General features: G+C 34.8%; 110 protein-coding genes, 1 tRNA gene and 1 riboswitch (1 of these 112 running past the window's edge). Of the genes, 74 read left to right on the forward strand and 37 right to left on the reverse strand.

Translation table 11 applies throughout. The annotated features are described in order from the left end of the window. Nucleotides 1–663: 663 nt before the first annotated feature. The gene (locus AC4FQ5_RS15280) at nucleotides 664–2,286 is read right to left on the reverse strand and encodes an ABC-F family ATP-binding cassette domain-containing protein (protein WP_491144664.1); all 1,623 of its coding nucleotides are present in this window, start codon (nucleotides 2,284–2,286) and stop codon (nucleotides 664–666) included. Between the two features lie 116 nt (nucleotides 2,287–2,402). Between AC4FQ5_RS15280 and smpB the strand changes: the two genes are divergently transcribed. The 5 genes from smpB to AC4FQ5_RS15305 all read left to right on the forward strand — a co-directional run bounded on the left by smpB (nucleotide 2,403) and on the right by AC4FQ5_RS15305 (nucleotide 7,178). Next, entirely contained in the window at nucleotides 2,403–2,861 is a 459-nt protein-coding gene (gene smpB / locus AC4FQ5_RS15285; protein ID WP_491144665.1) for an SsrA-binding protein SmpB, read from the forward strand. 77 nt (nucleotides 2,862–2,938) lie between these two features. Continuing rightward, on the forward strand, nucleotides 2,939–4,414 hold the full coding sequence (locus tag AC4FQ5_RS15290; RefSeq protein ID WP_491144667.1) for an OmpA family protein: 1,476 nt from the start codon (nucleotides 2,939–2,941) through the stop codon (nucleotides 4,412–4,414). 95 nt (nucleotides 4,415–4,509) lie between these two features. Continuing rightward, complete coding sequence (locus tag AC4FQ5_RS15295) at nucleotides 4,510–5,250, forward strand: YebC/PmpR family DNA-binding transcriptional regulator (RefSeq protein ID WP_491144669.1); 741 nt, start codon at nucleotides 4,510–4,512, stop codon at nucleotides 5,248–5,250. Between the two features lie 127 nt (nucleotides 5,251–5,377). Next, nucleotides 5,378–6,202 (forward strand): UDP-2,3-diacylglucosamine diphosphatase, encoded by an 825-nt coding sequence (locus AC4FQ5_RS15300; RefSeq protein ID WP_491144671.1) that lies wholly within the window; start codon nucleotides 5,378–5,380, stop codon nucleotides 6,200–6,202. A gap of 1 nt (nucleotide 6,203) precedes the next feature. Next, nucleotides 6,204–7,178, forward strand: coding sequence for a glycosyltransferase family protein (locus AC4FQ5_RS15305; protein ID WP_491144673.1), 975 nt, complete (start codon nucleotides 6,204–6,206; stop codon nucleotides 7,176–7,178). Here the strand turns inward: AC4FQ5_RS15305 and AC4FQ5_RS15310 are convergent. Both AC4FQ5_RS15310 and AC4FQ5_RS15315 read right to left on the reverse strand, forming a co-directional pair. Further along, a complete protein-coding gene (locus AC4FQ5_RS15310; protein WP_491144675.1) occupies nucleotides 7,164–7,454 on the reverse strand; it encodes a GNAT family N-acetyltransferase in 291 nt (96 codons plus the stop codon). The two genes, AC4FQ5_RS15305 and AC4FQ5_RS15310, sit on opposite strands and share 15 nt — an antisense overlap. Before the next feature lie 239 nt (nucleotides 7,455–7,693). Then, nucleotides 7,694–8,437, reverse strand: a complete 744-nt coding sequence (locus tag AC4FQ5_RS15315) for an RDD family protein (protein WP_491144677.1) — start codon at nucleotides 8,435–8,437, stop codon at nucleotides 7,694–7,696. A 27-nt stretch (nucleotides 8,438–8,464) separates the two neighbouring features. Here AC4FQ5_RS15315 and AC4FQ5_RS15320 point away from each other — a divergent pair, with 27 nt between their 5' ends. Genes AC4FQ5_RS15320 through AC4FQ5_RS15355 form a run of 8 tightly spaced genes read left to right on the forward strand, consistent with a single transcriptional unit; the run spans nucleotide 8,465 to nucleotide 15,674 of the window. Continuing rightward, the gene (locus AC4FQ5_RS15320; RefSeq protein ID WP_491144678.1) at nucleotides 8,465–9,457 is read left to right on the forward strand and encodes a stage II sporulation protein M; all 993 of its coding nucleotides are present in this window, start codon (nucleotides 8,465–8,467) and stop codon (nucleotides 9,455–9,457) included. Then, a complete protein-coding gene (locus tag AC4FQ5_RS15325) occupies nucleotides 9,444–10,403 on the forward strand; it encodes a DUF4013 domain-containing protein (RefSeq protein ID WP_491144680.1) in 960 nt (319 codons plus the stop codon). Before AC4FQ5_RS15320 ends, AC4FQ5_RS15325 begins: the two co-directional genes overlap by 14 nt. Beyond that, nucleotides 10,396–11,205 (forward strand): DUF4129 domain-containing protein, encoded by an 810-nt coding sequence (locus AC4FQ5_RS15330; protein WP_491144682.1) that lies wholly within the window; start codon nucleotides 10,396–10,398, stop codon nucleotides 11,203–11,205. Before AC4FQ5_RS15325 ends, AC4FQ5_RS15330 begins: the two co-directional genes overlap by 8 nt. A gap of 14 nt (nucleotides 11,206–11,219) precedes the next feature. Further along, on the forward strand, nucleotides 11,220–12,377 hold the full coding sequence (locus AC4FQ5_RS15335; protein ID WP_491144684.1) for a DUF4350 family protein: 1,158 nt from the start codon (nucleotides 11,220–11,222) through the stop codon (nucleotides 12,375–12,377). Between the two features lie 49 nt (nucleotides 12,378–12,426). Then, complete coding sequence (locus AC4FQ5_RS15340) at nucleotides 12,427–13,458, forward strand: AAA family ATPase (RefSeq protein ID WP_491144685.1); 1,032 nt, start codon at nucleotides 12,427–12,429, stop codon at nucleotides 13,456–13,458. Nucleotides 13,459–13,501: 43 nt separating this feature from the next. After that, complete coding sequence (locus AC4FQ5_RS15345) at nucleotides 13,502–13,879, forward strand: four helix bundle protein (RefSeq protein ID WP_491144687.1); 378 nt, start codon at nucleotides 13,502–13,504, stop codon at nucleotides 13,877–13,879. 16 nt (nucleotides 13,880–13,895) lie between these two features. Beyond that, the gene (locus tag AC4FQ5_RS15350; protein ID WP_491144689.1) at nucleotides 13,896–15,218 is read left to right on the forward strand and encodes a DUF58 domain-containing protein; all 1,323 of its coding nucleotides are present in this window, start codon (nucleotides 13,896–13,898) and stop codon (nucleotides 15,216–15,218) included. Between the two features lie 36 nt (nucleotides 15,219–15,254). After that, a complete protein-coding gene (locus AC4FQ5_RS15355) occupies nucleotides 15,255–15,674 on the forward strand; it encodes an OsmC family protein (protein ID WP_491144691.1) in 420 nt (139 codons plus the stop codon). Between the two features lie 89 nt (nucleotides 15,675–15,763). On the opposite strand, the gene AC4FQ5_RS15360 is transcribed toward AC4FQ5_RS15355, so the two are convergent. Further along, complete coding sequence (locus AC4FQ5_RS15360; RefSeq protein ID WP_491144693.1) at nucleotides 15,764–18,376, reverse strand: MGH1-like glycoside hydrolase domain-containing protein; 2,613 nt, start codon at nucleotides 18,374–18,376, stop codon at nucleotides 15,764–15,766. A gap of 186 nt (nucleotides 18,377–18,562) precedes the next feature. Continuing rightward, nucleotides 18,563–18,673, forward strand: a riboswitch (SAM riboswitch). Nucleotides 18,674–18,716: 43 nt separating this feature from the next. Here AC4FQ5_RS15360 and AC4FQ5_RS15365 point away from each other — a divergent pair. The 7 genes from AC4FQ5_RS15365 (at nucleotide 18,717) to metF (ending at nucleotide 28,644) form a co-directional block, all read left to right on the forward strand. Beyond that, nucleotides 18,717–19,721, forward strand: coding sequence for an alpha/beta fold hydrolase (locus tag AC4FQ5_RS15365; protein WP_491144695.1), 1,005 nt, complete (start codon nucleotides 18,717–18,719; stop codon nucleotides 19,719–19,721). Nucleotides 19,722–19,727: 6 nt separating this feature from the next. Then, nucleotides 19,728–21,272, forward strand: coding sequence for an ACT domain-containing protein (locus AC4FQ5_RS15370; RefSeq protein WP_491144697.1), 1,545 nt, complete (start codon nucleotides 19,728–19,730; stop codon nucleotides 21,270–21,272). Nucleotides 21,273–21,367: 95 nt separating this feature from the next. Continuing rightward, a complete protein-coding gene (locus AC4FQ5_RS15375) occupies nucleotides 21,368–22,540 on the forward strand; it encodes an O-succinylhomoserine sulfhydrylase (RefSeq protein ID WP_491144699.1) in 1,173 nt (390 codons plus the stop codon). A gap of 198 nt (nucleotides 22,541–22,738) precedes the next feature. Continuing rightward, nucleotides 22,739–23,749 carry a homocysteine S-methyltransferase family protein gene (locus AC4FQ5_RS15380; RefSeq protein ID WP_491144701.1) on the forward strand — a complete coding sequence of 337 codons (1,011 nt, stop codon included), beginning with the start codon at nucleotides 22,739–22,741 and terminating at the stop codon, nucleotides 23,747–23,749. Nucleotides 23,750–23,830: 81 nt separating this feature from the next. Next, complete coding sequence (locus AC4FQ5_RS15385; protein ID WP_491144703.1) at nucleotides 23,831–24,922, forward strand: fatty acid desaturase family protein; 1,092 nt, start codon at nucleotides 23,831–23,833, stop codon at nucleotides 24,920–24,922. A 7-nt stretch (nucleotides 24,923–24,929) separates the two neighbouring features. Then, a complete protein-coding gene (gene metH, locus AC4FQ5_RS15390) occupies nucleotides 24,930–27,596 on the forward strand; it encodes a methionine synthase (protein ID WP_491144705.1) in 2,667 nt (888 codons plus the stop codon). 88 nt (nucleotides 27,597–27,684) lie between these two features. Continuing rightward, the gene (gene metF, locus AC4FQ5_RS15395; protein ID WP_491144707.1) at nucleotides 27,685–28,644 is read left to right on the forward strand and encodes a methylenetetrahydrofolate reductase [NAD(P)H]; all 960 of its coding nucleotides are present in this window, start codon (nucleotides 27,685–27,687) and stop codon (nucleotides 28,642–28,644) included. Nucleotides 28,645–28,733: 89 nt separating this feature from the next. Here metF and AC4FQ5_RS15400 read toward each other — a convergent pair whose 3' ends face one another. After that, the gene (locus AC4FQ5_RS15400; protein WP_491144709.1) at nucleotides 28,734–29,888 is read right to left on the reverse strand and encodes a hypothetical protein; all 1,155 of its coding nucleotides are present in this window, start codon (nucleotides 29,886–29,888) and stop codon (nucleotides 28,734–28,736) included. Nucleotides 29,889–29,988: 100 nt separating this feature from the next. Between AC4FQ5_RS15400 and folE the strand changes: the two genes are divergently transcribed. The 7 genes from folE to AC4FQ5_RS15435 all read left to right on the forward strand — a co-directional run bounded on the left by folE (nucleotide 29,989) and on the right by AC4FQ5_RS15435 (nucleotide 38,914). Continuing rightward, the gene (gene folE, locus AC4FQ5_RS15405; RefSeq protein ID WP_491144710.1) at nucleotides 29,989–30,657 is read left to right on the forward strand and encodes a GTP cyclohydrolase I FolE; all 669 of its coding nucleotides are present in this window, start codon (nucleotides 29,989–29,991) and stop codon (nucleotides 30,655–30,657) included. 130 nt (nucleotides 30,658–30,787) lie between these two features. Next, nucleotides 30,788–32,254 carry a cysteine--tRNA ligase gene (gene cysS / locus AC4FQ5_RS15410; RefSeq protein WP_491144712.1) on the forward strand — a complete coding sequence of 489 codons (1,467 nt, stop codon included), beginning with the start codon at nucleotides 30,788–30,790 and terminating at the stop codon, nucleotides 32,252–32,254. Nucleotides 32,255–32,551: 297 nt separating this feature from the next. Next, nucleotides 32,552–33,715, forward strand: a complete 1,164-nt coding sequence (locus tag AC4FQ5_RS15415) for a T9SS type A sorting domain-containing protein (RefSeq protein ID WP_491144714.1) — start codon at nucleotides 32,552–32,554, stop codon at nucleotides 33,713–33,715. Between the two features lie 127 nt (nucleotides 33,716–33,842). Next, complete coding sequence (locus AC4FQ5_RS15420; RefSeq protein ID WP_491144716.1) at nucleotides 33,843–36,500, forward strand: 4-alpha-glucanotransferase; 2,658 nt, start codon at nucleotides 33,843–33,845, stop codon at nucleotides 36,498–36,500. Between the two features lie 142 nt (nucleotides 36,501–36,642). Continuing rightward, a complete protein-coding gene (locus AC4FQ5_RS15425; RefSeq protein WP_491144718.1) occupies nucleotides 36,643–37,623 on the forward strand; it encodes a hypothetical protein in 981 nt (326 codons plus the stop codon). 185 nt (nucleotides 37,624–37,808) lie between these two features. Further along, nucleotides 37,809–38,273 carry a DUF4890 domain-containing protein gene (locus tag AC4FQ5_RS15430; protein ID WP_491144719.1) on the forward strand — a complete coding sequence of 155 codons (465 nt, stop codon included), beginning with the start codon at nucleotides 37,809–37,811 and terminating at the stop codon, nucleotides 38,271–38,273. Nucleotides 38,274–38,404: 131 nt separating this feature from the next. Continuing rightward, entirely contained in the window at nucleotides 38,405–38,914 is a 510-nt protein-coding gene (locus AC4FQ5_RS15435) for a ferritin (protein WP_491144721.1), read from the forward strand. A 68-nt stretch (nucleotides 38,915–38,982) separates the two neighbouring features. Here the strand turns inward: AC4FQ5_RS15435 and AC4FQ5_RS15440 are convergent, their stop codons facing one another. Together AC4FQ5_RS15440 and AC4FQ5_RS15445 are read right to left on the reverse strand one after the other, a co-directional pair. Continuing rightward, on the reverse strand, nucleotides 38,983–39,435 hold the full coding sequence (locus AC4FQ5_RS15440; protein ID WP_491144723.1) for a hypothetical protein: 453 nt from the start codon (nucleotides 39,433–39,435) through the stop codon (nucleotides 38,983–38,985). After that, the gene (locus AC4FQ5_RS15445) at nucleotides 39,436–42,573 is read right to left on the reverse strand and encodes a UvrD-helicase domain-containing protein (protein ID WP_491144724.1); all 3,138 of its coding nucleotides are present in this window, start codon (nucleotides 42,571–42,573) and stop codon (nucleotides 39,436–39,438) included. Between the two features lie 185 nt (nucleotides 42,574–42,758). Between AC4FQ5_RS15445 and AC4FQ5_RS15450 the strand changes: the two genes are divergently transcribed. Beyond that, complete coding sequence (locus tag AC4FQ5_RS15450; RefSeq protein ID WP_491144726.1) at nucleotides 42,759–43,505, forward strand: hypothetical protein; 747 nt, start codon at nucleotides 42,759–42,761, stop codon at nucleotides 43,503–43,505. A 6-nt stretch (nucleotides 43,506–43,511) separates the two neighbouring features. Continuing rightward, on the forward strand, nucleotides 43,512–44,309 hold the full coding sequence (locus AC4FQ5_RS15455; RefSeq protein WP_491144727.1) for a carboxypeptidase-like regulatory domain-containing protein: 798 nt from the start codon (nucleotides 43,512–43,514) through the stop codon (nucleotides 44,307–44,309). Between the two features lie 2 nt (nucleotides 44,310–44,311). Here the strand turns inward: AC4FQ5_RS15455 and AC4FQ5_RS15460 are convergent, their stop codons facing one another. The 6 genes from AC4FQ5_RS15460 to AC4FQ5_RS15485 form a co-directional block, all read right to left on the reverse strand. Continuing rightward, complete coding sequence (locus tag AC4FQ5_RS15460) at nucleotides 44,312–44,824, reverse strand: GNAT family N-acetyltransferase (protein ID WP_491144728.1); 513 nt, start codon at nucleotides 44,822–44,824, stop codon at nucleotides 44,312–44,314. Nucleotides 44,825–44,826: 2 nt separating this feature from the next. Then, nucleotides 44,827–45,048, reverse strand: coding sequence for a PspC family transcriptional regulator (locus AC4FQ5_RS15465; protein WP_034678114.1), 222 nt, complete (start codon nucleotides 45,046–45,048; stop codon nucleotides 44,827–44,829). Continuing rightward, complete coding sequence (locus tag AC4FQ5_RS15470) at nucleotides 45,041–46,315, reverse strand: DUF2851 family protein (RefSeq protein WP_491144730.1); 1,275 nt, start codon at nucleotides 46,313–46,315, stop codon at nucleotides 45,041–45,043. Before AC4FQ5_RS15470 ends, AC4FQ5_RS15465 begins: the two co-directional genes overlap by 8 nt. Nucleotides 46,316–46,549: 234 nt before the next feature. Further along, nucleotides 46,550–47,698: an N-acetyl-alpha-D-glucosaminyl L-malate synthase BshA gene (bshA, locus tag AC4FQ5_RS15475; RefSeq protein WP_491144732.1), complete on the reverse strand. Its 1,149-nt coding sequence runs from the start codon at nucleotides 47,696–47,698 to the stop codon at nucleotides 46,550–46,552. Nucleotides 47,699–47,701: 3 nt separating this feature from the next. Then, complete coding sequence (locus AC4FQ5_RS15480) at nucleotides 47,702–48,361, reverse strand: hypothetical protein (protein WP_491144734.1); 660 nt, start codon at nucleotides 48,359–48,361, stop codon at nucleotides 47,702–47,704. A 17-nt stretch (nucleotides 48,362–48,378) separates the two neighbouring features. Continuing rightward, nucleotides 48,379–50,082: a glycoside hydrolase family 3 protein gene (locus tag AC4FQ5_RS15485; protein WP_491144736.1), complete on the reverse strand. Its 1,704-nt coding sequence runs from the start codon at nucleotides 50,080–50,082 to the stop codon at nucleotides 48,379–48,381. 116 nt (nucleotides 50,083–50,198) lie between these two features. On the opposite strand from AC4FQ5_RS15485, the gene AC4FQ5_RS15490 reads away from it, so the two are divergent. After that, the gene (locus AC4FQ5_RS15490) at nucleotides 50,199–50,744 is read left to right on the forward strand and encodes a hypothetical protein (RefSeq protein WP_491144737.1); all 546 of its coding nucleotides are present in this window, start codon (nucleotides 50,199–50,201) and stop codon (nucleotides 50,742–50,744) included. An 84-nt stretch (nucleotides 50,745–50,828) separates the two neighbouring features. Here the strand turns inward: AC4FQ5_RS15490 and ribA are convergent, their stop codons facing one another. The 8 genes from ribA to AC4FQ5_RS15530 all read right to left on the reverse strand — a co-directional run bounded on the left by ribA (nucleotide 50,829) and on the right by AC4FQ5_RS15530 (nucleotide 57,739). Next, the gene (ribA, locus tag AC4FQ5_RS15495; RefSeq protein ID WP_491144739.1) at nucleotides 50,829–51,416 is read right to left on the reverse strand and encodes a GTP cyclohydrolase II; all 588 of its coding nucleotides are present in this window, start codon (nucleotides 51,414–51,416) and stop codon (nucleotides 50,829–50,831) included. A gap of 11 nt (nucleotides 51,417–51,427) precedes the next feature. Next, nucleotides 51,428–51,886 (reverse strand): hypothetical protein, encoded by a 459-nt coding sequence (locus AC4FQ5_RS15500; protein WP_491144741.1) that lies wholly within the window; start codon nucleotides 51,884–51,886, stop codon nucleotides 51,428–51,430. After that, the gene (locus AC4FQ5_RS15505) at nucleotides 51,883–52,494 is read right to left on the reverse strand and encodes a DUF4254 domain-containing protein (RefSeq protein WP_491144743.1); all 612 of its coding nucleotides are present in this window, start codon (nucleotides 52,492–52,494) and stop codon (nucleotides 51,883–51,885) included. The genes AC4FQ5_RS15500 and AC4FQ5_RS15505 overlap by 4 nt, the downstream gene beginning before the upstream one ends. Nucleotides 52,495–52,508: 14 nt before the next feature. Next, entirely contained in the window at nucleotides 52,509–52,724 is a 216-nt protein-coding gene (locus AC4FQ5_RS15510; RefSeq protein WP_491144745.1) for a twin-arginine translocase TatA/TatE family subunit, read from the reverse strand. Between the two features lie 28 nt (nucleotides 52,725–52,752). Further along, on the reverse strand, nucleotides 52,753–54,306 hold the full coding sequence (locus AC4FQ5_RS15515; protein ID WP_491144747.1) for a murein hydrolase activator EnvC family protein: 1,554 nt from the start codon (nucleotides 54,304–54,306) through the stop codon (nucleotides 52,753–52,755). Then, entirely contained in the window at nucleotides 54,303–55,148 is an 846-nt protein-coding gene (lolB1, locus tag AC4FQ5_RS15520) for a lipoprotein insertase outer membrane protein LolB1 (protein WP_491144749.1), read from the reverse strand. Before lolB1 ends, AC4FQ5_RS15515 begins: the two co-directional genes overlap by 4 nt. Nucleotides 55,149–55,237: 89 nt before the next feature. After that, nucleotides 55,238–56,257, reverse strand: coding sequence for a sugar phosphate nucleotidyltransferase (locus AC4FQ5_RS15525; protein ID WP_491144750.1), 1,020 nt, complete (start codon nucleotides 56,255–56,257; stop codon nucleotides 55,238–55,240). Between the two features lie 27 nt (nucleotides 56,258–56,284). Next, entirely contained in the window at nucleotides 56,285–57,739 is a 1,455-nt protein-coding gene (locus AC4FQ5_RS15530) for a lipopolysaccharide biosynthesis protein (RefSeq protein ID WP_491144751.1), read from the reverse strand. Nucleotides 57,740–57,861: 122 nt separating this feature from the next. Here AC4FQ5_RS15530 and AC4FQ5_RS15535 point away from each other — a divergent pair, with 122 nt between their 5' ends. Further along, nucleotides 57,862–59,199 carry a dihydroorotase gene (locus AC4FQ5_RS15535; protein WP_491144752.1) on the forward strand — a complete coding sequence of 446 codons (1,338 nt, stop codon included), beginning with the start codon at nucleotides 57,862–57,864 and terminating at the stop codon, nucleotides 59,197–59,199. A 130-nt stretch (nucleotides 59,200–59,329) separates the two neighbouring features. Here AC4FQ5_RS15535 and AC4FQ5_RS15540 read toward each other — a convergent pair whose 3' ends face one another. Continuing rightward, nucleotides 59,330–59,932, reverse strand: coding sequence for an FMN-dependent NADH-azoreductase (locus AC4FQ5_RS15540; protein WP_491144754.1), 603 nt, complete (start codon nucleotides 59,930–59,932; stop codon nucleotides 59,330–59,332). A 110-nt stretch (nucleotides 59,933–60,042) separates the two neighbouring features. Between AC4FQ5_RS15540 and AC4FQ5_RS15545 the strand changes: the two genes are divergently transcribed. Next, nucleotides 60,043–60,420: a winged helix-turn-helix transcriptional regulator gene (locus tag AC4FQ5_RS15545; RefSeq protein WP_491144756.1), complete on the forward strand. Its 378-nt coding sequence runs from the start codon at nucleotides 60,043–60,045 to the stop codon at nucleotides 60,418–60,420. 200 nt (nucleotides 60,421–60,620) lie between these two features. Here AC4FQ5_RS15545 and AC4FQ5_RS15550 read toward each other — a convergent pair whose 3' ends face one another. From AC4FQ5_RS15550 to AC4FQ5_RS15560, 3 genes are all read right to left on the reverse strand, one after another. Beyond that, nucleotides 60,621–62,918 carry a GH92 family glycosyl hydrolase gene (locus AC4FQ5_RS15550; protein ID WP_491144757.1) on the reverse strand — a complete coding sequence of 766 codons (2,298 nt, stop codon included), beginning with the start codon at nucleotides 62,916–62,918 and terminating at the stop codon, nucleotides 60,621–60,623. Between the two features lie 92 nt (nucleotides 62,919–63,010). Beyond that, complete coding sequence (locus tag AC4FQ5_RS15555; RefSeq protein WP_491144759.1) at nucleotides 63,011–63,691, reverse strand: response regulator transcription factor; 681 nt, start codon at nucleotides 63,689–63,691, stop codon at nucleotides 63,011–63,013. 18 nt (nucleotides 63,692–63,709) lie between these two features. Continuing rightward, nucleotides 63,710–64,957, reverse strand: a complete 1,248-nt coding sequence (locus AC4FQ5_RS15560) for a sensor histidine kinase (protein ID WP_491144760.1) — start codon at nucleotides 64,955–64,957, stop codon at nucleotides 63,710–63,712. Nucleotides 64,958–65,128: 171 nt separating this feature from the next. Here AC4FQ5_RS15560 and AC4FQ5_RS15565 point away from each other — a divergent pair, with 171 nt between their 5' ends. The 5 genes from AC4FQ5_RS15565 (at nucleotide 65,129) to bamJ (ending at nucleotide 70,790) form a co-directional block, all read left to right on the forward strand. Further along, nucleotides 65,129–65,542, forward strand: a complete 414-nt coding sequence (locus AC4FQ5_RS15565) for a DUF1573 domain-containing protein (protein WP_491144762.1) — start codon at nucleotides 65,129–65,131, stop codon at nucleotides 65,540–65,542. A 172-nt stretch (nucleotides 65,543–65,714) separates the two neighbouring features. Then, nucleotides 65,715–66,596 carry an SDR family oxidoreductase gene (locus AC4FQ5_RS15570; protein WP_491144763.1) on the forward strand — a complete coding sequence of 294 codons (882 nt, stop codon included), beginning with the start codon at nucleotides 65,715–65,717 and terminating at the stop codon, nucleotides 66,594–66,596. 75 nt (nucleotides 66,597–66,671) lie between these two features. After that, entirely contained in the window at nucleotides 66,672–68,870 is a 2,199-nt protein-coding gene (locus AC4FQ5_RS15575) for a M1 family metallopeptidase (protein ID WP_491144765.1), read from the forward strand. A 143-nt stretch (nucleotides 68,871–69,013) separates the two neighbouring features. Next, the gene (locus AC4FQ5_RS15580) at nucleotides 69,014–69,841 is read left to right on the forward strand and encodes an endonuclease/exonuclease/phosphatase family protein (RefSeq protein WP_491144766.1); all 828 of its coding nucleotides are present in this window, start codon (nucleotides 69,014–69,016) and stop codon (nucleotides 69,839–69,841) included. A 244-nt stretch (nucleotides 69,842–70,085) separates the two neighbouring features. Then, entirely contained in the window at nucleotides 70,086–70,790 is a 705-nt protein-coding gene (gene bamJ / locus AC4FQ5_RS15585) for a BamJ family beta-barrel-assembly machinery protein (RefSeq protein WP_491144768.1), read from the forward strand. Between the two features lie 116 nt (nucleotides 70,791–70,906). On the opposite strand, the gene AC4FQ5_RS15590 is transcribed toward bamJ, so the two are convergent. The 4 genes from AC4FQ5_RS15590 to clpB all read right to left on the reverse strand — a co-directional run bounded on the left by AC4FQ5_RS15590 (nucleotide 70,907) and on the right by clpB (nucleotide 76,208). Continuing rightward, nucleotides 70,907–71,551: a response regulator gene (locus AC4FQ5_RS15590; RefSeq protein WP_491144769.1), complete on the reverse strand. Its 645-nt coding sequence runs from the start codon at nucleotides 71,549–71,551 to the stop codon at nucleotides 70,907–70,909. After that, nucleotides 71,548–72,261, reverse strand: a complete 714-nt coding sequence (locus tag AC4FQ5_RS15595; protein WP_491144771.1) for a sensor histidine kinase — start codon at nucleotides 72,259–72,261, stop codon at nucleotides 71,548–71,550. Before AC4FQ5_RS15595 ends, AC4FQ5_RS15590 begins: the two co-directional genes overlap by 4 nt. A 700-nt stretch (nucleotides 72,262–72,961) precedes the next feature. Next, nucleotides 72,962–73,450 (reverse strand): hypothetical protein, encoded by a 489-nt coding sequence (locus AC4FQ5_RS15600; protein WP_491144773.1) that lies wholly within the window; start codon nucleotides 73,448–73,450, stop codon nucleotides 72,962–72,964. A gap of 163 nt (nucleotides 73,451–73,613) precedes the next feature. Then, on the reverse strand, nucleotides 73,614–76,208 hold the full coding sequence (gene clpB / locus AC4FQ5_RS15605) for an ATP-dependent chaperone ClpB (protein WP_491144775.1): 2,595 nt from the start codon (nucleotides 76,206–76,208) through the stop codon (nucleotides 73,614–73,616). 350 nt (nucleotides 76,209–76,558) lie between these two features. Between clpB and AC4FQ5_RS15610 the strand changes: the two genes are divergently transcribed. From AC4FQ5_RS15610 to AC4FQ5_RS15690, 17 genes are all read left to right on the forward strand, one after another. After that, the gene (locus tag AC4FQ5_RS15610; RefSeq protein ID WP_491144777.1) at nucleotides 76,559–77,137 is read left to right on the forward strand and encodes a TetR/AcrR family transcriptional regulator; all 579 of its coding nucleotides are present in this window, start codon (nucleotides 76,559–76,561) and stop codon (nucleotides 77,135–77,137) included. A gap of 393 nt (nucleotides 77,138–77,530) precedes the next feature. Then, complete coding sequence (locus AC4FQ5_RS15615; protein WP_491144778.1) at nucleotides 77,531–78,616, forward strand: 2Fe-2S iron-sulfur cluster-binding protein; 1,086 nt, start codon at nucleotides 77,531–77,533, stop codon at nucleotides 78,614–78,616. 39 nt (nucleotides 78,617–78,655) lie between these two features. Further along, entirely contained in the window at nucleotides 78,656–79,594 is a 939-nt protein-coding gene (gene paaA / locus AC4FQ5_RS15620; RefSeq protein ID WP_491144780.1) for a 1,2-phenylacetyl-CoA epoxidase subunit PaaA, read from the forward strand. Nucleotides 79,595–79,785: 191 nt separating this feature from the next. Continuing rightward, a complete protein-coding gene (gene paaB, locus AC4FQ5_RS15625) occupies nucleotides 79,786–80,067 on the forward strand; it encodes a 1,2-phenylacetyl-CoA epoxidase subunit PaaB (RefSeq protein ID WP_034679196.1) in 282 nt (93 codons plus the stop codon). A gap of 89 nt (nucleotides 80,068–80,156) precedes the next feature. Continuing rightward, nucleotides 80,157–80,906 (forward strand): 1,2-phenylacetyl-CoA epoxidase subunit PaaC, encoded by a 750-nt coding sequence (gene paaC / locus AC4FQ5_RS15630; RefSeq protein WP_491144782.1) that lies wholly within the window; start codon nucleotides 80,157–80,159, stop codon nucleotides 80,904–80,906. A 212-nt stretch (nucleotides 80,907–81,118) separates the two neighbouring features. Next, nucleotides 81,119–81,556, forward strand: a complete 438-nt coding sequence (gene paaD, locus AC4FQ5_RS15635) for a 1,2-phenylacetyl-CoA epoxidase subunit PaaD (protein WP_491144903.1) — start codon at nucleotides 81,119–81,121, stop codon at nucleotides 81,554–81,556. Nucleotides 81,557–81,684: 128 nt separating this feature from the next. After that, on the forward strand, nucleotides 81,685–82,485 hold the full coding sequence (locus tag AC4FQ5_RS15640) for an enoyl-CoA hydratase/isomerase family protein (protein WP_491144783.1): 801 nt from the start codon (nucleotides 81,685–81,687) through the stop codon (nucleotides 82,483–82,485). Nucleotides 82,486–82,582: 97 nt separating this feature from the next. Then, nucleotides 82,583–83,719 (forward strand): 3-hydroxyacyl-CoA dehydrogenase NAD-binding domain-containing protein, encoded by a 1,137-nt coding sequence (locus tag AC4FQ5_RS15645; RefSeq protein ID WP_491144784.1) that lies wholly within the window; start codon nucleotides 82,583–82,585, stop codon nucleotides 83,717–83,719. 48 nt (nucleotides 83,720–83,767) lie between these two features. Continuing rightward, the gene (locus AC4FQ5_RS15650; protein ID WP_491144786.1) at nucleotides 83,768–84,007 is read left to right on the forward strand and encodes a hypothetical protein; all 240 of its coding nucleotides are present in this window, start codon (nucleotides 83,768–83,770) and stop codon (nucleotides 84,005–84,007) included. A 161-nt stretch (nucleotides 84,008–84,168) separates the two neighbouring features. Beyond that, complete coding sequence (locus AC4FQ5_RS15655) at nucleotides 84,169–84,582, forward strand: PaaI family thioesterase (protein WP_491144788.1); 414 nt, start codon at nucleotides 84,169–84,171, stop codon at nucleotides 84,580–84,582. Between the two features lie 85 nt (nucleotides 84,583–84,667). Further along, nucleotides 84,668–85,873: a 3-oxoadipyl-CoA thiolase gene (pcaF, locus tag AC4FQ5_RS15660; protein WP_491144790.1), complete on the forward strand. Its 1,206-nt coding sequence runs from the start codon at nucleotides 84,668–84,670 to the stop codon at nucleotides 85,871–85,873. Between the two features lie 132 nt (nucleotides 85,874–86,005). After that, nucleotides 86,006–86,599 carry an acyltransferase gene (locus AC4FQ5_RS15665; protein WP_491144792.1) on the forward strand — a complete coding sequence of 198 codons (594 nt, stop codon included), beginning with the start codon at nucleotides 86,006–86,008 and terminating at the stop codon, nucleotides 86,597–86,599. Nucleotides 86,600–86,619: 20 nt separating this feature from the next. Then, a complete protein-coding gene (locus AC4FQ5_RS15670; protein WP_491144794.1) occupies nucleotides 86,620–87,447 on the forward strand; it encodes an alpha/beta hydrolase in 828 nt (275 codons plus the stop codon). A 294-nt stretch (nucleotides 87,448–87,741) separates the two neighbouring features. After that, complete coding sequence (gene paaZ, locus AC4FQ5_RS15675) at nucleotides 87,742–90,237, forward strand: phenylacetic acid degradation bifunctional protein PaaZ (protein ID WP_491144796.1); 2,496 nt, start codon at nucleotides 87,742–87,744, stop codon at nucleotides 90,235–90,237. Nucleotides 90,238–90,428: 191 nt separating this feature from the next. Then, nucleotides 90,429–90,953, forward strand: a complete 525-nt coding sequence (locus AC4FQ5_RS15680; RefSeq protein WP_491144798.1) for an SMI1/KNR4 family protein — start codon at nucleotides 90,429–90,431, stop codon at nucleotides 90,951–90,953. A 13-nt stretch (nucleotides 90,954–90,966) separates the two neighbouring features. Further along, a complete protein-coding gene (locus tag AC4FQ5_RS15685; RefSeq protein ID WP_491144800.1) occupies nucleotides 90,967–91,677 on the forward strand; it encodes an SMUG2 DNA glycosylase family protein in 711 nt (236 codons plus the stop codon). 64 nt (nucleotides 91,678–91,741) lie between these two features. Further along, complete coding sequence (locus AC4FQ5_RS15690; RefSeq protein ID WP_491144802.1) at nucleotides 91,742–92,506, forward strand: methyltransferase domain-containing protein; 765 nt, start codon at nucleotides 91,742–91,744, stop codon at nucleotides 92,504–92,506. A gap of 290 nt (nucleotides 92,507–92,796) precedes the next feature. On the opposite strand, the gene AC4FQ5_RS15695 is transcribed toward AC4FQ5_RS15690, so the two are convergent. The 3 genes from AC4FQ5_RS15695 to AC4FQ5_RS15705 all read right to left on the reverse strand — a co-directional run bounded on the left by AC4FQ5_RS15695 (nucleotide 92,797) and on the right by AC4FQ5_RS15705 (nucleotide 94,846). Further along, nucleotides 92,797–93,471, reverse strand: coding sequence for a response regulator (locus tag AC4FQ5_RS15695; RefSeq protein ID WP_491144804.1), 675 nt, complete (start codon nucleotides 93,469–93,471; stop codon nucleotides 92,797–92,799). Then, nucleotides 93,468–94,160: a sensor histidine kinase gene (locus AC4FQ5_RS15700; protein WP_491144805.1), complete on the reverse strand. Its 693-nt coding sequence runs from the start codon at nucleotides 94,158–94,160 to the stop codon at nucleotides 93,468–93,470. Before AC4FQ5_RS15700 ends, AC4FQ5_RS15695 begins: the two co-directional genes overlap by 4 nt. Before the next feature lie 65 nt (nucleotides 94,161–94,225). Further along, nucleotides 94,226–94,846 (reverse strand): hypothetical protein, encoded by a 621-nt coding sequence (locus AC4FQ5_RS15705; RefSeq protein WP_491144807.1) that lies wholly within the window; start codon nucleotides 94,844–94,846, stop codon nucleotides 94,226–94,228. 272 nt (nucleotides 94,847–95,118) lie between these two features. Between AC4FQ5_RS15705 and AC4FQ5_RS15710 the strand changes: the two genes are divergently transcribed. From AC4FQ5_RS15710 to AC4FQ5_RS15720, 3 genes are all read left to right on the forward strand, one after another. Further along, the gene (locus AC4FQ5_RS15710) at nucleotides 95,119–95,883 is read left to right on the forward strand and encodes an enoyl-CoA hydratase/isomerase family protein (RefSeq protein ID WP_491144808.1); all 765 of its coding nucleotides are present in this window, start codon (nucleotides 95,119–95,121) and stop codon (nucleotides 95,881–95,883) included. Nucleotides 95,884–95,988: 105 nt separating this feature from the next. After that, the gene (locus AC4FQ5_RS15715) at nucleotides 95,989–96,264 is read left to right on the forward strand and encodes a hypothetical protein (protein WP_491144810.1); all 276 of its coding nucleotides are present in this window, start codon (nucleotides 95,989–95,991) and stop codon (nucleotides 96,262–96,264) included. A 114-nt stretch (nucleotides 96,265–96,378) separates the two neighbouring features. Further along, a complete protein-coding gene (locus AC4FQ5_RS15720; protein ID WP_491144812.1) occupies nucleotides 96,379–96,720 on the forward strand; it encodes a hypothetical protein in 342 nt (113 codons plus the stop codon). 122 nt (nucleotides 96,721–96,842) lie between these two features. Here the strand turns inward: AC4FQ5_RS15720 and AC4FQ5_RS15725 are convergent, their stop codons facing one another. Continuing rightward, nucleotides 96,843–98,444, reverse strand: coding sequence for a class I SAM-dependent methyltransferase (locus AC4FQ5_RS15725; RefSeq protein ID WP_491144814.1), 1,602 nt, complete (start codon nucleotides 98,442–98,444; stop codon nucleotides 96,843–96,845). A 101-nt stretch (nucleotides 98,445–98,545) separates the two neighbouring features. Between AC4FQ5_RS15725 and AC4FQ5_RS15730 the strand changes: the two genes are divergently transcribed. From AC4FQ5_RS15730 to AC4FQ5_RS15775, 10 genes are all read left to right on the forward strand, one after another. Then, on the forward strand, nucleotides 98,546–99,163 hold the full coding sequence (locus AC4FQ5_RS15730; RefSeq protein WP_491144816.1) for a hypothetical protein: 618 nt from the start codon (nucleotides 98,546–98,548) through the stop codon (nucleotides 99,161–99,163). Then, nucleotides 99,163–99,696 (forward strand): hypothetical protein, encoded by a 534-nt coding sequence (locus tag AC4FQ5_RS15735; protein WP_491144818.1) that lies wholly within the window; start codon nucleotides 99,163–99,165, stop codon nucleotides 99,694–99,696. The genes AC4FQ5_RS15730 and AC4FQ5_RS15735 overlap by 1 nt, the downstream gene beginning before the upstream one ends. Nucleotides 99,697–99,707: 11 nt before the next feature. Further along, nucleotides 99,708–99,998 carry a winged helix-turn-helix domain-containing protein gene (locus AC4FQ5_RS15740; protein WP_491144819.1) on the forward strand — a complete coding sequence of 97 codons (291 nt, stop codon included), beginning with the start codon at nucleotides 99,708–99,710 and terminating at the stop codon, nucleotides 99,996–99,998. Between the two features lie 64 nt (nucleotides 99,999–100,062). Continuing rightward, nucleotides 100,063–100,353 (forward strand): hypothetical protein, encoded by a 291-nt coding sequence (locus tag AC4FQ5_RS15745; protein ID WP_491144820.1) that lies wholly within the window; start codon nucleotides 100,063–100,065, stop codon nucleotides 100,351–100,353. Nucleotides 100,354–100,421: 68 nt separating this feature from the next. Continuing rightward, nucleotides 100,422–101,261 carry a metallophosphoesterase gene (locus tag AC4FQ5_RS15750; protein WP_491144821.1) on the forward strand — a complete coding sequence of 280 codons (840 nt, stop codon included), beginning with the start codon at nucleotides 100,422–100,424 and terminating at the stop codon, nucleotides 101,259–101,261. 8 nt (nucleotides 101,262–101,269) lie between these two features. After that, nucleotides 101,270–101,569, forward strand: coding sequence for a hypothetical protein (locus tag AC4FQ5_RS15755; RefSeq protein WP_491144823.1), 300 nt, complete (start codon nucleotides 101,270–101,272; stop codon nucleotides 101,567–101,569). 147 nt (nucleotides 101,570–101,716) lie between these two features. Continuing rightward, nucleotides 101,717–102,202: a Coq4 family protein gene (locus AC4FQ5_RS15760; protein ID WP_491144824.1), complete on the forward strand. Its 486-nt coding sequence runs from the start codon at nucleotides 101,717–101,719 to the stop codon at nucleotides 102,200–102,202. 29 nt (nucleotides 102,203–102,231) lie between these two features. Next, nucleotides 102,232–103,605, forward strand: a complete 1,374-nt coding sequence (locus AC4FQ5_RS15765) for a DUF4153 domain-containing protein (protein WP_491144826.1) — start codon at nucleotides 102,232–102,234, stop codon at nucleotides 103,603–103,605. Nucleotides 103,606–103,676: 71 nt separating this feature from the next. After that, a complete protein-coding gene (locus AC4FQ5_RS15770; RefSeq protein WP_491144828.1) occupies nucleotides 103,677–104,219 on the forward strand; it encodes a hypothetical protein in 543 nt (180 codons plus the stop codon). 61 nt (nucleotides 104,220–104,280) lie between these two features. Continuing rightward, the gene (locus AC4FQ5_RS15775) at nucleotides 104,281–104,796 is read left to right on the forward strand and encodes a hypothetical protein (RefSeq protein WP_491144829.1); all 516 of its coding nucleotides are present in this window, start codon (nucleotides 104,281–104,283) and stop codon (nucleotides 104,794–104,796) included. A gap of 71 nt (nucleotides 104,797–104,867) precedes the next feature. On the opposite strand, the gene AC4FQ5_RS15780 is transcribed toward AC4FQ5_RS15775, so the two are convergent. The 3 genes from AC4FQ5_RS15780 to AC4FQ5_RS15790 form a co-directional block, all read right to left on the reverse strand. Continuing rightward, a complete protein-coding gene (locus AC4FQ5_RS15780; RefSeq protein ID WP_491144830.1) occupies nucleotides 104,868–105,776 on the reverse strand; it encodes a hypothetical protein in 909 nt (302 codons plus the stop codon). 223 nt (nucleotides 105,777–105,999) lie between these two features. Next, the gene (gene dtd / locus AC4FQ5_RS15785; RefSeq protein ID WP_491144833.1) at nucleotides 106,000–106,449 is read right to left on the reverse strand and encodes a D-aminoacyl-tRNA deacylase; all 450 of its coding nucleotides are present in this window, start codon (nucleotides 106,447–106,449) and stop codon (nucleotides 106,000–106,002) included. A 2-nt stretch (nucleotides 106,450–106,451) separates the two neighbouring features. Further along, complete coding sequence (locus tag AC4FQ5_RS15790) at nucleotides 106,452–106,910, reverse strand: hypothetical protein (protein ID WP_491144835.1); 459 nt, start codon at nucleotides 106,908–106,910, stop codon at nucleotides 106,452–106,454. A 108-nt stretch (nucleotides 106,911–107,018) separates the two neighbouring features. On the opposite strand from AC4FQ5_RS15790, the gene greA reads away from it, so the two are divergent. The 7 genes from greA (at nucleotide 107,019) to AC4FQ5_RS15825 (ending at nucleotide 112,909) form a co-directional block, all read left to right on the forward strand. After that, on the forward strand, nucleotides 107,019–107,492 hold the full coding sequence (gene greA, locus AC4FQ5_RS15795) for a transcription elongation factor GreA (RefSeq protein ID WP_047446862.1): 474 nt from the start codon (nucleotides 107,019–107,021) through the stop codon (nucleotides 107,490–107,492). A gap of 32 nt (nucleotides 107,493–107,524) precedes the next feature. Next, the gene (locus AC4FQ5_RS15800) at nucleotides 107,525–107,914 is read left to right on the forward strand and encodes an HIT family protein (protein WP_491144837.1); all 390 of its coding nucleotides are present in this window, start codon (nucleotides 107,525–107,527) and stop codon (nucleotides 107,912–107,914) included. Between the two features lie 66 nt (nucleotides 107,915–107,980). Further along, nucleotides 107,981–109,168, forward strand: coding sequence for an ATP-dependent Clp protease ATP-binding subunit ClpX (clpX, locus tag AC4FQ5_RS15805; RefSeq protein WP_491144839.1), 1,188 nt, complete (start codon nucleotides 107,981–107,983; stop codon nucleotides 109,166–109,168). Between the two features lie 167 nt (nucleotides 109,169–109,335). Next, nucleotides 109,336–111,219, forward strand: a complete 1,884-nt coding sequence (locus tag AC4FQ5_RS15810) for a T9SS type A sorting domain-containing protein (protein ID WP_491144841.1) — start codon at nucleotides 109,336–109,338, stop codon at nucleotides 111,217–111,219. 8 nt (nucleotides 111,220–111,227) lie between these two features. Next, nucleotides 111,228–111,446 carry a signal peptidase gene (locus AC4FQ5_RS15815; protein ID WP_491144843.1) on the forward strand — a complete coding sequence of 73 codons (219 nt, stop codon included), beginning with the start codon at nucleotides 111,228–111,230 and terminating at the stop codon, nucleotides 111,444–111,446. Between the two features lie 61 nt (nucleotides 111,447–111,507). Continuing rightward, nucleotides 111,508–112,791, forward strand: a complete 1,284-nt coding sequence (locus tag AC4FQ5_RS15820; RefSeq protein WP_491144845.1) for a redoxin domain-containing protein — start codon at nucleotides 111,508–111,510, stop codon at nucleotides 112,789–112,791. A gap of 44 nt (nucleotides 112,792–112,835) precedes the next feature. Continuing rightward, nucleotides 112,836–112,909 (forward strand) — tRNA-Met (locus AC4FQ5_RS15825). Nucleotides 112,910–113,346: 437 nt separating this feature from the next. Here the strand turns inward: AC4FQ5_RS15825 and AC4FQ5_RS15830 are convergent. Next, nucleotides 113,347–115,343 carry the 3' portion of an AAA family ATPase gene (locus tag AC4FQ5_RS15830; RefSeq protein WP_491144847.1) on the reverse strand. 478 nt of this gene lie beyond the right edge of the window, so the window shows 1,997 of its 2,475 coding nt (coding positions 479–2,475); its start codon lies beyond the right edge, outside the window — the gene reads right to left on this strand; its stop codon occupies nucleotides 113,347–113,349.

Raw genomic sequence — 115,343 nt, forward strand, 5'->3', positions numbered from 1 at the left:
AGCCCACCAGCGCCGATGGTACTGCGAAAGCGGGAGAGTAGGTCGCCGCCAGTCTTTTTTTTTAAAGCTCCTTTATCATCCGATAAAGGAGCTTTTTTTTGTTATATCCTTTTTTACTTTATAAAAAGTAAAATAAAACTTCAATACTTAAAAGTACTAATGGTTCATCATTCCGTATTTAAAAATGCGAGATCCTGAATTTTATTTCTGGGAATGACCGTACGGTTAAAAACTCGGTACTGCAAAATCAATTGAAAATTAGAAAGTCTTCAAAAATTAAATGTTTGTTCATAACTGGTAGCTGGAAGAAACGATTTGCTTTTAGCATTAAATATTAAGCCTGAAGTCAAAAAACTGGCTGCTGAATATTGGCTTAACCCATGGTGTGACTGCCTGGTTTTTCTTAGCCCGGATCGGAGCGGCATCCTTTTTTGTCCACTGGCAAATGCAAAGGCAACAAAAAAGATACAGCGAAGAGCCGAAAATAGCTCCTGATTATTAAAAGTGAAGTGAAGATTACCTGTAAAAACTAAAAAAATCCCATACAATAAGTTTGAGATTTTTTTTATAGTATAAGAAGATTGCTTAACCCACACAATATTACTGTTGGACAAAAAAAGCGTTTCAAAATGAAACGCTTAATCAAGTTTATAGGGCTGTATCCTAAGAATACATTTTTTCTCTTAATTCTTTAATCTTTTTATCAGCAAGATATTCGTCGTAAGTGGTCTCTCTGTCGATAATTCCCTTTGGCGTTAACTCAACAATTCTGTTACAAACGGTTTGTAGCATTTCGTGGTCATGAGAAGACAATAAAAGATTCCCTTTAAAGTTTGACAATGAGTTGTTTAAAGTCGTGATACTTTCAAGATCTAGATGGTTTGTCGGCTCATCTAAGAGTAGTACATTAGCTTTCTGTAGCATCATTCTGCTGAACATGCATCTCATTTTTTCACCTCCGGAAAGCACCTTGCAAGATTTTAAAGCTTCATCTCCTGAGAAAAGCATTCTTCCTAAAAACCCTCTCATAAATTCTTCGTGACGCTCTTCATCATTTTTGGTAAATTGTCTTAACCAATCAACTAAATTGATGTCTTCCTGGAAAAAAGCAGTATTGTCTAAAGGCATATGAGATTGATTGGTTGTAACTCCCCATGCAACATTTCCTTTGTCTGCTTGAGCATTTCCTGCCAAAATTTCAAAAAATTCTGTAATTGCTAAAGAGTTTTTTGAAATGATCGCAACTTTATCTCCTTTTTTCAGATTCAGATCGATGTTTGAAAATAGTAGTTCACCATCCTTTGTTTTTTCTAAACCTTTAACGTCTAAAATCTGATCTCCAACTTCTCTTTCCATTTCGAAAATAATCGCTGGATATCTTCTTGAAGACGGTTTAATATCATCAATGTTTAATTTGTCGATCATTTTCTTTCTTGCAGTTGCCTGTTTAGCTTTCGCAACGTTTGAACTAAATCTTGCGATGAAATCCTGAAGTTCTTTTTTCTTCTCTTCTGCTTTTTTGTTAGCCTGAGCTCTTTGTCTTGTTGCTAATTGAGAAGCCTGATACCAAAAAGAGTAGTTACCTGTATAAAGGTTTAATTTAGCATAATCTAAGTCACCAATGTGCGTACAGACCGTATCCAAGAAGTGACGGTCGTGAGATACAACGATTACTGTATTTTCATAATCTGCCAAGAAATCTTCCAACCAGGCAATGGTGTCGATGTCAAGATCATTCGTAGGCTCATCCAGGATCAATACATCAGGATTTCCGAAAAGTGCCTGAGCCAAAAGAACTTTTACTTTATCTTTATTCTCAAGTTCACTCATCATTTGCCAATGCATATCGTCTTTTATTCCGACATTTGAAAGCATTGTCTGTGCATCAGATTCAGAGTTCCAGCCGCCCATTTCATCGTAGACAACACCTAGTTCTCCTGCTTTGATACCGTCTTCATCAGAGAAGTCTTCTTTAGCATATAAAGCGTCCATCTCCTCTTTTATTTCGAACAATTTTTTATTTCCTCTTAAAACAGCTTCAAGAACTGTATATTGATCATATGCAAAGTGATCCTGCTCCAAGACTGACATTCTTTTCCCCGGTTCCAGAGACACGTGTCCTGTGGTTGGATCTTGCTTTCCTGTTAATATTTTAAGGAATGTAGACTTTCCTGCACCATTTGCTCCGATAATTCCGTAGCAGTTTCCTTTTGTAAACATAATGTTTACCTCGTCAAAAAGGACTCTTTTCCCAAATTGTAAAGATAAGTTAGATACTGTTAACATATTAGTTTGTAAATTTGGCGCAAAATTACGAAAAGAATTCGGGTAATTATAATAATGTAATACTCAAGTTTTTAATGTGTGGTATTTTTGTATATTACAGTAATGAAAATTTAGATATGAAGATCGAAAAAACAGTTAATATATTTAACAGAAGAGCAAGGTTCGAATATGAAATAATGGAAGAGTTTGAGGCTGGAATGGTGCTTACCGGAACAGAAATAAAATCTTTGCGTTCTTCTAAAGCATCTATTACAGAAGCCTTCTGTCAGTTTATAGACGGGGAATTGTATATCATAAATATGATGATTGATGAGTATAAGCTGGGCACTTTTTATAATCATAAAACAAAAAGGGAACGGAAGTTGCTGTTGCACAAAAGAGAATTGTTAAAACTCGAAAAAAAACTCAAAGATGCAGGAAATACGATTATACCTTTAAAACTTTATATTAATGACAGAGGTAGAGCAAAAGTTCTCATAGCGTTGGGAAGAGGTAAAAAACTTTTTGATAAAAGGGAAGCAATAAAAGATAGAGAAAGTAAACGAAGCCTCGAGAGAATATTAAAGAAAAGTTAAAAATCATCCTCAAAACTTTGTTTATAAAGAAAAATTATATTTATTTTGCAATATCAATTATTTAATCATTTAATTCTATGAAAAATCTAAAATTAGGAATTTCAGTATTAGCGCTTACAGTTGCTACTACTGTTTTCGCTCAGACTACCAACAATCCGTGGATGATCGGAGTTGGTGCTCATGCGGAAAACCATAAAGCTCAGGCGGGTAATTTCAGTAATACCTTCTCTGCTACAAATTTGACGAAGAATATGTTCAATATGGACAATTTCTCGATCACTCCGCCATTATCTAAACTTACTGTTGCAAGAAACATCGGCAAAGGTTTGGTAATTGACTGGCAGACTACTGTTGGAAACGTTGAGAATCAAAGATTCAACATGGGTAAAGAATTCATGTTAATGACAGGTCTTGGTTTTCAGGCGAAAGCAGCTGGACTTATCTGGAACGAAGAGTCTTGGTTTGATCCATATTTAAGAGTTGGTGCTAACTACCTTAGACATGATTATACAGCGCTTACTTTCCCAAGAACAGACTGGAGAGGTGAAACTGTAGGTAATGGTGATGGTGGTAACGAAAATGGTAAAGCTAATCACTTTACAGTATCTACTGGTGCAGGTGTTAACTTCTGGTTGACTAAAAACTTCGGTTTAGGTGTACAAGGAGACTATGTTTCAACTCCAGGTGATAAGTCTAACGTAGCTAACTTTTGGCAAGCTTCTGCTTCTTTGAACTTTAGATTCGGAAACAGAGATAGAGATAAGGATGGTATCTTAGATAAAGATGATTTGTGTCCAGATACACCAGGTTTACCAGAATTCCAAGGATGTCCTGATACTGACGGAGACGGAGTTCCAGATAAAGACGATCAATGTCCAGAAGTTGCTGGTCCGGTTGAAAACAATGGTTGTCCTTGGCCAGATACAGACGGAGACGGTGTAATCGACAAAGACGATGCTTGTCCTACAGTTGCAGGTCCTGCAGAAAACAATGGTTGTCCTTGGCCAGATACAGACGGTGACGGTATCTTAGATAAAGATGATGCTTGTCCTACTGTTCCAGGTCTTCCAGAATACAACGGATGTCCTAAACCTAAAACAGTTGTTGCAACTGACTTAGAAGAAAACTTCAAATCTGTATTGTTTGATTTCAACAAAGCTACAATCAGACCTGAATCAGCTAATGCACTAGATACTGCAGCAGGTATCATTAAGAAAGAAGGAGGTAACTATTTATTAGAAGGTAGAACAGATGCTAAAGGATCTGAAGCTTACAACTTGAAATTATCTAGAGAAAGAGCTGCTGCTGTAGTTGCTGCTTTAGATGCAAGAGGTGTTGATACTAACGCTCTTAAATCAATAGGTGTAGGTGAATCTAAAGCTACAGTTTCTGAAAAAGCTACTGATGCTGAAAGACAAGTAGACAGAAAAGTAGTTGTAAAAGCTATTGAAGATGCTGCTGAGTGGAACGCAATCAAGAAAAGAGATTACGAAGATGCTCCAGTGAAAAAAGCTCCAGCTAAGAAAAAAGCTCCAGCTAAAAAAAGAAAATAATTAATTTTTCTAAATAATAAATACCTCCAGATTTTCTGGGGGTATTTTTTTTATTGTTGATTTTGAGTAATTTTGTGAAAATTATAAAATATAAAATGGGAAGAGCGTTTGAATATAGAAAAGCTTCGAAAATGGCACGTTGGGATAAGATGGCCAAAACTTTTTCTAAAATAGGTAAAGACATTGCTTTAGCAGTAAAAGCCGGAGGTCCGGATCCAGAAGCCAATCCTGCATTGAGAAGATGCATCCAGAATGCAAAGGGTGCAAATATGCCAAAAGATAACGTAGAGAGAGCAATTAAAAAAGCAAGTGGTGCTGATGCAGAAAACTACGAAGAAATCACCTACGAGGGTTACGGACAAGGTGGCGTAGCTTTTTTTGTAGAATGTACTACAAATAATACAACAAGAACAGTAGCAAATGTAAGAGCGATTTTCAATAAGTTTGATGGTAACTTAGGGAAAAATGGTGAATTGGCTTTTATTTTCGACAGAAAAGGAATTTTTAGTATTGATAGATCTCAGATCAAAATGGATTGGGATGATTTTGAAATGGAAATGATCGATGGCGGAGCAGAAGATATTGATCAAGACGAAGAAGAAGTAATGATCACGACAGCATTTGAAGATTTTGGTTCTTTATCTCATAAATTGGACGAACTCAAAATTGAAGTTAAGAGTGCAGAACTTCAGAGAATTCCGAACAATACAAAAGAAGTTACATTGGATCAGTTTAAAGCAAATATGAAAATGCTTGATCGTTTTGAGGAAGATGATGATGTTCAGAATGTGTATCATAACATGGAAATTACAGACGAATTATTAGATTCATTATAAAATATAATATTTCATTCATATACAATTCATTTTCAATTAGTTTCTTTGCAAAAAGCGTTGTGGTCTTATGGATAATCCTAAAACCAATTGACCGCCGCATTTTTGTCATATAAAGCAAATATCTGCAATGAAGAGAAACGTTGAGCTGGTTGTCATTTCGGATGTACATTTGGGAACTTACGGATGTAAGGCTAAAGAATTGTTGAGATATCTGAATTCTATTCAACCGAAAACTTTGGTTTTAAATGGTGATATTATTGATATATGGCAGTTTAAAAAGTCTTACTTCCCTAAGCCTCATTTAAAGGTCATCAAAAAAATCATTTCTTTTGCCACTAAATCTTCTGATGTCTATTACATTACAGGAAATCATGACGAGATGTTCAGGAAGTTTACCGATTTTGAATTAGGCAAACTAAAGGTCATCAACAAACTATGTTTAAATTTAGATCAAAAGAAAACCTGGATTTTTCACGGTGACGTTTTCGATGCTTCTGTGCAGCACTCAAAATGGATAGCAAAATTAGGGGGAAAAGGTTATGATTTGTTGATTGTTATCAACAATGTAGTTAATTGGTTTTTAGAGAAAATGGGTAGAGAAAAATATTCATTTTCAAAAAAAATTAAAAACAACGTCAAAAAAGCAGTTAAATACATTGGCGATTTTGAGTTGACAGCTTCTGAACTTGCCATTGATAACGGTTATGATTTTGTAATCTGCGGCCACATTCATCAGCCGCAAATAAGAGAAGTTAAAAACAAAAAAGGGTCATGTACCTATTTAAACTCCGGAGATTGGATTGAAAACCTTTCTGCTTTGGAATATAATCATGGTGAATGGAAGATTTTTTATTATGAAGATCATAAACACACGCTTACTGATGATGAAACAGAAGAAATGCAGGATATGAATAATTCTGATCTCCTGAAAATTGTCACTCAATTTACATGATATGAGAGTATTGTATGCATTTCAGGGAACAGGAAACGGGCACGTTGCAAGAGCTCAGGAAATTATTCCTATTTTAAAAAAATATGCTTCGGTTGATACATTGATCAGCGGTCACCAATCTCAATTAAAAACTGATTTCCCGATAGATTTTAAGCACCGCGGAGTTTCTCTTCTCTACAATAAAACAGGAGGGATTTCGTATAAGAAAATTCTTTTTGAAAATAATTTCTTTGAAGCAATCAATACAATTCACCAGATTGAGTTAAGTCAATATGATTTAATTATCAATGATTACGAACCTTTGACAGGGTGGGCTTGTAAGTTGAAAAATTTGAAGATGCTCGAACTCAGCCATCAGGCTTCTATGAGTTTCAAAGAAACTCCAAAACCGGATAAAAAAGATTTTTTGGGCGAATTGGTTTTGAAACATTACTGTCCAAGCAAGGATAAGATAGGTTTTCATTTCGAAAATTATCATCCGCAGATAAAAAAACCTGTTATCAGACGAAAAATCAGAAATTTGAATCCTGCGAAAAAAGGTTTTTATGTAGTCTATCTACCAAGTTTTTCAGACGAAAATATCACGAAAGTTTTAAGTCAGATTCCTGTTGAATGGAAAGTATTTTCAAAATATACTAAAATTCACAGCCAGATCAATAATGTAGAAATCTATCCGATTGACGAAACACATTTTTTGGAATGTTTTGAAAGTTGTGACGGAATTTTATGCAATGCAGGTTTCGAAGGTCCGGCTGAAGCACTTTTTATGGATAAAAAACTATTCGTAATTCCTATTCATAATCAATACGAACAGGAATGTAATGCGTGTGCATTGGATAAAATAGGAATTCCCAACTCTAAAATTCTGGATGTTGATGAAATTAGAAATTGGGTACATTCAGATATTCATTTTAAAGTAAATTATCCTGATGACATCGAAGATATTATTTTAAATGAAGTTTTAACGTTCAAGTAAAATGTCTTCTACATCGTTCATTCTTTTCATTACGGCTCTTGCATAAGAACAATGCGGATACACATTCCATTTGTTTTCTCTAGAGAACTTGATGGCTTCTTCAACTAAATATTTTCCCATTCCCCGACCTTCAAATTCTGGATGAACCAATACAAATGAAATAATTAGTTTGTTGTCTTCCGGAAATATCGTGTATGTTAATCTTCCGACTTCTTTGATCTCGTTGTTGAGCGTGATCACTCCGCCGTTTCCTGATTTATTGTTTTCGAATTTCATATGTAGAATTTTATTGTTTTAAAAGATCATATGTTATCGCTAATTTTCAACAGTATTCAATTGTCAAAACAAATCATCGCGATTTCATAAGTTTGATTTTAAAGAAAGATACAAAATCTGCACCGAAAGGATGAAAACGAATGTAAATGTAAATTAGAAAACCCATTAGCTAAACTGTCCATTTAAATTTGAACAATTCACAATTCACTTTGCAAAGCAAAATTGGCTTTTGGCTGAAGTTATTCTTTCCCTGTATAATAATTATAATCTTTAATGACAATTCCGATAAACTGCCTTTCAGTCATTTTTGTCGGGTCAACTTCGATTTTTAAAATTCCTTTTATTTTATCCGAAAGTTTAGTAATGATTTGTCGGTCGTCGATCTTTAAAGCTTTCAGATAATTGTCTTTAATAATTCTTATATCATTATCGCTCAGACCAATTACCTGCGGAAAAGTCGGAATATAATCAGTATGTAGATTTTCTAAAATGGTGTGAGAAATATTTATATTGTTTTTTAAAGAAATCACGGCAGTTCCTGCAGCAATATCTCCAAAACGCTGATTGTTTTTTGTGACAATCATGGTGATAAAACCGACAATCAGAAAAGAGACATCAATCACCCTGAAAACCCAGCGAATCAGGTAATCTCCAAAACCTGCCTGGTAACCGTCGATTTTCACAACACGTATTTTCATTACTTTTTTGCCAAACGTTTGCCCTTCCATCAAGCTTTCCAAAACAAGAGGATAAATGATGGTCGGAAAAAGAAGAATGCTGTAAACTGCACTTATTGACCATTGGTCGAGACCGCTTAAGATATATCCCAGATCAAAAACACTGAAAAAAAGATAAAAAATAAAAATACCGTAAGCGATTTTTATCAGAGAATCGATAAGGAAAGCAAGAAACCTTTCACCGATACTTGAAATGTTAAAATTAATATTTACATTTTGTGAGGTATTAATGGCAATTTGAGACATAATTTTTATTATTTTAGCCTTACAATTATGAGAGAAGTTTATTTTATTAAACAAAATAAAGAAAAATGGTTGGGAATCGAACAGGTTATTCAGGGGAAAATTAAAAAAAATCCTGACGACCTGTCTTCACTGTACATCAATCTGATCAATGATCTTTCTTTTGCCCAAACCTATTACCCGAAAAGTAATACGACGGTTTATCTTAATCATCTTTCTTCTCAGATCTTCCAGAAAATTTATAAAACCAAAAGGGTTGAAGAAAACAGAATGCTGTATTTTTTCAAAACTGAAGTTCCGCTTTTGGTTTATCAATACAGAAGATATTTGTTATATGCTTTTGTGTTTTTTATTCTTTTTACATCAATGGGTGTACTTTCCGCTATTTACGATAAAGATTTTGCCAATATTATTTTGGGTGAAAGTTATGTAAATACAACGATTGAAAATATAAAAGCAGGAAATGCGGTAGGAGTTTACCAAAGTGGCTCGACCTGGGGAAGCACCATTGGAATTACTCTGAATAACATCGGAGTCGGAGCCAAGTTATATATCTACGGAATTTTCGGAGGAGTAGGCTCTTTATACGTTCTTCTTTCCAATTCTGTAATGTTGGGCTCATTCCAGTATTTTTTCTATGATTACGGAGCTTTAAAAGACAGTGCAAGAGGAATATGGCTTCATGGAGTTTTTGAAATCTTTGCAATGGTCGTTGAAGCCATGTGCGGATTGATACTCGGAACATCCATACTTTTCCCAAAAACGTTGTCAAGATTTGAGTCATTAAAGATCGGTCTGAAAGATTCATTTAAAATATTTTTAAGCACCATTCCATTCACGATCTGTGCAGGAATAATCGAAGGTTATGTTACAAGACATGCCTTAAAGATGCCTGAATTTTTAAATTTAATCATCATCTTCGGATGTTTGACGATTATAGGATTTTACTATTTTATTTATCCTTTCATCGTGTATAAAAAACTAAACAGTAACCTCACAATCACAAAAAATGCAGTTTTATAAAAATAGAGATTTCGGAACGTTTATCAGTGACAGCTTCGGTTTTTTCAGACTTTATGGGAAAAATTATTTTAAAAATTATATTCTTCTGAATGGGCTTCTGCTTATTTTAATGGTCGTAGTGGCCATTTTTGGCTATCGTGAATTGTTTTCACAGCTTTTCGGTTCCAATTTAAGTGGAAACGGCTCCTATATGGAAAATTATTTTGAGAATAATCTCGGAATGTTTATCGCTGTAGGAATTTTAACATTTCTACTTTTTGTAGTTTTGATGATCGTTAATTATCTATACCCTGTTTTTTATCTTAAAAGACTTTCTGAAGGTCAGCAGAAAATTGGGACAGACGATATTTTCAGTGATTTTAAAAGCAATATAGGTAGAATTGCAATTCTCTGCTTGGGAATGATTTTCATTGTATCTCCGTTGTCATTTATTCTGATCGGAGTTTCTTATGCTTTGGTCTTTATCATCATCGGATTGCCAATTCTTTTATTTGTTTTTCCGACGGTCTTTAATATCATCAACTTTCTGATGTATGATTATTTCAATACAAAAAGAGGTTTTTTTGAAAGTTTAAGTTACTCAATACGCTCACAGTTTTCTTATCCGAACGGGCGTGAAAAATCTCCATACTGGAAATATTGGGGAGCAACACTTATTTTATCGATCATTTTGTATATCATTACAACGATCTTCACGATGATTCCGATGATCATATTTTACGCATCGATTTTCACTTCTGCTCCGGATGGGGAGTTTGAGCAAAATCCTTTTGCAGGAACCATGGGAATTATGTTTTTTGTAGTCTACGGAATTTCAATGTTGGTTTCGTTTTTCCTGTCAAATCTGCTATATGTAAATTCGGGACTGCTTTATTATGACAGCAGAAGAGATCTTCATCAAAAGGTAGAATTGGCAGAAATTGATACAATCGGGATCAATGAATAAAATCTTTTTCTTCATATTGATTATTTTCACATTTGGGCTTTGCCGAGCTCAGGTTGTAGACAGCACGGCCGTTTACGAAGATGACTATGAAGATTATTATATTGATTCTCTCAACACAGGACATTATAGAAATATGTATCGTGCAGATTCTGTTTTGCTTAAAAATCCTGTTTCTGAAAACACAGTTTTTCCAAAAAATTTCAAAGAAAATATCAAATCAAGATACAAAGGTGAAGAGTTTGATTATTCAACATCAAAACCAAGAGAGTCGTTTTGGGATAAATTGATGAGGAAACTTTTAAAAATCATTCAGAGTATTTTTGGTGAGACAAGTTTAGAGAGTTCGGCACAGATTACCACAATTGTTATCCGTCTTTTTGCGGTCGTTCTTGTAGGTTTTCTCCTTTATTTTATTGTTAAATTTCTCATCGGTAAAAACGGAAATTTTATCTTCGGAAAAAGAAATAAGAAAGTCATCATCAACGATGAAGAACTTCACGAAAATATTCATGAGATCAATTTTCCTGAAAGTATCGCAACATTTGAACGAACAAAAGATTATCGTTCTGCAGTACGGTATCAATTTTTATTTGTGCTGAAAAAACTCAGTGATAAAAAACTCATTCTCTGGAATCCCGAAAAAACCAATAAAGATTATGTTGCCGAATTGAAAGTTCCACATTTAAAAAATGATTTTTCAGATCTTTCTTATATTTTCGATTATGTTTGGTACGGTGAGTTCAGTATTGACGGGCAGAGTTATGCAAAATTTAAAGAACAATATCAGTCTTTCAAACCTTAATTAATTTTGTCTAAATGAATAAAACTTTCAAAATATATGCTTTAATTTTCATCATCATTATGGTGATTCTGGCATTGCTTGAAGTTAACAAAAAAGAGGTTGTGGATTGGCGAAAGAATTTTGATGTCAACGAAAAATCGCCTTTTGGTCTGTTTGTGTTTAATCAGGAAGCAAAAGATTTATTTAAAAATAATCTGAAAAAAATAGATGTTACCCCTTACGATTATTACAATCAGAATAAAAAGAAATCACACAACATCATCATTATAGAAAGCGAAATCGATATTGAATCCTGGAATAAAATTCTTGATGAAGTTTCAAACGGTTCTGATGCGATGGTGATCATGGCAAAAATGCCGAAAGAAATCTCAGACAGTATTGGTTTTTATGATTCTCAGATATCGTTTGAGGACAGCAATGTACTGAAGCTGACTGATGAAAAATATCAGAATGATTTCATTAAATTAGATAAATTTCCTTCAGGAAGGGGTTTCTCATATATAAAACCAAGAGTGCAGATTTTAGGTAAAACCGTTGAAAAAGAAAATGCAGATCAGGCAAATTTCATCAAAACAAAATTTGGTAAAGGCAATATTTATATACACTGCGAACCGCTTTTTTTAACCAATTATTACCTTCTGAAATCCGGAAATACAAAATATGCACAAGATGTTTTTTCATATCTGGACGATAGAGAAACACTTTGGTTTGTAGAAGCAAATACCAAGGAATCGAGATTCTTTATGCGCTTTATCTTAGGAAATCCGGCTTTAAAATATGCGTGGTGGCTTTTATTGGCAGGTTTGATTTTATTTATCTTTTTTAATGCAAAAAGAAAACAGAGAATTGTTCCTGTTATTGAACCTCTGAAAAATACATCAGTCGATTTTGTAAAAAGTATCGGAAATCTTTATTTGCAAGAAGGCGATTTTCATGATATGATGGCGAAGAAAGCTCAATATTTCCTGAATAAAGTAAGGCTCGATCTTTTGATCGATACCCAAAATTTAGACGAAGAATTTGCGAAAAAACTTCAATTGAAAACCGGAAAAAATATAGAAACAATAAACGAAGCCATAAGTTTGATTAAAAAAGCCCAGGATCCTTACGCAAGTGTGATGAAGGAAGATCTGGTGAGAATGAATAAGCTTTTGGATGGTATTTTAAGATAATGTTTAATAAAAATGAAGTTTCTACGGAGCTTAAAAAATAAAACAAAATATGGAAAACTTCGAAAACCAAAATACAGAACCTCAGATTTCTATCAATTTAGATAAAAATGAAAACGAATTTGAGTCAAGAATTGATATGATCGAACTTCGTAATAGTTTGGAAAAAGTGAAAGCTGAAATTGCAAAAGTAATCGTCGGTCAGCACGATATGATCGAACATCTTTTGGCTGCGTTGTTGTCAAATGGTCACGTTCTGATTGAAGGTGTTCCCGGTGTTGCAAAAACAATTACGGCAAAATTATTGGCAAAAACAATTGATGTTGACTTTAGCAGAATACAGTTTACACCAGATTTAATGCCTTCAGATATTTTGGGAACTTCAGTTTTCAGCATGAAAAATTCTGAATTTGAATTTAAAAAAGGTCCGATCTTTTCAAACTTTATTTTGATTGACGAGATCAACCGTTCTCCGGCGAAAACACAATCTGCCCTTTTTGAAGTAATGGAAGAGAGACAGATTACGATGGATGGAACACAATACGAAATGGAAGCTCCGTTTTTAGTCGTTGCAACGCAAAACCCGATCGAGCACGAAGGAACATACAGGCTTCCGGAGGCGCAACTTGATCGTTTCTTGTTTAAAATAAATGTGGGTTATCCTAATCTTGAACAGGAAATTGCCATTATCAAAAACCAGCATGAAAGCAGGCAGGAAGACAAAACAGATGTTGTAAAACCGGTCATCAGTGCACAACAATTGAGTAACTACCAAAAACTGGTAAAAGAAATTATTGTTGAATCTCAATTGATGGAATATATTGCCAAAATCATTATTAACACCAGAGAAAATCAGTTTTTGTATCTAGGTGCTTCACCAAGAGCGAGTTTGGCTTTGTTGACGGCATCAAAAGCTTTCGCTGCATTGAGAGGAAGAGATTTTGTCACTCCTGAAGATATTAAAGAAGCGAGCTATGCCGTTTTAAGACACCGAGTTATCGTGTCGCCAGAAAGAGAAATGGAAGGGTTGAGTGCCGATGAAATTATTCGTCAGATTTTGGAAGGAATCGAGATTCCTAGATAGGTTGTAGTTGTTAGGTAACAGATTGTAGTTTTAAGTTTTCAATATGGCACATTTTAAAGAGCTTTTAGTTTGGCAAAAATCTATAAATTTTGTTACAGAAATTTATAAAGAAACTGAATCTTTTCCTAAAGCTGAAATGTATGGTTTAGTAGCTCAAATTAGAAGAGCTACAGTTTCAATTCCTTCAAATATTGCTGAGGGAAATTCGAGGAGAAGTGTACTTGATTATTTGCAATTTCTAAGAATATCAAGAGGAAGTTGTGCAGAAGTTGAAACACAATTAATTATTTCAAAAAATCTTGGATTTTTAGATGAAGACAAATCTTTGAAACTAAATCAAGATATTATTGAAATTTCAAAAATGTTAAACGGTCTTATTACTTCCTTAAAGCAATCAACAAACCTGCCTCCTAAAATCTAAAACCTAGAACCTTAGAATGAAAAACCTGTACATCAACAACCGCTTTTTCTTCACACTTATCGGAGTGGGAATTCTGTATGTTTTTGCATTTTTCTTTCCATTTCTCATGATTTTTGGGCATGTGATTTTGTTGTTGGTTTTTCTGGCTGTGATGGTAGATTATTTATTGCTGTTCAGGGAAAAGAATGGAATTTTGGCTCAAAGAATTTTACCCGAAAAATTATCCAATGGAGATGAGAACCCGGTGAAGGTTGATATTAAGAATAATTACAGTTTTAAAATCAATACTAAAATTATTGATGAAATCCCGTTTCAGTTTCAGAAGAGAGATTTTTTAATTGAAAAACAAATTGAGCCTGAAAAAAATACCTTTTTTCAGTATATTCTTGAACCAAAGGAGAGAGGAGAATACAGTTTTGGTGCTTTAAATATTTTTGCATCGTCGCCTTTAGGTTTTGTGTCAAAGAGATTTACCTTTCAGAAAGATGCGTTTTTGCCGGCTTATCCGTCATTTATTCATTTGAGAAAGTATGAATTAATGGCTTTACAAAACGAATTTTTGCTCGGTGGAATTAAAAAAATCAGAAAGCTCGGGCATACGATGGAGTTTGAACAAATCAAAGAATATGTTCCCGGAGATGATGTACGAACGATCAACTGGAAAGCAACTTCCAAAACAAACCGATTAATGGTCAATCAGTTTCAGGATGAAAAGGCACAACGTATTTTTATGCTGATTGATAAAGGCAGAACGATGAAAATGCCTTTCAGAGGATTGAGTCTTTTGGACTATTCAATCAACGCTACGATGGCTTTATCGCATATTATTCTGAAAAAAGGTGATCGGGCCGGAATGATGACATTCTCTAAAAAAACAGAGAATAAAGTTGCGGCAGATAATAAATCGGGACAGCTCAGAAAAATTTCAGAATCTCTGTATAATATTAAAACTGATTTTTTTGAGAGCGATTTCAACAGACTTTATCAGGATGTGAAATATTCTCTGAATCAGAGAAGTCTGGTTTTGCTTTTTACTAATTTTGAAACTTTAGACGCTTTAAATCGTCAAATGAAATATCTGCGAGGGATTGCGAAAAGCCATTTGCTGGTCGTGGTTTTCTTTAGAAATTCTGAACTACAGACTTTAATTCACAAAAATCCTGAAAGTATGCAGGAAATTTATGACGAAGTGATTGCAGAAAAATTTGAATTCGAGAAAAAACTCATCATTCAGGAATTGAGAAAATATGGAATTTATTCTGTATACACGCTTCCGGAAAATTTGAATGTGGATGTGATTAATAAATATTTAGAAATAAAAGCAAGGGGAATATTATAACTTTGCAATAAGCAATAAGCAATAAGCAATAAGCAAATGAAAATTACTTTAAACAGACTCAACGACGACTTTTTATTTGAATGTACCAACTCACAAGGAAATTCAATTCTTTTAGATAATACTTCTCAACCGGGAGCAAGAGGAGTTTCGCCAATGGAAAGCGTACTTATGGCAGTTGCAGGTTGTAGCGGTATTGATGTGGTTTCAATTCTGAAAAAACAAAGACAGGAAATCACAGATTTCAAAGCTGAAGTAGAAGGCGAGAGAGTTCCTGTGGAAGATGCAAAACCTTTCAAATCTATTACCGTTAAATTCTTCCTAGAAGGAACAATCGATCCTAAAAAAGCTTTAAAAGCATCTGAATTATCGTTTGAAAAATACTGCTCAGTCTCAAAAACTTTAGAACCTAATGTAGAGATTGGATATGAAGTTTATGTAAACGGAGAAAAAGTTTAGTGATGAAGTGGGAGAGTTTGAGAGTAGGAGTATGAAAAAACATTCTCAAAAAATCTCAAACCCTCCCAGACTCAAACTCTCCAACTCAACTATGCAAGTCTCGGTTTCATTAATTTAGCCACAGTTGCCGTCCATCCTGTCTGATGTGAAGCGCCAACACCACGACCATTGTCTCCATGAAAATATTCAAAGAAGGTAATGTAATCTTTAAAGTTAGGGTCGTAATTAAATTTATAATTTCCACCATTGAAAGCTCTTTGTCCGCTCTCGTCTTTTAAAAATATAGAGCAAAGTCTGTTGCTGATATTAGATGCAACTTCATCAAGATTTTTCTGTTCTCCGCTTCCGGTCGGGAAGTCAACTTTCAGGCTGTTTCCATAATAAAAATGAAAACGCTGAAGACTTTCTACAATCAGGAAGTTAATCGGAAACCATATGGGACCTCTCCAGTTGCTGTTTCCTCCAAACATACGGCTGTCACTTTCTGCGGGAGTATAATAAACTACATTTTTGTTTCCGTGAACCGTAAAAACAAACGGATTTTCCTCATACACTTTTGACATTGCACGGATTCCGTAAGAACTCAGGAACTCTTTTTCGTCAAGCATTCTCGTCAAAACTTTTTTAAGTCTTGTCTTACGAAGAATACTCATCAGATGTTTTCTTCCGCTTCCTTCTTCGTCCCAGTGAGAAACCAAATTGGCAAGCTCGGGCTTGTTTTTAAGAACCCAATCCATTCTTTCACGGAAATTAGGCATTTTTTCAAGCAGGTGGTGATCGATAATTTCCACGGCAAACAATGGAATTAGTCCCACAATACTTCTCAAACGAAGTGTCACACTTTCGCCATTGGCAAGTTGTAATACGTCATAAAAGAAGCCATCCTCTTCATTCCAAAGTCCCTCTTTGTCTTCACCCATATTTTCCATGGCTTCGGCAATATAAAGATAATGTTCGAAGAATTTAATTGCCATATCTTCATAAACCTGATAATATTGCGCAAGTTCCATAGCGATACGCATCATATTGAGAGCGTACATTGCCATCCAGCTTGTACCGTCTGCCTGCTCAAGATGTTCGCCGTCTTTGAGTGTCATATTTCTGTCAAAAGCACCGATATTATCGAGGCCTAAAAATCCTCCACCAAAAATATTTTTACCGTTTTTATCTTTTCGGTTGACCCACCAGGTAAAATTGAGAAGTAACTTTTGGAAAACTTTTTCTAAAAATAATAAATCGGGTTTGCCATTGGTTTTTTCGTCGATTTTAAAAACTCTGAAACAAGACCATGCGTGTACAGGCGGGTTTACATCACTTAAATTCCATTCATAAGCAGGCATTTGTCCGTTCGGATGCATATACCACTCTTTGGTAAGCAAAAGCAACTGATTTTTGGCAAAATCTCCGTCAATGATTGCATAGGGAACACAATGGAAAGCGAGATCCCATGTTGCATACCAAGGGTACTCCCATTTATCCGGCATTGAGATGATATCTTTATTATGCAGGTGTTCCCACTCGGTATTTCTCACATAATTGTTAAAATCTCTCGGAGCATCGTGATTGGGATCACCTTTCAGCCATTTTCCCACGTTATAATGATAAAACTGCTTATTCCAAAGTAATCCGGCGAAAGCCTGTCGTTGTACATTTCTTTCATCTTCATTGAGAACATCCTGCTGAATTTCTTCATAAAATTCATTAGCTTCAGATATTCTTGTATAAAAGATAGATTCAAAATCATAAAAAGGATCATCCAATTCATTGGGAGCCAACCTGAATTCGAAGATTTCAGACTGCCCGGCTTTTACATCAGCCTCAATAATAAATGATGCTTTTGAACCTTTTTTTTCAGTATTTATAGTGTTTTTCTGATGAATAACGTAGTCGTTAATTCCGTCTTTGTAATAAGTGTTTTCAATTTCCGGAGTACCATAAAGCTTCGGATTGTTGGTTTCATTATCACAGAAGACTCTCTCAGCGTTTTTATTTTTTGAGTAAAACTTTTTTAAAGGAACACTGTCATGCTTGATACTGATACATCCGTCATCAGAATCTTCCAATTGACCTTTATATTCATTGTAGCCCCATTTCCAGTTATTTCTGTACCAAGCTGTGGGAAGTACTACGATCGGTGCATCTTTATTGCTTCGGTTGCAGACCGTAACCTTTACTAATATATCATTGATTCCACCTTTACAATATTCAATAAAAATATCAAAATATTCATCTTTGTCAAAAATTCCGGTGTCAAATATTTCGTATTCTGGTTCTTTTTTGGTGCGTCTTCCGTTTTCTGCAAGAAGATCTTCGTAAGGAAATTTATTGATGGGATATTTGTAAACCATCTTCATGTAACTATGAGTTGGGGTATTATCCAGATAGTAGAAAATTTCTTTAATATCTTCACCATGATTTCCCTGAGGATTGCTCAAGCCGAAAAGACGTTCTTTTATTCTTTCATCATTTTTATTCCAGAATGATAGTGCAAAACAAAAAAGCTGCTTCGTGTCAGAGATTCCTGCTATTCCTTCTTCTCCCCATCTGTAGGCGTAGCTTTCAGCATTGTTGTGGTTTGCATAATGCCACGCATTTCCATTCGGGCTGTAGTCTTCACGTACATTTCCCCACTGCCTGTTGCTGACGTATGGTCCCCAGTTTAGCCAGCTTTTATCTTTTAATCTCTGCTTTTCAACACTCATAATACATCATTTTCTACGCTAAGGTAGATTTTTTGTCAAAAAAAAACAATTTTTTTAATCTGAAGAATTCTTAACATTGTTTTTAAATCCCCTTCAATAAAGCATTTTTTAGCATAAATTAATTTTTTTTAATTTTTAACCTAAAATGTATTATCTTTGCACCATTCGTTCATTTACATATTGAAAATGTTATCAAGAAAGGTTGAGGGATAGACCCTGTGAAACCTTAGCAACCCTTTGCGCAAGCGAAGAAGGTGCTACGTTCTACCAAATAATTATATTTTGGACAGATAACTTACTGAAGTTCTTTCAGCCATTTCTCATGGCATTTTCAAATTTTATGATTAATACTATAAAATTGAAAACAGAACTGCAACATATTCATTTTTTGTATCAGACCCATTCCGGAAAGGAATACAATATCCCGTTAAGCTATCAGCTTTTTGGGAAAGACCTGTTTTCGGCACCTGTCATTTTAATTAATCATGCTTTAACCGGAAATTCAAATATTTCCGGGGAAAAAGGTTGGTGGCGACAATTGATTGGTGAAAGCCAAGTCATTAACACAAATAAATATACAGTTCTTTGCTTCAATATTCCCGGGAACGGATATGATGATTTTTTTATTGATGAATATTCAGATTTTACACCTTCGGACATTGCCAACATATTTCTGAAAGGACTTGAGATTTTAAGTATAAAAAAATTGTACGCTATTATCGGAGGCTCACTCGGTGGTGGAATCGGTTGGGAAATGTTGGTGAAACATCCCAATCTTGCCGAAATTTTTATTCCTATTGCCTGTGATTTTAAAACTCATGACTGGCTGCATGCTCAATGTTTGGTTCAGAAGTTTTTATTAGATCAAAATGATGAACCTTTACAAAAGGCAAGAGTCCATGCCATGTTGTGTTACCGAACGCCTCAGTCTTTAAATGATAGATTCCGAAATAGTTATAATCAGGACAAGCAAAAATTAGAATCTGAAGATTGGCTGAGCTATCACGGTAAATCACTTGCCGAAAGATTTAGTTTAAAATCGTATAAGCTTATGAATCATTTGTTGATGAATATCAGTACCGATGAGAAATCCTTAAATAAAATCAAGGCACGAATGCACATGATCTCTGTAGACACAGACTTGTTTTTTCCGGCTTCCGAAATACGAATGTGTTTTAAGAAACTGAAAAAAGAAAAAGAGGATGTTTTCTATCACGAGATCAAATCAATTCATGGCCATGATGCCTTTCTCATGGAATACGAACAATTAAATAATATCATAAAAAATATTTTTGGAGATGTGGGATTCTCAGGAATTCAATCTCATAAAAAATTAAATAAATAAGTAGAGATGAATAAGAATAATGCTAACGAAATCAAATTTTTTAAAAACAGGTCAATCATCAAATTCGAAGGGGAAGATTTCTTAGGTGAAATCGGAATCGACGGGCGGGTTTTCAAAGCACTTACTTTCGCAAGAATAAGTGTAGGAGTAATCTCACAGCAGGCAGTAGAAAACGGACTTTCCATTTTAGTACACGAAGACGATTCCGAAAAAGCGGTTAATTGTCTGATCGAAGAATTTGCTGAAGAAAGAAAATCAGGAAAGGTTTCTCAGATTTACAGCATCAATAATGTTTCTGTCATTGGTTTTGTTGCTGATGATTTGAATAAAATACTTTCCGAACTGGCAAGAAACAATGTTTTTCCTTTACTCTTAAATCAGAATTCAAGTGAAAAACGCATCAATATAGTAGTCACTTCTTCTCAGGATGAGAAAACTAAAAATATCATTGAGTCCGAAATATTCAAAAAACCAAAAACAGTCCATTTGGCAATTATTGGTCACGGAAATGTCGGGAAAACTTTGATAGAACAGGTTTTGGAATCTTCAGAAGAAATCAAGAGAAGAAAAAATATACATCTGAAAGTAGTTGCCGTTGCCAACTCAAGAAAAATAGCCTTTAATAAGGCAGGATTTAATAACCAATGGAGTGATGAGGTTTTTGCAGCAGAGAAAACTTCAAGCATCGAAGAATTAATTAATTTCTCAAAACAAAATCAACTTGAAAATCTTATTGTTGTCGATAATACGGCAAGCACAGATTTTGTGAAAAATTATCAGGCTTTGGCAGAAAACGGTTTTGATCTGGTTTCATCAAATAAAATTTTCAATACACTTCCTATTGAAGAATATCGTAAACTAAGATATACATTAAACAAAAACAATAAAAGATATCTGTACGAAACCAATGTCGGAGCGGGTTTGCCCTTGATTGACACGATCAAATTGTTACATCTTTCAGGTGAAAATATCACAAGAATTAAAGGTGTTTTCTCAGGAACATTGAGTTACGTTTTCAATAATTTTTCTTTAAAAGACGATAAATTTTCAGCAATCGTCAATGAAGCTTTAGAAAAAGGCTTTACAGAGCCGGATCCGAGAGAAGATTTATCGGGAAACGATGTTGCCAGAAAACTTTTGATTTTGGCAAGAGAATTAGATTTAATCAATGAATTTAGTGATATTAATATTCAGAATCTAGTTCCTGAAGCGTTGCTTTCTGTTTCCAGACAGGAATTCCTTTCCAGATTGGATGAATTGGATGGAGAATATGAAAAAATCAAGAAAAATCAGGAGCCGAATCATGTTTTAAGATATGTAGGTGATTTGCACGGAGATTTACAGAAAGAGAAAGGAGAACTAGATGTAAAACTAATTTCTGTTCCGGCAACTTCCGCTTTAGGACAATTAAAAGGTTCAGATTCAATCTTCGAAATCTATACCGAAAGTTATGGTGAAAACCCAATTGTCATCATGGGAGCCGGAGCTGGAGCAAAAGTGACGGCAAGAGGCGTTTTTGGGGATATTTTAAGATTGAGTGAAGCAAAATAATTATTCCACAAAGTAAAAAATAAATGTGAAAAAGTCCCGAAAGGACGATTTAGCAAAAAATAGGATTACGATCTATCAATCAAAAATTAGATAAAATGGAAAACGAAAATTTTGAAACTCTAGCCATAAGAACGCAAACCGGAAGAACTCAGTTTGACGAACATTCTACGCCTTTGTATCTTACTTCCAGCTTTGTTTTTCAGGATGCTGAAGATATGAGAGCGAGCTTTGCGGAGGAAAAATCTAAAAACCTGTACAGCAGATTTTCAAATCCGAATGTTACAGAATTTACCGATAAAATTGTAAAAATGGAAGGTGCAGAATCCGGTTATGCCTTCGCAACAGGAATGGCGGCAATTTATTCTACGTTTGCAACTTTACTTAATGCCGGAGATCACATTGTGAGCTGTCAGTCGGTTTTCGGATCTACTCATACCTTGTTCACCAAGTATTTCCCGAAATGGAATATTAAAACCACCTATTTCAAAGCCGAAGATGCCGAAAATGTTGAACAATATATTCAACCCAATACGAAAATCTTATATCTGGAAACGCCTACAAACCCGGCAATTGAGATTTTAGATTTAGAATTTTTTGGACAAATCGCTAAAAAGCACAATCTGATATTTGTGGTAGATAATTGTTTTGCAACACCTTACCTGCAGCAACCGATTAAGTATGGTGCAGATATTGTTGTGCATTCTGCAACAAAGTTGATTGACGGGCAGGGCAGAGTTTTAGGCGGAGTAGCGGTTGGTAGAGAAGATTTAATCAAGGAGATTTATCTTTTTGCGAGAAATACAGGACCGGCAATGTCACCCTTTAATGCCTGGGTTTTGTCAAAAAGCCTGGAAACATTGGCAATTCGTGTAGACAGGCATTGCGAAAATGCATTGAAAGTCGCGGAGTTTTTAGAAAACCATCCCAATGTGGAATTGGTGAAATATCCATTCCTGAAATCTCATCCAAGCTACGAAATTGCAAAAAAGCAGATGAAGTTGGGCGGAAATGTTGTGGCTTTCGAGATCAAAGGCGGAATTGAAGGTGGAAGAAAATTTTTAGATAAAATAAAAATGTGTTCATTATCAGCTAATCTTGGAGATACAAGAACGATTGTCACGCATCCCGCATCAACAACACACTCAAAATTAACCGATGAAGAACGGAATGAAGTAGGAATTACAGCAGGTCTGGTTCGTTGTTCGGTAGGTTTAGAAAATGTGGAAGATATTATTAAAGATTTAAAACAGGCATTAGCTGAAGATTAAAATAAAAATTAGGAGCAAGACAAGCAGTTTTCAAAACAAATGTCTCACCCGCTGTCCGCTATATCTTTTCTGTTTTGAGAAAACAAAAAAGGATGCCGCTTCCATCGGGGCTATGTTGAAGATTTGTTCTTCGGTTCAATGAAACAAAAACGCTTTCAGGGTTTCAAATCCTGAAAGCGTTCAAGAAAAAATTATACAATGAAAAATTCAGAACAATTATATAAAGCATTATCCGAAAGAATTTTAATTCTTGACGGAGCCATGGGAACGATGCTTCAGCGATATAAATTTGAAGAAGAAGATTACCGTGGAGAACGTTTCAAAGATTGGGAACACCCAGTAAAAGGAAACAACGATCTGCTTTCTCTTACTCTGCCGGAAGCAATTGAAGAAGTTCACAAAAAATACTTGGAAGCCGGAGCCGATATTTTAGAAACTAATACATTCTCTGGAACAACCATTGCAATGGCAGATTATCACATGGAAGATTTGGTTTACGAATTGAATTATGAGTCTGCAAAAATCGCCAGAAAAGTATGTGACGAGTTCACGGCTAAAAATCCCGAAAAACCAAGATTTGTTGCCGGATCAATCGGTCCTACAAACAGAACGGCAAGTTTAAGTCCGGATGTCAATGATCCTGGCTATCGTGCGATCACTTTTGATGAATTGAGAGCGGCTTACAAACAGCAATCAGAAGCATTGCTGGATGGTGGTTCGGATATTTTACTGGTTGAAACAATTTTCGACACATTGAATGCAAAAGCAGCACTTTTTGCTATAGATGAAATTCAGGAAGAACGAGGAATTGAGATTCCGATCATGGTTTCAGGAACGATTACCGATGCTTCAGGAAGAACATTGAGCGGACAAACTGCAGAGGCTTTCCTGATTTCAGTTTCACATCTCAATTTATTAAGCGTTGGTTTCAATTGCGCTTTAGGAGCGAATCAATTGACTCCTTATCTTGAAACTTTGGCTCATAATTCAGAATTTTATGTTTCGGCTTATCCGAATGCAGGTTTGCCAAATGCTTTCGGGCAGTATGATGAGTCACCTGAATTTATGGCTGAGCAAATCCGGGAATATGTGGAAAAAGGATTAATTAATATTATTGGCGGATGTTGCGGAACAACTCCGGAACACATCAAAGCCATTGCTGATTTAGTAGACAAATATGAACCAAGAAAAATAAAAGAATTGTCATAAATAGATATAATTTGCAGCCGGACTGTGCGGATGGACATGGATTGATATTATTTTTAAAAATAACACGAAAAATTATTAATAATGGAAAAACCAAGTTACAGTAAGAATACTGAAGAAACCAAGTTGTTTAACGAATTAAGAAAAAGGGTGAATAAGCGAATTGAAGAGATACCGGAAGACAGAGATTTTTACATAAAAGTAAAAGCTGTGCTTCTTCCCTTGCTTTATTTCGGGTTCTATTTTTTAGCTATTTTCAATGCTCAAAACCCGGCAGTTTATCTTTTGAGTTTTGTTCTGATGGGGATGATGCTTGTTTTGATTTATTTAAACTTAATCCATGAAGCTGCCCACAACAATATTTTTAAAAGTAAGAAGCTCAATTCTGCTGTGATGAGTATTTTTGATTTGATAGGTGCTAATTCATACATCTGGAAAAAGAGACACATTGCAAGCCATCATGCCTATCCGAATGTTGATGGTTGGGATACAGACATTGAGCAGAGCGGATTGTTATTGATTGTTCCCAATATTAAAGCGAAAGGTGTACAAAAATATCAGCACTGGTTTTTCTTTTTAGTGTATCCTTTGTATTTGTTTAATTGGATGTTTATCAGGGATTTCAGAGATTTTTTTGATCATGAAAGAGTTATTTTAAAAACTCAGGGAAAAATTCCTGTTTCAGAAAAGATTAAGATGATCAGCTTTAAATTGTTTTACTTTTTCTATCAGATTGCAGTCCCGATTCTGTTTTTTAAAGTTTCAGTAGGTCTGGCTTTGGGAGCATGGTTTTTACAGGTAATTGTCGCAAGTGTTTTTGCGCTTTTTGTGCTTCTGCCTTTACATCCGCTTCCTGATAATGCTTTTCCAAGGCTTGATAAAGATAATCATCTTCCGTACAGTTGGCTTCGTCATCAGCTGGAAGTGACTAATGATTTAACCAATAACAACTGGTTTGTAAGAAATGTGCTGGGCAATTTTAATTTTCATGTTGCTCATCATTTGTTTCCAAACTACAGCTATTCGTATTATAATGAAATCACGGAGGAGGTAGAAAAATTTGCTAAAGAGAATAATTTAAATTATAAAAGATTCCCAATATTCACTGCACTTAGTAAGCATGTGGATTTATTGAAAAAAAATGCTTCAAACGCATATTACATTTTAGAAGAATAAAAAATTAATGAAATATTTAAGATTATCAGGTCTCGAACCTTTGATCATAACTCCGGAAAGCAATTTCATCAACGTTGGTGAAAGAACGAATGTTGCCGGATCCAAAAAGTTTTTAAGATTAATAAAAGAAGAAAAATTTTCTGAAGCTTTAGATATTGCCAGAGATCAGGTTGACGGCGGAGCTCAGATCCTTGATGTCAATTTTGATGACGGTCTGATCGATGGAAAAGCTTCCATGATCAAATTCCTCAACCTTATCGGCTCCGAACCGGATATTTCTAAAATTCCGATCATGGTCGATTCTTCCAAATGGGAAATTCTGGAAGCTGGTCTACAGGTGGTTCAGGGAAAATGCGTGGTAAATTCCATCAGTTTAAAAGAGGGAAAAGAAGAGTTTGTAAAACACGCAAAAGCGATTAAAAGATACGGAGCAGCCGTTATTGTAATGGCTTTTGATGAGGTAGGGCAAGCTGATAACTACGAAAGAAGACTTGAAATTACCAAACGTTCTTATGATATCTTGGTCAATGAAGTAAAATTTCCGGCAGAAGATATTATTTTTGATTTAAATATATTTCCGGTTGCAACAGGAATGGAAGAACACCGCCGTAACGCAATCGATTTCATCGAAGCAACGAGATGGGTGCGACAGAATCTTCCGTATGCTTCAGTAAGTGGCGGAGTTTCCAATGTCTCTTTCTCTTTTCGTGGAAATGATACGGTGAGAGAAGCAATGCACTCTGTTTTTCTTTATCACGCCATTCAGGCGGGAATGAATATCGGAATCGTAAATCCTGCCATGCTTGAGGTTTATGATGAAATCAATAAAGAACTTTTAGAACTTGTTGAAGATGTAATCCTTGACAAGAGAGAAGATGCTACAGAACGTCTTTTAGATTATTCTGAACGAAATAAATCGATAAAAAAAGAAAAAGTTGAAGAGCTGGAATGGCGTTCATATCCTCTGCAGGATAGAATTACGCATTCTCTGGTAAAAGGAATCGACCGTTTTATTGAAGAAGATGTAGAAGAAGCACGATTGCAGTCTGAAAGACCACTGCACGTCATCGAAGTCAATCTGATGACTGGAATGGGTGTTGTCGGCGATCTTTTCGGAAGCGGAAAAATGTTTCTTCCACAGGTGGTAAAATCTGCCCGTGTGATGAAAAAAGCAGTGGCTTATTTGCAGCCATTCATTGAAGCTGAAAAAGATCAGACTCAAAAAGCCAACGGAAAAATTTTGATGGCAACCGTAAAAGGAGACGTTCACGATATCGGAAAAAATATTGTGAGCGTTGTTTTGGGTTGTAACAACTATGAAATTGTCGATCTGGGAGTGATGGTTCCTGCTGAAAAAATTATTCAGGCGGCTATTGATCATAACGTGGATGTGATAGGTTTAAGCGGATTGATTACACCAAGTTTAGATGAAATGGTTTACATCGCATCAGAATTAGAACGCCAGAATCTTAATTTTCCCTTATTAATCGGTGGTGCAACCACTTCAAAAGCACATACCGCTGTAAAAATAGATTTAAAATATAAAAATGCAGTTGTTCATGTAAACGATGCTTCCAGAGCTGTGAATGTGGTAAGTTCTCTTTTAGGAGACCGGAATAAAGAATATGTAAGTGATTTGAAGAATGATTATTCAGATTTCCGTGAAAAGTTTTTGAATAGACAGGTTGATAAAAATTATGTTTCGTTAGAAGAAGCTAGAAAAGATAAATTTAAAATTGATTGGGAGAATGAAGAGATTTTTACTCCGAATCAATTGGGAATCCAAGTCTTTGAAAATCAGAATTTGGAAGAACTAGTTCCGTTTATCGACTGGTCTCCGTTTTTCAGAAGTTGGGATCTTCATGGGAAATATCCGAATATTTTTGATGATGAAATTGTTGGTGAGCAGGCAAAAGAATTATTCAAAGACGGTCAGAAAATTTTAAAGAAAATTGTTGATGAGAAATTATTAACTGCTAAAGCAATCTTCGGAATTTTTAAAGCCAACTCAAACGAAACCGATGATATTTTAATTTATGATGAAAATGATCAGGAAAAGGTTAAGTTTTTAACCTTGAGACAACAGGTTCAGAAATCTAAAGGTAAAGAATATTTGGCATTAAGTGATTTTATCGCCCCTCAAAGTTCTGGAAAAGCTGATTATATGGGTGCTTTCTGCGTTTGTACAGGTTTCGGAACTGATGAATTGTCGGATCAATATGAAAAAGACAACGATGATTACAATGCAATCATGGTAAAAGCAATCGCTGACCGTTTTGCAGAAGCCTATGCAGAATTTTTACATAAAAAAGTTCGTACAGAATATTGGGGTTATGCCAATCAGGAAAATTTAAGTAATGAAGATCTTATTGCCGAAAAATACAAAGGAATTCGTCCTGCTCCCGGTTATCCAGCTTGCCCGGATCATTTGGAGAAACACGCAATCTGGGATCTTTTAAAGGTGGAAGAAAAAATTGGAGTCTATCTTACAGAAAGTTTAGCCATGTTTCCAACGGCAGCAGTTTCCGGATATTATTTTGGAAGTCCGCATGCGAAATATTTTGGTTTGGGGAAAATTACAGAAGATCAACTAAAAGAGTATTCCAAAAGAAAAGGAATCTCTTTACAGGAAGCTAGAAAATGGCTGTCACCGAATTTAGCAGACGGAATATAGAATTATTTTAGGATTCAGCGGCGGCAAAGCCGCCGCTGAATCCTAAAATAAAAAATTTTAAAAAAATTAAAAGACTACAAATTAATAAATGAAAATCACAGATCATATAAAAAACGCAAATGGCAAAGCTCTATTTTCCTTAGAAGTTGTTCCGCCTCAAAAGGGAATTGGGATCGAAGATTTATATAAAAATATTGATCCTTTGATGGAATTTAAGCCTCCGTTTATTGATGTTACAACTTCTCGGGAAGAATATATTTACATTGATAAAGGAAACGGTTTGATGGAGCGCCGAATCACAAGAATGCGCCCAGGAACTTTAGGGATATGTGCTGCAATTCAGCATAAATATAATGTTGATACGGTTCCGCATTTGTTGTGTGGAGGATTTACCAAAGAGGAAACCGAATATCTTTTGGTAGACTGTATGTATTTGGGAATTGATAATATTATGGCACTTCGTGGTGATGCGATGAAAGGGCATCAGTATTTCGAAGCAACTCCGGGAGGTCATGCGAGTGCGATGGATTTAGTGAATCAAATCAACAATTTAGGGCGCGGAAAATACCTTCATGACGATGATCAGATCTGTGACGAGCATAATAAATTCTGTATCGGCGTTGCCGGCTATCCCGAAAAACATATGGAAGCACCGTCAATGAATTATGATCTTAAATGGCTCAAACAAAAAGTAGACGCAGGAGCAGATTATATCGTGACTCAGATGTTTTTTGATAATAAAAAGTTCATCGAATTCGTTAAGAAAGCTAGAGAAATGGGAATTACAGTTCCTATTATCCCGGGAATTAAACCGATTGCAACAAAAAAACATTTAAAATTACTTCCCCAGGTTTTCAAAATAGATTTACCTGAAGATTTAATCAATGCTGTTGAAGGTGCCAAAAATAATGAAGCCGTAAAACAGATAGGAATCGAATGGGCAATAAACCAATGCAGAGAATTATTGGATTTTGGAGTTCCTGTTTTACATTTTTACTCAATGGGTAAAAGTGATAATATTAAAAAAGTGGCTGGAGAGCTGTTTTAAATAGTTAGTAAAAGTGAAAAAATAAGGCTTTGGAATTAATATCTGAGGCCTTATTATTTATAATTCAGTTGATAGTGACAATTTAAAAATTAAACAGTTGGATGCCTCTCAAATTCTTTCTCCCGATCAAACAAATACCTATATGTCGCCAATTTTCTAGTCACTTCTGTCTCTAAATGTTTTGCCAGACCCAACATTTTAGGATTAAAGTCACCAATCCATTGCATTTCAAAATCGATGAAGTCGGTGGCAACTCTGAAATGATTGGCAGCTTCTACGATGAGGTAGCCTTCTACACCTTTATTTTGCCATTCAGGTAGAACACCGAAAATTAAACCAACAAATTTCGTATTACGTTTAAAAGTTTTATAATACAGAAATTTCAGTTTTGCCCAAACTCCAAACTTTCCGTTCAGGTATTTAAACCATTGATTGAGATCCGGGATATTGATCCACATTGCAATCGGATTTCCGTTTTCATAGGCAAACCATGCAATATGTTCATTCATTACGGGTTTCATGTTGTTGAAGAGTTTTTTTACATCCTTCAGCGACATCTGTTTTCCACCACCGTGACTTTCCCATGACTTGTTATAGATCGTGTAAAAATCCTCGGCAAACCTATCCATATTAGCTTTAGTTACACGTTTTGAAGAGAAATTTTCGTTTTTAGAATGCTTGGCGTGCATGATATTAAAAATCCTTGAGGTAGGAGCGTGAGCTTTTCTGCTGAAACATAACTGATTGTAATATATTTCAAAACCATAGTTTTCAAAAAGATCTTTATAGTAAGGAAAGTTGTAGTTCATTCCATATAAAGGTTCAGAAAAACCTTCAATCAAAACACCCCAGAATTTATCACGTTCCCCGAAATTGATAGAGCCGTCCATTGCTTCCATTCCTTTTTCCTGAAGCCAGTTTTTGCAATGATTAAAAATGAAATTGGCGGTTTCCTGATCATTAATACAGTCAAAAAAACCTATTCCTCCTGTCGGCTGCTTTTCGATGTACTGTTTGTTGATAAAAACAGCGACTTTTCCGACTGTCTGATTTTTTTTATTTTTAAAAATAAAACGTTTGCATTCACCATTTTCAACGCATTTATTTTTATTACTGTCAAAAACGCTTTCAATATCTTTATCTAAAGGGCGGATATACGCTTTGTCGTTTTTGTAAAGTCTGGCAGGAAACTCCAGAAATTCTTTCTTTTGCGCATTATTCAGTACTTCTTCAACGATGATCATAATTATTTCAGACTAATGATGTGAAAGGTAATTCAAATTTGAGCTAAATTAAAATATAGAAATTAATTTTATCCGTATTTTTGTTGCAAAATAAATAAAAATGGTTGATTTTACCGATAACGATGATGATATTTTCACAGGAAAAGAGCATACGCCGATCCGTGAAGATGCTTTTGAGAAATCGCCACAGGAAAAAATAGAAAAAATAACAAAACTTTTTGGAGAGATCATGGAAACTCTTGGTCTAGATATGACAGATGATTCATTGAAAGATTCTCCAAAACGTGTTGCGAAAATGTATGTAAACGAAATTTTCGGGGGGCTTCTTCCTGAAAACAAACCCGGAATTTCCACCTTTTCAAATAAATATAAATACCGACAAATGTTGGTAGAAAAAGATATTACAGTATATTCGTTCTGTGAACACCATTTTTTACCGATTATAGGGAGAGCGCATGTTGCTTATATTTCAAACGGTGATGTGATCGGACTTTCAAAAATCAACAGAATTGTAGATTATTACGCAAAAAGACCACAGGTTCAGGAAAGATTAACGATGCAGATTGTTGACGCACTGAAAGATGCATTAGGTACACAAAATGTTGCCTGTATCATTGATGCAAAACATCTTTGCGTAAATTGCAGAGGGATTAAAGACACGGCAAGTTCTACGATTACAGCAGAATTAAGCGGAATTTTCAGAACCAATCCTATCACAAGACAAGAATTCCTTCACTATGTAGGAAGTCACGCAAAACTCGATTATTAAAAATTTAGAAATGATAAAATTTAAAAAAGTTTCAGATAAAATTTTTGTAATGACAATTATTTGTTGTGGCAGAATTTGCTTAGCTAATTTTTAATCTTTTAATCATTCAATCTTTAATTAAAAAAAATCAATGCAACTAAAAATATACAATTCGCTCACAGCGGAAAAAGAAATATTCAATCCAATTTTAGAAGGAAACGTCGGGATGTACGTTTGTGGACCTACCGTTTACAGCAATGTGCATTTAGGAAATGTGCGTACCTTCCTTTCTTTCGATTTTATCTACAGAAGCTTAATGCATTTGGGTTATAAAGTAAGATATGTAAGAAATATCACCGATGCAGGTCACCTTACCGATGATGGAGATGTAAACAATGACCGTTTTGTAAAACAAACGCGTCTCGAAAAATTGGAACCCATGGAAATTGTACAGAAATATACAGTTGATTTTCATAAAGTTTTGGAAATGTTTAATTTACTTCCTCCTAATATCGAACCTACAGCAACCGGACATATTGTTGAGCAGATCGAATTAACTCAAAAACTAATCGAAAAAGGTTTTGCCTATGAAAGCAACGGTTCGGTTTATTTTGACGTTTTGGAATACAACAAAAGGGGTCTTAATTACGGTGAGCTTTCAAAACGTAATATCGAAGAACTTTTTGCCAATACAAGAGATCTTGACGGACAAGGCGAAAAGAAAAACCCACAAGATTTTGCATTGTGGAAAAAGGCTTCTCCGGCTCATATTATGCGTTGGAATTCTCCGTGGGGAGAGGGTTTTCCTGGATGGCATCTTGAATGTACAGCCATGAGTACAAAATATTTAGGAGATCAATTCGACATTCACGGAGGCGGAATGGATTTAAAATTCCCACACCACGAATGTGAGATCGCACAGGGGAAAGCCTGCAATGATGTTGAACCGGTTAATTACTGGATGCACGCAAATATGTTGACCATGAATTCTCAGCGGATGAGCAAGTCAACCGGAAATTATATCTTACCTAAACAATTGGTTTCCGGTGAAAATGATTTTTTTGAAAAACCTTTTCATCCTACAATCGTGCGTTTTTGCTTTTTGCAGGCACATTACAGAAGTGTTTTGGATATTTCTAACGATGCGATGTTGGCTAGTGAAAAAGGATTCACAAGATTAATGGAAGCTGTGAAAGTTTTAAACTCAATCATTCCAAATGATGAGAAAGAATCTGGTTTTAATCTTAAAGAATGGAAAACCAAAGCATATGATGTGTTGACGGATGATTTTAATTCTCCTGTTTTGATTGCGCATTTATTTGAAGCAGTGAAATTTATTTTTGCTTTAAAAGATGAAAAGGAAACGGTTTCAACAGAAGATTTAGAAGATTTAAAATCAACTTTGAATGCTTTTATATTCGATGTTTTGGGACTTCAAGCGATTGAAGAAAACAATAATGAAAAATTAGATCAGACTCTTCAGGTTTTGATTGAATTGAGAAATCAAGCAAGAAAATCTAAAAACTTTGATCTTTCAGACCAGATCAGAGACAAGCTTTTAGCCGAAGGAATTGAATTAAAAGACGGAAGAGATGGTACTTCTTATGTTTTAAATTAATTTTAAAAAATTATATAATGAAACTCTCACTTTTACGGTGGGAGTTTTTTTATGCATTTAAAGTTATTATTATTTGAATTAAAAGTTAAGTTTGTCATTCCGGAGGAATCTAGGCAATTTTCTAGAATTGATAGAATAGGAAAATCCGTGTCTAGATGCCTTCGGAATTGCGAACATAGTTAATAAGCAAATACAAGAGTAAGTAATATTTTATTCCAACATAGAAATTTTTGTTTTACCAATCTAAAAATTTCTTAACTTAGTAAGACTAAAACAATTACATTAAAATTTTATAATATGAAAAAACATTTATTCCCTATTATTCTGTTATTACTTGGAAATACCATCAATGCACAGCAGGATTTTTATGCTCTTGCAGGAAAAGATTCTCCAAGAATTGAGTTTAGTGATTTTCGTGCAATGAATGCAGACGGAACTTCCGGTCAAAGTATTTTCGGGGCATCCTCTGAAGCAAAAGTAATTTCACAATCAAGAAAAGCTGCGGTAACGGAAGATAAAACTTCTTACAATCATGCGCAGGCTATGACTTTAGCAGCTTTGGCATATGATGCTTCGGGTGATAATTTGGTGTATATGCCGATGTTTTCGCCAAACATCTATGTTTTAAACCAAAAAACAAAAGAAATAACTTTAGTTGAAAATACGGTTGCACGAGTGACATCATGTGATATTAATTCTCATATCACGAGAATGACAACTGGTTATGATGGAAATATTTATGCTATCAATAATTCAGGAACACAATTTATTCAGATCAGTAAAAACAATAATCAGTTTTCTGTAAGCGATCTCGGAATTATCAAGGATGATGCAGCAAATGGAAACAATTCTTTCACGGCCATAGAAAGTGGTTTTGGAGGAGATATGATTGCAGATGCAGAAAATAATTTTTATGTTTTTGCAACTTCTGGTAATGTTTTTAAAGTTTCAACAAAAGACTTAAAAGCAAAATTTATAGGGAAAATTTTAGGACTACCTGAAAATTATTCAGTGAACGGTGCAGCAGTAAATTCTAAAGGTAAGGTTGTGATCGCAAGCGCAAAAGGTGCTGCAATGTACGAACTGAGCCTTGAAAATTTAGAAGCAAAACAGCTTTCAGAAAACAGCAATCTCCATATTTATGACTTGGCGAGCAAATATTTTGTGAATGACAGAAAATCATCTGCCAATGTTTTTGCTAATCTTGATGTGTATCCTACAAAGGTTGATGAAGGCTTTATCTATGTGAATATTAATGATAAGAATATAAAAGGCAATCTTAAACTAAATATTTTTGATGTTTCCGGAAAATCCATTATGACTCAAAGATTGTCTGTAAAAGACGGAGTTTTGAATCAGCAGATTTATCTTAAAAATTTTGTGACAGGCTCTTATATTGCTAATATTACGGACGAATATGGAAAAACATTGCTGAATAAAAAAATTCTGGTAACAGAATAATTTAGATTTTTTCTCTGATTAAAAGAACCTTTTTTCAAATTTGAGAAAAGGTTTTTTTAATGAATATTGACATTGCAACCGTTTGTTTTTCAATTTTAAAACCTTATTTTTATCAAAAAATATATAGATGAAATTATATTTTAATGTTGGCTATCATACAAAGCCTGGTGAAAATCTGCGGTTGGTCATTGATGAAAATGAAAATAGTTCAAAAATCCACACCATGTTTTATACAGACGATGGATATTGGAAATGTGAAGTTGATTATTTTTCAAAATCAATTTCTTACAGATATCAGCTTGTAGATGACAAAAATTCGGTTCTAAGAGAAGAATTTGTTTTTCATGATCTTAATTTCCCGCATAATTACAAAGAGTTCTTAATTTTTGATGAGTGGAATAATAAAAATTTCCCTGAAAATTATCTTAATAATAAAGTTCTTTACAACAATCTCAATCAGTTTGTCCCCCAAAAGCTGACCGTTCTTAAAAAACATTCTCATTTATTCAGAATTGAAGCTCCGGTATACAATCCCGATTGGGAAATTGTAATTTTTGGAAATGCAGCTTCGTTGGGAAACTGGGATTACGAAAAAGTAGTTCATTTATCTCAGACCGATTTTGGGGTTTGGGAAACTTCAGTTGAGATTTCTGAAAATCATTTGATTCAGTACAAATATGCAATCTTTGATAAAGTACAGGGCAAAGTAATTGATGTTGAAACTGGTGAAAACAGATATACGCTTCCAAATCTCCAGAAAGATGTTCTTCAGGTTTCTGCCGATCATTATTTCAAATTCAGATCTTACCAAATGTATCATGCAGCGGGTGTTGCAGTTCCTGTTTTCTCTTTACGGAGTGAAAATGGTTTTGGAGTAGGTGAATTTTCTGATCTTAAAAAACTGGCAGAATGGGCAAGAGAAACTTCTTTGGGAATCATTCAGATTTTGCCTATTAATGACACAACCGCAAATTATTCGTGGACAGATTCTTATCCTTATGCAGCAGTTTCTGTTTATGCTTTGCACCCGCAATATATCTCTTTAGAAAATTTAGATTATGCTTTGCCTAAAGAATTAGTTGAAGAGTATAAAGGCGAAAAATCAGCATTGAACGCGTTAGAACTAATAGATTATGAGAAGATGATTTCCGGAAAATGGAAATATCTGAAAGCTGTTTTTACTGCCGGAAAAGATAAAATTTACAAAGACCGAAACTTTAAGAAATTCATTAAAGATAATGAATCCTGGCTTCTTCCGTATTGTGCGTTCTGTGTGTTGAGAGATAAATATAAAACTCCCAACTTTAATGACTGGAAGACGCATAAAAAATATATCGCCGGAAAAATATTACCTTTCTTTTCTGTAAAAAGTAAAGATTATGATGCTTCAATGCTTCATGCGTGGGTTCAGTTTCAACTACATAAGCAACTGAAAAATTCTGTAGACTATATTCATAGTTTAGGAGTTTCTTTAAAAGGAGATCTGCCAATTGGCATTTACAGACATTCTGTTGAAGCATGGACGGAACCGGAATTATTCGGAATGGATTTTCAGGCAGGAGCACCACCGGATCAGTTTACAGAATTGGGGCAAAACTGGGAATTCCCGACCTACAATTGGGAAGCCATGAAAGCTGATGATTACCAATGGTGGAAAAACAGATTCAAAGCATTGGAACAATATTTTGATGCAATGAGAATTGATCATATTTTAGGTTTTTTCAGAATCTGGAGAATGCCGGTTTCTGCAACTCAGGGTATTTTAGGATATTTTTATCCTGCGGTTCCGGTTGTTTTGGAAGAATTTAAGGCAAGACATATTCCTTTTAACCATGACAGATACTGCAAACCGTTTATTAATGATCAGATTCTTTGGAATTACTTCAATGAAGACAGCAGCAAAGCTTTAGACTTTATTCACAATAATGAAAATGGAACGTACAGTTTCAAAGAAGAATTTGATTCTCAAAGAAAACTTGCAGATCATTTTAAGAAAAAACCATTAGGAAATGCAAGAGTTGAAGAACAATTGATTTCACTCTGCGCCAACGTTTTATTTTTGTCGGAAGAAAGAGACGGACAGACTGTTTATCATCCGAGATTCAATGCTTTCAAAACAGAATCTTACAAATATCTTTCTGACTGGGAGAAAAGAGCAATCTACGAATTGTATCACGATTATTTCTTCAAGAGACAGGATTATCTGTGGCGTGAGAAAGCGATGGAAAAACTTCCTGTTATTTTAAATGCAACAAAAATGCTGATCTGTGGTGAAGATTTAGGAATGGTTCCTGATTGTGTTCCTGATGTAATGAATGAATTGGCAATTATTGCATTGAAAGTTCAGAGAATGCCTTCAGAACAGATTCTTTTCTACAATCCTAAAAATGCCGGATATATGAATGTAGTCACTGCATCTTCACATGACAGTTCTACATTGCGACAGTGGTGGAAAGAAGATCCGCAGCTTACACAGCAGTATTTTAACCAGCAGTTGATGCAATACGGAAAAGTTTCCGATCAGCTGGAGCCTCATTTGGCTGAAATCATTATGAAGCAGCATCTTTATAATGACGCAATGCTGGCTGTTTTTCCACTTCAGGAATTTTTGGCAACTGACGAAAAACTGACAAATCCGGCGATAGATAATGAAAGGATTAATAATCCTGCAGTGTTTCCGCACTATTGGCGGTACAGAATGCATTTAAATATTGAAAATTTAAAGGAAAATACATCATTTAATCAAAAAATTTCAAGTTGGATCAAAGATAGTGGTCGATCTTAATGAAAATAATTATATTGATTATCAGTTAATTAAAAAATATTACGAAAGAAGTTTTACCTTGAGGTTTAACTTCTTTTTTTTCTTTACATCAAAAAGACAAGAATGAGAGTTCTGAACATTTAACCAATTAATGCTTATAGAAATGAAAAAAATACTTTTGGGATTTGCTTTGACTTTGTCGACTTTGTCGTTTGCTCAGCAATATCCAAACAACGGATACAATGATGGCTACGGAGATAATGATGGCTATTATTCTGATCAGGACGATCAAAATTATTTCCCGGACGATTATTATTACAATTATCCACAGGATTATTACCCGCAGGATTATTACCAGAGCTATTATAATGATTATAGGAATAGTATCGTTAATATCAACTGGAATGTATTCTTTCAGCAAAACAGACTCAACCGTTGGCAAATCGACCAGATTTTATATCTGAATAATCTGTACTCAAGTTTTTCTGCATGGAATAACTTTTACAGATACAACCCAGACAGATGGTATTATGACAGATTCTATGCAATTGAAAGAATTTTAGGGCCAAGAGTATTTGTAGTTTTTCAAAATAATTACTACCGCAGACAAAGTCCGGTTGTTTATTTTCAGAATTACAGAAGAACATATTACACGTCAAGATTTAGGGTAATGCCTCGTTACAGAAATGTGAATATTAATATTTACAGAGTTGACAGAAACAGTTTCAGGAGAAATGATAATCCTACATTAAGCGTGGTAAGAAATTCAGGATTCAGAAACGGAAATAATAATAATTCCGGTGGATTCAGGAATCAGAATAATGCTGTAAGAGGAAATAATGGAAACAGCGGAGGATTCAGAAACGACAGTGGAGTAAGAAGCGATAATGGAAATAATGGAGTGAGAGGAAATGATCATGGAGGCGGATTCCGAAATAATACCAGAACACCTGAAACTGGCGGAGGCAGAATTGCTACTCCGAGAACTGAAAATAATGGAACAAGAGGAAATGGTGGTTTCAGATCTCAGCAAAGAAGTGAAAGTGCAGGTCCGAGAATCCAAAACAGTACTCCGAGACAACAGAATAACAGAAATGAAGGAAGAAGTTCCGGAGGATTTAGAAACAGTTTAGTGAAAAATTAATAGTTATTTTCATATATTATATTTGAGTGGTGTGGAGATCGGGTGTTATTGCCTGATCTCTTTTTATTTTTAATAATTATTAAAATATTAATATAAAAATTTAACAATATTTGTGAATTTGTTATTTAACTTTCATTAAAAATGCATATCAAACAGATATAACAAACCAATTAATTTAAAACAAAATGAAAAAATTAGTACTGGCAATAGCATTTATCGGAATGGGAAGTTTTGCAATGGCTCAACAAGTTCCGCAAGATAAAAAAGTGAACAGGGAAGAAATGAAGCAAAAGATGCAGCAAAAAGAACAGGAAAGAATGGCTGAAATGCAGAAAGAGCTGAATCTTAACCAAAGTCAGATAGCGCAGATTAAAGATCTTCATGAAAAAAGGAAATCGGAAATGAAGCATGACTTTGAAAAAAACAAAGAACAAAGACAGGCTAAAATGAAAGAAATGAAGGCAAAAAGACAGCAGATGGATGATGATATGAAGAAGATTCTTTCGCCGGAGCAATACGATAAATGGCAAGCCGGAAGAAAAGCAAAAATGGAGCAGAGAAGAGCGATGATGAAAGAAAAAGGAATAAGAGGAGAAGGGAAAATGAGACATGGTGGTTTCAAACCTGCTCCTCAATCCCAAGTAAACTGATGGTTTATAATTTTGATTTTTTAATGTTATTAGGGTAGAAGCAATTCTGCCCTTTTTATATTAAATCTAAATATTGCCAAAACTTTTCGTTTACCCTTTTAATATGTATTTTTGAATATAAATTTTTTATTATGGTTAGCGAAAAAATTGCACAGTTAATTAACGAACAAATAGCTCACGAGCAATATGCTGCTCAATATTATCTTTCTATGTCTGCATGGTTTTCTGCAAAAGATCTTGATGGAATTGCCAATTATTTCAGAGTTCAGAGCAAAGAAGAATTGATGCACGCAGATAAAATGTTTGACTATCTGAATGACGTAGGTGGTGAGATCATCATCGGTGAAATCGCAAAACCGCCACACGTTTTCGAAAATGCAGTTGATATTTTTGAGAAAGCTCTTGAACACGAGAAGAAAGTGACAAAAAGTATTTTTAACATCGTAAAAAATGCAAACGACGAAGGTGATTTTGCAACAACTTCATTTTTACAGTGGTTCATCAACGAGCAGGTAGAAGAGGAAGCGAGCGCCTCACAGTACGTAACTAAAATCAAAATGGTTTGTGATAATCCGTCTGCATTGTATCTTTTTGACCAGGAATTGGCAACGAGAGTTTTTGTTCCGGATACGAAAGCTTAATTTTTTTGAATGGGATATAATTTCGGCGGCACCAAAGGTGCCGCCGAAACTTTTGTATAAGATAAAAACTAAAAATAATTTTCCCAAAACCAACTACTAGATGGAATATCATTTAGTTTCTTTTGGATGTTCTTATCATTTCTAATTAAATTTTTCAATTGTTTCTCACTTAAATTTCCCAAAATAGGAATCGATGCATACAGCCTATTTATATAAACATCATTTTTTAAGTATAGTACTAAAAAAGTTTTCCCTTTATGAGTTTCTGCTTCTTTTAAAACTAAGTTTCCTATATCGCATTTAGATTTATAGAGGTTTTCTTTAACTTTAAATATATAGACAAAATTAAATCCTGTTCCTCTTCCATAACCTTCAATTTTCTCAACTTTTCCAATGGCATATTCTGCTTCTGATCTATATAATCTTTTATATTTGTTTATAAAATAATAATCAGAGAGTACAAGACTAATTATTAAAATTATCCAAAAATAAACGTGATATCTCCTTATATAATTAATCATCTACAAATAAATCAACTGCGTTTTCAAAACCTTCATTCCCAAACTTTCCAGCACAATTTTGTAGGTTTCAATCTGTTTTTCGTTCTTTTCAGATTCCTGTCCGGTTTTAAAATCTACAATAATGTAGCCTTCAATACTTTTCAAAATACGGTCGGGTCTGTAAATCTTACTGATTCCTCTTTCGGAAATCATGATGTCTTTTTCATTAATTACTTCCCATTTTTCGTCAAAAAATTCAGAATGTTTATTGATGATCTCTTGTAAACTCTTGTAAATTTCTTCCTTTTCATCTAAAGTGATCTGCCCTTCCAAAACATAGCTTTCCAGGACTTTGTGAATATCTTTTTCAGTATTTATTTTTGAAAGCAACTCATGTACGAAAATTCCGGTTCGTACCTTTTTATTTCGCTCCTGGTACGTTTTTGAAGGCGTTGCTATTTTTATCGAAGTGCTTTTTTCGTGCTTGTTATTCAGATTCTGAATGTCTTTCGTTTTGTAAGATGAGCTTTTATGTTTGCTGTGTTTCTTCAGCATTTCAGGATATGTTTCGTACAGATCAAATTCATCAAGCTCCTGAGTGTTTTTCGACTGAATAAATTCTAAAATCTCAAGGTTATTGGATGTTTTATTGGCTTTTTGGAGATAAAAGAAGAGCTGTTCTACAGGTCTGGTCGTTGCTACATATTGCAGGCAAAGTCGGTCCACGAAGTTTTTGTAAGAATTGATTTTATTAAATTTTTCAATCTCCGGATCGTAGGCTTCAAGACTTTTATTAAACTGATTGATGTTCACTGATTTTAAAGCTTCATCGCCGTCTGTATCAAACCAATTGTTAAACTGACTGTCAGAATTTTTATTTTCCAACGGAATAAATACAATAGGAAATTCAAGTCCTTTTGCTTTATGAATTGTCATGATCTGAATGGCATCAATATTTTCCGAAGCCTGAATGGTGTGCTTAGAAGCTTCTTCGTCCCAATACTTTAGAAATTCCTTCGTACTTGCACCTGCATTTTGGGTGAAATTGAAAAGCATTTCCAGGAAATTTAAAAGAAAATCGGTTTCTTTGTTTTCGACGGCGAATTCGTTGATGTAATATTCAACGAAATTGTAGAGATTAAATTTTGGGAAATTATCCTGTTTTAGTTTTAAACCATATTTATTTTGAATAAATTCTAAAATTTCTTCGTGTGAGGCAATCGCCAGAATTTCTTTTATGTCTAAGCTAAAATCGGTCATCGTAATTCTACCCAAACGGTTCAGGTAAAACATCAGCATAATCAGATGAGGTTTGTTCTTCGGATTGGTTTCCCACCTTAAAAAATGAATCACAGCCTGTAAAGTATTAGACAATTCTAAAGTCAGACCTTTATCGGAAATGGTTTTAATATTGGTAGATTCACCTTTATAATTGACTTTCAGATTCCCTAATTTCTGGGAATAACTGAAAATATCAAAGTTCCCACGACACAAAATTGTGATGTCAGAAAATCTGAATCCGTTATCAAGGCATTCCTGAATGTCTTTTTGCATTCTGTCGGAAACATCATTGTAAAAATCTTCTTTCGTGAGATTTTCAATAAGATTTACTTTTACTCTGCCATCAATCTTAGATTTTGAATTTTGCTCAGCATCAATTCCAAAAATATTCTTATGCTCTTCTTCTAAATCATTTGAATGAAATTGATACAGCTCATTATTAAACTGGACTATGTTTTTTGCACTTCGCCAATTGTCTTTCAGAACTAACAATTCAGCTTCTTTGGGTGAAATTTCTTTTTTGTTGATAATATCAAGCATCAGTTTGCTCTCACCACCACGGAATCTGTAGATACTCTGTTTCGGATCGCCTACCAAAGTGAAAGAAGTATTGTCCGTAGAAACACTGTGATCTCTCAGCGGAACAAAATTCTGCCATTGCAGCTCTGAAGTGTCCTGAAATTCATCAAAGAAATAATGCTGAAACTGAGAACCCACTTTTTCATAAATAAAAGCAGAAGGTTCGTTTTTCAAATTTTCGTTGATCAGAATATTGAATTTTGAAAGTAAAACCAAATCGTTTTCTTCTTCAATTTTTTTTAACTCATCCTGAATGTCTTTGTTAACTTTTAGCGGAAGCAACGCAGAAAGAATTTTTTCCTTTTTTTGAGTTTCAATAAATAAGAGAATTAACTGCATTCTGTTCGCCAAAAGTTGGTCGAGAATTTCAAAAATCTCAGTTTCTTTATGTTTAGACTTTGCTGCAGCTCCTTTTTGGATATTATTTAATGCACTTTCTTCATTAGTCGGAAACGGAAATCCCGGTCTTTTTTTGTTGTAGAAATCCAAAATCTTCGTGAAAAATCCACCAATCCCATTTTTTCCCTGAGAGAAATCTTCAACATCAATATTTCTTGATTTGAAAAGCTCAATTGATTGTTCTGCAATTTCTACAGAACGTTTTTTGTTGGAAACAATTTCTTTACGAAGCGTATTTTTGATGTCTTCATATTTGCTGTCGTCAAAACTTTTATTGTTTTTAAGATGCTCGTAATGAATGTCTTTTACAAATTCTTTTGCAGAATCGTAAAGGTTTTTATTTAAATTAATTCTTTCATTATTATCAAGACTATAATCTACATAATCCATAAATGAATTGGAAATGCTGTCATTTTCACCAATCTGATCCAACATTTTATCAACGGCTTCAATTAAAAATGGTTCAGCATCAATTTCAAGATTGAAATTTTTAGCTAAACCCAGCTCATAAGAAAAACTTCTTACCAATCTTGAATTAAAACGGTCAATTGTCCCAATGTTTAAGGTAGAGTAGTTGTGAAGAACATAATCCAATAATTTTTTGGATCTGAAATGAAGTTCGTCAATCGTGATTTTTAAGCCTTCATTTTCAAATGCAGTCTGAATATTTTTTAAATCGGCATTTTCAGCATAATTTTCAGCGGTAAAATTTCCCAGCCAAGACAAAATTCTTTCTTTCATTTCATTCGCCGCTTTGTTGGTAAATGTCAATGCCAGAATATTACGGATCGAATGTTGTTGATAAGGATGTCGTAAACAGATCATCAGAAGCCTCTGAACGAGCGCATACGTTTTTCCGGAACCGGCTGAAGCGTTGATGACTGTGTAAGAATTCTGCATGATGAGGAAAAAGAATTGGGACTGCAATTTAATTAAAATTTAATTGGAATTTTAACATTATCCGACCGGTTTTTAACAGTTTAAAAAAGAAAATTTCCAAAAAATGTATTAAAAGCGTTAACTGTGGTTAAACTTCTCATATTGTATAAAAATTACTTTAGTTTTGCTCTATAAAACGATATTCCGTGAAATGTAAACTACTCTTTATCTTATCTTTATTTTTCTTCGTAAGTATTAATGCCCAGGAATTTATTTTTGGGAAAGTAACTTCTGAAGATAATTTGGAAATTCTTGATGTTACAGTGATCAATATTCGTACAGATGAGCGGGTTATGACCAACCGTGATGGTCATTTTATGATTTCCGGAAGACAGGGTGATAATCTTCGTTTCATCAAAAATGGTTACGATAGGATCAGTACAACCATTACTAAAGAGAATATCGTTTCACCTATCAATATTAAAATGATAAGATCTGCACAATTGATTGATGAGGTCGAAATCAGAAAAGCTTTGACGGGAGATTTGAAAGTCGATACCAAAACGTTGAATCCGCCACAGAAAGTAGAAAAACTCAAAAGTGATTTAGCGGTTTACATTAAGCAAAAATCTGATCCCAGAATTCTTGCAGCGAGACCCGGTGAATTTGTACAGCCAAAAGGACAGGGATTTGCTATTGGAAAAGTGAAAAACAAATGGGATGATGTAGACTTTATGAACTATTTGGTAACTGCTCTTGGATATCAATATTTCAATAACTTAAAAATAGAAAATTCTCAGGTTCAGCATTTTATTTATTACGTTTTGGCAGGAGGATTTGAACGAAAAAGTATTCTCAAATACGGGTTTATCAGTGATGCAGATTTGATGAGATTTCAAAGAGCGGTTTTAGGCAGAATTTCCACTTACAAAGCACCACAAGCACAAAAATAAGAGGTGATGAAGTCTTATTTTTCCAAAATATTTTTTTTGATTCTTGTTTCCGGTTCTTTTCATTTCATGTTTTCACAACAGAAAATTTTAGGTAAAATACTGAGCGAAAACGATATGGTTATCAGTAATGTTTTGGTGGTCAATGTTTCAAACGGTCAAAAAACATACAGCGATGCTGCCGGAAATTTTACTATTGAAGCTTCTGTAAATGACGAAATCAGATTCTCAAAAACGGGATATGAAAGATCTTCTAAGAAAGTTTTAGATTATGAGTCATCTTTAAATATTATTTTAATCAGAATTCCTGAAGAAATACAAGAAGTCGAAATTCTGAATCTGAGTGGAGACTTAAATAAAGATTCTAAACGACTTACCAAAGAAGATAAAGTTGCCAAATTGCAGAAAGATATTGGACTTCCAAAACCGCCGGAAGTAGCGAGAGAAAAAGCTCCGGAACTTTCTGATGCGTTTGTTATTGGTTTTCCGATGGCGGCAATCAATATAGATGCTCTGTACAAAGTTATAAGCGGTGATGCTCGTAGAATGAAAAATTTGTACAAATTTGAAGATTTGCAAAGGCATTTAAAATGGGTTGTAAGTAGACTTGATACCGAATATTTTACAAATCAGGGAATTTCTGAGAATCAGATTCGCGAGTTTTTACAATTTGCTTTTCTCGAAAATCCAAGGACTTTAGATTTTGTAAAAGCAAAAAATATCAACGGAACAGTTTTTGAAATTGAAAGAGTGATTCCTAAATATATTGAAAGGGTGAAGTCTCAAACAAAGAATAGCATGAAATAACTTTAGTGATAAACCACATCGTAAATCTCATCTTTCAACTCGTTGAGATTTTCAGGCTTATAATTTGCTAAAAGCCACAATTCTAGAGGTTTTTTTCCTTCACCGTAACTTGGCTGAATGTACATTTCGTCAATCAGATAAAAACCATTTCTTTGGTAAAATGAGAAACGTCGTTGAGAATCATCATTCAGATGCTGTGGTTCTATTTCCAAAATGATTTTCGGATGATTTTTAAATAAATAATCTGTAATGTGTGAACCCAATTTCTGATTTCTAAATTCAGGAAAAACCTCAAAATGCTCTACGAAAATAAAAGAACCCAGCTCCCAAAGAATAAGATAACCAATATTTTCAGTTTCATTCAAAACGGAAATTACTTTTACCTGCGGATGCTCAAATAAACGCACAAATTTGTACCAGTCACGCCTTTCATCTTCGGGAAAACTCGAAGCGTAAGAATCGTAAATTTGCTGAACTCGGTAATCTTCAGGCGAAGTAATCTGTAAAAATTCCATAATTATAAATCAAAAACGCTGGGTCTTCTGGTGATGAAAATGTCTTTGATCCAAAGTGTAAAAGCGAGTCCCAGATAAATCAAAAAGAAAAAACCGGCTGTTGCAAAAGTAGAATAGATAAAGAAAACCCGGAGTTTAGAAACCGGAATTCCCAATTTAGCGCCCATTCTTGTGAGTACTCCAAACCATTCTCTTTCCATCTTATGACGCAGATTATCAAACATGATTGTCTTCTTTTAAAATGTTAAATCCTATGCTGCAATTTAAGCAATTTTTTGCTGTGCAGTAATTTTTGTAATGATAAATCAAGCTTTGAGTCTGCAGTGCAGTTTTAATTTTTAAGCCTAAATTTTTCCAGCCATCAATAACTGTATTTTTTTCGGCCGGTAATTCTTTATAAAATGCCAGAATTTCGTCTGCAATTTCTTCATTATGATGTTTATGGTAAGTATATTTTAAGGGTAAAATACTGTTAAGAATAATCAGTTCGATGAAATCTTTAGTTAAAATTTTCGGTTGATCGACAGGCGAAATCTTTCCAAAATTAAAGTGATTGTCCCAATAATCTGATGCTTTTATATTGCTGAAAATCCCTATCAGTTCATCGGAACTTTTAGAATTGATCATCTTTGAAAACAAATTTTGATGTCGATGATAAAGATCCGCCAATTGTGACAACCGAATGGTTGGAAAGTTGGGTGGTCGTAATCTCAGGAATTTAGGACGAATCATCAAATCAGGAATGTTATATTTTGTCCGTAAAAAATCAAATTCTCTTTTCCAGATTTTCATCTGCTCATCTGCGGGGTTTTCAAGCCATCCTGAAATTCCGAAAATCAAAGCTTCGAGTTGAGTTTTGCTCTGCCTGATTTTATTGAAAACGGTAAAGTCAATGCTTTCTGCCATCTGTTTAAACAGATGCGCATTCACTTTGAGTCCAAAAGAGTAGGCAAGACTGTGAAAAAGAACGGCTTCGTAATTATTCTTGTGAATCTCTAAATTTTTTTCAAGCTCTGAAGATTTTTCTTCAAGCTTTTTCAATAAACTTTCTTCGTAAAAATGAACCGGAATTTTATTGGGATTAAACAGGTCTTCACACGGAATAAGCTGAGTGTCTCTCAACAAAATCTCATATCTTCCAAAAATAGTTTCGTCAATATGATTTCTCAATTCAAGTGTCGAAATATTTTTATATTTAAATTCTTCGATGTCTGCGTCATTTTGATAAACCACATGCAGAATGATGTTTTGATAATTGGGATCTTGCGAATGCTGATGAAAAATCCAGTCAGATGATTTTACATGAAGTTCGATATTTCCTGCTAAAATTACATTATTGATTTTAATTTTAGCCATCAGAAAATCAGGTCCGGAATCTGTATTCCAAGTTCCAAAATCTAAAATTTCAATAGGATTTCCTTCAAGATCTTTGAAGTTATAATGAGTAAATACTTTAAAATTCCACAGGTATTGTAGTAATTTCTCGTTCATCGGTTGTGTTTTTTTACACGAATGTATGAAAAATTTGAATTTTAAATATTGCTTACCTTGAAATTCGGAAAATATTTGAGTTTCCATTTCCGGAAAGTTTTCTGCACCCTCGCAATACGTTTTCTGCAACGTTGCATTCCTGCAAGAAGCTTTCGGAAAATTGGCAATTAAAAAAAACCCTTTCAGCGTTTTAAACGCTGAAAGGGTTTATTGGCTAAATATAATTACGATGTTTTAAGCTTTAGAAAATTCCTTATCAAAGTTGGCAATCGTGGTTTTATACATTTCCTCGTAAATAGGAAGAATATTTTTCAGATCAAATTTTATTGCCTGTTCTTTGGCGTTGATCTTCATTTGAGTTAATAGTTCGTCATTGCTGAGAAGCTTGATCGTATAGTTGCTCATGGCTTCCACATTTCCGATTTCTGCTAAAAATCCTGTCTCACCCTGAATATTGACTTCAGGAATCCCACCTGCATTGGAGCTGATAACAGGCGTATTGGCTGCCATCGCTTCAAGAGCTGCCAAACCGAAACTTTCCTGCTCGGAAGGAAGCAGAAATACGTCAGACAACTGTAAAATTCTGTAAAGATCATTTACTTTGCCCAGAAGACGGATTTTTGAGATCAGTTCGGGGTTTTCTTCCAGAAACTGATTTACTTTTTCCATATCCGGACCTTCGCCGATGATGATCAGCTTAGATTTAACTTTCTTTTCGACACTTTTAAAAATCTGAAGAACTTCTTCCACACGTTTTACTGGTCTTAAATTGGAAACGTGAATCAGGATTTTTTCGTCAGGACTCGCGAATTGTGTTCGCTGGCATTCATTGCAGTCATCAAATTCAGAATTGTCGATGAAATTGGTGATCACCTGAATCTCTTTTTTGATATTGAAAAACTGAAGCGTATCTTTTTTAAGACTTTCGGAAACCGAAGTAATGGCATCTGATTGATTGATTGAAAACTCCACCGCATGTTTGTAACTCGGATGTTGCCCTACCAAAGTAATATCGGTTCCGTGAAGTGTTGTTACTAAAGGAATATCGTTATTGTCTTCTTTCAACATTTGCTTTGCTGTAAACGCTGCATAAGCATAAGGAATTGCATAATGCGCATGAAGTAAATCGAGCTTATAAAGATTCACAACACGGTAGATCATCGAGCTTAGCGCAATATCATAAGGCTGATACTGGAAAAGCGGATAGGTCTGAACATTTACTTTGTGAAAGAAAATATTGGGATTGGTGATATCTAATCTCGCAGGAAGTGCCGAACTGATGAAGTGCACCTCATAGCCTTTATTGGCGAGAGACATCCCGAGTTCTGTTGCCACGATTCCGCTTCCGCCGTATGTTGGGTAGCAAAGTATGCCTATTTTCATTTGTTATTTGGTTGTATTTTGGTTTGAGTTACAGTTCTTTTCGTAATATTCAAGAAGAACACTAACTTTATGATCTTTGATTTCTAAATTTTCACTTTCAAAATCAGTTACCAACTGAGGGCATTTATCTTTAAAGAAATTTTTCACGTGTCTTTTGACTATATTTTTTTTATTGGGCGTCCATGTGCTATTAATAAAATAGATCATGGTTGGTTTGTCATTTTTATATTGAAAAAAATAATTTGTAAGAGTAGAAGGTGTTACTGTATAATAGTATCCGTTATTTTTTATGCCTCCGTCATAGCTGTCAGAAACATACATTGAAATTTCTCCGCTGGATATTTTTCTCATCCAGTTGTATTCAGTTTTCGCATTGTCCGAACCTTGATAATAATTAAATTCTTTTAATTCTAAAGTAATAATCTCTCCCGTTTTTTTATCAGTATATTCCACTTTATCTAGCAATTGCACTTTTATTTTTTCTTTTTTCTGTGTATCATCGTCTTTAAATAAAAGTTTGGTTTCGCCATTTAGCGCTGCATCAGCTTTACCTTTTCTAGTTGTACCATCAAGATAAAACAGGGTGGCTGTAAAGTTTTGTGCTGCAAAATGGTGAGCGAATGCCATTAGAATGATTGTAAGAAATTTAAGATTTGTTTTCATCAGTAGGTTTGTTTTGTTTATTTTTTAGTTACAACTTCTAAAGTGATTCCCATTCCGGGTTTAAGTTGATCATTAACAACAACCGGAAGTTTTCCCCAGATTTTTGTCTTCCCATTGATGGCGTTTGCGGTTGCGGTCATTGAGTCATCATTATTTTCGTAAGATACTAAAACGGTAGAAACTTTAGATAAATCAATATCTTTTAAAGCATAAGCGCTTCCAAAAACATTTAAAATCACGTTTTGATTTTTAGTTAAATCTGCCAAAACTTTTTTTGATTCTGCTGAAATTTTATAAGGTTTGTACGCCGTGGAATTGTCTTTATGAAAACCAACAATTACCGTGGAATTTGCCGGAATGCTATTGATCTCCGAGGCTTTTTTAATAATCACTGTGGAATTTAAATTCAATTGATCTGCAAAAGTCTGGTAAGGCGCTTCCTCCAACGGAATGTAATAACAAGTGTTTTTACAGTTTAAAGGGAGTAGTTTCTGTTCGTCTTTTATTAACGTTAAGGCATTTGAATAAAGATTTTGCACCAATGTTTTGTGAGAATCATTGTTAATATCCTGATTTATATTCTCAGGATTTTTTGCAGTGTATTGATTTAGACCTAAATAGTATTTAGTGAGTAAAATTTTCTTTACGCTTTCTTCCACTCTTTTTTGTGAAATTTCACCATTGTCAATTGCTTTCTGGATCAGTTTTTTACCTTCCGCAACTCCCTGAGAGAAAAGCATAATGTCATTTCCTGCCTTGAAAGCTAAGGCATCCAGTTCGCCAGGTTTATATTTGTTGGCAACTGCTCCCATATTCAGAGCATCTGTTATAATTAAACCCTTGTAGCCTAATTTTTCTTTCAATAAACCTGTGATGATATTTTTTGAAACCGAAGCGGGAATTCCTTTTTCTGATTCTAAGCTGGGAACGTAAAGATGTGCAACCATCACACCTCCTATTCCTTTGTCCATTAAAGCTTTGAAAGGTGCTAATTCCACTGAATTCAATCTTTCTAAGTTGTGTGAAACCAACGGAAGATCAAGATGTGAATCTGTACTTGTGTCACCATGTCCCGGAAAATGTTTAATCGCTGCTAAAATATTATTATCCTGCAAGCCTTTTGAATAGGAGAGGGCAGATTGTATAACATTAGGAACTTCTGAACCAAAACTTCTGTTCCCGATAATCGGATTGTTTGGATTGGTATTTACATCTACAACGGGAGCAAAATCCCAATTGATGCCCATTCTTTTGCAATCTTCAGCGATTTTTGTTGCCATCTGATAAATCAAATTCTTATCTTGGATCGCTCCTAAAGTCATCGCCCAGGGAAATTTATGAGCTGTCGCAATTCTTTGAAAAATTCCCCACTCAGCGTCCATCCCAATCATCAATGGAACTTTAGATTTTTGCTGAAATTCATTAACTAAATTGATTTCTCTCGCAGCATCATCCTGCATGAGAATCAATCCGCCGATCTTATCGTTGAGAACAATATTTCTTACCTGATTGATATGGTTTTCATCTTTGTTGGTATAAAGAGCAACAATAAAAAGCTGTCCCAGTTTTTCGTCCTGTGAAAGAGAGTTGTAAGTTTTGTCAACCCATTGCTGGGCTTTCTTCTGATCTGAATGAGAAATGTTTTTCGGCTGATATTGTGCTGAAAGTTGTGAACTTATAAACAGTGTAAAAATGAGTAATTGAAGCGCTACTTTGTTCATAATTTTGAATAAGAACAAAAATACAATTAAAAAAAACAGCAGAAACAAAGTTTTTGAGTTTTTTGGTATATGTTTTGATTCGGCTTAGTTACTAAATAATATTTAAATTAATTCCAATGAGAAAAATTATTCCAATTTTAACCTTAGCTTTTGCTGGTTTATTCATATATAGCTGCGATAATGATGATGAAGTTGTACAAACAGAACAAATTGTTTTAACAGTAAGAGACGTTACAGGAACATTCAATACAAATAATGGTTTTCAGATAGAGCAAGGCTTAACGTTACAGTCTGCTGATGCAGTGCTTGTGTATAGAAATATTAATTCCAATACAAACAACAATACTCCGGTTTGGCAACTTATTCCCAAGACTTATTATTTAGATGATGTTCAGAATTTTCCGGTAGGAAGAGAATTAGATTATAACTTCGATTTCACTACACAGGATGTACAGATCAGAACAGAGGCTAATTTTAATCAGTCTAGTCAGATTACAAGCGGAGAAACAAGCCAGTTTTTGACTAATCAGACTTTTAGAATTGTACTGCTTCCTGCGGTTTCAGGTAAAAGTGCAAATGCTGTAGACAAAAATGATTATAATGCGGTAATCAAATATTACAATATTGACGATTCAAATGTAGTCAATACCAAAATAAATTAAGAATATATCTTTTCAGTTTTTATAATTAAGAAAGCTCCGGAAATTTTTCAGGAGCTTTTGCTTTATTTAACTATAAATCAATTCTTATTCGTCCAGAAGATGTCCGAAATAATCCTTTTTGGTTTGTAAATATCCACGGCTTGAGTCGTTAGCAGGAATCTGTAAAGGTATTCTTGAATTTAAATTCACATTGCTTTTTTCAACAAATTTTACCTTTTCAGGATTGTTGGTTAAAAGATTAATGTTTTTAACTTCTAAAATATTAAGAATCTCAATTGCAACACCAAAATTTCTGTCATCAGCAGGTAAGCCTAATTCTAAATTGGCAGCAACGGTATCAAAACCTTTCTCCTGAAGAGAGTAAGCTTTGAGTTTATTAATAATTCCTATATTTCTTCCTTCCTGGCGAAGGTAGACAATAATTCCGCCATTCTCTTGCATATATTTCATAGCTGCGTCAAGTTGCTGTCCGCATTCACACTTCTGAGAATGGAAAACTTCACCTGTAATGCATTCTGAATGAAAACGTACATTGACGGGTTTGGAAAAATCTGTATTTTCTGCGATGATCGCCATGTGTGGCATCCAATCGGTAGATTCTTCAGAAAAGGCTATCATTCGGAAATTGCCGTGCTCTGTAGGAACATTTGCTTCCGCCTGAATTTTTATCATTTAATTATCGGTTATTTTTTACTGTTTATTGAATCTTCGATAAAGGTAACATTCGTTTTTAATCTTACCAAATATCTGTTCAGCACTGCATCATCATCTTTGTTTAGATATTTTCTGAGTTTCTGAATTTTTTTGTAAGACTTTTCTAAGCTTTCAAGAGTTTTGTTCTTCCCCGAAACATTCCCGGAATCTATTGCATACAGATAATTCTGTAATGTATATTTTAAAGAACTTATTTCCTCGTTTACGGCAGTATTTTTTAATTTAGGAAAACTGGAAATCAGATTGGTAATTTCGGCAGCGTTTGCGTTTTCGCTAATATTGATAGAAAAACTATTGATTCCAGTTTCAGACTCGCTTTTTTTCGCTTCACTGTAGAAACCATTGGACAGGGGAGAAACATTAGGTTTTTCTGTAGCGCAGGAAGTGATGGTTAAAATAAATAGTCCGAAAAAGTATAATCGTTTCATTTTGGCTCCTTTTGATAAAGGATTGGGTTAAGACTTTCATCATTGTACATTTTCATCTGTTTGTACACTTTCATCTTAACATCACCGTTTTCAATATCAGTAAGCAATTGACTTATCGACGTAGACAAATCTTTTTTCTGATCCAGAAGAACATCAAGTTTTTTCTGACAATTCAGCCTGTGTTCTTCAGAAGCAGATTCCCTTTTAGCTTCCAAAGACATATGATAGACTTTGAGTGCAAGTATTGATAATCTGTCAACTGCCCAAGCGGGAGTTTCAGTATTTATCTTTGCATTAGTTTTTGGAGTAATATCTTTATATTTATCTAGAAACCAACTGTCTATAAACTCAACCAAATCTGTTCTCTGTTGATTGGAAGCGTCAATTCTTCTCTTCAGCTTAAGAGCTTCTACAGGATCTATGTTTTCGTCTCTTATTATATCTTCAAAATGCCATTGAACGGTATCAATCCAGTTTTTAGCATACAAAATTCGTTCCAAACTTCCATTTGGAAATGTGTTATTTATAGGAGTATCAACATTGTCTAAAACATGGTAGTCTTCAATTGATGTATTGAAGACCTTCCAGGCTGTTTCGGTAAAATTCATTTTTATCTTAGAATTTAGTTGCTGGGATTATTTGTTGTTGAAGAAGACTGATTATCAGTTTTTGGAGCTGGCTTGTCTTCTTCTTTTACAGCATCTTTAAATTCTTTGATTCCCGATCCCATTCCTCTCATCAGTTCAGGAATTTTTTTTCCTCCGAAAAGTAACAGAAGAATGATCGCAACGATCAGGATATGTTGCCAAGATAATGACAGTATTGTAAGTGTATACATCTCTAAAATTTTTACAAAGTTAATATTTTTAATTGGATAGCCAACCTAATGGATCTACCGGCGTGTCACCTCTCCAGATCTGGAAATCTAAAGTGAATGACCCATCAAAATCCTGTGCAACTGTACCTACAGAAGTTCCGGCAGATACCTGCTGACCTTTTGAAACTGTATTATTGCTGAGATTTGAATAAATAGAGAAATAATCTCCATGCTTTATCAAAACTGTTTTCGTGCCATCTGCAGCCGGCATTACTGAAGAAACTGTTCCCGGAAATACAGCTTTTGCATTAGTACCTTTTGCTACAGAAATTTTAATTCCGTTATTTTCTTCTACAATATTTTTAAATACGGGATGCGGTTGTCTTCCAAAACGGTGAGTAATCGTCCCATAAGCCGGCATTGCCAGTCTGCCTTTGTTTGCTGCAAAACTGTTTCCTGCCGATGTCGAAACACCGTAATTGGTCATTGCTTTTGTTTCAGCAGCTTTTTTATCTGCATCTGTCTTCTTTTCTAATGCTGCTTCTGCCGCTTTTGCTGCTGCTAGTTTGTTAGCGGCTTCTCTTGATCGCAGTGCAGCGTCATCAGAAGCTTTTTTAGCAGCCAATTTTCTTGCTTCATCTCTTGCATTAGATTCGCTTCTCGCTGCTTCTTCATTTCTCTTTCTCTCGTCTTCAGCTCTTTTGGCTGCAAATTCAGCAGCTTTTTTGGCTTCAGCTTCAGCTAACTTCCTTTCTCTTTCTAATGCTTCAGCTCGTGCTTTATTTTCTGCGTCTATTCTTGCTTTTTCCCTGTCAGCAGCTATTTTTGCCAAACGGATTTTTTCTGCTTCCGCTTTTTTACGGGATTCTTCTTCCGCTTTTGCTCTACGAATTTCTTCTGCAATAATAGATCTTATTTGTCCTTCCAATGCTTTCGACTGACTTTGTTTCTGTCTAAGTTCACCGGCAAGTTTGGTTTCATTCTTTTTAAACTCATTTACCAACTGCTCTTTCTGGGCTCTTTCAGCACTGATCGTAGTAAGATCTTTTTGCTGATTAATCAGGAGGTTTTCTTTTTCAACAGCAGATTTTCTTTTCTTTTCAACAGACCTTTTTAGTTCAACAGCGGCATTTGTAATTTCTGCTGCTTTTTTATCCTGATAATCAGAATACTGTTTTAAATACTGCACTCTTCTTAATGCTTCACCAAAACCTTTTGAGGAAAGAATGAATGTCACCTTATTCTGTACCCCCTTATTTTTATATGCATTGACTAAAACCTGAGCGTAGTTTTTTCTTAATACGGCTAGCTCACGATTCTGTCTGTTGATTTCAAGCTGACGAAGATAGATTTCGTCTTCGATAAATCTTTTTTCTTTCTGTGTATTGTTATAAACTTTTTCTCTTAAAGCTAATTTCTGATTTACACTTGTAAGATATGAGATTGAAAGTTTAGACTCATTTCTTGTTTTTGCTAAGTCAGCATTTATTTTTGCAATTTGTTTTTTAAGCTCGGCATTTTGTTGCTGCAACTGCTCTTTCTTTTGCCCAAAATGCAACGAGAACAGCAAAATTCCTATTAAAAAGCTAAATTTTTTAATCATTTAATCTCAATTTTCTTATAATTGGCTGGAACTGAATAAGGTGTTTCCATTTTAGTGAAGCCAAATTTCGTATTTTCCAGTAAAATCTGACTTGTTTTTGAGCCTTTTATAATTATTTTAACACTTTGCGGCAATCTGAGATTATTGTCAAAGCCTTCCCACTGATCATATACGATTTCTACAGCATCATCGGATTTTACGTCCTGCAATTTAACATACATTAAATCATAATCATTCGAATATCTCATATTGATTTTGTATTCGCGCTCTACGCCATTGGTTACTATTTTCTGGTTAACAATTGACGACAACTGATACCCCTCTTCATTTTTTGTAATGTTTGAATTTTTGTTACTTACCAGAAGGAAGGTTCTTCCTAAAAGGATTTTTTCTAAGGTTTTGTAATCGATGAAATTGATATTCAGTAAATTATTTAAATATTCAAAATCTGAATCTATATAATTTTTATTGTATTTATCAACAGCTTTTAGTCCTTCAGGCGTGATGATGGCTCTGGCTGCATTGAAAAAGAGAAAATTTATATTTGACCATATTTTTTTATCGCTTTCAATGTAAATCGTTGCATCCAAAGGACTTACTCTTATGTTGTCTGCAGTAATTTTACTGTTGATTTTAATTTGATCAAATTTCGGATGAATATAAATATTTTCGTAAAATGTCAATCTGTCTGAGATATTTTTTCCAGCATCGATCGGATTTTTATTACCTGAACTGTCTACTTTAATGCTGTCATTGTCAGAAGTGTTTTGCATCGCACTTTTTTTGGTTTTACATGAAAGTATAACCAATGTAACGAGCAATAGCGAGATCCATTTTTTCATATTCTCTTTTAAATAAATACTTTACAATATTAACGCCAAACCACACAAAACATTTTGTGTGGTTTAGGGTCAATTTTATTTTGATAAAATTAATCTTTATTAAGGAAATCCAAAACAGAATAATCTCCCAAAGATATTTCCCTTGCAACACCAAAATATTGTGCTGAGTTTCCGATCATTGAATTGGAAAGGTTTCCGTGATTGATTTTTGTATTTTCCTGAATCAGAGAATTTTCGATATTTGAATTGATAATCACTGTGTTATTTCCTACAGAAACTCCGGGACCAATTTTCGAATTCATTATTTTCACATTTTCACCAATAAAACACGGAGGAATAATCAATGAATTTTCAATGGTAGAAGTAGATGTGAAGTGAGACATTTCTTCTTTTTCGTAAGCCAGGATTTTGCTGTTTGTTTCAACGGTTGCATTTTTGTTTCCGCAATCCATCCAGTCATCTACTTTGCCTAAAGTGAATTTTGCACCTTTCTGACGTAGATTTTCTAAGGCGGTTGTTAATTGGTATTCTCCACCAACTTTAATATCATTATCCATAATATGATTGATTTCGGACATCAGTTTTTCACCTGAATTAAAATAATAGATTCCGATGATAGCAAGATCAGAAACGAAAGTCTGAGGCTTTTCTATGAAGTCTGTGATAAAGCCATAATCATCTAATTTAACGACACCAAAAGCCGAAGGATCGTCTACTTTTTTCACCCAAATTACACCGTCTGAATTAGTATCTAATGTAAAATCTGCTCTGAAAAGTGTATCTGCAAAAGCTACAACAACATTTCCTGTCATCGACTGCTCTGCACATTTTATGGCATGAGCAGTTCCTAAAGCTTCTTCCTGATGATAAATACTTCCTTTTGCACCTAATCTCTCAGCAATCAGAAGAAGAGATTTTTCTACTTCGTCACCAAAATCTCCTATGATAAAAGCTACTTCTTCGATTTCTTCTCCTGCAACTTTCGCAATATCTTCTACCAATCTCTGTACAATCGGTTTTCCGGCAATAGGAATCAACGGTTTTGGAACAGTTAAAGTATGTGGACGTAATCTGGAACCGCGTCCAGCCATTGGAACAATAATTTTCATATGTATTTATTATAGTTTAATTTAAATTTATGATTTTCTGAGAATTTTATTGATCATCGTTCTCTCGTTATAAACTAGAAATGCGATGAATAAGATAAACATTCCGTTTCCTATTAAATAATTATGCCGGAAACAGTAAAAAGAAATCATCGATATAGCAATCGATAGTACTAAATAGACTGCGATCTTTTTTATGTTATAATGAATTGGATATTGTATTTTTCCCCAAATGTAGGAAATTACCATCATACTTGTATAGGTTATCAATGCTGCAAAAGCACTTGCCCAATATCCGTATTCCGGAATAAAGGTAAAGTTGATGAATATTGTAATCGCCGCTCCTATCAATGAAATATACAATCCGACTCTTGTCTGGTCAGACAATTTGTACCAAATTGAAAGATTGAGATAAATCCCTAAAAATAAAGCTCCGAGCATGACGAAGGGTATGATTTCAATTCCTTCGAAATAAAGAGGGTTTTTTAAGTACCTTTCTGATATCCATTGCAGATTGACCATCAATCCGATATAGATTAAACAGTTGCAAATCACAAAAACATCCATCAGAACAGCGTAAGTTTTGTGATTGCTTTTGTCTTTAAAACTTGAGAAGAAGTATGGCTCAATTCCCAACTGATAAGCCTGACGGAAAACTGTAATAAATGTAGCAATTTTGTAAACAGCCCCATAAACACCGATCTGATGTTTCGCTTCTTCTTTCGGTAGTAAATATTTCAAAAACTGTCGGTCTAAAGTCTGATTGACGATTCCCGCAAGTCCTGCAATCATTACAGGCCAAGAATAACTCATAATTCTTTTCCAAAGTGAAAAGTCAAATTTCCGGAAACTGAAATTCACAAATTCTTTTCCAACGATTGCTAAAGTGATGATGCTCTGGACTAAATTGGCAATGAAAACATAACCTACCCCTATTTCGGGGTCATATTTAATTCCTAAAATTCCGTTTGGATAATGAGGAAGCCATTTTATAAAAAATACAACCAGGAAGTAATAAACCAATGATCCTATAACTTTGGAAAGCATATAGGTTATGGGTTTTCCTTCCAGCCTTAAAACCGCAGAAGGAATTGTTGCAAAAGCATCAAAAGAAAGAATGAAAAGAAAAATAACAAGATAATTGACCTGATCCGGAGTTTCAAATGCGTTGGCAAGATCCTGTCTGAAAACATATCCCAAAATAAGATATATAAAACCGATCCCTAAAATACTGAGTGCAGAAGTAGATATCAAAGTTTTTTTATCAATATCACCTTCCTGCGCAAAACGGAAAAAAGAAGTTTCCATTCCGTGGGTCAAAAAAACGGTAATGACTCCCGCAATTGAATACCAGTCAACAAATGGAGACGACGCAGACGGTCCGAATGCCTTGGTAACAATAGGTGCGATCAGGAAAGGGAAGATCCTGACCAAAACCGAGCTGAGCCCATAAACAGCAGTTTGCCCAAATAATTTCTTGTACAAATTTATTTTTTTAAAGTGCAAATGTAAATATTAGAATTCACAATTTTCTGATTGATGTTTAAAAATCATTAATGAAAATATTAAATTTGTGCAATACAAATCTTTATTTCTAAAAAGTAAAAATGAAAATTCTTATAAAAAACGTAAAAATCGTCAATGAAGGACAAATTGTTGAAAGCGATATTCTCATTGAAAATGATTTAATCTCAAAAATAGAATCAAATATTTCTGAAGAAGCGGATCAAATTATTAATGGTTCAGGAAAATATCTTTTGCCCGGAATTATTGATGATCAGGTGCATTTCCGCGATCCGGGTCTGACTCATAAAGGTGATATCGAAACCGAGTCGAAAGCTGCAATTGCCGGCGGAATTACAAGCTTCATCGATCAGCCCAACACTGTTCCTAATGCGGTAACCCAAGAATTATTGGCAGATAAATACGAAATTGCTTCTCAAAAGGCCTATGCTAATTATGGTTTCATGATGGGCGGAACGAATGATAATCTGGAAGAGGTTTTAAAAACAAATCCCCGAAACGTGCCTGGAATCAAATTGTTTTTAGGTTCTTCTACAGGAAATATGCTCGTTGACAATCCTGAGACGCTTGAAAATATTTTCAGTAATACAAAAATGCTGATTGCGGTTCATTGCGAAGATGAAGCGACAATCAGAGCAAATACTCAAAAATATTTAGATCAATACGGCGAAGATATTCCTGTAAAATTTCACCATTTAATCAGAAGCGAGGAAGCTTGTTATAAATCGTCTTCAAAAGCGGTTGAATTAGCCAAAAAAACAGGAGCGAGACTTCATGTTTTTCACCTTTCAACAGCAAAGGAAATGGAACTTTTCAGCAATGATATTCCTTTAAAAGATAAAAAAATTACTGCGGAAGTTTGTGTTCATCATTTGACTTTTACCAATGAAGATTACGAGACAAAAGGCGGATTGATCAAATGGAATCCTGCCGTAAAAACTCAAAAAGATAAAGACGGACTTTGGGAAGCGCTGTTGGATGACAGAATTGACGTGATTGCCACAGATCACGCTCCTCATACCTGGGAAGAAAAACAAAATGTCTATACAAAATGTCCTTCCGGAGCACCTCTGGTTCAGCATTCTTTGACGGTAATGCTGGAAAATTACATCAACGGAAAAATTTCTTTGGAAAAAATCGTTGAAAAAATGGCTCACAATCCTGCCATTCTTTTCAGAGTTGAGAAAAGAGGTTTTGTGAGAGAAGGTTACAAAGCCGATTTGGTTTTGGTGGATTTAAATGAAAACTGGACGGTTGGCAAAGAAAACATCCTTTATAAATGTGGTTGGAGTCCGTTGGAAGGAATGAATTTTCACTCTAAAGTCACCCATACTTTTGTTAACGGAAATCTGGTTTATGACAATGGAAAAATTAATGAAGAGAAATTCGGGGAGCGATTGCTTTTTGAAGTTCAGAAATAAAATGAAAGACTGCAAATGTGCAGTCTTTTTTATTTCTCGCAGATTGAGCAGATGAAGCGAATTTTAAATACAATCATCTGCTAAATTTGCTAAATCTGCGAGAGAAAAATTATCTAATAATCATTTGAAATTAATCAATCACAATGCTTTCAATAGCATTTTCCAAAGAATTTTCCATAATTCCAGGAATTGACAGACCTTCTGCACGAAAAACACTCACATCTGTAACGCCATAAAAGCCAAAAACATTTTTGACATAAGGCACATTGGAATCGTAAATTTGATAAGGACCTTTAGAATAGATATTCCCTGACGAAAAAGCAATGTATAATTTTTTATTTTTCAGCAAACCTTCAGGACCTTTCTCGCTGTACTGAAAAGTATATCCTGCTCTTGAAGTATAATCAAAATAGGCTCTAAGCGTTGCCGGAACAGAAAAATTGTACATTGGAGATTCTATTATTATAATGTCAGCTTCCTGCAATTCTGAAATTAATCCTTCGGAATACTGATTGATAACTTCCTGTTCTGGAGAACGGCTTTCTGCCGGAGTAAAAAATGAATTGATGTGAACATCTTCCAAAAGAGGAACAAGATTTTTTGTAAGATCACGTTCTTTTACAATGCTGTCAGGATATTTTTCCTGAATCTTCTCTAATATTGCATTTCCTAATTTTCTGCTCGCAGATACTTCTATTCTCGGACTTGAGATAATGTGCAAAATTTGTTTCATATTTTTAAATTCTTAAAATTCTTTGACAAAATTATGTACATTTGCTTGTGAAAAGTTAGTAGTGATCAAAAGGTTAGCAGTAACCTTTGGGTTAGTTTAAGATTAATTTTATGGAAAATAATATAGAATTAGAAGAACCTATTACCAAAATAAATTGCCAAAATCATCTTTCATCAGTTGAAGATGCGATTTATGTCATCGGTGGAAAATGGAAGCTGAAAATTATTATTGCTTTGCAGGAACACGGAAGTATTCGATTCAATGAGCTTCAGAGAATTGTAGCCGGAATTTCTGCAAGAGTACTCTCAAACGAGTTGAAAGATTTAGAACTAAATGGTTTTGTCAAAAGAATTGTTCATGCGGAGCAGACTCCGGTTGTCGTAGAATATATCTCGACAGATTACAGCAAAACTTTGAAAACTGTTATCATGTCACTTTCCGAATGGGGCAGAACACATAAACGCAATATTAGACAAGATGTTTTTTAAGATTTTCTTTATAATTTTCAGAAATAAATTTCTTAGTAGGAACGGGCTCTAGCGCGTTTTTTCATTTGTAAGTTTCAAAATTGGCTTTAGCCAAAACTTAATGAAATTTTCTCTCGCAGATTGAGCAGATTAAGCAGATTTTTAACGCAATCATCTGCTTAATTTGCGAGAAATTAATTGTCCTAAAACGAGTCAAAAAACTATTTCCTCGGTTTAGCACTCATATAAAAACTCAATTTCCCACCGTTCATAATCTCAGAATGTTTCAATGTGAAATTTTTTACTTCTTTTCCGTTTAAAAGAATTTTCCCAACATATACATTCTGCGGACCTTGATTAATTACCTCAATCTCAAAAGTTTTTCCGTTTTCTAAATTCAAGACTGCATTTTCAATCGCAGGACTTCCAATTGCATAATCTTCCGAGCCGGGAGCAACCGGATAAAAACCAAGCGAACTCAAAATATACCAAGCGCTCATTTGTCCGGCATCGTCGTTTCCTCCCAATCCATCGGGTGTTGCTTTGTATTGCATATCTAAAATCCGTCTGATCTGCGCCTGAGTTTTCCAAGGCTGTCCCGCCCAATTGTAAAAATAAGCAACATGATGAGCCGGCTCGTTTCCGTGAACATATCCACCGATGATTCCTTCTCTTGTAATGTCTTCTGTATCTGCGAAAAACTCGTCAGGCAAATGCATCGTAAATAATTCGTCTAATTTTGAAGCAAATTTTTTCTTACCGCCCATCAGCGTAATTAATTCATCTGGATTTTGAGGAACGAAGAAACTGTAATTCCATGAATTTCCTTCAATGAAGCCTTGTCCGTGCGTACTCAGAGCACTAAAATCTTTCTTAAAACTTCCGTCTGCCAAACGAGGTCGCATAAATCCAATGGTTTTATCAAAATTATTTTTCCAGTTTTCAGAACGTTTAAAGAATTGATTGTAAATTTCAGTTTCACCCAAATATTTCGCCAACTGAGCGATTGTCCAGTCGTCATAAGCATATTCTAAGGTGTTGGAAACAGAAGTTCCGCTTTTTTCAGTGGGAATAAATCCTTTGTCGATGTACAAACCAATTCCTTCATAATCTCTTTTATTGGCAGTTTCCACACAGGCTTTCAAAGCTTCTTTTGCATTGCCGTCATAATTTCCTTTAATGATTGCATCCGCAACCACACTTACACTGTGATAACCGCTCATGCACCAATTATCGTTTGCGTAATGTGACCAGATCGGTAACATTTTCATTGAAAATTGGTCATAATGTGCCATCATTGATTTCACCATATCATTATTTCGTTTCGTTTGAATAATGTTAAAAAATGGATGAAGTGCACGATAAGTATCCCAGATTGAGAAAGTTGTATAATTCGTAAAACCTTCCGCCTTGTGAATGTTTTGGTCCAAACCTTTATACTCTCCGTTGACGTCTGTATACGTTGTAGGACTGATAAAAGTATGATACATCGCCGTATAAAAATTCGTTTTTTCTGGTTCAGAGCCTTTTGCAACGATTTTATTTAATTCTTTATTCCAAATTTCCTGCGTTTGTGCTTTGACCTGGTCGAAAGATAAATTTCCGGTTTCTATTTCTAAATTTTCTAAGGCATTGGCTTGACTTACAGGTGAAATTGCTAATTTAACTTCAATTGCTTCATTTTCATTGGTGTCAAAATCAAAAAACATTTTCAGATTTTTTCCTGCGATCTCCGGGAAGTTTTTTGTCTGGTCAAATTTTCTCCAAAAACCATTGTAAACTTGTTTTCCATCAAAGTTTTTCTGACCATAAGATTTAAACGGTTTTGAAAATTTCATCGCAAAGTAAACGGTTCTCGTTCTTGCCCAACCGTTGGTTTGTCGGTAACCTGTAATGGTGTTTCCGTTTTCTACACGAACGTAAGTCCAGACATTTTTACCATCATAATTGTAAATTCCAGCCATCAGATCCAAAATAATATGTGCCTGATCAGACTTTGGGAAAGTATATCGATGAACCCCGACTCTTGTCGTTGCCGTTAATTCAGCCAAAATATTATGATCATCAAGCTTTACTTTGTAATATCCTGCTTCTGCTTTTTCGTTTTGATGGGAAAATCTGCTTCTGTAGCCACTTTCAGGATTTGTAGCTGTTCCGGGATTCAATTGTAATTTTCCGACAGTTGGCATAATTAAAAAATCTCCCAAATCAGAATGTCCTGTTCCGCTGAAATGAGTTGAGCTAAAACCTACAATTGTTTTGTCTTCGTATCGATAACCTGCACAATATTTATACACTTCACCATTGTATTTACCATTGAGTTCGTAGGAAATTGTATCAGTTTCCGGACTTAGCTGTACTGCTCCGAAAGGCGCAGTTGCTCCGGGATAAGTGTGCCCCATCTTTTCGGTTCCGATTAACGGATTCACATACTGAATTAATTTTTCAAATTGTTGAGCTTTACCATGTAAACTAAAAAATAGAAATAAAAGAAAAAATGAAGTTCCCGAATTTTTCATGAAGGATAGATTTTGAAAACGATAAATTTAATCAAAATCAAAAGATAATTGTTGATCAACAATATTTAATAAAAGCTAAGATGTGAAATTATTTATTTTTCAGAAAAACGGAAACCAATTCCATGAATATTCTCAATGACAATATTTTCCTCGTTTGCCAAAACCTTTCGCAATCTCGAAATGAAAACATCCAGACTTCGTCCCATAAAATAATCATCATCACCCCAAATGGCTTTCAGAATATCCTGTCTTTTTAAAACCGTATTCTTGTGGCGGATAAAATATAAAAGCAATTCAGATTCTCTTTGAGTAAGTGTAATCGTGTTTTCTGAATCCTGTAAAGTATAATTTTTGTGATCAAAATGATATTTTCCAACAGTATATTTTGGTAATGAAGTTTCTGTTTTCTTAGAACGTTTCAGGAAAACTTCTATTTTCAGAATCAATTCTTCGATGCTGAAAGGTTTTACCAGATAATCATCTGCTCCGATTTTTAAACCTTTGATTCTGTCTTCTTTTAAAGCTTTTGCAGAAATAAAAATGATGGGAATTTCTGAATTTTTACTGCGAATTTGTTCGGCAAGATCAAATCCGTTCATCTCCGGCATCATGATGTCTAAAAGGCAAATGTCAAAATCTTTACAATTGAAAGCTTCAAGGGCAGATTTTCCGTCTCCGTAATGTTCAATTTCATAATATGCTTCCAGACTATCCTGAATCAGGAAAGCTATGGTTTTATCGTCTTCTGCATATAAAATTTTAGATTTCTCCATTGTTTACATTGATTAAATTTAAAACGGAAAAAACAAAGTTGTGGTAATCCCTGTGTCTTTATTATTCTCAACAGATATTTTCCAGTGATGTTGCTGAACGATTTTTTTTACATAAAAAAGTCCTAACCCAAAACCATTGACCTCATCACTTTTTTTGGTAGCGACTCTGTAGAACTTATCAAAAATATGAGGAATATTTTTAACAGGGATGCCGATTCCGTTGTCTTTAAACTTTAAATATAATCCTTTTGAATCTTTTTCTGACGAAATAATCATGTGAGGTTTGGTTTCACAATATTTAATAGAGTTATCTAGAATGTTGTAAATGATATTGGTAAAGTGAAATCTGTCTGCAATTACAGAAGCATGATTTTCAATATTGATAACAATTTTAAGATTCTCATTTTTTTGCTGCATATTTTCTGCGATTTCCGCAATAAAAGGCAGGAGTATGATCTTTTCTGTTTTTAAGGAAAGTCCGGCTGAATCATTTTTGGCAATATTCAAAATCTTTTCGATGTGGTTATTGAGCTTGTTGCTTTGATCGATAATAATTGAAGTGTACGTTTGAAGTTTAGAACTTTGCTGTACAATTTCCTGTTTGTTAAGCGATTCTGTGGCCAGAAGAATTGATGAAAGGGGAGTCTTAAACTCATGCGTCATATTATTAATAAAATCCCTTTGCAGCTCTGAGAATTTTTTTTGCTGAATAATCGTATAGATAGAGTAAACATACACCAGCAAAATGATAATGAGCGCAAATGTAAGCAGATACCAGAAACGCAATGAGCTGATGAGATAAGTCGCCTTATCTGGAAAACGTATTGAAAAATAATAGGTGAGGTTTTTATGTTTTGGAAACTGAATCACCTTTTCACTGGGCTCTTCCTGATGACTGCTCATGTATTTTCCGTAGATCATCTGATCGCTGTGGCAATTGTATAAAGCGTAAACGTAATCTGTATTGATTTGAAATCTTGTAAATTCTGTTTTCAGGTAATGTTCAAGAACTGCGGGATGAAATTCGTTATTGATATTGACGACGTAATAATCATTTGCCACAATCTGCACAGGATTTTCTGTAAAAGAGGTTTTTCCTTCAGACATTTTGTCGACAACCTCCATCAAAGCAATATTTACTTTTTGATTAAATTTTTTATCCTCAAGATTATATGCCTGTTTCGTCCATAAAAGCTGTGCGATCAAAATTCCGATAATCGCAACGAGACCAAGCGTAATAATGATATTGAGTTTCTTTATTTCCATTTTCAGAAGCAATATTATCCAAAAATATTTATTATTCTCTGATTATTAACAACTCATTAACAAATGTTTGACAGCAGTTAACAAATTCTTTAATCGATCATGCATATCTTTGGATTATCAAAAGAAAACAATTGATTTCTTTAAATTTTATTAAACATTAAAATTATACTCATGAAAAAATTGAAAATTTCAGCGGTGCTTGCAGTTTTAGCATTCTCTCCGTTTTATGCCAATGTATTTTCTACAGAAGCTGTTTCTATCGTAAAAGTAATTGCAGAAGCAATCAAATGGAAATCAGAATCTATTGACGTAGGAAATATTCCTCAGGGAAAACCGAAATTAATCAGATTTGAATTTACAAATACCTCTTCAAAGCCTGTTATCATTGAAAATGTGGCTCCTTCATGTGGCTGTACTACGGCAGATTATACTAAAACTCCAATTCTTCCCGGAAAAAAAGGATTTGTAGAAGCTAGCTATAATGCCGCAAGCGCAGGTGCTTTTGTAAAAACAGTAAATGTTACCACAAGTGACAGTAAAACTCCTAAAACTCTTTCTTTTAAAGGAACCGTTGTTGCTTCATAAGAAAATTTACATATAAAAAAGAACAGCTGATAATGATTTATCGGCTGTTTTTTTATGTATAAACTCTCATATTCTGTGATATAATTGATGAATTGTATTTGTAACATTATTTATCATAAAATTTTAAGCTTCATCCGTTTAATATTTATTATTTTTAAGAAAAATAAAACGTATGAATTTATATACTCAACCGATGTTGCGTGAAGATGCCCTTAAAGGAAAAGTTGCCATCGTAACAGGCGGCGGAAGCGGGCTTGGAAAAGCAATGACCAAATATTTTCTTCAGTTGGGAGCAAAAGTGGTGATCACCTCAAGAAATCTTGAAAAACTTTACGGAACCGCAAAAGAGCTGGAAGACCAGACTGGTGGAAGAGTGCTTTGTGTTGCTTGTGATGTAAGAAACTGGGACGAGGTAGAAGCAATGAAAGAAGCAACGTTGAAAGAATTTGGAAGAATTGATATTTTATTGAATAACGCAGCAGGAAATTTCATTTCTCCAACAGAAAGACTGACGCATTCTGCTTTTGACTCTATTTTAGATATTGTTTTAAAAGGTACAAAAAACTGCACACTTTCTATTGGAAAACACTGGATTGACTCAAAAACTCCCGGAACAGTTTTAAATATTGTTACCACTTATGCCTGGACCGGCTCTGCCTACGTCGTTCCATCAGCTTGTGCAAAAGCCGGAGTTCTGGCAATGACAAGATCTTTGGCAGTAGAGTGGGGAAAATACAATATCCGTTTCAATGCCATTGCGCCGGGACCTTTCCCTACGAAAGGAGCATGGGACAGATTGCTTCCGGGAGATATGAAAGATCAGTTTGATCTGGCTAAAAAAAATCCTTTAAAAAGAGTTGGAGAGCATCAGGAACTAGCAAATCTTGCCGCATATCTGGTTTCAGATTTTTCATCTTTTGTAAATGGCGAAGTCGTTACAATTGATGGTGGAGAATGGCTGCAGGGGGCCGGAGAGTTCAATATGCTGGAAGATATTCCTCAGGAAATGTGGGATGCTCTGGAAGCAATGATTAAAGCTAAGAAATCAAATTAATTAAAATAACTAAATTAGGCTCCTGAAATTGTAACAATTTCAGGAGTTTTTTTACCAATCAAAAAAATATTTTCAATGAATTTTAAATTTCCCACTATTATTTCTGCAATAGCAGTAATGCTTTTTACAAATTCTGTCTCAGCTCAGGAAGCTCCGAAATATGATTATGTAGAAGCATTCAAACCATTCTTTTATTCTCAGACAGGTACAGAAACAAGATCAGCAAGTGGACAACCGGGACACGCTTATTGGCAAAATTCTGCAGATTACAATCTGAATGTGAGTCTGAATGATGTAAAAAATGAAATCACAGGAACTGCTGAAATTACCTATACCAACAACAGTCCCGATAAAATGAGCTTTCTGTGGTTGCAGTTGGATCAGAATTTATTTCAGAAAGATTCACGGGGAAATGCGATCATACCACTTTCAGGAAGCAGAAACGGAGCTAAAGGCGAAACTTTTGATGGCGGTTATAAGATCAAATCTGTAAAACTCGATGGTAAAGACGTAAAATATACTGTTACAGACACCAGAATGCAGATTGATCTTCCTCAGGAATTAAAAGCTAAAGGCGGAGTCGCAAAAATTAAAATAGAATACTCTTTTCTTTCTCCTCAATACGGATCAGACAGAATGGGAATTCAGGATACAAAGAATGGTAAAATCTTTACGATAGCACAGTGGTTTCCAAGAATGTGCGTTTACGATGACGTGTTGGGATGGAACACAATGCCATATTTAGGCGCATCTGAATTTTATCTCGAATATGGAGATATTACTGCAAACATTACCGTTCCTTCCGATCATTATGTTGTCGCTTCGGGTGAGCTTTTAAATGAAAAAGAGGTGTACTCGAAAGAAGAAAACAACAGATGGTCGCAGGCAAGAAGCTCAGATAAAACCGTCATGATAAGACCGGAATCTGAGATTGGAAAAAGCAAAACATCAGGTACAAAAACATGGAAGTTTAAAATCAGCCAGACCAGAGATTTTGCATGGGCTTCTTCTCCGGCATTTATTTTAGATGCAGCAAAAATCAATCTTCCAGGCGGTAAAAAATCATTAGCGATTTCTGCTTATCCTACAGAAAGTGCAGGGGAAAATGCATGGGGAAGATCTACAGAATACACCAAGGCTGCCATTGAGCATTACTCGGCAAAATGGTACGGATATACTTATCCTGCAGCAACCAATGTTGCCGGAAACGAGGGCGGAATGGAGTATCCCGGAATTGTTTTCTGTCATATGGATTCTAAAGGTGAAGAACTTTGGGGCGTTACCGATCATGAGTTCGGGCACAACTGGTTTCCAATGATTGTGGGTTCAAACGAAAGACTTTTTGCGTGGATGGATGAAGGCTTTAATACTTTTATTAATGAATTGTCTACTGAGGCTTTTAACAAAGGTGAGTATTATTCTAAGAAAAATATTGCACAGATGGGAAGTTACATCATGAATGACAATCTTGAACCAATTATGGTGGGTCCGGATAATATGAAGGAAAACAGCATTGGTGCTTTAGCATATTTTAAACCAGGATTAGGTTTGGGAATTTTGAGAGAATCTGTTTTGGGTCCGGAAAAATTTGATAAGGCTTTCAGAACTTATATTGAACGTTGGGCATTCAAGCATCCGACACCGTGGGATTTCTTCCATACGATGGAAAATGTGTCGGGAGAAGAACTGAATTGGTTCTGGAGAGGCTGGTTTATCAACAAGTGGAAAATTGATCAGGCGGTTAAAAATGTAAAATATATTAATGGTGATTTTAAAAGCGGCGTTCAGATCACGGTTGAAAATATTGGTCAATTGCCAATGCCGACCATCATTCAGGTTAAATTTAAAGATGGGAGTGACCAAATCGTAAAGTTACCTGTAGAAATCTGGAAACGTAATACAGAATGGACATTTAAGCTTGATTCATCAAAAGAAATTGCTGAGGTAAAGCTTGATCCGAAATCTGATATCCCTGATGTAAATCCTAAAAATAATTCATGGTCTTCTGCAGATGCAAAACCTATGGAGAAAATCAACGTAAAAGATTTTACCGGAACGTTTGCAAATAAAGAAATTGGGCTGAAACTTACTTTTAAAGAAAAAGACAATCAGCTCTTTGGTCAGGCTGCGGGTCAGCAGGAATTTCCTTTGGAATATATTGGGAACAGCACTTTCAGGTTCGATCAGGCTGAAATTTCAATGACTTACAGCAGCGACAAAAAGACAATCATTTTTACGCAAGGCGGACGAGAATTTAAATTTATCAAAGAATAAATTCGTCTCATAATCTACACAACTCCGGAAATTCCGGAGTTTTTTTGTTATTCAGATTTAAAAATTAATAAAAAGTTTATCATTTTGTTATTTCTTTCAGATGCATAAGTTTTATTTTTGCTTTTAATTAAATGAAAACTATAATGAATTTCAGATTTTTAATCGTATTGCTGATGTTTTTTGTATCAGGCTTTTCTCAGGATCTTAAAGTAATGAGCTTCAATATCAGGCTCAATGTAGATTCAGATAAAGAAAACTCATGGCCAAACAGAAAAAATGATGTTACAGATTTGCTGACCTATTATCATCCGGATTTTTTCGGAGTTCAGGAAGCGCTTCCCGATCAGATGAAAGATATTAAAACAGGTTTGAGAAATTACGATTATGTGGGTGTCGGAAGAGATGACGGAAAAGAAAAAGGTGAATTTTCTGCGATATTTTATGATACTAAAAGACTTCAGATTGTAAAATCCGGAACATTCTGGCTTTCCGAAACTCCCGAGAAACCATCGAAAGGTTGGGATGCAGCCTTGAACAGAATTTGCACTTACGCTGTTTTTAAAGATAAAGAATCGCAGAAGGAGTTTTTGGCAATGAATATTCACTTTGATCATGTCGGAAATGTTGCTCGGGTAAAATCTTCAGAAATGATCTTAAAAAAGGCAAAAGAACTGAATCCTAAAAGTTTGCCTTTAGTATTGACAGGTGATTTCAATTTAACCGAAGATACAGAGCCTGTAAAAATCCTTTCTCAAAATCTGGAAGACACTTTTTACAATGCTGAAAAAAAACATTATGGTCCTGTAGGAACTTTCACTGGTTTTAATATTAATGAAATTCCAAAAAACAGAATCGATTATATTTTTGTGAAAGGTTTTAAGATAAAATCTCACAGACATATCAACGACAGAAGAGAAAATCTATTATACCCGTCTGATCATTTTCCGGTTTTGGCAGATTTACAATTTTAAAGAATAGAAGGCATTGTATCAGTGCCTGTTATTTTTCTTCTGCTATCTTCATGATTTTCTTGAAATTACTTGCCTCAGGAAGATTATTGATAAGCCCTGCTTTTCTGCCTTCATTGTTATTAAATCAAGAAAGAGAGTCTGAAAATTTGAAATAGAAAAAATTCTTATACAGCAGGAAAGTTTCTATAATTAATGATAGATTTGCAGCGATTAATTCGTTAGTAAAAATTAATAAAATTATCAAATGAAAAAACAGACTATTGCATTATTTTGCATAGCAACATTTAGTATTTCATGTGCTCAAAAAAGTGATTCACCGGCTACCGGCAAATATACAGATGACCAAAAAGCATCTTATTATATAGGTCTGAGTATTGCCCAAAATATGAAGCAGGAAGGATTCAAGGTAGATGCCGACCTTCTGGCGCAGGCTATTAAAGAAGAAATGGCAGGAACAAAGAAACTGATGCCGGCTGAAGAAATGACTGCTTTCATGCAAGACTTTATGCAGAAGCAAAATGAAAAAAAGCAATCTGCAGCAATATTGCAGGCAAAAGAAAATAAGAAGAAAGGTCTTGATTTTCTTACAAAAAATAAGACTAATCCCAAGGTAAAAACCACTGCTTCAGGTTTGCAGTATGAGGTATTGCAGGAAGGTGATGGTAAAACAAAACCAAAAGCATCAGACATTGTACAGGTAAAATATACAGGTAAATTAATGGATGGAACTGTCTTTGACTCTACCGATAAAAATGGAGGTGCACCGATGGATATTAATCTGGGCAGCGTGATAAAAGGGTGGACGGAAGGTATCCAGCTCATGAGCAAGGGATCTAAATACAGATTTTATATTCCGTCAGATTTGGCATACGGAGATCATGGAGCGGGTGCTGCAATTCCTGCAGGTGCTACCATCATCTTTGATGTAGAATTAGTGAATATAAAATAAAGTTTAAAAAACTAACTCTAAAGAATAATAAAAAAAAGAAGCTGAAAAGCTTCTTTTTTTTATTACGACAAATCCTTATAAAATCTGCATTACAAATACAGAAGAAGATGAAACATCTACGATTCGGCAAATCCGTTTTTCAGAGCAAAGACAGCCAATCCTACTCTTGTTTTTAGATCCAGTTTTTCACAAAGCTGATCTCTGTAACTTTCTACGGTTCGCGGGCTGCAGCACATTTTTTCGGCAATCTCTTTATAGCTTAATTCTGTTACTGTATAGGTGAGAAATTCTTTTTCCCTATCAGAAATTCTTATAGCCTTCCCATTGGTTCCGTCACTGTTAATGTTTGAAAAAATGATTTTAGATGCCCATTCCGGATAGAAAAAACCATCATCTTTCAGTTTTACCAGAGCTTCCTCAAGATCTCGTGGGTGGGTATTTTTCAGAAGATATCCTTTCGCTCCGTTTTTTATCATTTTGATCACGCTGTTGTCATCGCCCTGCATACTTAGTGCCATTACTTTTATGTCTGGATGATTTTTTTTGAGCCAAAGCACACTTTCAAATCCATCCATGATCGGCATACTGATATCCATTAAAATAATATCAGGAATTTCATAATTGCTTTCAAACTTATCAATAAGATCCTGCCCGTTCTGTGCAACATAGATTACCTGAAAATCTTGGAAATTGTCTATAATTCCTTCCAGAGCTTTTGCTATAAGCAGATGATCATCAACGATTACTATTGTTTTTTTCATTCCTGATTTTTAAATGAGATATTGAGTGATGTTCCTAAGTCTGTTTCACTTATAAAGCTGAATTCTGCCCCGATAATTTTTGCCCGGTTTTTCATATTGGTTAATCCGATTCCGTTGCTCAGGGTTTTTGTTGTATCAAATCCGACACCGTCATCCTTTATATTCAGTTCCCACAGATTTTCTTTAGAAGTCTTTAATTTAATAAAAATATTTTTGCAGTGAGAGTGTTTGATGCTGTTCTGGATAAATTCCTGAGTTATCCTGAGAAGTACATTTTTGTGAACAAAATCTAACTCAAGATTTTCCGTATTATGCTCAAAATGAATTTCACACTTTTTTAGTGCATTGGTATTGTCAACCTCTTCCTGAATTAAAGTTGCAATTTCTTTCTGACTGATATTATCATCAGTAAGTGTTTTCGAAAGACTTCTTAAATCCTGCAGAGACTGATTGATGATTTGCGAAACCTGATCTATTCTTTCGCTCACTTCAGGAACTTTATTTTCATAGAGCAGCTGTTGGGTATAAAGGCTCACCAAAGTGAGTTTCTGACCAATATTGTCATGTAGTTCACGCCCGATCTGCTGCATTGTAGCCTGCTGAATTTCCAGCTGGGTAGCAAGAAGTTCTCTTTGGTGAATTTCATTTTTAATTTGAATTTCACTTAAATATTCTACTTTTCTCTGTTTATACTTTTTTATATAAACCATTATGGCAACAATAAAGAAGATAAAAAAAATATTGAATAAAATAATCGTTAAGAGTAGTTCCGTTTTCCCCATATAAAAGAGCTTGCAAACATAAGGTACATAATAATCCCCGAAATTAGGAAATATAAAGTATATATATTCCAAATTTGCTTGTGTTCATAGATTTGAAGATAAAAAGCCCAATATGGCAAGGTTCCTATATAAAATAAAGTTACTCCTAGATTAGTATAAAACATCGGATTTTTAGAGAATTCAAGAATATTATCTGAATTAATCTGCTTATAATACTCCATTACTACCAAAAGCATTAGCAATAAGCTTCCAAAAGTATAATTGAAAGAAAAAATATACTTATTCTTTAAAAAATATAACTCATTGGGAATGTATGCCAACAAAAAAACTGTGACAAAACACCAAAATAAAACCTTCCTCTGCAATGAAACATAAGCGTAAAGCCAGAAGAAAAATATAAATTCTAATGGTATTACAAAATAATTAAACACAAGATGCATAGGGACCGGAGTGTATTTTACACCGTATTTTCCAAATATTTCACAAAAAAAAATAAATACTAAGTATACCGAAAAATAGCGGTACATACTTCTCTTACTTCTTTTGAAAGTCATGATAATAGCAACCAATGCCGCCAAACCTTCGGTGAAAATCATCGAATCCTGCAGCAATAAGTGTATGTCATTCATCAGTAAGACTCTACAATAGATGTTCCCGGCGGAATAAGAGCTCCATGATTTTGAGCAACTGCTCTCCCCGAAACCTCTAATGTAACAGCCAGTGCGTGGCCCATGTCTTCATAAGGATTAAAATCATAATTAAGATCATCCTTCTTTTTTGTAGGAACCATTATAAGAGTATGTCTTCTTGCATAATCAGCAGGAATAGGATATTGTGGCTCTTCAGGATAAGCTGCATAATAAAAACGAATCCCAAGATCTTTGGTTGTTACATCAGGATCTATATCACATGCCTCTTTCTCAATATCTGCAATAAATTTTTTCAGCGTCACCATATCAAACCAAATAGCATTAGCGTCATCGATTCCCAAAGTTTCATTAATTGCCATAAGCTGATTATTACGGTAATTATCTACCTGACTTTGTATTACTTCAGTAGGGATCACATTCGGTTCGCCAAGTCCTTTCTTTCCTGTTATTTCAGTTTTCTTTTCCATATTATTACTTTGTTTAAATAATTTTATCGCAAATTAAGGAAAAATAGAATATGTTGTCTTTATTACACTAAAATTCCGTGATTTTACGGTACTTTAAAACAAAATAGCCGAAGACTTAGTCTTCGGCTATTTCCATTAAAATAATATATATGAAAAAAACTACTTATTTTTCTGCAGGTCTGAAAACCAAACCTGTTTCCTCGAAATAATCAAGCGTGATTCTGTCGCCGTCATTCACATTTCCGGCCAGAATTTCTTTCGACAGTTTGTTTAAAACTTCCTGTTGAATGACTCTTTTCAAAGGTCTTGCTCCAAAAGCAGGATCATACCCTTTATTCATCAAATAATCCAAAGCGTCCTGAGTAGCAGTCATAATGATATTTCTTTTTCCTAATAAATCATTAAAACCTCTCAACTGATACTGAACGATTTTTCCAATTTCTTTTTTTCTTAAAGGCTGGAATAATACGATCTCATCAATTCTGTTCAGGAATTCCGGACGTAACGTCTGTTTCAGCAAGTCGAAAACCTGATCTTTTGTTTTGTCAACAATCTCATCCTGATTCTCCTCGTCAATATTCTCAAAATTCTCCTGAATTAAGTGTGACCCTAAATTCGAAGTCATAATGATAATCGAGTTTTTGAAGTTCACGACCCTACCCTTATTGTCCGTCAATCTTCCATCATCCAAAACCTGTAATAATGTGTTGAAAACATCTGGATGCGCTTTTTCAATTTCATCTAAAAGCACGACCGAATAAGGTCTTCTTCTTACCGCTTCAGTCAATTGACCTCCTTCATCGTAACCGACATATCCCGGAGGTGCTCCAACCAATCTCGACACCGAATGACGCTCCTGGTATTCACTCATATCGATTCGCGTCATATTGTTTTCGTCATCGAATAAATACTCGGCCAAAGCCTTTGCAAGCTCAGTTTTACCGACTCCGGTTGTTCCTAAGAACAAGAAGCTTCCGATTGGTTTTTTCTCATCACTCAATCCAGCTCTGTTTCTTCTGATGGCGTTGGCAACTGCTTCTATAGCTTCTTCCTGACCAACAACTCTGTGGTGAAGTTCGGTTTCCAGATGTAGTAATTTTTCTCTTTCCGACTGAATAAGCTTGGTTACAGGAATCCCCGTCCATTTTGCAATGACTTCAGAGATATTTTCTGCGGTAACTTCTTCTTTAATGAGTTCGTTTTGATGGTTTTGCATCTCCAATTCAAGTTTTTGCAAAGCATCTTCTTTCTCTTTTATTTTTCCGTACTGAATTTCGGCAACTTTTGCATAATCTCCTGCTCTTGAGGCTCTTTCTGCTTCCAGTTTCAGCGATTCTATATCTTTTTTAATCTGGGTAAGATCCTCAGATTTTTGTTTTTCTTTCAGCCATTTCGCATTAATTTCATTTCTCTGTTCAGAAATTTTCGAAATATCTTCTTTTAAATGGTCGATTTTTATCTGGTTGCCTTCTCTTGAAATGGCTGCCAATTCAATTTCCATCTGCATGAGTTTTCTGTCTAAAACATCCAGTTCTTCAGGTTTTGAATTGATTTCCATTCTTAACTTAGCCGAAGCTTCGTCGATAAGGTCAATCGCTTTGTCCGGTAAAAAACGGTCAGAAATATATCGTTGAGACATTTCTACCGCAGCAATAATCGCTTCGTCTTTGATTCTTACCTTATGGTGAGCTTCATATTTATCTTTAATTCCACGCAGAATTGAGATTGCAGATTCAGTATCCGGTTCTTCTACCATTACCTTCTGGAAACGTCTTTCCAACGCTTTATCTTTTTCGAAATATTTTTGATATTCATTTAAAGTAGTGGCACCGATCGCTCTTAATTCTCCTCTTGCCAAAGCAGGTTTCAGGATATTCGCAGCATCCATTGCGCCTTCACCACCTCCGGCTCCCACCAAAGTGTGTATCTCGTCAATGAAAAGGATGATTTGTCCGTCCGATTTGATCACTTCGTTCACAACAGATTTCAGACGCTCTTCAAATTCTCCTTTATATTTTGCACCGGCGATCAAAGCTCCCATATCTAAGGAATACAAAGTTTTATCCATCAGGTTTTCAGGGATATCTCCGGAAATAATTCTGTGTGCAATTCCTTCTGCAATGGCAGTTTTACCAACACCTGGCTCACCGATTAAGATTGGATTATTCTTTGTTCTTCTTGAAAGAATCTGTAAAACTCTTCTGATTTCTTCATCACGACCAATGACGGGATCAAGTTTCCCTTCTGCAGCAAGTTCATTGAAGTTTTTAGCATATTTTTTTAGGGACTGATACGTTTCTTCCGAACTTGCAGATGTCGCAGTGCTTCCTTTTCTTAATTCTTTAATTCCGCCTTCCAAAAGACTTTTGGTCACGCCCATATCTTTCAAAGTTTTTGAAACTTCTGAATTTGTTTCTAATAAGGAAAGCCATAAATGTTCAATGGTCACGAATTCATCACCCATTTTTTTAGCGATGTTGGGCGCATCCAGCAAAACTTTATTTGCCGATTGTGAAAGGTAAATATTCCCTCCCTGTACTTTCGGGAGTTTTTCTAAATTTTCACGGTTTCGCTCTCTTACCAGATTGGCATCTGCTTCAGATTTTTTAAGTAAGAAAGGCGATATATTTTCATCTACCTGAAAGATTCCCTCCAGGAGATGTTGAGGTTCAATGCTTTGGTTGCCAAACTCCATGGCAACCTGCTGTGCAGCCTGGATGGCTTCCTGTGATTTTACAGTATATTGGTTTAAGTTCATATCTTTTATGTTTGCGTGTTTACTTTTTAATGTTGATTTTAGACATCAGATTTTAGACCATAAGAGTCTAATAATTGTTATTTTAAATCTGATTTTCTAATTTCTGATGTCTTCAATCTTATTTAATCATTTAATTCTGTTAGCTTATCGCAAAAAGTATTCTATTGTTGAATTTATAAATTTTAAAGACAAATTTTCCGAATATTGTATTTCTGTATTTCCTTTTGTTGTCAGATTTTCCGATAAATGGTTTTTATTTTAAATCGTAGATGTACATTTTGACCTCTTTAATTTTTTTGAATTTGTTGAAGCAGGATTTAAATCAGAATAATTACTTTTGCATTCACATCATGGAACTTAAAGAAAAACAAAAAAAAATATTGGATGTTGCCGTTGAACTTTTCAAAGAGAAAGGATATATGGGTAGCTCTGTGAGAGATTTGGCGACAAAACTCAATATAAAAGCCGCATCTTTATATGCACATATTCGCTCGAAAGAAGAAATTCTCGAATGGATCTGCTTCGGAATTGCCAATGATTTCTTTACCGAGCTTCAGACTGTAAAAAGTACAGACATCAATCCAAAAGATAAACTAAATTTATTCATTGATAAGCATCTGTCAATAGTTCTCAGAAACCGCGATGTCACGCATATTTATTCTAATGAATGGAAACATTTGGAAGAAAGACTTCCCGAATTTGTAGAATTAAGAAAAAAATATCAACAGGAAGTAGAAGAATTAATTTCTGAAATTTATCAGGCTGAAAACTGGGAATTGAAATCACCTACTTTTACCACAAGGTTTATTCTTCACACTTTGAATAATTCTTATTTCTGGTTTAAAAGAAACATCGAATCGACTAACGAAATTACTGATGAAATAAGAAATAAAATACTTTTTGGTCTTTTAGGAAATCACAAACAGTAATTTTATTAGCTATATGTTTTTATAAACATAGTCTTTTTCATTCCTTCTGAATCTCAACTTTTATAGGCAAGACGAGACGATTCCTGGTTCCACGCTCCACTTCGTTCCCCTCTGAATGGGAAACTTTGTATAAAACTATTCAAAATGTGATGAAAATCATAAAAATTTTGTCAGTTCCTAAATTCTTTATAAATTTACACCTAACAAATGTTAGTTAGTGAAGAATGTTGATTTTCAGTTGAAACATCCCAACTGTTGAAACGGATCCGATTGGAAAACCATCGGAAACGAAATTAAAAAAGCAAGGAATCACTACAAAAGTAAAATTCACGCTCAGTACAGCCTTCCGAAAATGTGAAGGCGGAAAGATTAAATAGAAGACTTTAAAAATAAATGAATTCATTTTATAAACTTAAAACTGTAAAAGTTCAGAAAGATACCAACGATGCCGTAAATGTAGCTGTTGAAATTCCTGAGGAGCTGAAGGATAAATTCAGATTCAAACAAGGGCAGTATCTTAATTTCCGAATGATGATCGACGGAAACGAAGAGCGTCGTTCTTATTCTATCTGCAATGCTCCGAGTGAAAAAAGCAATACGCTGGAAGTATTGGTTAAGCTGTTGGAAGGCGGAAAAGTTTCCGGGTACTTCAACGAACATCTACACATGGATGAAATGTTGGAAGTGATGCCTCCGATGGGCGGTTTTCATACGTCTTATCACCCGACAAACGTAAAAACTTACGTTGGTTTGGCGGCAGGAAGCGGAATTTCTCCGGTTTTATCAAATATTAAAGAAAGTCTTTATCAGGAACCTAATTCCAATGCTTATCTGTTCTACAGTAATAGAAGCATGAATCATGTGATGAAAAAAGGCGAGATTGACAAATTGGTTGAACAGTTCAAAGGAAGATTAAAAGTTGTTTATCTGGTAAGCCGTGAGCAGCATGAAGACCCGATTTTTGAAGGAAGAATCTCGCCTGAAAAACTAGACCAGTTATTTGAAAGATATGCAGATATCGATGTTAAAGAATCTACATTTTTCATTTGCGGACCTGCAGAAATGATTAAAGGGATCGCAGATTATTTAAAGAAAGATAAAAAAGTACCGGCAATTCAGGTTTTATTTGAATATTTCACCGCTCCTGACGACGAAAATTCTGAAGAAATGAGCGATGAATTCAAGGCAATTGCCAATATCGAAAGCATGGTAACGGTCATTATCGATGATGATGAATATTCGTTCCACCTTAATTCTAAAAAAGAGAGTATCTTAGATAAAGCATTGAAAGACAATCTTCCTGTACCTTTTGCCTGCAAAGGAGGAGTTTGTTGTACGTGTAAAGCGGAAGTTTTGGAAGGAGAAGTTTTCATGGAGAAAAATTTCGCGCTTACCGAAGATGAGGTAGCCAGAGGTTACGTTTTGACCTGTCAATGTCACCCGACAACGAATGTGGTGATGCTTAATTATGATGTTTAATTTTTAATGAATTTTTTTCATTATTAAAACAAAAAGAATATGGACTTAGAAAAATTTGTTCAATACGTACACGACGAAAATAAAGTAGAACCAAAAGATGTAATGCCCGATGATTACAGAAAACTATTGGTTCGTCAGATTTCACAGCACGCACATTCTGAGATTGTCGGAATGTTGCCGGAAGCGAACTGGATTTCCAGAGCGCCTTCATTGAGAAGAAAAATGGCTTTGTTGGCTAAAGTCCAGGATGAAGCAGGTCACGGTTTATACTTGTACTCTGCGACTGAAACTTTAGGAAACGGAACTATCAGAGCTGACAGAGACGCTACTTACGACGATATGTTGGAAGGAAAAGCAAAATATTCAAGTATTTTCAACTACCCGACACTGAGTTGGGCAGATATCGGTGCCATCGGATGGTTGGTTGACGGTGCAGCCATTATGAATCAGGTAATGTTGATGGGGAATTCTTACGGTCCTTACTCAAGAGCGATGGTGAAAATCTGTAAAGAAGAATCTTTCCACCAAAGACAGGGTTACGAGATTTTGATGGCGCTTTGCCGTGGTACGAAACAGCAGAAAGAAATGGCTCAGGCTTCATTAAACCGTTTCTGGTGGCCGGCTTTAATGATGTTTGGTCCAAATGACGACAGTTCACCAAACTCTAAAATCTCTATGAATTACAGAGTAAAAAGAGAAAGTAACGACAGTCTTCGTCAGAGATTTATTGATGTTACGGTTTCTCAGGCTGAATTTTTAGGCTTAACCATTCCGGATAAGGATTTAAAATGGAATGAAGAAAGACAACATTACGATTTCGGCGAACTTCCTTGGGATGAATTTATGGAAATCTTAAAAGGAAACGGACCTTGTAATAAGAAAAGGTTACAGACAAAAGTAAAAGCACAGGAGGAAAATGCTTGGGTAAAAGAAGCGGCTATTGCTTTTGCAGAGAAACAACAAAAAGAAGTAATATAATATTTAATGTAAACCATTAAGATTTTGTTTAGAAGTCTAGTTTAATTAAGATAAATCATTTTGATTGTAAATCTAAAAGCGTAGCTAAACTTAATATTCTTAACAACTTAATTGTCCTTGATGGTTCAAAAATTAAATTTCAAAAATAATTCAAAAATCTAAAATTTAGAATTTAAAATTAAAATTTGACTATGGCAAATTTAGATATGTGGGAAGTGTTTATTCAGACTAAACCGGGATTATCTCACAAACACGTTGGAATAGTACAGGCACCAACAGCAGAAATGGCTTTGCAGAACGCAAGAGACGTTTATACAAGAAGAAAAGAAGGAACTTCTGTTTGGGTAGTTCCAAGTAAATATATAGTGACTTCAGAAGGAATTGATAAAGAAGCTTTCTTCGATCCGGCTGATGACAAATTGTACCGTCACCCGACGTTTTACGATATTCCAAACGATGTAAAAAATATGTAATTAATAAAGACTTCAAGATGTGAGATAACAGATAATAGACTCATTGTCAATCTGAAATCTAGTGTCTGAAATCTGAAATCTATTAAACAATGAACCCATTATATAATTATTTATTAAAACTAGCGGACGACAGTTTCATCATGGGACAGCGTTTGTCTGCGTGGTGCGGTGAAGGTCCTTATTTAGAGGAGGATATTGCATTGACAAACATCGCGTTGGATGAACTTGGACAAGCCAATAACTTTTACGTTTACGCTTCAAGAGTTGCTGATAACGGTAAAAGCGAAGATGATTTAGCATTTTTGAGATACGAACACGAATACGTAAACGCACATTGGGTTGAGCTTCCGAATGAAGATTATGCACAGACGATTCTTAAAGTGTATGTTTTCGCCGTATATCAGAAATTAATGTACGAAGCATTATCTAATTCTGCTAATGAAGAACTTTCTGCTCTTGCCAAAAAATCATTGAAAGAAGTAAGGTATCATTATACCCACGCTTCTTCCTGGATGAAAATTTTCGGACAGGGGACAGAAGAAAGTAAATCTCGTCTGGTAAAAGCAATTGAAAATATCTGGGAATATTCAAAAGGTTTATTTGCAAAAGTGGAAGGAGAAGATGATTTGATTGCTTTAAATATCGCTCCAAATGTTGATGATCTTTATGAAGATTTCCTTGCTATTACCAAAAGAGATTTTACAGATTTCGGATTAGAATATCCTGCGAATCCTTTTATGCAGCCAAAATCAAGAACAGGATATCACACAGAATATTTCGGATTTATGCTTTGTGAATTACAGTATATGCAGAGAGCATATCCGGGTTGTACTTGGTAGGTTTTTGAATGTAACAATGTATCAGTTTATCAATATAACAATTTTTAAGTGAAATGTTAAACTATCATTGAAAATTTTATTCTTTGTTGACTTTGCTAAGTGAAACGCCTTTGCGAACTTAAAAACATTTAGTAGTCAAAAAAAACTTTGCGCACTTTGCGTTAAAAAAATCAGATAAAAGAAGATTGAAAAATCCTTTAGAAATATTAGAAATGGTTCCCGATCCGGAAATTCCGGTGATCAATATCGTGGAATTAGGCATTGTAAGAGAAGCAAAAGTTACCAGCAAGAATTCTTGTGAAATAACGATTACGCCGACTTATTCTGCCTGTCCCGCTATGTTTACTATCGAGGAAGATATCATGAAAATCATGAAAGAAAACGGGTGGGATGCGAAAGTAGTGACCAAAATGTTTCCGATCTGGACAACAGACTGGTTGACGGACGAAGCGAGAGAAAAACTTCGTGTCTACGGAATTTCACCTCCCGAAAAAGGAGCCGACGAGCATCACATCGGGAAACCGAAAAAATGCCCACGTTGCGGTTCGATGCATTCAAAACAGATCAGCAGATTCGGATCTACATTGTGTAAGGCTTCTTATCAATGTCTAGATTGTCTGGAGCCCTTTGATTATTTCAAATGTCATTAAATTAATGTAACAAATTAGCAACGTAAGAATATACAATTTTCAATGCAGTAAATATTGTTATACAGGTAAACTGATGCATTCCTACGTTTTTATATGTAAATTTACATTAATCATAAAAAATTAAAACTATGTACACACAACTCGATATTGAATCGCATTTTGACGGAAAATTAAAAATTGCTTACCTTAATCAACCTGACACAATGAATGCTTTGACCAAGCCTTCGTTATCAGATCTGAAAGATTTTGTAAAAGAATGCAGTGATGATCCCACAGTAAGATGTGTTGCCATTTCAGGAAGAGGAAAAGCTTTCTGTTCTGGTCAGAATTTAGATGATGCTTTCGTACAGGGTAACGACCATCATAATGATGATATTATCAGAAGAATCGTAACTGACTATTATAATCCTTTGGTGCTTGAAATTACACGTTGCAAAAAACCTGTAATTGCTTTGGTAAACGGTCCTGCAGTTGGAGCTGGTGCGATGTTGGCATTGATTTGTGATTTTGTTTTGGCGAGTGATAAAGCTTATTTTGCTCAGGCATTCTCTAATATCGGATTGATTCCTGATACGGGTGGAACTTATTTCTTACCCAAATTATTAGGAAGACAATTAGCGAATTATTTGGCATTTACAGGTAAAAAATTATCTGCAGAAGAATCAAAATCATATGGTCTGGTTGCTGAGATTTTCACTGAAGAAGAATTCAATTCAAAATCAATGGAAATTTTAGAAAAAGTATCTAATATGCCGACAGTTGGTTTAAAATTAACCAAAAAAGCTTTTGCCAGTTCTTATAACAATACATTGAAAGAACAATTGGAATTAGAAGGAGATTTACAGCAGGAAGCTGCAGAAACAGAAGATTTTAAAGAAGGGGTACAAGCCTTTTTACAAAAAAGAAAACCTAATTATAAAGGGAAATAAAATTATAGAATTTAGAAATTAGAGGTTAGAAATTAGTATATAAAATCTAACTTCTAACTTCTAACTTCTAACTTCTGGCTTCTAACATCTATAAATAATGAAAAACGTAGGAATTATCGGTGCTGGGACTATGGGAATTGGCATCGCGCAAGTAGCCGCAACGAACGGATGCAAAGTTTGGGTCTATGACGCCAACGCAAAACAAGTAGAAACGGCAACCGTAGGTTTGGAAAAAACATTAACCAAATTAGTGGATAAACAGAAAATTTCGGCAGAAAAAATGGCTGAAATTTTAGCCAATATTTCCATCGCTACAGAATTGAAGGACTTCAAGGATTGTGAATTAATCATCGAAGCCATCATCGAAAACAAAGAAATTAAAACCAAAGTTTTCACGGAATTAGAGAAACACGTTTCTGAAAGCTGTGTTATTGGTTCCAATACATCATCCATTTCCATTACCTCTCTCGGTGCGGAATTACAAAAACCGGAGCGTTTCATCGGAATTCATTTCTTCAATCCGGCTCCTCTGATGCCTTTGGTTGAGGTTATTCCATCTTTATTAACAGAAAAATCTTTAGCGGAAAAAATCTGCAACCTCATGAAAGATTGGGGTAAAACTCCTGTTATCGCCAAAGATATTCCCGGATTTATCGTCAACAGAATTGCCCGTCCTTACTACGGTGAAGGATTGAGAATTGTTGAAGAAAACATCGCAACAGTAGAACAGGTTGATGATGCCATGAAAACATTAGGTAATTTCAAAATGGGCCCTTTTGAATTGATGGATTTAATTGGTGTTGACGTTAATTTCTCAGTTACAAAAACAGTTTACAACGAATATTTCTACGACCCAAAATACAAACCCTCTCTTCTTCAACAAAGAATGTCCGAAGCCAAACTTCACGGAAGAAAGACTGGAAAAGGCTTCTACGATTACAGTGAAGGGGCTGACAAACCTGTCGCTCAAAAAGATGATGCATTGTATCAGCAAATATTTTTAAGAATTATATCAATGTTGATCAATGAAGCGGTGGAAGCAAAAAGATTAGGTGTTGCAAGTGATGAAGATATCGAACTGGCAATGCAGAAAGGAGTAAACTATCCAAAAGGATTATTGGCTTGGGGAAAAGAAATCGGTTACTCAAAAATCTCCGAAACCCTACAGAATCTTTATGAAGAATATCAGGAAGAGAGATATAGACAAAGTCCTTTGTTGCGAAAATTGAATTAGATAATTTGAAAATTATTTACCGCAATCTTTAATTTTCAAATTAATATTATGGATATAGACGGATTCAGAGCCGAATTAGAAACAAGACTTCTCATTGAAAAAGAATACATCATTCAGGAACTTTCTTCGATGGATGATGATCAGGAAAGACTTGGAATGTTGGGTATATTTAATGAAAAATATAAAGAGATGATCAAAAGACTAGCAAATGAAAATGGAATTGATTTAAATGCTCCTTATCCAACTGAAAATTCGTCAAAATCAGAAAATCTTCATATGAACAGATAATTCTCGGTAAAACCATGAATATTTATGACAAATTGGTTGATGGATTATATGAAGAAATCGCTATGATTCGTAAGCATAAACATTGATGAAGAAGACACGATTATATCTGACTTATAAAAAACAATAATATCTACATATAAAATAACAAGCGTAAATTAGAAATGAATCCAAGACAAGTTGCAGAATATATGTTTGATCAGGATTATTTTTCCCAATGGATGAATATTAAAATAATCGAAGTCAAAGAAAATTATTGTTTACTGGAAATGCCCATTAAAAAAGATATGATCAATGGGCTTAGAACGGTTCACGGAGGTGTTACATTTGCTTTTGCGGATTCTGCATTGGCGTTTTCGTCCAACAACACCGGAGATGCGGCTGTTGCGTTGAACTGTATCATTAATTTTACCAAAGCCGGAAAAGAAGGCGACACTTTCAGAGCAGAAAGTATCTTGGTAAACGACACCAGAAAAACCGCTGTTTACGATATTAAAATTACCAATCAAAACAACGATCTGATTGCAAAATTCGTCGGAACAGTCTACAAAATCGGAAAAAAAGTAACAGAATTATAAAATAGATAAAAAGACATCAGATGTCAGATATTAGATTTATATAATGTCTGAAGTCTGAAATCTAATATCTGAAATCTAATAAAAAATGAACAACGTATATATCATAGATTACATCAGAACTCCTATTTCAAAATTACAGGGAGGTTTATCAGAAGTTAGAGCCGATGATTTGGCGGCAATCGTTCTAAAAGAAATTGTTGCAAGAAACCCTGAAGTTCCTGTTGAGGAAATTGAGGATGTTATCTTCGGATGTGCTAACCAAGCAGGTGAAGATAATAGAAACGTAGCAAGAATGGGACTTTTATTGGCTGGTCTTCCTTATAAAATTGGAGGTGAAACAGTAAATAGACTTTGTGCTTCTGGAATGTCGGCGGTGGCAAATGCTTTCCGCTCGATTGCTTCCGGAGAAGGTGAAATTTACATCGCCGGTGGAGTTGAGCATATGACACGTTCACCTTATGTAATGTCAAAACCAAGTGCAGCTTTCGGAAGAGATAGTCAGATGTTTGATACGACTTTCGGATGGAGATTCGTTAATCCAAAAATGAAAGAAATGTATGGCGTTGATGGAATGGGCGACACCGCTGAAAACTTAGCAGATATGCATAATATCAGCCGTGAAGATCAAGACAAATTTGCCCTTTGGTCTCAACAAAAAGCAACAAAAGCTCAGGAAAGCGGAAGATTGGCGGAAGAAATTGTAAAAGTTGAAATTCCTCAGAAAAAAGGCGAACCGAAAATTTTCGATAAAGACGAATTCATCAAGCCAACCTCTTCAATGGAAGGATTAGGAAAACTTCGTCCTGCTTTCAGAAAAGAAGGAACGGTAACTGCCGGAAATGCTTCAGGAATGAATGACGGGGCTGCAGCTTTAATTTTAGCAAGTGAAGAAGCCGTTAAAAAATATGGTTTAAAGCCAAAAGCTAGGATTTTAGGATCTTCAGTTGCTGGTGTTGAACCAAGAATTATGGGAATCGGACCAGTAGAAGCGACTCAAAAATTATTAAAAAGATTAAATCTTTCACTAGAAGATATGGATGTTATCGAATTGAACGAAGCATTCGCAGCTCAATCTTTAGCCGTAACAAGAAGTTTAGGATTAAAAGATGACGATTCAAGAGTAAATCCAAACGGAGGAGCTATCGCAATCGGGCATCCACTTGGAGTTTCCGGAGCAAGAATCATCGGTTCTGCAGCTTTAGAACTTCAAAAACAAAATAAAAAATATGCTTTGTGTACGCTTTGTATCGGTGTCGGACAAGGTTATGCAATGGTTATTGAAAAAGTATAACTTTTTCAATAATGTAACAATATAAAAATGTATCAATGTAACAATTCCATTGTCATGCTGAGCTTGTCGAAGCATCTATTGGTAAACTGCTAGATTGATACACTGTTAAATTAAATTTTTAACATAAAAATTATGAATATCTACTCATATCACGGCATTCGTCCCATCATCAAACCTTCCGCTTACGTTCATCCGCAGGCGGTGATTATCGGAAATGTGGAAATCGGCGAAGAAGTTTACATCGGTCCAAATGCGGTAATTCGTGGTGACTGGGGTAAAATTATCATCAAAGACGGTGCGAATGTTCAGGAAAACTGTACACTTCACGTTTTTCCGGGTATTGAAACGATTTTGGAAGAATCTGCGCACATCGGTCACGGTGCGATTATTCATTCCGGGCACATCGGTAGAAACTGTCTGGTTGGAATGAACGCAGTTGTGATGGACAAAGCGATAATCGGTGATGAATGTATCATTGGCGCATTGGCATTTGTTCCTGCAAATTTCAGATGTGATGCAAGAAAATTAATTGTTGGAAGTCCGGCAAGAATCATTCGTGATGTTTCCGATGAAATGATTAAATGGAAAACGGAAGGAACAAAACTCTATCAGGAGTTGGCAAGAGAAGGGAAGGATGCGATTTTACCTTGCGAACCGTTTACAGAATATGTTCAGCAAATTCCTACGAAAGTTGTTGATTACAGCATTTGGGATGATGTGAAATAATTGAATTTCAAAAATTTAGTATGGTTAAAAAGCTTCTCATTTTCTGCAGTCTTCTCTTTGCATTTCAATTTGTGGTTTTAGGCCAAAACGGAAATGTAAAAGCATTAACTATTGGAGAAATCAGAACACTAAAGTCGAAAATTTTAAATGAAGAAAGAACATTAAACATCTATCTTCCGCAAAATTTTGATAAAACAAAATCATATCCGGTTATCTATCTTTTAGATGGAAGCATGAATGAAGATTTTATCCATGTTACAGGATTGGTTCAGTTCTTTAATCAAATGTATTCCATGCCGGAAACGATTGTAGTAGGAATTGCAAATATTGACAGAAAAAGAGATTTCACTTTTCACACCGATTTAAAAGATTTACAAAAAGATTATCCTACGACAGGACATTCTGATAAGTTCATCAATTTCCTGGAAAAAGAATTAAAACCTTATATCGAAAGTCAGTTTAAAACAACCAATACCTACATTTTCGGTCAATCTCTTGGCGGACTTTTAGCAACAGAAATTTTGTTGAAAAAACCTGAAATGTTCAATAACTATTTTATCATCAGCCCGAGTTTGTGGTGGGATGATGAAAGTCTTTTAAAACAGGCTAATCAATTATTAACTAAAATACCGGATACTAAGAAATTTATTTACGTTTCTGTAGGAAAAGGTGAGCATCCGGTGATGGTAAAAGATGCAGAAAATTTATTCGATATTCTAAAAAAATCAAATAAGAAAAACTGGACGGTAGAATATAAAATGATGGAAACAGATAATCATGCAACGATTCTTCACAGAAGTTTGTATGAAGGTTTGGTGAAGTTGTTTCCGTATCAGGAACCGAAGTAAATCAATGTCATAATGATAAATATCTTAAAGAAATATTGGTTGTTAAGCCTGATTATTTTTATAGTAATCAATATTTTAGGATTTTATTTGATGAAGGAATCACTAGGTATTTCAGATAGTCTTGAACACGTAGAATCTGATGAAGTGGTTGCAAGTCTAAAGCGTAAGAATTTCTTCTACAAATTGTTAATCAATTTTATTTTTATAATTGATGTATGTTTAATATTATCCTTTCTTTATCTGATTATTAAAAACATTTTTAAAATTAAATTTAAGTAAAAAGTAAAAAACTATATGGAAAAGTTAAAAAATTACATCCACGGCGAATGGGTAGAAGGTACCGGAAACGGAATCCCTTTGTACAATGCCGTGACGGGAGAGCAGGTTGCCGTTTCGGATACAGAAGGGCTTAATTTTGAACAAGCGCTGGACTACGGAAGAACAGTAGGTTATAAAAACCTTTCTTCAATGACATTCTATGATCGTGGAGAAATGTTGAAAAAAGTAGCACTTTACCTTTTAGAAAGAAAGAAAAAATATTACGAATTATCATATAAAACTGGGGCAACTCATGCAGATTCCTGGGTCGATATTGAAGGAGGTTTTGGTACGTTCTTTACGTATTCAGGATTAGCGAAAAGAATGCTTCCGAATACTCCGTTTTGGGTGGATGGTGATACTCAGAAAATTTCTGCGAACGGAACTTTCTTGGGAACTCACATTTTAACGCCAAGCGAGGGGGTTTCTATACAAATCAATGCGTATAACTTTCCTGTTTGGGGAATGTTGGAAAAATTATCCACTTCATTGTTGGCGGGTGTTCCAAGTATTGTAAAACCTTCTCCTTATGGTTCTTATTTGACGAATGCTGTTTTCCAGGATATGATTGAAAGCGGTGTGCTTCCGGAAGGCGCGCTTCAATTGGTTTGTGGTGAACCGGGAAATATTTTGGATTATGTTAAAGATGGAGATTCTGTATTATTCACAGGTTCTGCAACGACGGGTAGAAAACTGAAATCTTTACCTTCTGTTTCAGGAAATGCTGTTCGTTTCAATATGGAGGCAGATTCTTTGAACTGTTCGATTCTTGGATTGGATGCAAAACCTGGAACTCCTGAATTTGATTTGTTCATCAAAGAAGTTCGTAACGAAATGACAACAAAAGCCGGACAAAAATGTACGGCGATCAGAAGAATTATTGTTCCTGAAAACTTAATTGGTGATGTTCAGAATGCTTTGTCAAAAGCTTTAGATCAAACAAAAATTGGAAATCCGTTGAGCAGAGAAACGAGAATGGGTTCTTTGGTTGGAAAACAGCAATATGACGAAGTTCTAAGAAAAGTAGATATTCTGAAAACTGAAAACGAATTGATTTATGACGGAAAGCATGAGCTTGTAGATGCAGATTATGAAAACGGTGCATTTATGTCTCCGAAATTGTTTTTAAATGATTCTCCGTTTACAAAAAATATCTCCCACGATGTCGAAGCTTTCGGTCCGGTTTCTACGTTAATGCCTTACAAAGATGCGGAAGAGGCTGCTGCTTTGGCAAAAAGAGGAAAGGGAAGTTTGGTAGGTTCAATCGTTTCTCACGATGAGAAATTTGTAGCAGAAACTTCCTGGAAAATGGCTTCTCAACACGGTAGAATTTTCGTGTTAAACAGAGATAACGCGAAAGAAAGTACAGGTCACGGTTCGCCGCTTCCTACATTAATGCACGGAGGTCCTGGTAGAGCAGGAGGTGGTGAGGAAATGGGTGGATTGAATGGTCTTCATTTCTTCCTTCAGAAAACAGCGATTCAAGGTTCTCCGGATATTTTGACGGCGATCACAAAAGTATATCAGCAAGGTGCTGAGAAAAAATATTCAGATAAACATCCTTTCCAGAAATATTTTGAAGAAGTTGAAGTTGGAGATTCTCTGGAGACGGCAGGAAGAACAGTTACTGATGCAGATATCGTTAATTTTTCTAATGTTTCGTGGGATCATTTTTATGCACATACGGATGCAACGAGTTTGACAGGAACGATCTTCGATAAAACAGTTGCTCACGGGTATTTCATCCTTTCTGCTGCGGCTGGATTGTTCGTTTCAGGGAAAAAAGGACCTGTTATTGCAAATTACGGATTGGAAAATTGTTCTTTCTTTAAGCCTGTTTATGCGGGAGATACGATTACGGTCTACCTAACGGCGAAAGAAAAAATCAACAGAGGAGTAAAGGGAAGAAATATTCCTTCGGGTGTGGTGAAATGGCTGGTTGAGGTTGTAAACCAAAGAGATGAGGTAGTTTGTGTGGCAACCATTTTAACATTGGTGGCAAAACAGTCTCCTTTTATTGATTTTAAAATAAAGAATATTCAGAAAAAGCTTAATAGCTTGACTGAAAAAACGCAGCCTGTCTTTGGAGATTTTACTCCGCAGCTGATGGTTGAACATCTGGAAGAAGTTTTGAGAAATGGCTTTGGAAATTTAAAACCTGAAGATTTTCCGGAAATTCCTGCCGAGAAGTTAGAGAAACTACAGGATTGGTTGTATACAGATCAAAAAATCCGTCCCGGGGCACAATATCCTTTATGGAAAGAAGGCGAAGTTCCTCAGAATAAAAATAAAAATCTGGACGAAGCAAAGGCGAAATTAATTGAAACATTAAAAGAGTTTATGGTTTATTTCAAAGAAAATCCTTTTGCAGAACATTATAATCCAAGATTCGGACACTTGAATAAAGAGATGATGGAGCTTTTCCAGAGAAAACATTTCACACATCATTTTGAGCAGTTTGGATTAATCTGATCTTCATCAGCTTAATCATCTCACTAATGCAGCAGTTAATCATAAATTGCTGCATTTTTTATGTAAATATATATTAAACTTTTTAAGAAAATAATTCACACATCTTTTAAACGATTTCAATTGATTTATTAAATAAAATACAGATATTTGGGGGTGCTTTTACAAGCTTCTCTTATTTAATAAAAAATATTATGAAAACAGAATTTTTCAATGACTTCGACTTTAAAAGTTTTTGGAGTGAATGCAGCTATTCTGCAAGAGATTATATCAGTGATTTCCCTGATGATGAAATGATTGCATCTGTTGAACAAGAACTTGGATATAAACTTCCCGGCTCTTACGTACAGCTGATGAAATCACAGAATGGAGGATTGGCAAACAAATCTATTTTTCCTACGAATGAAGCCAACTCTTGGGCAGATGACCATGTTGCAATCACCGGAATTATGGGAATTGGAAGAGAAAGGAAATATTCTCTTTGTGGGGAGCTGGGAAACCGGTTTGTAATTAATGAATGGGGATATCCCGCAATTGGAGTATATTTTGCAGACTGCCCTTCGGCAGGGCACGACATGGTTGCTTTTGACTATTCAAACTGCGGAAAAGATGGCGAGCCTGAAATTGTGCATATAGACCAGGAAAATGATTTCAAAAAAACCTTTCTGGCAAAAGATTTTGAAACTTTTATCAGAGGTTTAAAAATTGAAGACGAATAGGATATAGAATAATATGCACGATCAAACCTTTGCTGATAAAGTAGTTGACTTTAATACAAATCTACATTATTCAGGAAAGCTGCCTGCTGATTTTTCAGTTCTGAATCCCTATCTAGACCATTCTGATACCTTAGATGTCATGAAGATGTTTTATAAAAAATATTACGATGACGACAGTCAGAGAAAATTTATCATAGGCATCAACCCAAGTCGTCATGGGGCAGGAATTACTGGCGTCCCTTTTACTGATACCAAAAGATTGGAAAGCGTTTGCGGAATCAAGATGGAGTCTGCACATACACACGAAATATCTTCCGTCTTTATCTACGACATGATCACAGTATATGGTGGAGCAGATCGTTTTTTTAAAGATTTTTATATCAATTCACCATTTCCTCTCGCAATTATTAGAAAATCAAAAGGCGGCTGGATCAATGCCAACTATTATGATGACAAGGTACTTTTTCAAGATGTGAAAGATTTTATGATCGAATCTTTACAAAGCCATATTAATCTGGGTCTTGATACCTCTGAGGTTTTTGTACTTGGGAAGAAAAATGCAGAATTTATTTCCAGATTAAATGCAGAGGCTGAATTGTTTGATAAAATGACTGTTTTGGAACATCCTAGATATATTCAGCAGTACAAATCAAAGGAAAAAGATATGTATATTGATAAATATATTTTAGCATTGAAAAATGTTAACAATTTGAACTTATCCTGAATAGAAAATAGGATTGTAACCGAAATCCTGCCAATAATATAGTTCTAATTTAAAATGAAAATTAATGCCCTGGAATCCGGAAATCTACAATCAGTTTAAAAATATCCGCTATCAGCCATTTTTTGATCTGATGGATTTAATTTCATCTGAGAATCTTAAAAAAGCAATCGATATCGGATGCGGAACCGGAGAGCAAACTCACATTCTGTCTGAACAATTTAAAAGTGCAGATTTTACAGGCATCGATTCTTCCTCGGAGATGCTTTCTGAAGCAGACCAGTTTCAGAATGACAGGCTTCATTTTAATAAAATGGCTGTTGAGGATTTTATTAAATCAGACGAAAAATGGGATTTGATTTTCAGCAATGCGGCTTTGCAATGGTCTGATGATCATCAACATCTATTTCCGAAATTATTGTCGATGTTGAGTGAGGAAGGTCAATTTGCAGTACAAATGCCGGTGCAGCCAGATAATATTCTCAATCAGATTTTATTTAGACTCGCTTCGGAAGAACCCTATAAAATTCAACTTCAAAATTGGAACAGCGTTTCACCCGTTTTGTGTATGGATGAATATGCTCAGATGATGTTTGATGCGGGATTAGAAGATCTAAATATTTCTGTGAAAGTTTATCCTATTATTGCTGACAGTTCAGAAAAGCTTTTTCAGTTTATTTCTGGTTCGGCATTGATTCCTTATTTGGAAAGACTGGATGAAGGAAGCAGAGAAGATTTCGTTTCAGAATACAAAAGAAGAATTGGTGACCATTTCAAAAATTTTCCTTCCATCTATGCTTTCAAACGTCTGCTGCTTTATGGGAAAAAGTGAACTTTAAAAAATAAAAACCTTTGAGAATGTTCAAAGGTTTAATCATTCATGTGATAGAATCATAATATGAAAACTATAACTTTCAAGTTTTCATGGCTGATAGTTTATTGGCAGACCAGAAATCTTTCTCAATTTCTGATCTGCCAAATTATGATTAAACATTACTCTCATCACTTAGTTTACTTAATCATATCACAAAGTAACAATTTTTGCCATAATCTGAGATCAGTATAAAATACCAATTTTATCATTCAGTATTTATACGTAACTATTTGGCGGCTCAGCTCAAGTTAAAGTCTTATGGGGAGATCATAGATTCCGTTTACCACAGCATAGATCACCAAACCTACTGTGTTTTTTGCACCTATTTTATCTAAAATTCTTTGTCGGTGGCTTTCAATTGTTCTTGGGCTCAGAGAAAGCCTTTCTGCAATTTCGTGGTTGGTCAGTTCTTTACAGATCAGTTTTATGACTTCTCTTTCTCTTTCGGAGAGTTCATTTTCGCTATTAAATAATCCTTTGTTTTTCTGTGAATCATTAAGATATGATAACAGCATATTGTGATCTTCGGCAGTAAAGTAAATTCCGTTTTTATGTACCTGAGTGATGGCTTCTATAAAAGTTTTTTTATTTGAATTTTTTGGAAGAAATGCAGAAACTCCCAATTTTACCATATATCCCAAAACACTGCTTTTGTAGTGGGAAGAAAGGATAATGATTTTGAGCTGAGGATATGTATCTCGTAGAATTTCTACAAGTTCAAATCCATCCATGGGTAGCATCTGGATGTCGACCAGTGCCATATGAGGAAAGTCTTTCGCAGGAATTCTGGAGAGATGTTCAAGGAAATCAACCCCGTTATTGGAAGTAATCGTTACAGAGATGCTTTTCTCCATCGAAAGCAGCATTTTCACACCTTCCAGAATCAGCTGTTCGTCGTCTACGATGGCAATATTGGTGATCATGAGATTGTTTTTTGCTGAATTTTTATAATAAGCTGGGTCTTTTTTCCGATTGTATTTTTCCATTTGTAAAGAGCATCCAGAGACTGCAGACGGGATTCTATATTTTTGATCCCCATTCCCCGGTTGATCCTATTGTATTCAAAACTATTTCCGTTATCTGTGATGATCATTGTGAAACTCTTAGAGCTGTCTCTTAGGTAAATAGAGATTTCTGTTGCTGTAGAATGTTTGATCACATTGGTCGTGAATTCCTGAATGATCCTGTAAAGCTGTACTTCTGTGAAAATATCTTTTTTCCGGTATCCAGGATTTACATTTAAGTTGATTTTTATCTTTTGGGAAAGATCCGTAATCAATTCTTCAGTATATAAAAGCAGCCCCAGTTTCTCAAGATTCACGGGATAAAGCGAGTGAGAGATGCTTCTTGCAGAATCGATCAGTTCAGAAATCTGTTTTGTGATGATTTTTTCTGCTGCTTCCTTGTTTTCTGCATCAAAATTGTGAATCCATAGAGATAGAATATTGAGTCGGTTTCCGATATCATCGTGTATCAGTACAGCTATTCTTTTTCGCTCTTCTTCCTGTATGAGGGTTCCTTCCAGAGCGAGATTTTTCTGATGCTGAATTTCCAAGTCATGCTGCCTATTTTTTTCTTTTATAATCCGGTCTGTGAAAAGTTTATATGCCATCAATATAAAAACCATGATAATTATCAAGGCAATAATTAACGTAATGAAAAAGACGATATTTAGGCTTACTTCTTTAATTTTATAAAGGTGTATATAAATGATGAATATAAAACGCAGGTCAGAGTATTATTGATTCCCCAGATAATATAAGCGTCATCAATAGACATTTTTACCAGCTGATTATGCATTATAAAAATAAAGGCCGAAACTGCATAATATAAAAATATCATAGCATCAACCCATAGGAAACGATTGTCAGAATTTGTCTTTTTAATTTCCTGAAGCAGAGAAAACCCTGCAAAACCAAAAATGATGACGTTGGATACTACTTTTACATGATCATGATTCAGGTCTTTCAAAAAAAGATGAACAGCCAGATATAAGACTCCGGAAATCGGGACAAATAATGACCAGAACGGCGGTAGGTTTAATTTTTTTATAAACAGATATGTAAGGATAGAAAAAACTCCGCCAATGTAATACGGGTATATCGGTGCGGTTGTTTTTGCACCAAAAAAATCTACCGATACCGTCACAGAAGCTTCAATAAGAAAGGTGTACAAAAGATAGTAAACATACCATTTCTCATAAGTGAACAGTATTTTGTGCTTCAGAACGCCAAAAATAACAGCTATCAAAAGAAAAAAATAACTTAGGTACATGGATGAGTAAAAAAAATACTCCATAAAGCAGAACTGTTAATTGATAATCAGAACAATAGGCAGCTCTTCAGTTGCATAAACTGAGAATGTCTCTTATTTATCCATAAAAATATAGAAATTAAATGCTCTTTCAAAATTAATCGTTATTTTTTGTCAAATTATTGTTGTTTTATGTCATTTTAAACAAATTGTTTAGATATAAATCATTATCGTTTGGGTGATGTTGTCTTATTAACTGTAATTAATTTAAGCTATTTTTGTAACAAATAAATTTCAAACTATATTTTAAAAAGAAAATGAACGATTTTGTAGCATCAGAAATTAAAAATAATATTTCCGAGATTACCTTCGGAACTCAAAAAAGCAACGCGCTTCCCGGAGCAATTCTTGAAAAACTGGCTCAAACCATTTTAGAGGAAGGCGCAAAAAAAGAAGTAAAAGCCATCTTAGTAAAAAGTGAAGGTGAAAAAGCTTTCTGCGCGGGTGCAAGCTTTGACGAATTGTTGGCAATTGATGAACTCGAAGCATCCACAAAATTCTTCGGGGGATTTGCAAAGGTATTAAATGCCATGAGAAACTGCGGAAAAATCGTTGTAGTAAGAGTGCAGGGAAAAACTACAGGAGGCGGAGTAGGATTGGCTTGCGGAGCAGATTATTGTTTTGCAACCAAAGATTCTGCGTTAGCTTTAACCGAAATCAATTTAGGAATCGGACCTTTTGTAATCGGACCTTATGTTGAGAGAAAAATCGGCAAATCTCAGTTTTCGGCAATGGCAATCGATGCAGATTTCAGATCTGCAGAATGGGCAGAGCAGCACAATATTTACCACTCAGTATCACAAACCGTTGCTGAAATGGATTCAAAACTTGAAAAGTTCTTAAATACACTGGCTTCCAGAAGCGAAGATGCTTTGGCATTAATTAAGAAAGTTTCCTGGGAAGGTACAGAGCATTTTAATGAATTGATGCCCGCAAGAATTCACATGAGTGCAAGTCTGATTCTCGAAGATTCTGCAAAGAAAAACATTGAGGTAATTAAAGAAAAATTAAGAGCGAAGTAAAAATAAAATAAGGAAAAGACACCAATCAAAAAGGGTGTTTTCCCTTTGAGATCTTGCTTTCGGGTAAAGTAGTTTTGTATCAAATAATTTATAAAACTTTTTATTATGAAAGCAAGATTTTTTTTATGTCTTATGGCGGTCGCCACTATGGTTTTAAGTTGTAAGAATGACGATGACGAAGTTGTACCACAGCCAGAACCATTCACTTATACTGCTGTGACGGGGATGAGTACAGGAAGCACTTCTGTTGCTGGAACGAATGCTCCTGCAGGATATAGCTGGAGTGAAGTAAAAGCACCTCAAAGCACTTGGGGACTTAACGGAACTATTACCGACCGTATGCTTGCAGATGATTTTCAGATTCCTGCAGGTGAAAAATAGAATATACAAAATTTTTATTTCTATGCATACCAAACCGGTTTTTCTGGTGCATCATTACCTGTAAGCGAGTTTTACTTTGAAATTTATTCATCCGACCCTGCTGTTGCAGGAGCTGTGAAAGTTTATGGCGACACAACTTCCAACCGATATGTTTCATCAGAAGAAACAAAATGGTACAGAATTTTACAGGGGCAGACTGATAACACGACCAGAAAAATTTATAAAATGAAAATCAATGCACCGGATCTTAACCTTACTGCCGGAACTTATTGGATAAAATGGGGTTCTAAAACTTCCACGGGAACTCATTTCTACCCGCAGTTTCCTCATGATGCTGCTAAAGTAAACAATGCGCAACAGTTTGTCGTTGCAAGTTCTACGTGGGTGAATTTGGATGATGGTGGACAAAGGGTAAGCTTCCCATTTGAAATTTCAGGAACCAAGCTTAAAAACTAAAAATAATCAAAACCAAATCATAAAAAACCATTCTGGCTTTCAGAATGGTTTTTTATGTTCATATAAAAAAATCTGCATGATCAGCTACGAATTTCCGTGAGTATATTTAGGTTAAATTTTTATCAACTTTTTAATAAATTGATAGACACCGTCGCCAAATCAGAATTAGGGAATTTTCTGAAAAGTTCCTTATCAATATTTAAACCTGTTTCCAAACAAATCTTTTTAAAAACATCAACTTCCAGAATATACTGATCCGAAAAACCATGCGTCGCTTCATAAGCTGTTGCCGGAGTTTTTCCTAAATTCTGACTCGTCAGTTTTGAATCTAAAGAATGAAGTTCAATTATTAAAAGTCCGTTTTTTCTGATGTAAGGAAGCCAGAGTTCCAGATGCTCTTTCAGGCTTTCTTCTACAAGGTTATTCGGAAGCCTTTTTCCACGATGGGCAAATGCACCTGTTGAAGCACTGATTCTCTTGGTGTTAGTGTTTTCAGGAGTTTTCCAGACTCTGTTGTGATCGAGAAAAGTTCTGATATTGAGTAAATCCGAAAGATCAATTTCATAATTTTCTTTTAAATCTTCTGCCAACTGTTGAGGGTTCCCAATGTCTCCCCAAATTACTTTCGCCCAAATATCATTGTTGATGAGGTTGGCTCTTGTCACTTTCAATGCAGCCTGATTATAATCTGCACCGACTAAAAACAAAGGATATTCTTCCAACATTTTTCCACGAAGTGTATATCTCTCGATGGTTTCAAATATATGCTGAATGAATGCCCCGTTTCCGCAGCCCATATCTAAAACTCCTTTCGGCTGCAAATGAATCGGCTGATTGAAAATCTGAATGATAAAATCATTTGCTACTTTAAAATAATTGGAATGCGAACCGCCACTGCCCCAAACATTCATGGCTCTGTCTACGTGAATTTCATCTTCACCTTCCGAGATTTCTCTTATTTTTGAAGCATTTCCGAATAAAAGCTCATCCATTTTATTTAATAAAGGAAGATAAGAAACCGTGACTCCGTATGAGGCAGCTCTTTTGGCAAAATAAATTCCTGTTTCGGTAAATTTATAATTGTTGCCAGTTTTTTTAAACCAGCCTAAATAAGTCAGAAAATCTAAAATTACCTCAAAGTTCTCAGAGTTTTTGTGAAATTCTGCCGCCTGAAAAGAAGTTTCCATAAAATATTTATGAAACATTCCTGTCATTCCCAGATAAACGATGACTGGCCCGATAATGCAGCCTTCAATATGTTTTAAGATTTGTCCCTGAATATTTTTCTCTTCAACATCATCAGAAAGCTGAATTCCAAAATTATTTTTTACAGAATCGCTTAATTGGGTAAACTCTTCGACGAATGAATTTTGATTGATCTGGTTTTTAATATCTACGGAAAGCTTAAGAAAAGGAATTACTTTAAGATAAAGCAGACTGTATTTTTGAAGCAATCCAGTATTGTTATTGGTTGAAATTAAAATTTTTTCATTCTCATTATCTACATGATAATTTAAGAAACCTTGCGAAGCCAACGTTCGGATTGCTACATTGAGATAGCCTTCATTGGCTTTAAATTCTTCCGAAAGTTTACCCAGTACCATGTTTTCACGTTCAATAATGAAAGAAATGATTTCTTTTTTCATCAGTGACGCTACGACAGGAGCAGTTACAACCCCGTCAAGATGCCTGAAAATTTCTGAGCGCAGAGTTTCTTTATCCATAGTAATGTTTTTTCTAAAGTTAAGAATTTGAACAAATTATTTGAATAAAAGTTTTGCTGTTTAAAAATAAAATATAACTTTGCAATTCAAAGTTCTTTTATATGGAATCGAAAAACTATCACGAAGACTTATCACACATCCGCTCTATGATGGAGCGATCTTCACGTTTTATTTCGTTAAGCGGTCTATCCGGAGTCGTTGCAGGTTTAGCAGCCATTATCGGAGCGGTATATGTCTATTTCGTTTTTCAGAGAGAAGGAATCGACTATTTTGATGGCAATAGAAATATTTTTGGAAAGGAATTGGTGAATGAACTCGTCCTGATTGGCGCAGTTATTTTGGTAGTTGCAATTTTAAGCGGATATGTCCTCACTGCCAATAAAAGCAAAAAGAAAGGATTAAAGATCTGGGATGCCACCACAAAAAGACTTTTGATCACTTTTGCTGTTCCTTTGGTAACTGGTGGTTTATTTTGTCTCGTGTTGCTTTATCATCATCTATTTGTTTTGGTAGCACCTGCTACACTAATTTTTTACGGACTGGCTTTGGTAAGCGCAGAAAGATATACTTTGACAGATATAAAATATTTAGGATATTGCCAGATTATTTTAGGATTGCTTTCCTTCTTATTTTTAGGATGGGGATTAGTTGCATGGACAATTGGTTTTGGAGTTTTGCATATTGTGTATGGATTAATCATGCATAAGAAGTATAAATAATGATATTAGTTTGGTTCATATTTTTTATAATAATATTGGGGATTTCTCTCATTTTCCTTTTAATATATTATATAACTAAAAATAAAATTTTTAAAAAATTATTTATAGGATATTGGTTGTTTTTTATTTTATCATATTTGATTTTGTTTGTAGTGGGTTTTATTAATAGTCCAACTATTGTAGATAAAGAAGATATTTATGGAAGATATGAAATTGATAAAGATATGTTTAAAGGAAATAATGCTAATTGGCAATTTCAACATTTTAATTTTGAAATAAATAAGAATGATGAATTTGTTTTCTTTAAATACTATGATAGCGGAAGGATTAAAAGCAAGCATACAGGAAATGTAGAATTTATTGAAGGTTATACTAGTCCCCATTTAAAATTGAATCAAGTAAAACCTGAGCATCAAATAGTAGAAAATGAACCTTTGTTGGTTAGAAATAAATGGGAATTTTATTATGTTTTTAAATCAAAGAAATTTGGAAACGTATTTTTTAAGAAGAAAAAAGAAGGATTTTTTAGGTAAATTTTAAATTAATGTACAATATCAGTCAACTCAATAAAGAATTCGAAAGCCGTGTAAGATTGGGCATCATGTCCGTTCTTATGGTAAACGACTGGGTTGATTTTTCTGAAATGAAAAGTTTGCTTGAGATTACCGATGGTAATATGGCAAGTCACAGCAATGCTTTGGAAAAAGCCAATTATATTGAGGTAAAAAAAGAATTCGTGGGCAAAAAACCAAAGACTTCTTACAGGGTTACGCAATCGGGAAGAATTGCTTTCACACAACATTTAGACGCATTAGAAAAACTATTAGGAAGATAATCTCTATATTTTTTTGAAAATTTACTTTGAATTGCAAAGTACTTTAATAATTAAAACTAAAAAAATGATTACACAGAAACAAAAAACCACGTTCATTTACGCTACACCTGCAGTTTTATTAAGCATTCCTTTTATCGGAAATATTATTTCTAAAGAATTTAATTGGTCAGCAAGTGATTTTGGGATTGCTGCAATTCTTTTATTCGGAACGGCTTTTCTTATTGATTTGATTCAAAGAATTGTCAAAAATAAAAACTACAAAATTTTGATAAGTGTAGTAATTGTTTTGTTGCTTATTCTCACTTGGGCAGAATTGGCTGTCGGTCTGTTCGGAACTCCTTTCGCGGGAAATTAAGAATCTGCTTAATCCCTTAAATCTGCGAGATTTTAAAATTCAAATTTCACTAAAATAGATTTACTAAAATGACCAGAAAACATTTCCTCAAAAGACTTTTACAACTTTCTGCGATCGGAGCTTTTCCTGTTTTGTATTCATGGCAAATCGAACCTTTTTGGGTGGAATTTGTCGAAAAAAAACTTCCGATCAAAAATCTACCTGGAGAATTGGAAGGGAAAGTTCTGATGCAGATTTCAGATTTGCATGTCGGAAACCGTTTCGATTGGAATTTTTTGATCGAATCTTTTCAGAAAGCACAACAATTCAATCCAGATTTTGTGGTTTATACCGGAGATTTCGTCAATCACGGAACTCCGGAAGATCACAAAAGTCTTGAAAAGGTAATGGAAAAAGCAATCTACGGGAAGTTGGGAACTTTCGGTATTCTTGGCAATCACGACTATGGAGAAAATTGGAAAGACCTTGGTTCTTCAGAAACGATCTGCGAAATTCTTGAAAATTCAGGAGTTACAATGCTTAAAAATCAACACAAAGAATCGCACGGTTTAAATATTATCGGCTTCGATGATCTGTGGTCGCCCAATTTTGATCCGATGAAAGTGATGAAAGATTATGATTCTTCAAAAGCCAATATTGTGCTTTGTCACAATCCCGATGTTTGCGATAAAGATGTCTGGAACGGTTATCAAGGCTGGATTCTCAGCGGACATACTCACGGCGGACAATGCAGAATTCCCGGAGTGATCACACCAATTCTTCCCGTCAATAACAGGAAATATGTTTCAGGCGAAATTGATCTTGAAGACGGAAGAATGCTGTACATCAATCGAGCAATCGGACATTCTTTTCAGGTAAGATTTATGGTACGTCCGGAAATTACAGTATTTACTTTAACTCAGGCTTAAACAGTATTATGAAAAACAAAAATATTCTCACTACAGGTAAATTCTTCTTTTGGCTTTCATTCATTTTAGGAAATATTTGTTTATTCGGTTATCTGATTACTAAGGATGAAGACTTTGCATTCTATGGTTTTATGCTTTTGATTTTTGGTTCGATGTTTAATTTATTTATTATTGCATGTTTACTTATATATGGTTTTTTCAATAAAATTTACCTTGATACTTGCTACAAATCGGCAGGAATTATTCTGATAAATATTCCTATTGCAATTCTATATGCTATTATCGGTCTCTCAATCTTAAATCTTTAGAAAAATGTCTTATTGTTTTCAATCTAATGAAAATAAAAAGTGTCTTTGTCATTCCGCAGGAATCTCAATGCTGTTAAAATTCAAAAATTTAGATTGCTACGAAATGACAAACATTACTCTGTATAAATTATATTAGAATTATATATTATGAAAAAAATACGCGTCAAATTCCTCTTGTTCGTTTACGACAAAACTCAGAAACTCTACAGAAAATACTTTAAAAAGAAAAAAAGACAATGGCAGTTTAACGAAAAACAATTGCTGGAATTTCAGGAAGATTCTCTGGGAAGAAAATTGGGTGAGTTTTACAAGCGTCACGGTTTTACAATGATTCCTAAGATGGAAAATCATGATGTTCATCATCTCATTACGGGTTGTGGAACCAACTTTGAAGACGAGATCGCCATGCAGTTTCTCCTGCTAGGAAACGGAAAAATGAATGCCCATCTTCTTGCCGCAATAGGATTGGGAATCATAATTCTTCCTGAATATTATAAAATGTACATCAATGCCTACAAAAAAGGTCAAAAGATGAGAGCATTCCATCATATCAATTTTGAAGAACTTCTGTGGCAGAATTTTGAAAATCTGAAAGACTTTTTCAGAAACAAAGAAACACAGGTTTTTTATTAATCTAAAACTTAACCTTACATCAAAAACTCATGAAAACACATCATTATATATTTCTTACAACCGCTTTATTCATTATTCTTTTTTATAATGAAAACGTAGGTCTCAATCTCGGTATTTTAGGGATTGCTTACTCGTTATTAACGCTTTTCAAAACGCCTGAGAAAAACAGAACCAAAACTTTTCTTATCCTGTTGGTGACAAGCGTGCTTTCGAGCATAGCTTTCGCCTGGTACGGAGATTTTCCCTCGCTTCTGGCGGTTGTAATTTCACTTTTGCTATTGTCTTACCGATCAAAACACAGAAGGATGAAAATTCTTTTATTGATTCCCGTTTTCGTGGTTAACTGTTTTACTTTCATTTGCCGTTTTTTCAGTTTTGATTCCTGGCTTCCAAAAACAAATACTTCCGGACTTTGGCAGAAAACTTTAGCATTTATATTGATTCCTTTGATTCTGATCTCTATTTTCTTCGGAATTTATTCTGCCGGAAGTGATCATTTTGCCAGTGTTTTTAGCGATTACGAGCTTGATATTAATTTTTGGCAATTGTTGGTCATTACAATTTTAGGATTTTTTATTGCATTTAATTTCTGGAATTATTCTGTGGAAAAACTGATTTACAAACAAAATCATGTTCTCGAAAATGAATTTAACGATCAGGATAAAATTCAGAAGCCGACCTATTCTTTTTTAGATTTAAATTCTGAAAGAATGAGCGGCGTGATTTCTTTCTTTTGTTTAAATATTCTGCTGGTATTTTTCATTGCAACTTTTAATTACGAGCAGTTTTATGAAATAGTAAAAACTCCCAATCAGTTATCTGAAGAAACACATGAAAGAGTAATTGCGGTCATCATGTCAATTATAATGGCGATTCTGGTGATTATGTTTTATTTTAAATCAAATTTCAATTTCGATCCGAAGGCAGGTTTGATGAAAATTTTAGTGAAAATCTGGATTATATTAAATGCAGTTTTGGTTATTTCTGCCATGCTGAAAAACACAGAATATGTTGTTAATTATGGGTTTACCTACAAACGTTTGGGAGTATATGCTTTTCTGATTTTGTCTTTAGTAGGTTTGGCAATGACTTTTATTAAAATTCAGATGAAGAAAAGAAATGTCTTTCTTTTCAATGCAATGATCTGGTATTTTTATGGAACAGTTTTAGCATGTAGTTATATCAACTGGGGCGGAATCATCACATCTCAAAACATGAAAAGAAACGATTTTATGATCAATTACCATTTAGCTTCAATCAATTTCAGTCAGAAACATCTGCTGGAATATGCGGAAGAAAAACGAGACACACAACTGAAAAAAGAGGTTCTAGAAAGCGTGAAAAATGAAAGGTCAGAAACTTTCCTGTCGAAGATCCTTTATTTTGAAACCATTCAAAAGTAGTTTATAAAATCACTTTGTTGTTTAAAAGCAAACAACATCAGGTGAATTATAAAGATCAAAATATATTTATTATGAAAAAATCAGTCTTATTATTGATACCATTAATGATTTTATCATGCAAAAAAGAAGCTCCGGTTTCTGATGCACCCCAAAAAGATTCTGTCATTGTAAGTGAGCAACCTGCCCCAAATTCGGGATTTGATTCTGTAGATAAAACTCAGAGAGATTCTGTGATCAATAATTCTCCTGTTACAAAAGAAGTTTTGCGTACAGGTGTTGCGAGAGAAGAAAAAGATAGGGTTATCGTGAGATTGGCTGATGGAGAGCGTCTTCCGTTCACTATTGGTGAAGAATTTACAGATAAGCATGATAAATTGATCCTTAAAATTTCCAATTTCAATAAATCTAAAATCACCGCAAAAATCTCAACAAAGCAGCAGGATTTTAACATCAGATTTAATCAGATCAAGCTTCCGGATGGTAAAATGGACGGACCTTTCATGAGGGAAATAAGTTATGATGTCCCAAAACCCGGAGAAGTTTGGCTTATTATCGGTAAAAACAATATGGCGGAAGGAAAAACTACGGGAAGCTTTTCTGTGAGTGTAGAATAGATTTGGTATAGTTTATGCAAATGAACTTTAGAATTTAATTTAATTTAATACAAGTATTATTATGAAGAATATATTTTCAGCAGCTGTCATTGCCTCAATGGCTTTGGTAAGTTGCGGAACCGTTCAGTCGGTTATTCAGAATACCTTTCCTTATACGGCAAATGTTTTGGTTTCAACGGGAGTTCCTGCGAATAAAGAAGTTTCTTCAACAGCTACAGCAACAAATGTGCAGACCTGGTTTGGCGGTAACAATAATGCTCAGATCAAAGATGTAAGAATCTCTGATGCCAAAATTTCAGTGGTTTCTCCGGCAGGTGGAAATTTAAGTGCTTTGAAATCTGTGAAAGTTTATATTTCATCTACGGGAACCAATGAGAGACTGGTTGCGTCAAGATCAGATATTTCATCAACTTCATCCAGTTTAAATTTAGATTTAAACAGCGACAACGGATATTTGGATGAAGTTGTAAAAAGTACAGGTGTAACTGTAAGAACGGTGTATGAACTAAAAAATCAGACAACTTCTGATATGAATCTGAAAGTGGCTTTAAATTTCAGCAGTGTACCTGTAAGATAATATCAATTATATGTTAAAATAAAAATGCTTTCTCAAAATTCTGAGAAAGCATTTTTTTGTTGTCTTTGAATTTATTTGATTCTGTAGATGGATATTTCTGCAAAGGCATCTGATAAAAGGTTTATACTGATCGGGCTTGAGATTGTCCCAAATCTTAATTGCTGACCTGCTGTGAGGGTATATAAATGACTTATTCTTCCTTCTGAGATTGCACTTGTATTCACAAGACTGGCAACACCACCATATTCTTTTCTATCAAGGATTACAGTATTTGTCGTATTAATCGTTGTGGTACCCGCAGTTGAGCTTGTGATAACAATACCCGGTCTTACGCTGCCCAATAGAGACAGGTTAATTCCTGATCCAAGCCGAAAACTGTAATTTATTTGATAAATACCGTTTGCCGGAACTGTATAGTAAGATCCTCCGAGAGGTGCGGTTGTATTTGTAATATTAGATGTGTTTACTACATCCACGATCGGGAAACTTCCTGGTGTTGAGTTGCTTGCAGTTGGTAATCTTAAGAAATTAAGAGTAGACCCTGATAAAGTAAGAGATAGGTTTAATAAAGATAAATCTCCTCCTGATCTGGATGCATATGCACCGTCACCGGTATTGGTTGAAGGGGTTACAGGACCTTCGGGTAATACATTCCAAAGCCCTGTTCCGCTGCCGTTATTTGCAAATGCATCATAAATAAAGATTCCTTTGGATATCACACCCACCGTTTTTGGTCCGGTAGTGGTTGCCGGAGATGTAACATACACAATGGCTCCATTCTGTTGTGGAGTATAAGCGGCTTCTTTCAATCTTAATGAATCTCCGGAAATCCTTGGTGGTATAATGCCGTCGGCAAATGTAATTTCTTCTTTCTTCTGAAGATGAAGTGTAGATTTCGGATTATTGGTATTAATTCCCACTTGTGATTTTATGCTGTATCCAAAAATAAGAAGGATGAGCAAAATGTAACATTTTTTCATAGCAATTTAATTTAGGTTTGGTTCTTAAATTTAACTAATAAAATGTTAATAATGTTACCATAATGACATATTTTTATCAAATATTTTAATAAATGGTGATTATGGTTGATTGGGGTTAATCGTAACTATTGGTAACTAATCAATTTTAAGTGAAATAATACTCAATTTTTTTATATGCTAGTGTGAAATATATATGGAAATTTAACCAAAAAGTTGCCCTGTTCTAAATTTTTGTAATAGAATCCATCGTAATGGTGGCAGGTCCGTCATTGAGTAACGAGACTTTCATATCTGCTCCGAAGATTCCGCTCTCAGTTTTTAAACCTGATTTTTTGATTTCCTGTTTGAAGTAGTCAAACAAAGGGATTGCTTTGTCTGGTTTTGCGGCTTTGATAAAAGAAGGGCGATTGCCTTTTTTGTAATCGGCAATCAATGTAAACTGGCTGATGCAGAGTATTTCTCCGGAAATATCTTTTACAGACAGATTAAGTTTGTCATTTTCGTCCCCGAAAATTCTTAGATTTAAAATTTTCTGAATCAGCCAGTCGGCATCGGTTTTTTCATCATTTTCATCAATTCCTGTCAGAAGCAGGAGTCCTTTTCCGATTTCCCCCACTATTTCTCCGTTTACCTTTACACTCGCTTCAGAGACTCTCTGTATGACTACTTTCATTTTTAATTATAAAGATTGAGATTTTTTGTTGCAGGATCGTAATTCCAGAAATATGTTTTAGGCGGAACTGAAGAAATTGCGGTTGGCTGACCTGTAATTAAAATCCATGTTGCATTATCTTTCGGGCACACAATGCTGATGTTGTCTTTTATTTCTAAAGTAGTATTAGATTCCGGGCAAAGATGAGGTGCGTTTCTGTCATAAACCTTAAAAGATGCAGGTGAATCTGCTGTTCTTACTACAATAAGTCCGCGTGTTCCGGATTGTTGCTCGTTGATGTAAATGGGCTGCCCCACGTAGTTTAGGTTGTTGTATGCGGCTAGATTCAGATTCAGATTTACACTTATTGGTGAGTCCGGAAAGCAACTCACTGTGTCTTCATTGCTGCCACATGAGTTTATGTTTAATAAACTGAAAGTCAGTAAGATGAAAAATGATATGGTAGAGAAAGTTTTTTTCATTTCAATATAAATTTTTATATATTTGTAAAACAATAACGATTAACACGCAAAAACATTGTCCGACAAATGTCGGATTATTTTTTTATACTAAAACAAAATTTTAAAATTATGGCGAGCTATGTAACTAAGGAAGGGTTAGAGAAAATGAAAGCCGAGCTTGAGCAATTGGAGAAGATAGAAAGACCCAAGATTACTCAACAGATTGCAGAAGCAAGAGATAAAGGAGATTTGTCGGAAAATGCAGAATATGATGCAGCCAAAGAAGCACAAGGAATGTTGGAAATGAGAATTTCTAAGCTAAAAGATATTGTTACGACTTCTAAAGTGATTGATGAAACTCAGCTTGATACTTCAAAAGTTTCAATCTTGACAACAGTACGATTAATGAATAATGACACCAAAAAAGAACAGGTTTTTAAATTGGTTCCGGATAATGAAAGTGATCTGAAAACCGGTAAAATATCGGTAAATACTCCTATTGCAAAAGGATTGCTGGGGAAAGTGATTGGCGAAACGGCAGAAATTGTCTTACCAAACGGGAACAAGCTGTCTTTTGAAGTGTTGGAAATCACGCTTGATTAATCACCAAAATTTATAATTCATATCAGTTTAAGATGAGCTCAATATTTACAAAGATTATCAATGGCGAAATTTCAGCTTATAAAATTGCGGAAAATGATGATTTTGTTGCTTTTTTAGATGCAATGCCTTTGGTGAAAGGTCATACTTTGGTAGTTCCTAAAAAGGAAGTCGATTTGATCTTTGACCTGGATAGCGAAGATTATAAAAATCTTTGGGGATTTACTCAGGATGTGGCAAAAAAAATTAAAAACGCCATTCCCTGCATAAGAGTCGGGGTTGCTGTTGTAGGGCTTGAAGTGCCTCATGCGCACATCCATCTTATTCCTTTAAATAAGGTTGAAGATATGAACTTTAAAAACCAGCGGCTGAAATTATCTGTGGAAGAATACACAGAAATTCAAAATTCAATAATTAATTCTTAACAAGCAAAGGAAGGTCGTAAAAAAGAAATTTTTTACGATTTTCTTTCAATTATATATTAAATAAAAATGAATGCAAACCAATGTTCTTTCTGTGGCAAGAAAAGAAATGAAGTGCAAATGCTGATCTCCGGGCAAAACGGATTTATATGTGAAAACTGTATAGAGCAGGCTCATTCTATCGTAAAAGACAGCGTGTCTCCCACAGGATATGCCCCTGCGCAGAGTATAGAGGAATTGAAAAAACCAAAACAGATCAAAGAGTTTCTTGATCAATACGTTATCGGACAGGATCAGGCTAAAAAACAACTTTCTATTGCTGTTTATAACCACTATAAAAGATTGCTTCATGCAAAAGATGAAAACCGTGAAGTTGAGCTTGAAAAGTCAAACATCATCATGATTGGTGAAACGGGTACAGGAAAAACACTATTGGCAAAAACCATTGCTAAAGAATTGAATGTTCCTTTCTGTATTGTGGATGCAACTATTTTGACAGAAGCCGGTTATGTAGGTGAAGATGTGGAAAGTATTTTGTCAAGGCTTTTGATGGTGGCAGATTATGATGTGGAAAAAGCAGAAAAAGGAATTGTTTTTATTGACGAAATTGACAAAATTGCAAGAAAATCTGATAATCCGAGTATCACGAGAGATGTTTCCGGAGAAGGGGTGCAGCAGGGTTTGCTTAAACTTTTGGAAGGCAGCATTGTAAACGTTCCGCCGCAGGGAGGGAGAAAGCATCCGGATCAGAAATACATTCAGGTGAATACCCAGAATATTCTTTTTATTGCAGGAGGAGCTTTTGACGGCATCAAAGAAATCATCGAAAGAAGAATGAATAAGCAGGCAATTGGATTTAGTTCTGAAAAAATAAATAAAACAGGGGAGGATGATTATATATTAACAAATCTTAATGCAATTGATCTTCGCTCTTTCGGGCTGATTCCAGAGCTTCTCGGAAGATTCCCGATTATTACCTATTTGGAGAAATTGACAAAGGAAACAATGGTGAGAATCATGACTGAACCAAAAAATTCGATCACCAACCAATTTGTGGAACTTTTTAAGATGGACGGGACGAAACTTGTATTTACGGAAAGTGCTGTTGAGAAAATAGTAGACGAAACAATGGAAAAAGGTTTGGGTGCAAGAGGTCTTAGAGGAACCACTGAAAAAGTGCTTGAAGACTATATGTTCTCAATTGGAGAAGATGAAGAAATCATATTAAAAGAAGATAATATTTTGATTAATAATTAATATTAATATTTTTTTTAAAAAAAAATTATATCTTTGCAGGTGAAGATTGTATTAACACAAATAAATATTATACAATGAAAAAAAATTTATTAGCTCTAGGCCTTTTAGCAATTGCTGGTTCAATTCAGGCACAGAATGTTCTACTACATGTAGATGATACTGCTAACATGTATGTCAGCAAAGGAACCTTAGTCTACAATGGCGGCGGTTTACAATCAAAAGGAAGCGGAATTATTGATCTTCATGGTAACATGATGATTGTTGGTACAACTTCTGATGATATCAGAACGGTATCCACTCTGGGAACTCCCAATCCTTCTAATGTTGTTATCCGGTTAAATGAACCCTCCACGCCGGTAGTTTCAACTTATGGTCAGTTATATATCAAGGGGATTCCCCAAAATAATATAACGGGTATTGTAAATAAAGAATATGCTGCAACAGAGCATGGTTCTTATCAGCAGATTGGTATACCTTTTATTGGAAAATCATTTTCTAGTTTCAGTACTGAAATGGGAGGAAATTTTAATAACCTAAGATGGCAAGGGCGTGAGATCCTGAAATGGAGCAATGACAATTTGAGATGGGACGGTTCGATTATTCCATCAGCACCTATTCCTAATGCATCCACACCGGGTATTACTATAGATGTATCTTCATCCACAACATCAGCTGATAGAACTGCATATTTTGCATTAGGTTCAGCAGATCTTAATACTACATTATTACATACCGTAAAAGGAACACCTTTTGCAGATGGTATTTCTGCTGGTAATAGTATGAGTTTGAACCCCGCTTCTGTAAATTTCGGAACTTTAGGCAACAATCAAAATGTTTACCGCGAAAAATATAATACTTATATTTTCGACTCATTTGATAGTGCAGTACCTTGGAGTACATCAACAACTTTCGGTAAGTATACTTACCAATTTTCAAACCCATATTTAACAAATCTGGATTTATCATTTATTGGCTGGCAAGAACCTGGAACAATACATGATAACAATGCATTTACAAATATTTGGGGTATAGTTGCTGATCCACAGAATGTAGTTTATAATTCTGCAACTGGTACTACATCAAACTATGCGGCTACACAGATTGTAAACTTTGATGAAGTTAGTCATAAACCGGTAGGTAATTTTGCTACCCTAATCATCAAGCCTCTTAGTACTTTCAAAATAAAACTAAGAAATTCAACTGCTCAGGTTATGGATTTTGATAACCTTAGAAGATTTAGTAGTACACCAAGAGCTGAAGGAACAGAATATGGTGTTACAGCAGCCAAGAATACTAATTCAGGGGCAATAAAGCAACTAGGTGTTTTAGCATTGGATGCAGCGGGAAATCAAATTGGTGAAACTTATTATGTAGTTGCACCTCAGTTTAGTACAGGGAACTTCACAAATCCTAGTGCTGCTTCAGTACAGGCAATGACTAATACTTCAGCAATTATTCAAACATTTGAAGAAACTCCTAATGGAACAATCGATCAGAATTTTGCATCTGCTTATAGATTGTATATTAATGAAGCTAATGAAACAAACTATTTAGGTAAAAGAATCGATCTTAGCATATTTGGTTCTAATGTTGCTTCTTTGAAATTTGAGATCAGAGATGATACAAATTTAGTCCCTAATGCAACACATCTGTTATCCGGGGGTAATGGTTTTTACTATACTGTTGGTAATGGACAGGCTGTGCAGGCTAAACAAGGAGATATAATTCCTGTAAATGGTAATACTAATTATGGTTTGTTTTATGGACTTCCAACTGGTACATTAAACACAAACGAAATTAAGCCAAAATCAAGAACTCTTGTAACATACAATCCAAATATCAGTAATTACATCGTAAGATTTGATCCAGATTGGAAATCGGCTTCTGTTGAGGTGTTTGATGCGAGCGGAAAACTTGTAATATTAGAGAAATCTGTTAAAACCAATTCAGATTTTGTGATAAGATTAGACTCTGGAATTAAAGCTGGATATATTGTAAGAGTAGTAGGAAATGAAGGAACTACTGTCAACACAAAAATATTAATTAAATAACACAAAAAATGATGAAATTTCTTCTTAAAAAAGTATTTTTTATACTGTTTTTGGTATTTTGCGGTGTAGCAAGTGCTCAGTCGAATGGTGCCGGAACACCTTGTTTTCCAGGTGATCCGTGTAGTAGGCCGTCTTCACCAATTGATATGTACGTTTATGTTCTGGCAATTGCAGCGATTTTAATGATTGCATTTTTTGCTAAAAAATACAAGACACAAAAAATATAAAAATTTTATTAAAAAATTTTAAACTCCCTGATTAGTTGGGGAGTTTTTTTAATTTTACATCATGAAAAAATTATTACTATTATCGGGAATGTTATCCGCATTTTGTCTTCAGGCTCAGTTTTCTGTGACTATTCAGGCATCATCAGATTTTAAAGAGCAGGAAGCTATTTTATATACCCTCAACGGTTCTAAAGATATTATTGTAACCAAGGAACAAAACAAAAACAATTCTTTCACTTTTAAATATCCTACAAACTATTCTGGTATGATGAAAGTTTTTTTTCCAAATACCAACAATAGCATAAACTTTATTTCTGAGAATAAGAATGTGAATATTAAATTTGAAACTCAAAACAACAAAATTAAGAATATCATTTATCAGGATGAAGCTAATGAATTGATGAACAGTATTCAGGATTATTCACAGAAAAAGGAACTTATTCTGCCTGCTTTGTCTCAGATTAAAGAATATTATAAAGATAATACAGATTTCGGAAAAGCACTGATTGCTGAGATGGGAAAGCTTTCCGGCTCAAGTAGTGTCGATCAGATAAAGCATCCTTTTATATATTATTACAATACTAATTATGCTAAATATTTATCAAATGATGCCACTAAAAAAGTAAACCAGGATGAGGTGATAGATTTCTTTGATAAATCTAATGATATGCTGGAGTCATCATCGCTGATACGCCCTATTTTAGTTGCATATCTTAATAATGGCGGTAATACAAATGTGACACAATCAGTTGATAAGTTATTGGATCGTTTGAAAGTAGAAACTCCCCGCGGACAGATTGTTTTGTCTGAATTGATAGATATTTTCGATGTTTATGAAATGACCGAGTTTAAAAGTAAATGTTTAACACTGGCAAAAAATCTTAAGTGTACGATCACAGACCGTTTGGCTTCTACTTTAAAAGCAAATGCCAATGTTGAAATAGGTGCGCTATTTCCAAATTATAAATTTCAGTCGGCTGTTAATACCATTGCGAAATCTATCGCAGATGTAAAAGCAGATAAGAAAGTAATCGTGTTTTGGTCTTCCACATGCTCTCACTGCGAAACTGAGCTTCCGCAACTTTTGGCAAAGTATAACGAACTTAAAGCTAAAAATATTCAAGTTATAGGACTCTCTTTAGATTCTGACAAAGACTCCTATACCAAGAAAATTGCTGTCTTCCCATGGATTAATGATTCGGAATTAAGAGGTTGGAATAGTTCTTATGCAGAAACTTATAATGTTCATGCAACACCGAGTTATTTTATTCTGGATGCTAACAATAAGATTATCAGCAAACCAGATCATGTAGGTGACGTTTTGAACTATTTAAATGCGAAATAATTTTGGTGAGTATTAAATATTTTATATATTTGCACCACCAAAACGGCGAGGTAGCTCAGTTGGTTAGAGCGCAGGATTCATAACCCTGAGGTCACGGGTTCAATTCCCGTCTTCGCTACAGAAAAAACTAGCAATCAGTTATTTAACTCTCTTTTTAAGAGAGTTTTTTTTGTGCCTTAATCTTGGACAACATCATTACAACATTCTACGGTCTTAGATTGTTCAAAATCAAACAATTTAGTTTTCCCTGAATAAGTAAAAATACTTGTCTCATGTATTCGAAGAATCAATAACCGACTTGGTCTTGTATCTTAAATCACTTACCGAAGCGAGCATTTGCAATTTGTAAAAGATAAACAATGATGGTATTTAATTAAGTTTTGATGGATTGTAAGGTTTTTAATCCAATAACGAGACGAAGGTGTCTCTTGCCCTACTGGTAGCGTTCTATCTTAATGCTTTGTGTAAGAAGGATTAAACAAAATGACCTCTTTTATATTTACAAAAGAGGTCTTAAATATTTAGTTTTTATACTTCAGAATAGAATGGCATATCTCATTCCATTTTCTTCCATACAATTTCGTCGCCTTTTAGAGTCGCTTCCACTTTGTCACCATCTTTGAATTCTCCGGCAACAATTTTTTTCGCCAAAGGTCTTCTTAATCTCCCGCGGATTACGCCTTTCAGAGGTCTTGCTCCGTATTTGATGTCGTAACCTTCTGTGGAAAGATACTCTTTCGCTTCTTGGCTGATAACAAGTTCGATATTCAGATTTTTAGCTAAATCCAGCAATTCTTTTTTAAGATGGATTTCAAAAATTTTCAGTGCATTGTTTCTACTGATGGGGGCAAATGGGATGGTTTCTGTCAATCTTCCTAAGAATTCCGGGCGGAAGAAACGGCTCATCATTTCCAGTAATTTTGAAGATGGAGGAATTTCTCCTTTTCCAAAGGATTCTACAATAAATTCTGAACCGATATTGGAAGTAAATAAAATAATGGCATTCGAGAAATCGCCTTCCTTTCCGAGTCTGTCGTGCAGTTTTCCTTCATCCATAATCTGGAGGAACACATCAAAAACTGAGGCGTGTGCTTTTTCAATTTCATCAAAAAGAACAATAGAATATGGTTTTTGACGGATTTTATTAACCAAAAGCCCACCTTCTTCATACCCAACATATCCTGGAGGAGCACCGTAAAGAAGTGCAGCAGAATGTTCTTCTTTAAATTCGGACATATCGAAACGTATGATGGCATTTTCATCTTGAAAAAGAAATTCTGCCAATGATTTTGCCAGTTCTGTTTTTCCGGTTCCCGTTGGTCCTAAAAAGAAAAATGAACCGATTGGCTGTCCCGGTTTGCTTAATCCCGAGCGGGTTTCCAAAACCGCTTCCGAGACAATCGTGATGGCGTGATCCTGCCCAACTACTCTCCGTGCTAGTACGCTTTCCATATCGTTGAGCTTTTGTTTTTCTTCCTCTTTCAGTTTTCCGATTGGGATATTTGTTTTTTGAGAAATAATCAATCCTAAATCGAACTCTGTGATATGCGTTCTTTTTTCCTGAGCTATTTTTTCTGTTTTTTCAATCAGCACACGGGAAAATTTTAAAATTTCATCCGCATTTTCAAATTTTGGAAGTATGTTTTCTTCTTCGTGAGCATCTGCTGTACTGATCAGGTATTTAGTTTTTTCAATGAGATCTTTCAGCAACCAATCAGCGTGCACTTTTCGTTCTTCTTCCGTGTAGTTATTTGTATTGTCTTCCAGATGAATAATTTTCGTGATCAGATGATTTCTTTCTTTTAAAAATGATTCTCCTGCGGTTTTAAGTACAGACATGGTATGATCAATCAAATCAATCGCAGATGCGGGTAGGCTTTTCTCCTTCATATATCGCTCGGAAAGACGAATGGCTTCTCTCATCGTTTGATCATCAATGGTAATTTTATGATGAATCTGATACTCTTCCAAAGTCTGTTTCAACATTCTGAGATGAATCTCATCGCTGGATTCTTCGAGTTTTAAGAGCTCAAACATTCCTGCCAACCCTTGTTCTTTTTCAATTTTTTTGGTGTATTCTTCTATGGTTGAAGTAGAAATAAGGGTTAAACCATTGGAAAGCTCACTTTTCAAAAGGTTGACAATGCCCGAATCACTTCCGTGGCTTCCGAAAAGAGAATGAAATTCTTCAATAATCAACACCGATTTGGGGATTGATTTTAATTCTTGGGCAATGTTTTTAATCCGATCTTCGATTTCGCCTTTGTAAGACGCTCCAGCGATAAGTGCACCCATATCCAGCTCAAAAATTTCCAGACCGGAAAGAATATCGGGGATTTGTTTTAATAAAACTTTCTGCACGAAACCTTCTATCAAAGCAGTTTTTCCCACACCGTGATCACCGATAATCAGTACATTTTGTTTGCTGAAACGGCACAGGATTTCGGTGATTTTATTGATCTCGGTATCTCTGCCTACTAAAAGTTCTTTTTTGTTTTTCTTTTTTACCTGCTCTTTTTTGTTGGTGCAGTATTTTTGTACAAATCCTTTGT

It is taken from the genome of Chryseobacterium sp. DT-167 (assembly GCF_058310155.1).

Bases quoted from the DNA above. Each gene is read 5' to 3' on its own strand.
- AC4FQ5_RS15280 (WP_491144664.1), bottom strand. From the start codon at position 2,286: ATGTTAACAGTATCTAACTTATCTTTACAATTTGGGAAAAGAGTCCTT.
- AC4FQ5_RS15305 (WP_491144673.1), top strand. From the start codon at position 6,204: ATGAGAGTATTGTATGCATTTCAGGGAACAGGAAACGGGCACGTTGCA.
- AC4FQ5_RS15645 (WP_491144784.1), top strand. From the start codon at position 82,583: ATGAAAAACGTAGGAATTATCGGTGCTGGGACTATGGGAATTGGCATC.
- AC4FQ5_RS15755 (WP_491144823.1), top strand. From the start codon at position 101,270: ATGAAAAACAAAAATATTCTCACTACAGGTAAATTCTTCTTTTGGCTT.
- AC4FQ5_RS15465 (WP_034678114.1), bottom strand. From the start codon at position 45,048: ATGTTTGATAATCTGCGTCATAAGATGGAAAGAGAATGGTTTGGAGTA.
- AC4FQ5_RS15725 (WP_491144814.1), bottom strand. From the start codon at position 98,444: ATGGATAAAGAAACTCTGCGCTCAGAAATTTTCAGGCATCTTGACGGG.
- AC4FQ5_RS15350 (WP_491144689.1), top strand. From the start codon at position 13,896: ATGAAAAACCTGTACATCAACAACCGCTTTTTCTTCACACTTATCGGA.
- AC4FQ5_RS15690 (WP_491144802.1), top strand. From the start codon at position 91,742: ATGCCCTGGAATCCGGAAATCTACAATCAGTTTAAAAATATCCGCTAT.
- AC4FQ5_RS15735 (WP_491144818.1), top strand. From the start codon at position 99,163: ATGATATTAGTTTGGTTCATATTTTTTATAATAATATTGGGGATTTCT.
- lolB1 (WP_491144749.1), bottom strand. From the start codon at position 55,148: ATGAAAAAATGGATCTCGCTATTGCTCGTTACATTGGTTATACTTTCA.
- smpB (WP_491144665.1), top strand. From the start codon at position 2,403: ATGAAGATCGAAAAAACAGTTAATATATTTAACAGAAGAGCAAGGTTC.
- AC4FQ5_RS15615 (WP_491144778.1), top strand. From the start codon at position 77,531: ATGAATTCATTTTATAAACTTAAAACTGTAAAAGTTCAGAAAGATACC.
- AC4FQ5_RS15345 (WP_491144687.1), top strand. From the start codon at position 13,502: ATGGCACATTTTAAAGAGCTTTTAGTTTGGCAAAAATCTATAAATTTT.
- AC4FQ5_RS15505 (WP_491144743.1), bottom strand. From the start codon at position 52,494: ATGAATTTTACCGAAACAGCCTGGAAGGTCTTCAATACATCAATTGAA.
- AC4FQ5_RS15765 (WP_491144826.1), top strand. From the start codon at position 102,232: ATGAAAACACATCATTATATATTTCTTACAACCGCTTTATTCATTATT.
- AC4FQ5_RS15365 (WP_491144695.1), top strand. From the start codon at position 18,717: ATGATTAATACTATAAAATTGAAAACAGAACTGCAACATATTCATTTT.
- AC4FQ5_RS15640 (WP_491144783.1), top strand. From the start codon at position 81,685: ATGTACACACAACTCGATATTGAATCGCATTTTGACGGAAAATTAAAA.
- AC4FQ5_RS15430 (WP_491144719.1), top strand. From the start codon at position 37,809: ATGAAAAAATTAGTACTGGCAATAGCATTTATCGGAATGGGAAGTTTT.
- bamJ (WP_491144768.1), top strand. From the start codon at position 70,086: ATGAAAAAACAGACTATTGCATTATTTTGCATAGCAACATTTAGTATT.
- paaA (WP_491144780.1), top strand. From the start codon at position 78,656: ATGGACTTAGAAAAATTTGTTCAATACGTACACGACGAAAATAAAGTA.
- AC4FQ5_RS15770 (WP_491144828.1), top strand. From the start codon at position 103,677: ATGAAAAAATCAGTCTTATTATTGATACCATTAATGATTTTATCATGC.
- AC4FQ5_RS15290 (WP_491144667.1), top strand. From the start codon at position 2,939: ATGAAAAATCTAAAATTAGGAATTTCAGTATTAGCGCTTACAGTTGCT.
- AC4FQ5_RS15315 (WP_491144677.1), bottom strand. From the start codon at position 8,437: ATGTCTCAAATTGCCATTAATACCTCACAAAATGTAAATATTAATTTT.
- AC4FQ5_RS15525 (WP_491144750.1), bottom strand. From the start codon at position 56,257: ATGAAAATTATTGTTCCAATGGCTGGACGCGGTTCCAGATTACGTCCA.
- paaD (WP_491144903.1), top strand. From the start codon at position 81,119: ATGGTTCCCGATCCGGAAATTCCGGTGATCAATATCGTGGAATTAGGC.
- ribA (WP_491144739.1), bottom strand. From the start codon at position 51,416: ATGATAAAAATTCAGGCGGAAGCAAATGTTCCTACAGAGCACGGCAAT.
- AC4FQ5_RS15570 (WP_491144763.1), top strand. From the start codon at position 65,715: ATGAATTTATATACTCAACCGATGTTGCGTGAAGATGCCCTTAAAGGA.
- AC4FQ5_RS15460 (WP_491144728.1), bottom strand. From the start codon at position 44,824: ATGGAATTTTTACAGATTACTTCGCCTGAAGATTACCGAGTTCAGCAA.
- clpB (WP_491144775.1), bottom strand. From the start codon at position 76,208: ATGAACTTAAACCAATATACTGTAAAATCACAGGAAGCCATCCAGGCT.
- AC4FQ5_RS15780 (WP_491144830.1), bottom strand. From the start codon at position 105,776: ATGAAAAAATGTTACATTTTGCTCATCCTTCTTATTTTTGGATACAGC.
- AC4FQ5_RS15800 (WP_491144837.1), top strand. From the start codon at position 107,525: ATGAGCTCAATATTTACAAAGATTATCAATGGCGAAATTTCAGCTTAT.
- AC4FQ5_RS15355 (WP_491144691.1), top strand. From the start codon at position 15,255: ATGAAAATTACTTTAAACAGACTCAACGACGACTTTTTATTTGAATGT.
- AC4FQ5_RS15455 (WP_491144727.1), top strand. From the start codon at position 43,512: ATGAAGTCTTATTTTTCCAAAATATTTTTTTTGATTCTTGTTTCCGGT.
- AC4FQ5_RS15580 (WP_491144766.1), top strand. From the start codon at position 69,014: ATGAATTTCAGATTTTTAATCGTATTGCTGATGTTTTTTGTATCAGGC.
- AC4FQ5_RS15360 (WP_491144693.1), bottom strand. From the start codon at position 18,376: ATGAGTGTTGAAAAGCAGAGATTAAAAGATAAAAGCTGGCTAAACTGG.
- AC4FQ5_RS15820 (WP_491144845.1), top strand. From the start codon at position 111,508: ATGAAAAAATTATTACTATTATCGGGAATGTTATCCGCATTTTGTCTT.
- cysS (WP_491144712.1), top strand. From the start codon at position 30,788: ATGCAACTAAAAATATACAATTCGCTCACAGCGGAAAAAGAAATATTC.
- AC4FQ5_RS15370 (WP_491144697.1), top strand. From the start codon at position 19,728: ATGAATAAGAATAATGCTAACGAAATCAAATTTTTTAAAAACAGGTCA.
- AC4FQ5_RS15565 (WP_491144762.1), top strand. From the start codon at position 65,129: ATGAAAAAATTGAAAATTTCAGCGGTGCTTGCAGTTTTAGCATTCTCT.
- metH (WP_491144705.1), top strand. From the start codon at position 24,930: ATGAAATATTTAAGATTATCAGGTCTCGAACCTTTGATCATAACTCCG.
- AC4FQ5_RS15485 (WP_491144736.1), bottom strand. From the start codon at position 50,082: ATGAACAAAGTAGCGCTTCAATTACTCATTTTTACACTGTTTATAAGT.
- AC4FQ5_RS15715 (WP_491144810.1), top strand. From the start codon at position 95,989: ATGAAAGCAAGATTTTTTTTATGTCTTATGGCGGTCGCCACTATGGTT.
- AC4FQ5_RS15490 (WP_491144737.1), top strand. From the start codon at position 50,199: ATGAGAAAAATTATTCCAATTTTAACCTTAGCTTTTGCTGGTTTATTC.
- AC4FQ5_RS15540 (WP_491144754.1), bottom strand. From the start codon at position 59,932: ATGAAACAAATTTTGCACATTATCTCAAGTCCGAGAATAGAAGTATCT.
- AC4FQ5_RS15435 (WP_491144721.1), top strand. From the start codon at position 38,405: ATGGTTAGCGAAAAAATTGCACAGTTAATTAACGAACAAATAGCTCAC.
- folE (WP_491144710.1), top strand. From the start codon at position 29,989: ATGGTTGATTTTACCGATAACGATGATGATATTTTCACAGGAAAAGAG.
- bshA (WP_491144732.1), bottom strand. From the start codon at position 47,698: ATGAAAATAGGCATACTTTGCTACCCAACATACGGCGGAAGCGGAATC.
- AC4FQ5_RS15470 (WP_491144730.1), bottom strand. From the start codon at position 46,315: ATGAACGAGAAATTACTACAATACCTGTGGAATTTTAAAGTATTTACT.
- AC4FQ5_RS15550 (WP_491144757.1), bottom strand. From the start codon at position 62,918: ATGAAAAATTCGGGAACTTCATTTTTTCTTTTATTTCTATTTTTTAGT.
- AC4FQ5_RS15740 (WP_491144819.1), top strand. From the start codon at position 99,708: ATGTACAATATCAGTCAACTCAATAAAGAATTCGAAAGCCGTGTAAGA.
- AC4FQ5_RS15595 (WP_491144771.1), bottom strand. From the start codon at position 72,261: ATGGTTTATATAAAAAAGTATAAACAGAGAAAAGTAGAATATTTAAGT.
- pcaF (WP_491144790.1), top strand. From the start codon at position 84,668: ATGAACAACGTATATATCATAGATTACATCAGAACTCCTATTTCAAAA.
- clpX (WP_491144839.1), top strand. From the start codon at position 107,981: ATGAATGCAAACCAATGTTCTTTCTGTGGCAAGAAAAGAAATGAAGTG.
- AC4FQ5_RS15705 (WP_491144807.1), bottom strand. From the start codon at position 94,846: ATGGAGTATTTTTTTTACTCATCCATGTACCTAAGTTATTTTTTTCTT.
- dtd (WP_491144833.1), bottom strand. From the start codon at position 106,449: ATGAAAGTAGTCATACAGAGAGTCTCTGAAGCGAGTGTAAAGGTAAAC.
- AC4FQ5_RS15760 (WP_491144824.1), top strand. From the start codon at position 101,717: ATGAAAAAAATACGCGTCAAATTCCTCTTGTTCGTTTACGACAAAACT.
- AC4FQ5_RS15775 (WP_491144829.1), top strand. From the start codon at position 104,281: ATGAAGAATATATTTTCAGCAGCTGTCATTGCCTCAATGGCTTTGGTA.
- greA (WP_047446862.1), top strand. From the start codon at position 107,019: ATGGCGAGCTATGTAACTAAGGAAGGGTTAGAGAAAATGAAAGCCGAG.
- AC4FQ5_RS15665 (WP_491144792.1), top strand. From the start codon at position 86,006: ATGAATATCTACTCATATCACGGCATTCGTCCCATCATCAAACCTTCC.
- AC4FQ5_RS15610 (WP_491144777.1), top strand. From the start codon at position 76,559: ATGGAACTTAAAGAAAAACAAAAAAAAATATTGGATGTTGCCGTTGAA.
- AC4FQ5_RS15335 (WP_491144684.1), top strand. From the start codon at position 11,220: ATGAATAAAACTTTCAAAATATATGCTTTAATTTTCATCATCATTATG.
- AC4FQ5_RS15730 (WP_491144816.1), top strand. From the start codon at position 98,546: ATGGAATCGAAAAACTATCACGAAGACTTATCACACATCCGCTCTATG.
- AC4FQ5_RS15700 (WP_491144805.1), bottom strand. From the start codon at position 94,160: ATGGCATATAAACTTTTCACAGACCGGATTATAAAAGAAAAAAATAGG.
- AC4FQ5_RS15385 (WP_491144703.1), top strand. From the start codon at position 23,831: ATGGAAAAACCAAGTTACAGTAAGAATACTGAAGAAACCAAGTTGTTT.
- AC4FQ5_RS15555 (WP_491144759.1), bottom strand. From the start codon at position 63,691: ATGGAGAAATCTAAAATTTTATATGCAGAAGACGATAAAACCATAGCT.
- AC4FQ5_RS15545 (WP_491144756.1), top strand. From the start codon at position 60,043: ATGGAAAATAATATAGAATTAGAAGAACCTATTACCAAAATAAATTGC.
- metF (WP_491144707.1), top strand. From the start codon at position 27,685: ATGAAAATCACAGATCATATAAAAAACGCAAATGGCAAAGCTCTATTT.
- AC4FQ5_RS15655 (WP_491144788.1), top strand. From the start codon at position 84,169: ATGAATCCAAGACAAGTTGCAGAATATATGTTTGATCAGGATTATTTT.
- AC4FQ5_RS15500 (WP_491144741.1), bottom strand. From the start codon at position 51,886: ATGAAACGATTATACTTTTTCGGACTATTTATTTTAACCATCACTTCC.
- AC4FQ5_RS15590 (WP_491144769.1), bottom strand. From the start codon at position 71,551: ATGAAAAAAACAATAGTAATCGTTGATGATCATCTGCTTATAGCAAAA.
- AC4FQ5_RS15320 (WP_491144678.1), top strand. From the start codon at position 8,465: ATGAGAGAAGTTTATTTTATTAAACAAAATAAAGAAAAATGGTTGGGA.
- AC4FQ5_RS15685 (WP_491144800.1), top strand. From the start codon at position 90,967: ATGCACGATCAAACCTTTGCTGATAAAGTAGTTGACTTTAATACAAAT.
- AC4FQ5_RS15400 (WP_491144709.1), bottom strand. From the start codon at position 29,888: ATGATCATCGTTGAAGAAGTACTGAATAATGCGCAAAAGAAAGAATTT.
- AC4FQ5_RS15600 (WP_491144773.1), bottom strand. From the start codon at position 73,450: ATGGAAAAGAAAACTGAAATAACAGGAAAGAAAGGACTTGGCGAACCG.
- AC4FQ5_RS15750 (WP_491144821.1), top strand. From the start codon at position 100,422: ATGACCAGAAAACATTTCCTCAAAAGACTTTTACAACTTTCTGCGATC.
- AC4FQ5_RS15445 (WP_491144724.1), bottom strand. From the start codon at position 42,573: ATGCAGAATTCTTACACAGTCATCAACGCTTCAGCCGGTTCCGGAAAA.
- AC4FQ5_RS15560 (WP_491144760.1), bottom strand. From the start codon at position 64,957: ATGGAAATAAAGAAACTCAATATCATTATTACGCTTGGTCTCGTTGCG.
- AC4FQ5_RS15325 (WP_491144680.1), top strand. From the start codon at position 9,444: ATGCAGTTTTATAAAAATAGAGATTTCGGAACGTTTATCAGTGACAGC.
- AC4FQ5_RS15330 (WP_491144682.1), top strand. From the start codon at position 10,396: ATGAATAAAATCTTTTTCTTCATATTGATTATTTTCACATTTGGGCTT.
- AC4FQ5_RS15375 (WP_491144699.1), top strand. From the start codon at position 21,368: ATGGAAAACGAAAATTTTGAAACTCTAGCCATAAGAACGCAAACCGGA.
- AC4FQ5_RS15425 (WP_491144718.1), top strand. From the start codon at position 36,643: ATGAAAAAAATACTTTTGGGATTTGCTTTGACTTTGTCGACTTTGTCG.
- paaC (WP_491144782.1), top strand. From the start codon at position 80,157: ATGAACCCATTATATAATTATTTATTAAAACTAGCGGACGACAGTTTC.
- AC4FQ5_RS15535 (WP_491144752.1), top strand. From the start codon at position 57,862: ATGAAAATTCTTATAAAAAACGTAAAAATCGTCAATGAAGGACAAATT.
- AC4FQ5_RS15670 (WP_491144794.1), top strand. From the start codon at position 86,620: ATGGTTAAAAAGCTTCTCATTTTCTGCAGTCTTCTCTTTGCATTTCAA.
- AC4FQ5_RS15440 (WP_491144723.1), bottom strand. From the start codon at position 39,435: ATGATTAATTATATAAGGAGATATCACGTTTATTTTTGGATAATTTTA.
- AC4FQ5_RS15380 (WP_491144701.1), top strand. From the start codon at position 22,739: ATGAAAAATTCAGAACAATTATATAAAGCATTATCCGAAAGAATTTTA.
- AC4FQ5_RS15420 (WP_491144716.1), top strand. From the start codon at position 33,843: ATGAAATTATATTTTAATGTTGGCTATCATACAAAGCCTGGTGAAAAT.
- AC4FQ5_RS15300 (WP_491144671.1), top strand. From the start codon at position 5,378: ATGAAGAGAAACGTTGAGCTGGTTGTCATTTCGGATGTACATTTGGGA.
- AC4FQ5_RS15575 (WP_491144765.1), top strand. From the start codon at position 66,672: ATGAATTTTAAATTTCCCACTATTATTTCTGCAATAGCAGTAATGCTT.
- AC4FQ5_RS15745 (WP_491144820.1), top strand. From the start codon at position 100,063: ATGATTACACAGAAACAAAAAACCACGTTCATTTACGCTACACCTGCA.
- AC4FQ5_RS15515 (WP_491144747.1), bottom strand. From the start codon at position 54,306: ATGATTAAAAAATTTAGCTTTTTAATAGGAATTTTGCTGTTCTCGTTG.
- AC4FQ5_RS15650 (WP_491144786.1), top strand. From the start codon at position 83,768: ATGGATATAGACGGATTCAGAGCCGAATTAGAAACAAGACTTCTCATT.
- AC4FQ5_RS15815 (WP_491144843.1), top strand. From the start codon at position 111,228: ATGATGAAATTTCTTCTTAAAAAAGTATTTTTTATACTGTTTTTGGTA.
- AC4FQ5_RS15680 (WP_491144798.1), top strand. From the start codon at position 90,429: ATGAAAACAGAATTTTTCAATGACTTCGACTTTAAAAGTTTTTGGAGT.
- paaB (WP_034679196.1), top strand. From the start codon at position 79,786: ATGGCAAATTTAGATATGTGGGAAGTGTTTATTCAGACTAAACCGGGA.
- AC4FQ5_RS15510 (WP_491144745.1), bottom strand. From the start codon at position 52,724: ATGTATACACTTACAATACTGTCATTATCTTGGCAACATATCCTGATC.
- AC4FQ5_RS15295 (WP_491144669.1), top strand. From the start codon at position 4,510: ATGGGAAGAGCGTTTGAATATAGAAAAGCTTCGAAAATGGCACGTTGG.
- AC4FQ5_RS15310 (WP_491144675.1), bottom strand. From the start codon at position 7,454: ATGAAATTCGAAAACAATAAATCAGGAAACGGCGGAGTGATCACGCTC.
- AC4FQ5_RS15710 (WP_491144808.1), top strand. From the start codon at position 95,119: ATGAACGATTTTGTAGCATCAGAAATTAAAAATAATATTTCCGAGATT.
- AC4FQ5_RS15695 (WP_491144804.1), bottom strand. From the start codon at position 93,471: ATGATCACCAATATTGCCATCGTAGACGACGAACAGCTGATTCTGGAA.
- AC4FQ5_RS15415 (WP_491144714.1), top strand. From the start codon at position 32,552: ATGAAAAAACATTTATTCCCTATTATTCTGTTATTACTTGGAAATACC.
- AC4FQ5_RS15790 (WP_491144835.1), bottom strand. From the start codon at position 106,910: ATGAAAAAAACTTTCTCTACCATATCATTTTTCATCTTACTGACTTTC.
- AC4FQ5_RS15480 (WP_491144734.1), bottom strand. From the start codon at position 48,361: ATGAAAACAAATCTTAAATTTCTTACAATCATTCTAATGGCATTCGCT.
- paaZ (WP_491144796.1), top strand. From the start codon at position 87,742: ATGGAAAAGTTAAAAAATTACATCCACGGCGAATGGGTAGAAGGTACC.
- AC4FQ5_RS15340 (WP_491144685.1), top strand. From the start codon at position 12,427: ATGGAAAACTTCGAAAACCAAAATACAGAACCTCAGATTTCTATCAAT.
- AC4FQ5_RS15810 (WP_491144841.1), top strand. From the start codon at position 109,336: ATGTATGTCAGCAAAGGAACCTTAGTCTACAATGGCGGCGGTTTACAA.